At 73.2% G+C, this 115343-nt stretch carries 89 protein-coding genes, 1 tRNA gene, 1 rRNA gene and 1 pseudogene (1 of these 92 running past the window's edge); 61 read left to right on the top strand and 31 right to left on the bottom strand.

All coding sequences use genetic code 11. The features are described 5' to 3' along the window. Positions 1–150 precede the first annotated feature (150 nt). Positions 151–267 (top strand): 5S ribosomal RNA (gene rrf / locus ACIO92_RS19600). A 4-nt stretch (positions 268–271) separates the two neighbouring features. Further along, positions 272–347, top strand: a tRNA-Thr gene (locus ACIO92_RS19605). A gap of 102 nt (positions 348–449) precedes the next feature. Here the strand turns inward: ACIO92_RS19605 and ACIO92_RS19610 are convergent. Next, on the bottom strand, positions 450–3098 hold the full coding sequence (locus ACIO92_RS19610) for a SpoIIE family protein phosphatase (protein ID WP_366444170.1): 2649 nt from the start codon (positions 3096–3098) through the stop codon (positions 450–452). A 269-nt stretch (positions 3099–3367) separates the two neighbouring features. Between ACIO92_RS19610 and ACIO92_RS19615 the strand changes: the two genes are divergently transcribed. The 8 genes from ACIO92_RS19615 (at position 3368) to ACIO92_RS19650 (ending at position 17239) form a co-directional block, all read left to right on the top strand. Then, positions 3368–8842, top strand: a complete 5475-nt coding sequence (locus tag ACIO92_RS19615) for a HAMP domain-containing protein (RefSeq protein WP_366444171.1) — start codon at positions 3368–3370, stop codon at positions 8840–8842. 352 nt (positions 8843–9194) lie between these two features. After that, the gene (locus tag ACIO92_RS19620) at positions 9195–9866 is read left to right on the top strand and encodes a two-component system response regulator (protein WP_030694290.1); all 672 of its coding nucleotides are present in this window, start codon (positions 9195–9197) and stop codon (positions 9864–9866) included. Positions 9867–9991: 125 nt separating this feature from the next. After that, on the top strand, positions 9992–12811 hold the full coding sequence (locus ACIO92_RS19625; RefSeq protein ID WP_366444172.1) for a DNA translocase FtsK: 2820 nt from the start codon (positions 9992–9994) through the stop codon (positions 12809–12811). A 324-nt stretch (positions 12812–13135) separates the two neighbouring features. After that, on the top strand, positions 13136–13966 hold the full coding sequence (locus tag ACIO92_RS19630; protein WP_366444174.1) for a RodZ domain-containing protein: 831 nt from the start codon (positions 13136–13138) through the stop codon (positions 13964–13966). A 91-nt stretch (positions 13967–14057) separates the two neighbouring features. Beyond that, positions 14058–15557, top strand: coding sequence for a 30S ribosomal protein S12 methylthiotransferase RimO (rimO, locus tag ACIO92_RS19635; protein ID WP_402282690.1), 1500 nt, complete (start codon positions 14058–14060; stop codon positions 15555–15557). Further along, positions 15554–16228, top strand: a complete 675-nt coding sequence (gene pgsA, locus ACIO92_RS19640) for a CDP-diacylglycerol--glycerol-3-phosphate 3-phosphatidyltransferase (protein ID WP_402282688.1) — start codon at positions 15554–15556, stop codon at positions 16226–16228. The genes rimO and pgsA overlap by 4 nt, the downstream gene beginning before the upstream one ends. Next, the gene (locus ACIO92_RS19645) at positions 16225–16761 is read left to right on the top strand and encodes a CinA family protein (protein WP_366444177.1); all 537 of its coding nucleotides are present in this window, start codon (positions 16225–16227) and stop codon (positions 16759–16761) included. Before pgsA ends, ACIO92_RS19645 begins: the two co-directional genes overlap by 4 nt. Before the next feature lie 94 nt (positions 16762–16855). After that, on the top strand, positions 16856–17239 hold the full coding sequence (locus ACIO92_RS19650) for a helix-turn-helix transcriptional regulator (RefSeq protein ID WP_366444178.1): 384 nt from the start codon (positions 16856–16858) through the stop codon (positions 17237–17239). Positions 17240–17950: 711 nt separating this feature from the next. On the opposite strand, the gene ACIO92_RS19655 is transcribed toward ACIO92_RS19650, so the two are convergent. The 3 genes and pseudogenes from ACIO92_RS19655 to ACIO92_RS19665 form a co-directional block, all read right to left on the bottom strand. Further along, positions 17951–18718, bottom strand: coding sequence for an SDR family NAD(P)-dependent oxidoreductase (locus ACIO92_RS19655; protein ID WP_366444180.1), 768 nt, complete (start codon positions 18716–18718; stop codon positions 17951–17953). Between the two features lie 185 nt (positions 18719–18903). Next, positions 18904–19686, bottom strand: a pseudogene (locus tag ACIO92_RS19660) (Fpg/Nei family DNA glycosylase); the annotation flags it as partial. 664 nt (positions 19687–20350) lie between these two features. Further along, positions 20351–25003 carry a DEAD/DEAH box helicase gene (locus ACIO92_RS19665; RefSeq protein WP_366444182.1) on the bottom strand — a complete coding sequence of 1551 codons (4653 nt, stop codon included), beginning with the start codon at positions 25001–25003 and terminating at the stop codon, positions 20351–20353. A 91-nt stretch (positions 25004–25094) separates the two neighbouring features. Here ACIO92_RS19665 and ACIO92_RS19670 point away from each other — a divergent pair, with 91 nt between their 5' ends. The 3 genes from ACIO92_RS19670 to ACIO92_RS19680 all read left to right on the top strand — a co-directional run bounded on the left by ACIO92_RS19670 (position 25095) and on the right by ACIO92_RS19680 (position 27405). Continuing rightward, complete coding sequence (locus ACIO92_RS19670) at positions 25095–25931, top strand: AraC family transcriptional regulator (RefSeq protein WP_366444183.1); 837 nt, start codon at positions 25095–25097, stop codon at positions 25929–25931. Positions 25932–26269: 338 nt separating this feature from the next. Further along, complete coding sequence (locus ACIO92_RS19675; RefSeq protein ID WP_401241131.1) at positions 26270–27100, top strand: AzlC family ABC transporter permease; 831 nt, start codon at positions 26270–26272, stop codon at positions 27098–27100. Beyond that, the gene (locus tag ACIO92_RS19680) at positions 27097–27405 is read left to right on the top strand and encodes an AzlD domain-containing protein (RefSeq protein WP_366444184.1); all 309 of its coding nucleotides are present in this window, start codon (positions 27097–27099) and stop codon (positions 27403–27405) included. Before ACIO92_RS19675 ends, ACIO92_RS19680 begins: the two co-directional genes overlap by 4 nt. 77 nt (positions 27406–27482) lie before the next feature. Here the strand turns inward: ACIO92_RS19680 and ACIO92_RS19685 are convergent, their stop codons facing one another. Then, positions 27483–28412, bottom strand: coding sequence for a hypothetical protein (locus ACIO92_RS19685; RefSeq protein WP_402282684.1), 930 nt, complete (start codon positions 28410–28412; stop codon positions 27483–27485). Between the two features lie 79 nt (positions 28413–28491). Between ACIO92_RS19685 and ACIO92_RS19690 the strand changes: the two genes are divergently transcribed. Both ACIO92_RS19690 and ACIO92_RS19695 read left to right on the top strand, forming a co-directional pair. Beyond that, complete coding sequence (locus tag ACIO92_RS19690; RefSeq protein WP_351791127.1) at positions 28492–28686, top strand: DUF3046 domain-containing protein; 195 nt, start codon at positions 28492–28494, stop codon at positions 28684–28686. Between the two features lie 496 nt (positions 28687–29182). After that, on the top strand, positions 29183–30325 hold the full coding sequence (locus tag ACIO92_RS19695) for an AI-2E family transporter (RefSeq protein ID WP_401241287.1): 1143 nt from the start codon (positions 29183–29185) through the stop codon (positions 30323–30325). A 101-nt stretch (positions 30326–30426) separates the two neighbouring features. Here ACIO92_RS19695 and ACIO92_RS19700 read toward each other — a convergent pair whose 3' ends face one another. Continuing rightward, entirely contained in the window at positions 30427–32013 is a 1587-nt protein-coding gene (locus ACIO92_RS19700; RefSeq protein ID WP_402282682.1) for an IucA/IucC family protein, read from the bottom strand. Between the two features lie 63 nt (positions 32014–32076). Here ACIO92_RS19700 and ACIO92_RS19705 point away from each other — a divergent pair, with 63 nt between their 5' ends. After that, positions 32077–33639 carry an IucA/IucC family protein gene (locus ACIO92_RS19705; RefSeq protein WP_402282680.1) on the top strand — a complete coding sequence of 521 codons (1563 nt, stop codon included), beginning with the start codon at positions 32077–32079 and terminating at the stop codon, positions 33637–33639. A gap of 123 nt (positions 33640–33762) precedes the next feature. Here ACIO92_RS19705 and ACIO92_RS19710 read toward each other — a convergent pair whose 3' ends face one another. The 3 genes from ACIO92_RS19710 to ACIO92_RS19720 form a co-directional block, all read right to left on the bottom strand. Continuing rightward, a complete protein-coding gene (locus ACIO92_RS19710; RefSeq protein WP_366444188.1) occupies positions 33763–34668 on the bottom strand; it encodes an NAD-dependent protein deacetylase in 906 nt (301 codons plus the stop codon). Between the two features lie 61 nt (positions 34669–34729). After that, complete coding sequence (locus tag ACIO92_RS19715) at positions 34730–35239, bottom strand: DUF3291 domain-containing protein (RefSeq protein ID WP_366444189.1); 510 nt, start codon at positions 35237–35239, stop codon at positions 34730–34732. Positions 35240–35271: 32 nt separating this feature from the next. Then, positions 35272–36165: a helix-turn-helix domain-containing protein gene (locus tag ACIO92_RS19720; RefSeq protein ID WP_402282677.1), complete on the bottom strand. Its 894-nt coding sequence runs from the start codon at positions 36163–36165 to the stop codon at positions 35272–35274. Positions 36166–36446: 281 nt separating this feature from the next. On the opposite strand from ACIO92_RS19720, the gene ACIO92_RS19725 reads away from it, so the two are divergent. The 3 genes from ACIO92_RS19725 to recX all read left to right on the top strand — a co-directional run bounded on the left by ACIO92_RS19725 (position 36447) and on the right by recX (position 39078). Next, the gene (locus ACIO92_RS19725) at positions 36447–36896 is read left to right on the top strand and encodes a PTS glucose transporter subunit IIA (RefSeq protein ID WP_366444191.1); all 450 of its coding nucleotides are present in this window, start codon (positions 36447–36449) and stop codon (positions 36894–36896) included. A gap of 477 nt (positions 36897–37373) precedes the next feature. Beyond that, complete coding sequence (gene recA / locus ACIO92_RS19730; protein ID WP_366444192.1) at positions 37374–38507, top strand: recombinase RecA; 1134 nt, start codon at positions 37374–37376, stop codon at positions 38505–38507. Positions 38508–38511: 4 nt separating this feature from the next. Then, positions 38512–39078, top strand: a complete 567-nt coding sequence (gene recX / locus ACIO92_RS19735; protein ID WP_402282675.1) for a recombination regulator RecX — start codon at positions 38512–38514, stop codon at positions 39076–39078. 242 nt (positions 39079–39320) lie between these two features. On the opposite strand, the gene ACIO92_RS19740 is transcribed toward recX, so the two are convergent. The 8 genes from ACIO92_RS19740 to ACIO92_RS19775 all read right to left on the bottom strand — a co-directional run bounded on the left by ACIO92_RS19740 (position 39321) and on the right by ACIO92_RS19775 (position 45942). After that, positions 39321–39728 (bottom strand): rhodanese-like domain-containing protein, encoded by a 408-nt coding sequence (locus tag ACIO92_RS19740; RefSeq protein ID WP_366444194.1) that lies wholly within the window; start codon positions 39726–39728, stop codon positions 39321–39323. After that, a complete protein-coding gene (locus ACIO92_RS19745; protein WP_366444196.1) occupies positions 39725–40381 on the bottom strand; it encodes a cysteine dioxygenase in 657 nt (218 codons plus the stop codon). Before ACIO92_RS19745 ends, ACIO92_RS19740 begins: the two co-directional genes overlap by 4 nt. A gap of 94 nt (positions 40382–40475) precedes the next feature. Continuing rightward, positions 40476–40562, bottom strand: a complete 87-nt coding sequence (locus ACIO92_RS19750) for a putative leader peptide (protein WP_315986099.1) — start codon at positions 40560–40562, stop codon at positions 40476–40478. A 32-nt stretch (positions 40563–40594) separates the two neighbouring features. Further along, positions 40595–42397 (bottom strand): FAD-dependent monooxygenase, encoded by a 1803-nt coding sequence (locus ACIO92_RS19755; protein ID WP_401241149.1) that lies wholly within the window; start codon positions 42395–42397, stop codon positions 40595–40597. Between the two features lie 189 nt (positions 42398–42586). After that, positions 42587–43477, bottom strand: a complete 891-nt coding sequence (locus tag ACIO92_RS19760) for an amino acid ABC transporter permease (protein ID WP_402282672.1) — start codon at positions 43475–43477, stop codon at positions 42587–42589. Continuing rightward, complete coding sequence (locus ACIO92_RS19765; RefSeq protein ID WP_366444199.1) at positions 43474–44148, bottom strand: amino acid ABC transporter permease; 675 nt, start codon at positions 44146–44148, stop codon at positions 43474–43476. Before ACIO92_RS19765 ends, ACIO92_RS19760 begins: the two co-directional genes overlap by 4 nt. 120 nt (positions 44149–44268) lie before the next feature. Next, a complete protein-coding gene (locus ACIO92_RS19770; RefSeq protein WP_366444200.1) occupies positions 44269–45090 on the bottom strand; it encodes a glutamate ABC transporter substrate-binding protein in 822 nt (273 codons plus the stop codon). Between the two features lie 54 nt (positions 45091–45144). Further along, complete coding sequence (locus ACIO92_RS19775) at positions 45145–45942, bottom strand: amino acid ABC transporter ATP-binding protein (RefSeq protein ID WP_401241154.1); 798 nt, start codon at positions 45940–45942, stop codon at positions 45145–45147. Between the two features lie 274 nt (positions 45943–46216). Between ACIO92_RS19775 and ACIO92_RS19780 the strand changes: the two genes are divergently transcribed. Further along, on the top strand, positions 46217–46933 hold the full coding sequence (locus tag ACIO92_RS19780) for a response regulator transcription factor (protein WP_402282669.1): 717 nt from the start codon (positions 46217–46219) through the stop codon (positions 46931–46933). Between the two features lie 18 nt (positions 46934–46951). After that, positions 46952–48382 (top strand): ATP-binding protein, encoded by a 1431-nt coding sequence (locus tag ACIO92_RS19785; RefSeq protein WP_402282667.1) that lies wholly within the window; start codon positions 46952–46954, stop codon positions 48380–48382. Here ACIO92_RS19785 and ACIO92_RS19790 read toward each other — a convergent pair. After that, complete coding sequence (locus ACIO92_RS19790; protein ID WP_402282665.1) at positions 48361–49359, bottom strand: TAXI family TRAP transporter solute-binding subunit; 999 nt, start codon at positions 49357–49359, stop codon at positions 48361–48363. The two genes, ACIO92_RS19785 and ACIO92_RS19790, sit on opposite strands and share 22 nt — an antisense overlap. Before the next feature lie 469 nt (positions 49360–49828). Then, positions 49829–51478 (bottom strand): glutamate--tRNA ligase, encoded by a 1650-nt coding sequence (locus tag ACIO92_RS19795; protein WP_401241163.1) that lies wholly within the window; start codon positions 51476–51478, stop codon positions 49829–49831. A gap of 225 nt (positions 51479–51703) precedes the next feature. On the opposite strand from ACIO92_RS19795, the gene ACIO92_RS19800 reads away from it, so the two are divergent. The 13 genes from ACIO92_RS19800 to hemL all read left to right on the top strand — a co-directional run bounded on the left by ACIO92_RS19800 (position 51704) and on the right by hemL (position 66822). Continuing rightward, positions 51704–52948, top strand: coding sequence for an MFS transporter (locus ACIO92_RS19800; RefSeq protein ID WP_401241166.1), 1245 nt, complete (start codon positions 51704–51706; stop codon positions 52946–52948). Next, positions 52945–53862, top strand: a complete 918-nt coding sequence (locus ACIO92_RS19805) for a TIGR03619 family F420-dependent LLM class oxidoreductase (RefSeq protein ID WP_366444206.1) — start codon at positions 52945–52947, stop codon at positions 53860–53862. The genes ACIO92_RS19800 and ACIO92_RS19805 overlap by 4 nt, the downstream gene beginning before the upstream one ends. A 27-nt stretch (positions 53863–53889) precedes the next feature. Continuing rightward, complete coding sequence (locus tag ACIO92_RS19810; protein ID WP_366444207.1) at positions 53890–54828, top strand: LysR family transcriptional regulator; 939 nt, start codon at positions 53890–53892, stop codon at positions 54826–54828. Positions 54829–55477: 649 nt separating this feature from the next. Next, positions 55478–56413, top strand: coding sequence for a DMT family transporter (locus ACIO92_RS19815; RefSeq protein WP_366444208.1), 936 nt, complete (start codon positions 55478–55480; stop codon positions 56411–56413). Positions 56414–56599: 186 nt separating this feature from the next. Further along, entirely contained in the window at positions 56600–57172 is a 573-nt protein-coding gene (locus ACIO92_RS19820; protein WP_366444279.1) for a LuxR C-terminal-related transcriptional regulator, read from the top strand. A 29-nt stretch (positions 57173–57201) separates the two neighbouring features. After that, entirely contained in the window at positions 57202–57663 is a 462-nt protein-coding gene (locus ACIO92_RS19825; protein ID WP_366444209.1) for a tautomerase family protein, read from the top strand. Between the two features lie 284 nt (positions 57664–57947). Further along, a complete protein-coding gene (locus ACIO92_RS19830) occupies positions 57948–58739 on the top strand; it encodes an arylmalonate decarboxylase (protein WP_366444210.1) in 792 nt (263 codons plus the stop codon). Continuing rightward, complete coding sequence (locus ACIO92_RS19835) at positions 58736–59989, top strand: FAD-dependent monooxygenase (protein ID WP_366444211.1); 1254 nt, start codon at positions 58736–58738, stop codon at positions 59987–59989. Before ACIO92_RS19830 ends, ACIO92_RS19835 begins: the two co-directional genes overlap by 4 nt. After that, on the top strand, positions 59958–60758 hold the full coding sequence (locus tag ACIO92_RS19840; protein ID WP_366444212.1) for an aspartate/glutamate racemase family protein: 801 nt from the start codon (positions 59958–59960) through the stop codon (positions 60756–60758). Before ACIO92_RS19835 ends, ACIO92_RS19840 begins: the two co-directional genes overlap by 32 nt. A gap of 113 nt (positions 60759–60871) precedes the next feature. Continuing rightward, on the top strand, positions 60872–61891 hold the full coding sequence (gene hemB, locus ACIO92_RS19845; RefSeq protein ID WP_366444213.1) for a porphobilinogen synthase: 1020 nt from the start codon (positions 60872–60874) through the stop codon (positions 61889–61891). 4 nt (positions 61892–61895) lie between these two features. Then, on the top strand, positions 61896–63443 hold the full coding sequence (gene hemA, locus ACIO92_RS19850) for a glutamyl-tRNA reductase (RefSeq protein WP_366444214.1): 1548 nt from the start codon (positions 61896–61898) through the stop codon (positions 63441–63443). Further along, on the top strand, positions 63440–65521 hold the full coding sequence (locus tag ACIO92_RS19855; protein ID WP_366444215.1) for an acetate--CoA ligase family protein: 2082 nt from the start codon (positions 63440–63442) through the stop codon (positions 65519–65521). The genes hemA and ACIO92_RS19855 overlap by 4 nt, the downstream gene beginning before the upstream one ends. Next, positions 65518–66822, top strand: a complete 1305-nt coding sequence (gene hemL / locus ACIO92_RS19860; RefSeq protein ID WP_366444216.1) for a glutamate-1-semialdehyde 2,1-aminomutase — start codon at positions 65518–65520, stop codon at positions 66820–66822. Before ACIO92_RS19855 ends, hemL begins: the two co-directional genes overlap by 4 nt. A 190-nt stretch (positions 66823–67012) precedes the next feature. On the opposite strand, the gene ACIO92_RS19865 is transcribed toward hemL, so the two are convergent. Then, positions 67013–67429 (bottom strand): Ohr family peroxiredoxin, encoded by a 417-nt coding sequence (locus tag ACIO92_RS19865; RefSeq protein ID WP_366444217.1) that lies wholly within the window; start codon positions 67427–67429, stop codon positions 67013–67015. A 235-nt stretch (positions 67430–67664) separates the two neighbouring features. Between ACIO92_RS19865 and ACIO92_RS19870 the strand changes: the two genes are divergently transcribed. Next, complete coding sequence (locus ACIO92_RS19870; protein WP_401241183.1) at positions 67665–68762, top strand: CaiB/BaiF CoA transferase family protein; 1098 nt, start codon at positions 67665–67667, stop codon at positions 68760–68762. Between the two features lie 164 nt (positions 68763–68926). On the opposite strand, the gene ACIO92_RS19875 is transcribed toward ACIO92_RS19870, so the two are convergent. Further along, positions 68927–69595, bottom strand: coding sequence for a DedA family protein (locus tag ACIO92_RS19875; RefSeq protein ID WP_366444219.1), 669 nt, complete (start codon positions 69593–69595; stop codon positions 68927–68929). Between the two features lie 156 nt (positions 69596–69751). Next, positions 69752–70504 carry a GntR family transcriptional regulator gene (locus tag ACIO92_RS19880; RefSeq protein WP_401241186.1) on the bottom strand — a complete coding sequence of 251 codons (753 nt, stop codon included), beginning with the start codon at positions 70502–70504 and terminating at the stop codon, positions 69752–69754. 281 nt (positions 70505–70785) lie between these two features. Between ACIO92_RS19880 and ACIO92_RS19885 the strand changes: the two genes are divergently transcribed. The 7 genes from ACIO92_RS19885 to ACIO92_RS19915 all read left to right on the top strand — a co-directional run bounded on the left by ACIO92_RS19885 (position 70786) and on the right by ACIO92_RS19915 (position 78799). After that, positions 70786–71940, top strand: coding sequence for an ABC transporter substrate-binding protein (locus tag ACIO92_RS19885; RefSeq protein WP_402282658.1), 1155 nt, complete (start codon positions 70786–70788; stop codon positions 71938–71940). Next, complete coding sequence (locus tag ACIO92_RS19890; protein WP_402282656.1) at positions 71940–73052, top strand: ABC transporter permease; 1113 nt, start codon at positions 71940–71942, stop codon at positions 73050–73052. The genes ACIO92_RS19885 and ACIO92_RS19890 overlap by 1 nt, the downstream gene beginning before the upstream one ends. Positions 73053–73303: 251 nt before the next feature. Next, on the top strand, positions 73304–74110 hold the full coding sequence (locus tag ACIO92_RS19895; protein ID WP_366444281.1) for an ABC transporter permease subunit: 807 nt from the start codon (positions 73304–73306) through the stop codon (positions 74108–74110). Between the two features lies 1 nt (position 74111). Then, positions 74112–75215, top strand: coding sequence for an ABC transporter ATP-binding protein (locus tag ACIO92_RS19900; RefSeq protein WP_366444222.1), 1104 nt, complete (start codon positions 74112–74114; stop codon positions 75213–75215). A gap of 53 nt (positions 75216–75268) precedes the next feature. Beyond that, complete coding sequence (locus ACIO92_RS19905) at positions 75269–75946, top strand: HAD family hydrolase (protein ID WP_401241290.1); 678 nt, start codon at positions 75269–75271, stop codon at positions 75944–75946. A gap of 3 nt (positions 75947–75949) precedes the next feature. Continuing rightward, the gene (gene miaB / locus ACIO92_RS19910) at positions 75950–77470 is read left to right on the top strand and encodes a tRNA (N6-isopentenyl adenosine(37)-C2)-methylthiotransferase MiaB (RefSeq protein ID WP_366444224.1); all 1521 of its coding nucleotides are present in this window, start codon (positions 75950–75952) and stop codon (positions 77468–77470) included. Positions 77471–78058: 588 nt separating this feature from the next. Then, positions 78059–78799: a class III extradiol dioxygenase subunit B-like domain-containing protein gene (locus tag ACIO92_RS19915; protein ID WP_402282654.1), complete on the top strand. Its 741-nt coding sequence runs from the start codon at positions 78059–78061 to the stop codon at positions 78797–78799. Positions 78800–78878: 79 nt separating this feature from the next. Here ACIO92_RS19915 and ACIO92_RS19920 read toward each other — a convergent pair whose 3' ends face one another. Together ACIO92_RS19920 and ACIO92_RS19925 are read right to left on the bottom strand one after the other, a co-directional pair. Continuing rightward, positions 78879–79136, bottom strand: a complete 258-nt coding sequence (locus ACIO92_RS19920) for an antitoxin (RefSeq protein ID WP_351791018.1) — start codon at positions 79134–79136, stop codon at positions 78879–78881. 62 nt (positions 79137–79198) lie between these two features. Next, on the bottom strand, positions 79199–79402 hold the full coding sequence (locus ACIO92_RS19925; protein ID WP_366444226.1) for a hypothetical protein: 204 nt from the start codon (positions 79400–79402) through the stop codon (positions 79199–79201). Between the two features lie 179 nt (positions 79403–79581). On the opposite strand from ACIO92_RS19925, the gene miaA reads away from it, so the two are divergent. The 6 genes from miaA to hflX all read left to right on the top strand — a co-directional run bounded on the left by miaA (position 79582) and on the right by hflX (position 88205). After that, positions 79582–80520 carry a tRNA (adenosine(37)-N6)-dimethylallyltransferase MiaA gene (gene miaA, locus ACIO92_RS19930; protein ID WP_366444227.1) on the top strand — a complete coding sequence of 313 codons (939 nt, stop codon included), beginning with the start codon at positions 79582–79584 and terminating at the stop codon, positions 80518–80520. 108 nt (positions 80521–80628) lie between these two features. Continuing rightward, positions 80629–81147, top strand: a complete 519-nt coding sequence (locus ACIO92_RS19935) for a hypothetical protein (protein WP_366444228.1) — start codon at positions 80629–80631, stop codon at positions 81145–81147. A 210-nt stretch (positions 81148–81357) separates the two neighbouring features. Next, entirely contained in the window at positions 81358–82227 is an 870-nt protein-coding gene (dapF, locus tag ACIO92_RS19940; RefSeq protein WP_366444229.1) for a diaminopimelate epimerase, read from the top strand. Between the two features lie 198 nt (positions 82228–82425). Continuing rightward, positions 82426–84783 carry a RelA/SpoT family protein gene (locus ACIO92_RS19945; protein ID WP_402282651.1) on the top strand — a complete coding sequence of 786 codons (2358 nt, stop codon included), beginning with the start codon at positions 82426–82428 and terminating at the stop codon, positions 84781–84783. A 315-nt stretch (positions 84784–85098) separates the two neighbouring features. Beyond that, positions 85099–86589, top strand: a complete 1491-nt coding sequence (locus ACIO92_RS19950; RefSeq protein ID WP_402282649.1) for a M1 family metallopeptidase — start codon at positions 85099–85101, stop codon at positions 86587–86589. Positions 86590–86711: 122 nt separating this feature from the next. Beyond that, positions 86712–88205 carry a GTPase HflX gene (hflX, locus tag ACIO92_RS19955; RefSeq protein WP_366444232.1) on the top strand — a complete coding sequence of 498 codons (1494 nt, stop codon included), beginning with the start codon at positions 86712–86714 and terminating at the stop codon, positions 88203–88205. Positions 88206–88526: 321 nt separating this feature from the next. On the opposite strand, the gene ACIO92_RS19960 is transcribed toward hflX, so the two are convergent. Continuing rightward, complete coding sequence (locus ACIO92_RS19960) at positions 88527–89690, bottom strand: trypsin-like serine peptidase (protein ID WP_402282647.1); 1164 nt, start codon at positions 89688–89690, stop codon at positions 88527–88529. A 264-nt stretch (positions 89691–89954) separates the two neighbouring features. Continuing rightward, positions 89955–91127, bottom strand: a complete 1173-nt coding sequence (locus ACIO92_RS19965; RefSeq protein ID WP_401241212.1) for a trypsin-like serine peptidase — start codon at positions 91125–91127, stop codon at positions 89955–89957. A gap of 714 nt (positions 91128–91841) precedes the next feature. Between ACIO92_RS19965 and ACIO92_RS19970 the strand changes: the two genes are divergently transcribed. The 5 genes from ACIO92_RS19970 (at position 91842) to ACIO92_RS19990 (ending at position 101207) form a co-directional block, all read left to right on the top strand. Next, entirely contained in the window at positions 91842–93200 is a 1359-nt protein-coding gene (locus tag ACIO92_RS19970; RefSeq protein WP_366444282.1) for a diaminobutyrate--2-oxoglutarate transaminase family protein, read from the top strand. 461 nt (positions 93201–93661) lie between these two features. Then, entirely contained in the window at positions 93662–95593 is a 1932-nt protein-coding gene (locus ACIO92_RS19975; protein WP_402282705.1) for an IucA/IucC family protein, read from the top strand. A gap of 491 nt (positions 95594–96084) precedes the next feature. After that, a complete protein-coding gene (locus tag ACIO92_RS19980; protein ID WP_366444236.1) occupies positions 96085–96786 on the top strand; it encodes a GNAT family N-acetyltransferase in 702 nt (233 codons plus the stop codon). Between the two features lie 633 nt (positions 96787–97419). Continuing rightward, on the top strand, positions 97420–99183 hold the full coding sequence (locus ACIO92_RS19985; protein WP_402282703.1) for an IucA/IucC family protein: 1764 nt from the start codon (positions 97420–97422) through the stop codon (positions 99181–99183). A 50-nt stretch (positions 99184–99233) separates the two neighbouring features. Beyond that, positions 99234–101207 (top strand): ATP-dependent DNA helicase, encoded by a 1974-nt coding sequence (locus tag ACIO92_RS19990; protein ID WP_402058112.1) that lies wholly within the window; start codon positions 99234–99236, stop codon positions 101205–101207. Positions 101208–101459: 252 nt separating this feature from the next. On the opposite strand, the gene lexA is transcribed toward ACIO92_RS19990, so the two are convergent. Then, the gene (gene lexA, locus ACIO92_RS19995; RefSeq protein ID WP_366444238.1) at positions 101460–102248 is read right to left on the bottom strand and encodes a transcriptional repressor LexA; all 789 of its coding nucleotides are present in this window, start codon (positions 102246–102248) and stop codon (positions 101460–101462) included. 485 nt (positions 102249–102733) lie between these two features. Here lexA and nrdR point away from each other — a divergent pair, with 485 nt between their 5' ends. Both nrdR and ACIO92_RS20005 read left to right on the top strand, forming a co-directional pair. Further along, positions 102734–103243 (top strand): transcriptional regulator NrdR, encoded by a 510-nt coding sequence (nrdR, locus tag ACIO92_RS20000; RefSeq protein WP_366444239.1) that lies wholly within the window; start codon positions 102734–102736, stop codon positions 103241–103243. 174 nt (positions 103244–103417) lie between these two features. Continuing rightward, a complete protein-coding gene (locus tag ACIO92_RS20005; RefSeq protein WP_401241224.1) occupies positions 103418–106315 on the top strand; it encodes a vitamin B12-dependent ribonucleotide reductase in 2898 nt (965 codons plus the stop codon). Between the two features lie 163 nt (positions 106316–106478). Here ACIO92_RS20005 and ACIO92_RS20010 read toward each other — a convergent pair whose 3' ends face one another. After that, entirely contained in the window at positions 106479–107009 is a 531-nt protein-coding gene (locus tag ACIO92_RS20010; RefSeq protein ID WP_366444241.1) for a TerD family protein, read from the bottom strand. A 308-nt stretch (positions 107010–107317) separates the two neighbouring features. Here ACIO92_RS20010 and ACIO92_RS20015 point away from each other — a divergent pair, with 308 nt between their 5' ends. Beyond that, positions 107318–107923 carry a YdbC family protein gene (locus ACIO92_RS20015; RefSeq protein ID WP_366444242.1) on the top strand — a complete coding sequence of 202 codons (606 nt, stop codon included), beginning with the start codon at positions 107318–107320 and terminating at the stop codon, positions 107921–107923. A gap of 31 nt (positions 107924–107954) precedes the next feature. Here ACIO92_RS20015 and ACIO92_RS20020 read toward each other — a convergent pair whose 3' ends face one another. Continuing rightward, positions 107955–108584 carry a TetR/AcrR family transcriptional regulator C-terminal ligand-binding domain-containing protein gene (locus ACIO92_RS20020; protein WP_402282643.1) on the bottom strand — a complete coding sequence of 210 codons (630 nt, stop codon included), beginning with the start codon at positions 108582–108584 and terminating at the stop codon, positions 107955–107957. Positions 108585–108737: 153 nt separating this feature from the next. Here ACIO92_RS20020 and ACIO92_RS20025 point away from each other — a divergent pair, with 153 nt between their 5' ends. Together ACIO92_RS20025 and ACIO92_RS20030 are read left to right on the top strand one after the other, a co-directional pair. Further along, complete coding sequence (locus tag ACIO92_RS20025; RefSeq protein WP_402282641.1) at positions 108738–110372, top strand: ABC-F family ATP-binding cassette domain-containing protein; 1635 nt, start codon at positions 108738–108740, stop codon at positions 110370–110372. A 9-nt stretch (positions 110373–110381) separates the two neighbouring features. Continuing rightward, the gene (locus ACIO92_RS20030) at positions 110382–111041 is read left to right on the top strand and encodes a histidine phosphatase family protein (protein ID WP_401241234.1); all 660 of its coding nucleotides are present in this window, start codon (positions 110382–110384) and stop codon (positions 111039–111041) included. Positions 111042–111067: 26 nt separating this feature from the next. On the opposite strand, the gene ACIO92_RS20035 is transcribed toward ACIO92_RS20030, so the two are convergent. Next, entirely contained in the window at positions 111068–111601 is a 534-nt protein-coding gene (locus tag ACIO92_RS20035) for a DUF4240 domain-containing protein (protein ID WP_402282639.1), read from the bottom strand. Between the two features lie 455 nt (positions 111602–112056). On the opposite strand from ACIO92_RS20035, the gene ACIO92_RS20040 reads away from it, so the two are divergent. From ACIO92_RS20040 to ACIO92_RS20050, 3 genes are all read left to right on the top strand, one after another. Continuing rightward, entirely contained in the window at positions 112057–112965 is a 909-nt protein-coding gene (locus tag ACIO92_RS20040) for an ADP-ribosylglycohydrolase family protein (RefSeq protein WP_366444247.1), read from the top strand. Between the two features lie 370 nt (positions 112966–113335). After that, the gene (locus ACIO92_RS20045; protein ID WP_366444248.1) at positions 113336–114046 is read left to right on the top strand and encodes a ribonuclease HII; all 711 of its coding nucleotides are present in this window, start codon (positions 113336–113338) and stop codon (positions 114044–114046) included. Between the two features lie 107 nt (positions 114047–114153). Continuing rightward, on the top strand, positions 114154–114792 hold the full coding sequence (locus tag ACIO92_RS20050; RefSeq protein WP_402282637.1) for a hypothetical protein: 639 nt from the start codon (positions 114154–114156) through the stop codon (positions 114790–114792). A gap of 67 nt (positions 114793–114859) precedes the next feature. Here the strand turns inward: ACIO92_RS20050 and ACIO92_RS20055 are convergent, their stop codons facing one another. Further along, positions 114860–115343, bottom strand: the 3' portion of a protein-coding gene (locus ACIO92_RS20055; RefSeq protein WP_366444250.1) for a hypothetical protein. The gene runs 146 nt beyond the window's last position; the window shows 484 of its 630 coding nt (coding positions 147–630); its start codon lies beyond the right edge, outside the window; its stop codon occupies positions 114860–114862.

The following is a 115343-nucleotide window of genomic DNA, read 5'->3' on the forward strand; positions in this document are numbered from 1 at the left end:
CGGATGTGGAAGCCCAGTAATGGGTGGAGCTGACCGGTACTAATAGGCCGAGGGCTTGTCCTCAGTTGCTCGCGTCCACTGTGTTAGTTCTGAAGTAACGAACACGCCCCCCTCTTGTGGGTGGTGCGGCGGTTCATATCTTCATAGTGTTTCGGTGGTCATAGCGTTAGGGAAACGCCCGGTTACATTCCGAACCCGGAAGCTAAGCCTTTCAGCGCCGATGGTACTGCAGGGGGGACCCTGTGGGAGAGTAGGACACCGCCGAACATATGCCCTTTTAGCTCAGTCGGTAGAGCGTCTCCATGGTAAGGAGAAGGTCAACGGTTCGATTCCGTTAAAGGGCTCCAAAGAAAAGGCCCCCGCCTTGTGGCGGGGGCCTTTTTGCGTTTCCTCACCGAGGACATGAGCCGGGTGTCTCCCTGCGGAGGGGAAACACCCGGCTTCGGCTGTCAGCGGTCGTGCGGTTCGCGCAGGCGCATCGCCAGGATGGCCATGTCGTCGGAGGCAGGGGCCTGGGCGAAGCGCTCCACCGCCCGCAGAATGCGGGCGGCGACCGCGCCAGCCGTGAGGCCCGTACATGTGCTGAGGACTTCCGCGAGACCGTCGTCGCCCAGCATCCGGGTGCCCTCGCGGCGCTCCGTCACACCGTCCGTGACACAGAGGAGGACATCGCCCGGGTCGAGCGTCACCGTCTGCTCGTACAGCTCCAGGTCGTCCATGACGCCGAGCAGCGGCTGCGGCTCTGCCGCCGGGCTGACCGTGCCGTCCGGACGGAGGCGCAGGGGCAGCGGGTGGCCCGCGCAGACGACCTTCAGGACCGCGGAACCGTCCTCCTGCGGGTGCATCTCGCCGTACAGCAGGGTGAGGAAGCGGCTGCGGGGACCCTCGTCGAGGATCGCCGCGTTCAGCCGCTCCAGGACCGCCGGGCCGCCCAAGCCCTCGCGGGCGAGGAGACGCAGGGCGTGCCGGGCCAGACCGGTGACGGCGGCCGCCTCCGGTCCCGTACCGCAGACGTCGCCGATGGCGAAGCCGTAGACGCCGTCCCTGACGGGGAAGACGTCGTAGAAGTCGCCGCCGACCTCGTTGCCCTCGCCCGCCGCGCGGTAGATGACGTCCACCTCGACACCGGGGATGTCCGGAGTGCGGGGCGGCAGGAGACTGCGCTGCAGGGACTGGCTGATCGCCACGCGCTCCGAGTACAGACGGGCGTTGTCCAGGGCCAGGGCGGCCCGGCGCGAGAGGTCCTCGGCGAGCTCCAGGATCTCCTGGCGGAAGTGGTCCTCCGAGGGCCGGCCGAGGGTCAACATGCCGATCACCCGGTTGCGGGCCACCAGCGGCAGGACGACCGTCTCGCCCGCCACCGTGCTCGCGGTCGCCAGTGTGGCGTCGATGCCGGAGGACAGCGGGCCCGCCGGACGGTCGAGGGAGTGCACCGAGGCGGTCAGGGCGGCCCGGTGGGCGGCGTCGCCGGGGGCGGTCCAGACCCGGGCGCCCGGGGTCGGCACCGGGTCCGGCGGGGCGATCGACGTCAGCAGGTCCTTCAGCCCGTCGATGCGGTCCTCGTCCTCGTGGAGCACGTACGACAGATACGGGTCGGAGGCCTGGTCGGCGATCGTGTAGACCGCGCACCAGGTGGCGAGGGTCGGGACCGTCATCTGGGCCATCAGGGCCAGGGTCTGGTCGCGGTCGAGCGTGCCCGCGAGGAGGTCGGACGCCTCCACCAGGAAGCTGAGGGAGCCCCGGCGCAACCGCTCCAGTTCGCCCAGGCGGGCGGACTCGACGGCCAGCGCGATGCGGTCGGCGGCGAACTGGAGGCGCAGGGCCTCCTCGTTGGAGTAGCGGTTGGCGGCCTCGGCCGCCACGCCCAAGGAGCCGGTGAGCCTGCCCTCGACCTTGAGCGGGACCGTGACCACCGAGCGCATACCGGTCGCTTCGAGGAGCGGGACGGCGCCCGGCACCGCGGCCAGGTCCTCGTGGACGGCGGGCATCCGGGCGGAGCCGTAGCGGCTGGCGCCGGTCTCGACGGGGACGCGGGCGAAGCGCTGGCGGGCGGCCGGGAGGCCGGTGGTCGCCCGTACCTCCAGTTCCGTCTCGTCGTCGGTGGCCAGGAGGAGGAAGGCGGCGTCGCCGTCGAGCATGTCGCGGGCGCGTTCGACGGTCCGCTGGAGCAGGCCGTCCAGGTCGTCGGGGGCGGGCGAGCCGATGAAGACCTCGAAGGGATCGACGGCGGTGCGGTTCTCGGTGCCCGGGTCGGCCGCGGGGCGCTGCGGGGTCTGGAGGACGGCCCGCTCGTGCTCGCGGACCAGGAGGCAGACCGTGGACGGTTCGCCCTGGGCGTCGCGGACCCGGAGGTGGGAGGAGTAGACGGGGATGACACGCCCGTCGGAGCAGCGGATGCCGTAGCTGCCCTCCCAGCGGGAGAGGCGCAGGGCCTCGGCGAGGCCGGTGCCGGTGCCGGGGGTGTGGGGCCAGGCGGCGAGGTCGCCGAGGGGTTTGCCGACGACCTGCCCGGCCTCGTACCCGAAGAGTTCCTCGGCGTCCTCGTTCCAGGAGGTGATGGTGCCGCCGCGGTCGATCTGGGTGACGGCGACCCGGACGCGGCTGTCGGCGACCGGGAGGAGCGCGTCGGGGATGACGGGGCCCGCGGAGCGGGTGCCGACCGCGCGCTGCGGGAGGTCCAGGCGGAACCAGACGTGCTTGCTGGTGGGGGAGTAGTCGACGCCCCAGCGGTGGGCGAGGGCGGCGCAGAGCAGCAGACCCCGGCCGTTCTCGCGGTCGGGGTTGCCGAGGGTGCGGCCGCTCTGGACGGGGATCTCGCGCTCGGGATAGCGGTCGGCGACCTCGATGCGGATGCCGTCGTCCGAGCGGAGGCAGAGGACCTCGGCGGAGGTGCCCGCGTGGATGACGGCATTGGTGACGAGTTCGCTGGTCAGGACGACGGCGTCGTCGACGAGCTCGGGGTGTCCCCAGCCCTGGAGGGTGTCCCGGACGAACGCGCGGGCGGCCGCGACGGACCGCCCCACGGGCTCGAAGCCGGCAGTCGCCCGCGCGGTGATCACAGAACTCCTCGTACGCGTCTCGACGCCCGGCTCTGCCATGCTCGGTCTGTCCTCCCGCTGCCCGGTGGTCGTACGCGTGCCGTACCGCCCCCGCCGGGCGGACCGGGGCGGATGGGCAGCCGGGAGCCAGGTTACTTTCCTTCACCGTGCGCGCGGATGCCGGTCGCGCTGATTGCGTCCCCGCCGGAGTAGGGACGCTTGTGCGAAGCTGCCGAACTGTTATCGCCTGGTCGGCGGACGGTGAAACACTGGGCAGGCTACCGGCGGGAGCCGGAGCGGAACGTTCGACCCCTTTCGGGAGGGACACGGTGGAAGCTGGCACGGCGGTGCGACGCGGCGGAGGCGGCGGTACGCGCGCGAGGGGCGGGCGTTCCCGTGGGGGGACGGTCCAGGTGGACGCGGCGGCGCTGGAGCGGTTGCTAGGCGCCCTGGTCTCCATGCGGGACGGGAATCTGCGCAGGCGTCTGACGATCTCCGGCGACGGGGTGATGGCGGAGATCTCCACGGTCTTCAACGAGGTCGCCGAACGGCAGTCGCACGTGACGGGGGAGCTGTCGAGGGTCCGCCGGGTGGTGGGCCGCGAGGGCAAGCTGTCGGAACGGCTGGAGGTCGGGTCGGGCGAGGGCGCGTGGGCGGTGGCGATCGAAGCCGCGAACGCGCTCGTCGACGATCTGGCGCGGCCGGTGTCCGAGGTGGGCCGGGTCCTTTCGTCGGTGGCCGAGGGTGATCTCGAACAGCGGATGGACTTGCGTTCGGAGGGGGCGGACGGGACGGTCCGGCCGCTGCGTGGGGAGTTCCTGAAGGTCGCCCGTACCGTCAACAACCTCGTCGACCAGCTGTCGTTGTTCGCGTCCGAGGTGACCAGGGTCGCCGTCGAGGTGGGTACCGACGGAAAGCTCGGCGGGCAGGCGCACGTGCGCGGGGTGTCCGGTTCGTGGAAGGACCTCACGGACTCGGTCAACACGATGGCGAACCGGCTGACGGCGCAGGTGCGGGACATCGCCCTGGTGACGACGGCGGTCGCCAACGGCGATCTGTCCCAGAAGGTCACGGCGAACGTGGCCGGGGAGATGCTGGAGCTGAAGAACACCGTCAACCGGATGGTGGACCAGCTGTCGTCGTTCTCCTCCGAGGTGACCCGGGTGGCCCGCGAGGTGGGCACGGAGGGCGAGCTGGGCGGCCAGGCGGAGGTGGCCGGGGTGTCCGGGGTCTGGAAGGACCTCACGGACTCGGTCAACACGATGGCCGGGAACCTGACCAACCAGGTGCGGGACATCGCCCTGGTGACGACGGCGGTCGCCAACGGTGATCTGTCGCAGAAGGTGCGGGTGTCGGCGCGCGGGGAGATCGCGCAGCTCGCGGACACCATCAACCAGATGACGAAGACGCTGCGGATCTTCGCCGACGAGGTGACCCGGGTGTCGGGCGAGGTCGGCGCGCAGGGGCTGCTCGGCGGTCAGGCGCAGGTGCCGGGCGCCGCGGGGACGTGGAAGGACCTGACCGACTCGGTCAACACCGTCTTCCGGAACATCACCACGCAGGTGCGGGACATCGCCCAGGTGACGACGGCCGTGGCCAGCGGTGATCTGTCGCAGAAGGTCACGGTGGACGTGGCCGGGGAGATGCTGGAACTGAAGAACACCGTGAACACGATGGTGGACCAGCTGTCCGCCTTCGGTTCCGAGGTGACCCGGGTGGCCCGGGAGGTCGGTGTCGAGGGTCTGCTCGGCGGTCAGGCGGAGGTGCCCGGGGCGGCGGGGACGTGGAAGGACCTCACCGACTCGGTGAACACGGCCTTCCGGAACCTGACCAACCAGGTGCGGGACATCGCCCTGGTGACCACGGCGGTCGCCAACGGCGATCTGTCGCAGAAGGTCACGGTGGACGTGGCCGGCGAGATGCTGGAGCTCAAGAACACCGTGAACACCATGGTGTCGCAGCTGTCGTCGTTCGCGGACCAGGTCACCAGGATGGCGCGGGACGTGGGCACCGAGGGCAGGCTCGGCGGCCAGGCTCGGGTGGACGGCGTCTCCGGGCGCTGGCGGGAGCTCACCGACTCGGTGAACTTCATGGCGGGGAACCTGACCTCGCAGGTGCGGCAGATCGCCCAGGTGACGACGGCCGTGGCGCGCGGTGATCTGTCGCAGAAGATCGACGTGGACGCGCGCGGCGAGATCCTGGAGCTGAAGAACACCATCAACACGATGGTCGACCAGCTCTCCGCCTTCGCCGACCAGGTGACGCGGGTGGCCCGTGAGGTGGGCACCGACGGGCGCCTCGGCGGGCAGGCGCAGGTGCCGGGCGTGGCCGGGGTGTGGCGCGACCTGACGGACTCGGTGAACGGCATGGCCGGGAACCTGACCACCCAGGTCCGCAACATCGCGCAGGTCGCCACGGCGGTCGCGCGCGGTGATCTGTCGCAGAAGATCGACGTGGACGCGCGCGGCGAGATCCTGGAGCTGAAGAACACCCTCAACACGATGGTGGACCAGCTGTCGAACTTCGCCGAGCAGGTGACCCGGGTGGCCCGTGAGGTGGGCACCGAGGGGATGCTCGGAGGTCAGGCCGAGGTGCAGGGGGTCTCCGGCACCTGGAAGGACCTGACCCAGTCGGTGAACTTCATGGCGAACAACCTCACCATCCAGGTGCGGCAGATCGCCGAGGTGACGACGGCGGTCGCCAAGGGCGACCTGTCGAAGAAGATCACGGTCGATGCCCGGGGCGAGATCCTGGAGCTGGTGACGACCGTGAACACGATGGTCGACCAGCTGTCGAACTTCGCGGACGAGGTCACGCGGGTGGCCCGCGAGGTGGGCACGGAGGGCATCCTGGGCGGTCAGGCGCGGGTGCGCGGGGTCACCGGCACCTGGAAGGACCTCAGCGACAACGTCAACCTGATGGCCAACAACCTGACGAGCCAGGTGCGGAACATCGCCCGGGTCTCGGCGGCGGTGGCCAACGGCGACCTGACGAAGAAGGTGACGGTGGAGGCGCGCGGCGAGGTCGCCGAGCTGGCCGAGACCGTCAACACGATGGTGACGACCCTGTCGTCGTTCGCGGACGAGGTCACCCGGGTCGCCCGCGAGGTGGGCACCGAGGGCGAACTCGGCGGCCAGGCGAGGGTTCCGGGCGTCGCGGGCACCTGGAAGGACCTCACCGAGTCGGTGAACTCGATGGCGTCCAACCTGACCGGTCAGGTGCGGCAGATCGCCGCCGTGACCACCGCCATCGCCAAGGGCGACCTCACCAAGAAGATCGACATCGACGCGCGCGGTGAGATCGAGGAGCTGAAGAACACCATCAACACGATGGTGGACCAGCTGTCGAACTTCGCCGAGGAGGTCACGCGCGTGGCCCGTGAGGTGGGCGTCGAGGGCATCCTCGGCGGCCAGGCGCACGTGCGGGACGTGGACGGTACCTGGAGCGATCTGACCGAGTCCGTGAACGAGATGGCCGGGAACCTCACCCGTCAGGTGCGGGCCATCGCGGCGGTCGCCACGGCGGTCACCCGGGGCGACCTCAACCTGAAGATCAACGGGGTCGACGCGGCGGGCGAGATCCAGGCCCTCCAGGACAACATCAACACGATGATCACCAACCTGCGCGACACCACCCTCGCCAACGAGGAGCAGGACTGGCTGAAGGGCAACCTGGCCCGCATCTCCGGTCTCATGCAGGGCCGCCGGGACCTGGACGACGTGGCCTCGCTGATCATGAGCGAGCTGACGCCGGTGGTGTCGGCGCAGCACGGGGCGTTCTTCGTGGCGATGCCGACCGGCTCCGCGCACAGCGACGCGGAACTCGTCGGTGAGGGCGACGGCTCGTACGAGCTGCGGATGCGCGGGAGTTACGGGTACTCCACCGGGTCCATGCCGACCTCCTTCCGGCCGGGCGAGACCCTCATCGGTACGGCCGCCGAGGAGAAGCGGACCATCCAGGTCAATGTGCCGCCGGGGTATCTGAAGATCTCCTCCGGGCTCGGCGAGGCGGCTCCCGCGCATGTGATCGTGCTGCCGGTGCTCTTCGAGGGCAAGGTCCTCGGAGTGATCGAGCTGGCGTCCTTCCAGCCGTTCACCCAGATCCAGCGGGACTTCCTCAACCAGCTGGCCGAGCTGATCGCGACCACCGTCAACACGATCAGCGTCAACACCAAGACCGAGGTGCTGCTCCAGCAGTCGCAGCGGCTCACCGAGCAGCTCAAGGAGCGGTCGGCGGAGCTGGAGCACCGGCAGAAGGAGCTCCAGGGCTCCAACGCCGAACTGGAGGAGAAGGCCGAGCTGCTGGCCCGGCAGAACCGTGACATCGAGGTGAAGAACACCGAGATCGAGGAGGCGCGGCAGGTGCTGGAGGAGCGGGCCGAACAGCTCGCCGTCTCCATGCGGTACAAGTCCGAGTTCCTGGCGAACATGTCGCACGAGCTGCGCACTCCGCTCAACTCGCTGCTGATCCTGGCCAAGTTGCTCGCGGACAACGCCGAGACGAACCTGACGCCGAAGCAGGTCGAGTTCGCCGAGACCATCCACGGCGCGGGTTCCGACCTGCTCCAGCTGATCAACGACATCCTCGACCTGTCCAAGGTGGAGGCGGGCAAGATGGACGTGTCGCCGACCCGGATCGCGCTCGTCCAGCTCGTCGACTACGTGGAGGCCACGTTCCGGCCGCTCACGGCGGAGAAGGGCCTGGACTTCTCGGTGCGGGTCTCGCCCGAGCTGCCCGCCACGCTCCACACCGACGAGCAGAGGCTGCTCCAGGTGCTGCGCAACCTGCTGTCCAACGCGGTGAAGTTCACCGACACGGGCGCGGTGGAGCTGGTCATCCGGCCGGCCGGGGCGGATGTTCCGCAGTCGATCCGCGAACAGCTCCTGGAGGCCGGTTCGCTGCGCGACCCGGAGGCCGATCTGATCGCGTTCTCGGTCACCGACACCGGTATCGGGATCGCCGCGAGCAAGATGCGGGTCATCTTCGAGGCGTTCAAGCAGGCGGACGGGACGACCAGCAGGAAGTACGGCGGTACGGGTCTGGGGCTCTCGATCAGCCGGGAGATCGCGCGGCTGCTCGGCGGTGAGATCTACGCGGCGAGCGAGACGGGCCGCGGTTCGACGTTCACGCTGTATCTGCCGCTGAGTCCCGTCGAGTCCCCGTCGCACGGTCACGGGCAGGGGGCGCAGGACCTCGACGAGCCGCAGGGCGGCGGGGCGGCGGGCATCCAGCCGTTCCCGTACTTCCCGCCGCCGTCCGGGCGCTCGGAGGACCGGTCGGGCGCCGGGGCGCTGTTCCGGCACCGGCGGAAGGCCGCGGCGGAGGCGACCGGGGCGGGCACCGTCGTGCCGCAGGGGTCCGGCCGGGCGGAGGCGCGGGAGCGGGTGGAGCGGGAGCCGGAGCCGGAGAAGCGCCGAGGCTACGGCTTCTCGGGCGAGCGGGTGCTCATCGTCGACGACGACATCCGCAACGTGTTCGCGCTCACCAGCGTCCTGGAGCAGCACGGGCTCGCGGTGCTCTACGCGGAGAACGGCCGGGAGGGCATCGAGGTCCTGGAGCAGCACGACGACGTGGCGCTCGTCCTGATGGACATCATGATGCCGGAGATGGACGGGTACGCGACGACGACCGCGATCCGGCGGATGCCGCAGTTCGCGGGGCTGCCGATCATCGCGCTCACGGCGAAGGCGATGAAGGGCGACCGGGAGAAGGCGATCGAGTCGGGCGCCTCGGACTATGTGACGAAGCCGGTGGAGTCCGACTACCTGCTGTCCGTGATGGAGCAGTGGATGCGGGGCGAATGACCCCGTGCGGGGGCCCGTGGTGAGGGGAGGACACCGCGGCGCCACGGGCCTCCGTACGTACCCGGGGAAGCGTCCGGCGGCCTCCCCGGGTGCGTCGGGGGAGGCCGCCGGACGGCTTCGGTGAGAAGGGTGTGAGAAGGCCGCGCACGGGGAACCTTCTGATCTCCCACCGCGTTTCAGGTACGTGCGCGGTGACATCGCGGTGACAGGGTGTGGCGACGGGCGGGGTGCGGCTACGATGACCGGCACAAGGACGGACGGCGCCAGAGAGTCGTCCCCTGGGGCGGCGCCCGGTGCCACCCCCGGTTCGGGGAGCTGGGGAGAGCCGTTGCCGGGGCGAGGAGGACGGGGCATGGTGCAGAAGGCCAAGATCCTCCTGGTCGATGACCGGCCGGAGAATCTGCTGGCGCTGGAGGCCATTCTCTCCGCGCTCGATCAGACGCTGGTGCGGGCATCGTCAGGGGAGGAAGCGCTCAAGGCGCTGTTGACGGACGACTTCGCGGTCATCCTGCTCGACGTCCAGATGCCGGGGATGGACGGCTTCGAGACCGCCGCGCACATCAAGCGGCGCGAGCGGACCCGGGACATCCCGATCATCTTCCTCACCGCCATCAACCACGGTCCCCACCACACCTTCCGGGGATACGCGGCCGGTGCGGTCGACTACATCTCGAAGCCGTTCGACCCGTGGGTGCTGCGCGCCAAGGTCTCCGTCTTCGTCGAGCTGTACATGAAGAACTGCAAGCTGCGGGAGCAGGCGGCCCTGCTGCGGCTCCAGTTGGAGGGCGGCGAGGGCGGTCACGGCAAGGAGTCCGCCGGGCTCCTCGCCGAACTCTCCGCCCGGCTCGCGGCCGTCGAGGAGCAGGCGGAGGCGCTGTCCAAGCAGCTCGACGACGACTCCGCCGACGCCGCCGCGGTCGCCACCGCCGCGCACCTGGAGCGGAAGCTGACCGGACTGCGCCGCGCCCTGGACGCCCTCGAACCGGGCACGGGAGCCGCGCCGACGCTGCCCGCCCAGGGCTGACGTACCGTCACGGCCGGTTCCGGTGGCCGTCGTCCGGTGTGAGACGGCGTCACCTTCGCGCCCCGGCGGGGCGACACGTTCGGGTGAGGCGGACAGCGGCTGCTCACACCGGTAACCTCGGCACCATGGCTTCACGTACGTCCGGCAAGGGTTCCCAGGGCACGGCGGGCACCGCCAAGCCGCGCGCCGGCCGTACGGCGGGCGCCGCGAAGAAAGCGGCCCCCGCGAAGTCCCCCGCCAAACCGCCCGCGAAGAAGGCGCCCGCGAAGAAGGCCGCGCCCGCCAAGCGCGCGCCCGCGCGGAAGACCGCGGCGAAGAAGGCCCCGCCCCGCCCCGCACCGTCCCCGACCGGGGGCGTGTACCGGCTCGCGCGGGGCGCGTGGCTGGGGGTCGCGCACGCTGTGGGGGCGGTGCTGCGGGGGATGGGACGGGGCGCCAAGGGCCTCGATCCGGCCCACCGCAAGGACGGTCTCGCGCTGCTCCTCCTCGGTCTCGCGCTGATCGTCGCTGCCGGGACCTGGTCCAATCTGCGGGGTCCGGTCGGCGACCTCGTCGAGATGCTGGTTACCGGTGCCTTCGGCCGGCTCGACCTGCTCGTCCCGCTGCTGCTCGGCGCGATCGGCGTACGGCTGGTCCTCTATCCGGAGAAGCCGGAGGCCAACGGGCGGATCAGCATCGGGCTCTCCGCCCTCGTCATCGGCGTCCTCGGCCAGGTCCACATCGCGTGCGGCTCGCCGGGGCGCGGCGACGGCAGCGCTGCCATGCAGGACGCGGGCGGGCTGATCGGCTGGGCCGCTTCCCAGCCGCTGGTCTTCATGATGGGCGAGGTCCTCGCCGTACCGATGCTGGTGCTGCTCACGGTCTTCGGGCTGCTCGTCGTCACCGCCACCCCGGTCAACGCGATCCCGCAGCGACTGCGGGCCCTCGGCGCCCGCCTCGGCATCGTCGAACCCGCGTACGACCCGGCGGAGGCCGAGGGGGACGAGAGGCACGAGGGGTACGACGAGGACTGGCGCGAGGCCCGGCCGGGGCCCCGCGCGGCCGGTCCGGTGCGACGGCGCGGCCCCGCCGAGCCCTATGACGTGGACCGGGCCGAGGAGGAGATGCTGGAACGGCGCAAGGGCCCGGCCCGGCGTCCGGCCGGGCGGCCCGCCTTCGAGGACGGCCCGGACCCGGTGGACATCGCGGCGGCGGCAGCCGCAGCGCTCGACGGCGCGGTCCTCAACGGGATGCCGCCGTCCCCGATCGTCGCCGATCTGACCAGGGACGTCACCGCCGACCGTAAGGCCGCCGCGCAGGCCGCCGCCGGGGGCGGGCGGGGTCTGGTGGGAACGGGGGGCGCGGGTGCGCCCGTGCCGCCTGCCCGTGGGGGCGGCCAGCGGCCCGGCGGAGGCGTACCGGATCTGACCAAGCCCGCTCCCGAGCCGACGGATCTGCCGCCCCGGGCGGAGCAGCTCCAGCTGGCCGGGGACATCACCTACGCGCTGCCGTCGCTGGACCTGCTGGAGCGGGGCGGGCCCGGCAAGACGCGCAGCGCCGCCAACGACGTCGTGGTGGACGCGCTCTCCAACGTCTTCACCGAGTTCAAGGTGGACGCCGCCGTCACCGGTTTCACCCGGGGGCCGACGGTCACGCGGTACGAGGTCGAGCTCGGGCCCGCCGTGAAGGTCGAGAAGATCACCGCCCTGACGAAGAACATCGCCTACGCGGTGGCCTCCCCGGACGTCCGGATCATCTCGCCGATCCCCGGCAAGTCCGCGGTCGGCATCGAGATCCCGAACAGCGACCGCGAGATGGTGAACCTCGGTGACGTGCTGCGGCTCGCCGCCGCCGCCGAGGACGACCATCCGATGCTGGTGGCGCTCGGGAAGAACGTCGAGGGCGGCTACGAGATGGCCAACCTGGCGAAGATGCCGCACGTCCTGGTCGCCGGGGCCACCGGCTCCGGAAAGTCCTCGTGCATCAACTGCCTGATCACCTCGATCATGATAAGGGCGACCCCCGAGGACGTCCGGATGGTCCTCGTCGACCCCAAGCGGGTCGAGCTCACCGCGTACGAGGGCATCCCGCACCTGATCACCCCGATCATCACCAACCCCAAGCGGGCCGCCGAGGCCCTCCAGTGGGTGGTGAAGGAGATGGACCTCCGCTACGACGACCTGGCGGCCTTCGGCTACCGGCACATCGACGACTTCAACCAGGCCATCCGGGACGGCAAGATCAAACTGCCGGAGGGCAGCGAGCGCGAGCTCAACCCCTATCCGTACCTGCTGGTCATCGTCGACGAGCTGGCCGACCTGATGATGGTCGCGCCCCGGGACGTCGAGGACTCGATCGTCCGCATCACCCAGCTCGCGCGCGCCGCCGGAATCCATCTGGTGCTCGCCACCCAGCGGCCGTCCGTGGACGTCGTGACGGGTCTCATCAAGGCCAACGTGCCGTCCCGGCTGGCCTTCGCGACCTCCTCGCTCGCCGACAGCCGGGTCATCCTCGACCAGCCGGGCGCCGAGAAGCTCATCGGAAAGGGTGACGGACTGTTCCTGCCGATGGGTGCCAACAAGCCCGTCCGCCTCCAGGGAGCCTTCGTCACCGAGCACGAGGTCGCGGCCGTCGTGCAGCACTGCAAGGACCAGATGACCCCGGTCTTCCGGGAGGACGTCACCGTCGGCACCCGGCAGAAGAAGGAGATCGACGAGGACATCGGCGACGACCTCGACCTGCTGTGCCAGGCGGCGGAACTCGTCGTCTCCACCCAGTTCGGCTCCACGTCGATGCTCCAGCGCAAGCTGCGCGTCGGCTTCGCCAAGGCGGGCCGGCTGATGGACCTGATGGAGTCGCGGAACATCGTCGGACCGAGCGAGGGATCGAAGGCGCGGGACGTGCTCGTGAAGCCCGACGAACTGGACGGGGTGCTCGCCGTGATCCGAGGCGAGTCGGGGGAGTGAGGGCGGGGCCGCGCGGGTGTGGGATCGCGGGGGCGCGGGGGCGCGAGACGTCGGGCGCCGGGGGTGCGAAGACGTGGTGACGCGGCGGGTGGGGCGGGTGTGGTGCCCGCCGGGTGGGGTACCCGGTCGAGACCGGGCCGAGACTCACTCGTAAGGGAACGGCGGGCAACCGTTTCCCCTGGCCGTACGTCAAGTTGGACGGAGGGACAGCAGGATGTCCCAGCCTCATGGCGTACAAACAGCACCCGCCCGGTTGCCCCACCCTTTCGTACCACCCATAGACTGAACGTCCAGCAGGTGGCTACACGCTCGAAAGGCGCTCTCGTGTCCATCGGCAACTCCCCCGAAGACGACCGGACCTTCCCGGCAGACGACCGGGACTCGATCGGTCGCGCTCTCCAGCAGACCCGCATCGCCGCCGGTCTCACCGTCGAAGAGGTCAGTGCCTCCACCCGTGTCCGGATTCCGATCGTGCACGCGATCGAGGAGGACGACTTCTCGCGCTGCGGCGGTGACGTCTACGCCCGTGGGCACATCCGTACCCTCGCGCGCGCCGTGGGTCTCGATCCGGCCCCGCTGATCGAGCAGTACGACGCCGAGCACGGAGGCCGCCCCGCGCCCACCCCCGCCGCCCCGCTCTTCGAGGCGGAACGCATCCGCCCCGAGCCCAGGCGGCCCAACTGGACCGCCGCGATGGTCGCGGCCATCGTCGCCGTCGTCGGTTTCGTCGGCTTCACGATGTTCAACGGGAACGACGACACCAAGGGCGCCACCACCGCCGCCGAGGGCGGCCCGGCGCCCGCCCCCGAGAAGGCCACCTCCGCCGCCAAGCCCAAGCCGGTCAAGCCCGTCGCCCCGAAGCCCACCGAGAGCGCCATCGCCGCCGTCCCGCAGGACAAGGTCACGGTCAAGCTCTCCGCCCTCGACGACAAGAGCTGGATCTCCGCCAAGGCCCACGACGGCAAGGTGCTCTTCGACGGGCTCCTCCTCAAGGGCGAGTCCAAGACCTTCCAGGACGACGAGCGCGTCGACCTCGTCCTCGGCAACGCCGGAGCGATCGAGCTCTACGTGAACGGCAAGAAGCTCGCGGACAAGTTCGAATCCGGTCAGGTGGAGCGGCTGACCTACACCAAGGGCGACCCCGAGGCCGGCTGAGCCCCGCAAGAACGGCGCCCGATGTGACCCCCGTCGCCCAGGTGAACCCTGCGCGACGGGGGAACGGCCGGGACGAAGTAGTCTTGAGTCCATGCCCGAACGCCGTACCGTCGCCCTTGTCACTCTTGGCTGCGCCCGTAACGAGGTGGACTCGGAGGAGCTCGCAGGCCGCTTGGCAGCGGACGGCTGGGAGCTCGTCGAGAACGCCGAGGACGCGGATGTCGCCGTCGTCAACACCTGTGGGTTCGTCGAAGCCGCCAAGAAGGACTCCGTCGACGCCCTGCTCGAAGCCAATGATCTGAAGGACCACGGCAAGACCCAGGCCGTGGTCGCCGTCGGCTGTATGGCCGAGCGGTACGGCAAGGAACTCGCCGACGCCCTCCCGGAGGCCGACGGCGTCCTCGGCTTCGACGACTACGCCGACATCTCCAACCGCCTCCAGACCATCCTCAACGGTGGCAGCGTCGAGGCCCACACCCCCCGCGACCGGCGCAAGCTGCTGCCCCTCTCGCCCGTCGAGCGCCAGCAGGCCGCCGCCGCGGTGGCCCTGCCGGGCCACGGCACCGTGGCGGCCCCCGAAGCCCCCGAGGACGTGCCGAGCGACCTGCCCGACGGGCTCGCGCCCGCCTCCGGGCCCCGCGCCCCGCTCCGCCGCCGCCTCGACACCAGCCCCGTCGCCTCCGTGAAGCTGGCCTCCGGCTGCGACCGCCGCTGCTCCTTCTGCGCCATTCCCTCCTTCCGGGGCTCCTTCGTCTCGCGCCGTCCCTCCGACGTGCTGAACGAGACGCGCTGGCTCGCCGAGCAGGGCGTCAAGGAGGTCATGCTGGTCTCCGAGAACAACACCTCGTACGGCAAGGACCTCGGCGACATCCGCCTCCTGGAGAGCCTGCTGCCCGAGCTGGCGGCCGTGGACGGCATCGAGCGCGTCCGCGTCAGCTACCTCCAGCCCGCCGAGATGCGCCCCGGCCTGATCGACGTCCTCACCTCCACCGAGAAGGTCGCGCCCTACTTCGACCTCTCCTTCCAGCACAGCGCCCCCGACGTGCTGCGGGCCATGCGCCGCTTCGGCGACACCGACCGCTTCCTGGAGCTCCTGGAGACCATCCGCTCCAAGGCCCCGACCGCCGGTGCCCGCTCCAACTTCATCGTCGGCTTCCCCGGCGAGACCGAGGCGGACTTCGCCGAGCTGGAACGCTTCGTCACCCACGCCCGCCTCGACGCCATCGGCGTCTTCGGCTACTCCGACGAGGACGGCACCGAAGCCGCCACGTACGAGCACAAGCTCGACCAGGACGTCGTCGACGCACGGCTCGCCCACCTCTCCCGGCTCGCCGAGGAGCTCACCGCGCAGCGCGCGGAGGAGCGCCTCGGAGAGACCCTGGAAGTGATGGTCGAATCCGTCGACGACGAGGACGGTGTGATCGGCCGCGCCGCCCACCAGGCGCCCGAGACCGACGGACAGGTCCTGCTCACCACGGCCGACGGTGCGAGCCCCGACCTGGCCCCGGGCCGTATGGTCAGGGCCAAGGTCGTCGGCACGGAGGGTGTCGACCTGGTGGCCGAGTGTCTTTTCGAGGAGGCGGGCAGATGACCGGAGTCCCGGCATCCGCGACGGGCGGGACCGGAAGGCCGACGCCCCGAGGCAAGCTGGGCACGGCGGCCGTCAACCAGGCCAGTCTGTGGAACATCGCCAACATCCTGACCATGATCCGGCTCGTCCTCGTGCCGGGCTTCGTGCTGCTGCTGCTCCAGGACGGCGGTCACGACCCGGTCTGGCGCGCCTGGGCCTGGGCCGCGTTCGCCGTCGCCATGATCACGGACATCTTCGACGGGCACCTCGCCCGTACCTACAACCTGGTCACCGACTTCGGTAAGATCGCCGACCCGATCGCCGACAAGGCGATCATGGCGGCCGGGCTCATCTCGCTCTCGATGCTCGGGGACCTGCCCTGGTGGGTCACCGGGGTCATCCTGGCGCGGGAACTGGGAATCACCCTGATGCGCTTCTGGGTGATCCGGCACGCGGTCATCCCGGCCAGCCGCGGCGGCAAGATGAAGACGCTGGCCCAGGGCACGGCCGTCGGCATGTACGTGCTGATGCTCACCGGGCCCCTGGCCACCCTGCGCTTCTGGGTGATGGCGCTGGCCGTCGTCCTGACGGTCGTCACGGGTCTGGACTACGTCCGGCAGGCGGTCGTGCTGCGCCGGGAGGGGCTCGCCGCCGAGCGGGCGGACAACCGGCCGGAGACGGCGGCACGGTGACCGAGGCCGCCCGGGTGCTGGCGCTGCTCGCGGAGCGTGGTCACACGCTGGCCGTGGCGGAGTCGCTCACGGGTGGCCTGGTGGCCGCCGAACTCACCTCGGTGCCCGGCGCCTCCGCCGTCTTCCGGGGCTCCGTCACCGCCTACGCCACGGCCCTCAAGCACGAACTGCTCGGCGTCGACCCCGACCTCCTCGCGGCGCGCGGAGCGGTCGACCCCGAGGTGGCGCTGCAGATGGCGGCGGGTGCGCGGGACCGGCTCGGCGCCGACTGGGGGATCGCGACGACCGGGGTCGCGGGCCCCGACCCCCAGGACGGACAGCCCGTCGGCACCGTCTACGTGGCCGTCGCCGGACCCGCCGCGACGGACGCCGGTGCAGGGAAAGTGGCCGCTCTGCGGTTGAACGGCGACCGCGCGGAAATCCGTACAGAGAGTGTACGGAGCGTGCTGAAGCTGCTCCGTGGGGAACTCCCGGCGAATGAGCGGGCACAGGATACGGAACACAACGGGGGGAATGGATGTTTGCAGCCCTGAGTGAACACGACATCGCTCCCCGCACGGCTGCGGCGCGAGGCGGTACGGTGGGGCGTGAAGGATGCGGCTACGCGGTCCGAGGAGGGAGCCACCGATGATTCTGCTCCGTCGCCTGCTGGGTGACGTGCTGCGTCGGCAGCGCCAGCGCCAGGGCCGTACTCTGCGCGAAGTCTCCTCGTCCGCCCGAGTCTCGCTCGGCTATCTCTCCGAGGTGGAGCGGGGGCAGAAGGAGGCTTCCTCCGAGCTGCTCTCCGCGATCTGCGACGCGCTGGACGTACGGATGTCCGAGCTGATGCGTGAAGTGAGCGACGAGCTGTCCCTGGCCGAACTGGCCCAGTCGGCAGCGGCGAGCCAGCCGGTGCCGACGCCGGTCCGCCCGATGCTCAACTCGGTGTCGGTGACATCGGTGGGCGGTGTGCCCACCGAGCGGGTGACCATCAAGGCACCCGCGGAAGCGGTCGACGTCGTCGCCGCCTGAACCGAAACGGTGCGAGGCCCCGGTCGGCGCCCCCTGGTGGGGTGCCGACCGGGGCTTCGTCTTTTGTGGGGTTCTTCAGTCGGGCGGGGCGTTTCCGTGATCTTCCGCGCGGGGCCTTCCGGGACCGTCGTGCGCCGGGTGTCCCGTGGTCGTCGGGTGCGGCCGTGCGGTGGCCTGCTCATCGTTGTGTCAGGGAATGCCTGAGATGCCGGGTTCTGGTCGGGCGTGCCATGGTGGAGGGAACGTGCGACCGGGCCGTGTGCGCCGGGTCTGCCTCCGGTGCGCCCTCCCGCGGGGTGATCCCGCCGGTCTAGCGTCGACGGCAGGAGGCGGCCATGGTGCGGCGACAGGTGCCGCCGGCGACGCTCGCGCTGGTCGCGGTGGGGCTGGTGGCCGGGGGGCTCTGGTGGTGGGCGGTGCTGCGTCTGCTGCTGGTGCCCGGCGAGGCCGGACCGGTCGAGGGGGCGGTGGCGGCGGGCGGCTGGGGGCTGAGCCTGCTGCCGGTGCACGCTGCGGCGGCATCGGTCCGGGCCGGGAGGTCCGGAGGGCCTGGGAGGTCCGGAGGGTCGTGGTTCGGCCGGGCCGGTGGGGCGGGCGGTTCGGGGGTGGGTGGTTCCGGGCCGGGGGGTTCAGGGGTGGGCGGTGGCTCGGGCGGTGTCCCGGTGCGGGCTGCTGGCTCCGGCGGCGCGGGACGCTTCCGGGTCCGGGGGATCACCAGGGCATGGCCACGCCGCCGTTCGGGCGGAGGATCTGGCCGGTCGTGAAGGCGGAGGCGTCGCACGCGAGGTGCAGGACCGCGTGCGCCACGTCCTCGGCCTCCCCGACCCGCCCCAGCGGTGAGTGGCGGACCATCGCCGCCTCCGCCTGTTCCTGGGCCGCCGGGTCGTGCCGGTCGGTCATCGGGGTGCGGACCCAGCCCGGGGCGACCGCGTTGACCCGGATGCCGTAGCGGCCCGCCTCCACCGCCAGGGTCTTCGTCAACTGCACGACGGCCGCCTTGGCGACGCTGTAGCAGAGCAGCCCCGGGCTCGCGGTGTCCATCGCGCCCGACGCCATCGTGACGATCGAGCCGGGCACGCCCGCGTCGATCATCGAGCGGGCCGCCTCCTGGCAGGCGTGGAGGACGCCTTTGAAGTTGACCGCGAGGACGCGGTCCAGATCCTCGTCCCGGGTCTCCAGGACCGTGCTCGTGTGCATGATCCCCGCGACCGCCGCCATCACGTGCAGCGGCCCGGCCGCGCGGACGGCGGCGGCCAGCGCGGCACGGTCCGTGACGTCCAGGACGTGCGCGTACCCGATGCCTCCCGCCCGGGTGATCAGAGCGGTGGTCCCCTCGACGCCCCGCGCGTCGAGGTCCGCGCCGTGCACGGTGGCGCCGGAACGGGCGAGGAGGACCGCCGTCGCCCGCCCGATGCCGCTCGCCGCGCCGGTGACGAACGCGGTGCGGCCGGTCAGGTCGTACGCGGGGAGAGTCGTCATGACCGGACCGTACGACTGGATCTGACGGATCGTCAATTGGTGTGGGTGGGTGGGATGGACGGGGTGGAGGGAGCGGGTGGGGAGAGTGGGGTGGGTGAGGTGGTGAGGTCGTCCGGGGCTGGTGGGGCTGGTGGAGCCGGTGGAGCCGGTGGGGCTTCGGGGGCTTGGTGAGCTTCGGGAGTGGTGGTGGGGCCGTGTTGGCAGCCGGGGCACCAGTACGTCACCCGGTCGTCCAGTTCCGCCTTGCGGATCGGGGTGCCGCAGCGCAGACAGGGGCGGCCCGCCCGGCCGTAGACGTACAGCGGGGTTCCGGGGCGGCGGGTCGTGGTGGTGCGGCGCTCCGGGTGGTCCTTGTTCGCCTCCAGGAGGCGGTGGGCGGTGGCGGCCAGCCGGTCGGGGACGTCGGGGGCCAGTTCGCCCACCGGGAGCCAGGGGGTGACGCCCGCGAGGAAGGCCAGCTCCGACTTGTACACATTGCCGATGCCCGCCAGATTCCGCTGGTCGAGCAGTGCCTCGCCGAGCGGTCGGCCCGGGTCGGCCCCCAGGCGGCGCGCGGCCTCCGCCGGGTCCCAGTCGGGACCCAGGAGATCCGGGCCGAGACGGCCCACCGCGCGGGACTCCTCGGCCGTGCGGATGAGTTCGAGCACGGGGAGCCGGTAGCCGTACGCGGTCCACTCCGCGTTTCCGAGGACGGCCCGGATCTGGTGGTCGGGGCCGCCGCGCGGGTGCCGCCCGGTGGCGTACACCCGCCAGGCACCGTCCATCCGCAGATGGGAGTGGAGGGTCAGCCCGCCCTCGATCCGGGTGAGCAGGTGTTTGCCGCGCGGGGTGACGTCAAGGACCGTGCGGCCGGTCAGGTCGGCGGTGGCGAACCGGGGCACCCGGAGGTCCGAGCGGGTCAGCACCCGCCCGGCGAGCGCGATGTGCAGGCGCCGGGCGGCCTGCCAGACGGTGTCTCCCTCGGGCACGGTTCCATTGTGCCGGGCAGGGGCGCGGGCGCGCGGCCGAGCGGGCGCTGTGCGGGGGAGGTGCGTGTGGAGGGCTGTGGGTGCGTGCCCCCGGCGGGGTGCCCTTGCGGAGTTTCGCGGGCGGCGGCTGTTTCGGTGGTGAGGCCCTCCTGTGGCAGCGGCCCTCTCCGTGGCGGCGAACCTTCCGTGGCGGCGAACCTTCCGCGGTGGCGAGCCTTCCGCGGTGGAGGCTCCGCTTTCAGGCGGAGGCTCGTTCATGGGAGGGGCCTTCACCGCCGGATGGGGTCTTCGGTTCCTTTGGCCGGGCCCGTGTATGCCTGGTGCCTGCTGCTGTGTGTCGCGGAGCTGAGGAGCGGTCCGGGCGGGCACGCCCGGTGTTCCGGCAGGGCTGAGGGATGTGCCGTGCCATGCGTGCTGTGCCGTTACGGCAGGGCCGTCGGCTGCCCGCCGGGCGTTCCTACCGCGCCGCGAGGTGCCGCGCCGGGTGCCGTGGGTGCGCGCGATCCGGAAAGGGCTCGATGACCTGGGGCGGAAGCTCCTCTGCGGGTTCTCCGCCGGACCGCCCGGTGGCCGTGCCCGCTTCCGGTCGTGGTGCGGCTCTACCCGGTATCGGGTGCAGTGGTGCCGGGGGCCGTACGAGCCGCCCGGGAACCTCTGGTCAGGGTCACTGCGCGCGCAGGCGCAGACCTCTGGGGGTGGCCACGAAGCCCGCCGTCTCCAGGGGGCGGGCCAGCGGGGACGTCAGGGCCGTCGTGCCGTTGATCCGCTCCACCGTGACCGTGCCGAGCGTGCCCGTCCGTGCCGCCTCCGCCAGGGCGCCCGCCGCCGCCGTCAGGGCCGGGTCGTCCGGCTCCGCAGGCCAGCACAGGAGCGTCTTGCCGCCCCGCTCCATGTACAGCGTCAGTTCGCCGTCGACGAGGACCACCAGCGCGCCCGCCTTCCGGCCCGGCTTGTGCCCGGCGTCGGTGGGCGGCTCGGGCCAGGACAGGGCGGCCCCGTACGCGTTCGCCGGATCGGCCGCCGCGAGGACCAGCGCGCGCGGCCCGGCCGCCGCCTCCACGCCCCGGTCGCGCGCGGTGGCCGCCGCCCGCAGCCGGTCCACCGCCCCGTCCACCGCGAACTGCGCCGCGCCGAGCCCCTCCACCACGTACCCGCGCCTGGCCTGCCCGCTGTCCTCGAAGGCCGCGAGGACCCGGTACACCGCCGAGAAGCCGCCCGTCACACCCTCGGCGGCCACCGCGCCCCGGGTGACCACACCGTGCCGGTCCAGCAGGGTCCTGGCCAGGGCGTGCGCCCGGTGCGTCGGCTCCGGTTCCGGCGGGGGCAGCAGCGACCAGCGGCCGGAGACCGTCGGCGGGCCCGTCCGGGACGCGGGACGGGCGGCGCCCGTCAGCGAGCCGTACCGGCCGCGAGGGACCGTGCGGCGGGCCCGGTGGGCGGTCGCCCCCGCCGTACGGCCCGAGCCGAGGAGCGAGCGCAGCGGGGCGAGGGTGTCGTTGGTCAGCCGCCCCGACCAGGCCAGCTCCCAGACGGCGTCGGCGAGCTGCGGGTCGGTCGCGTCCGGATGGGTGGTGGCCCGGATCTGGTCGGCGATCTGCCGGAAGAACAGGCCGTACCCGCCGGACAGCACGGTCAGCACCGACTCGTGCAGCGCGGACAGCTCCAGGGGGTGCGGCGGCGGCAGGAGCAGCGGGGCCGCGTCCGCGAGGTACAGCGAGACCCAGCCGTCCTTGCCGGGCAGCGAGCCCGCCCCGGCCCACAGCACTTCGCCGGTGGTCGTCAGCTCGTCCAGGAGCCCCGGGGAGTAGTCCCGCACCCGGGACGGCAGCACCAGCTTCTCCAGGGCCGAGGCGGGCACCGGTGCGCCCTGGAGCTGCTCGACCGCGCGGGCGAGGCCGTCGATCCCGCGCAGCCCGCCGCCCCCCAGGTGCTGCCACTGCGGCAGGAACGTGGCGAGGGCCGCCGGGGGCACCGGCTCCAGCTCGTGGCGCAGGGCCGCGAGGGAACGGCGGCGCAGCCGCCGCAGTACCGTCGCGTCGCACCACTCCTGGCCGATTCCGGAAGGGTGGAACTCGCCCTGGACGACCCGGCCGGACGCGGCGAGCCGCTGGAGCGCGCCGTCGGTGACGGCCGCCCCAAGACCGAACCGGTCGGCGGCCGACGAGGACGTGAACGGGCCGTGGGTACGGGCGAACCGCGAGAGGAGATCCCCCAGCGGATCCTTGACCGGCTCGGTGAAGGCCTCGGGAACCCCCACCGGCAGGGCCGTGCCCAGGGCGTCCCGGAGGCGGCCCGCGTCCTCGATCGCGGCCCAGTGCTCCCGGCCCCCGATCCGCACCCGGATCGCCCGCCGGGCCGCCCCCAGCTCCGGCGCCCAGACCGCCTCCGCGCCGCGCTCGGCCAGCTCCGCGTCGGTGAGCGGCCCCAGCACCCGCAGCAGGTCGGCGACGCCCTCCACGTCCTTGATCCGCCGGTCGTCCGTCAGCCACTGGAGCTCCCGCTCCAGCTCCGTCAGGACCTCCGGGTCGAGCAGCTCGCGCAGCTCCGCCCGGCCGAGCAGCTCCGCGAGCAGCCGGGAGTCCAGGGACAGCGCGGCCGCCCGCCGCTCGGCGAGCGGCGAGTCGCCCTCGTACAGGAACTGCGCCACATAGCCGAAGAGCAGCGAGCGGGCGAAGGGCGAGGGCTCGGGGGTGGTGACCTCGACCAGCCGGACCCGGCGGGCCTCGACGTCCCCCATCAGCTCCACGAGTCCTGGCAGGTCGAAGACGTCCTGGAGGCATTCGCGGACGGCTTCGAGGACGATCGGGAAGGAGCCGAACTCGCTCGCCACCTGCAGCAGTTGGGAAGCGCGCTGACGCTGCTGCCAGAGCGGGGTGCGCTTGCCCGGGTTCCGCTTCGGCAGCAGCAGGGCACGCGCCGCGCACTCGCGGAAGCGGGACGCGAACAGCGCCGAGGCCCCCACCTGGTCGGTGACGATCTGCTCGATCTCGCCCCGGTCGAAGAGGGTGTCGGCCGCGCCGACGGGCGCCGTGTCGGCGTCGTACGTCGTGTCGAGGTGCCGCCCGGGGTCGACCGGCTCGTGGTCGAGCAGGTCGAGGCCCATGTCCAGGCCCATCAGATCGGCGTCCGGCAGCCGCAGCACGATGCCGTCGTCCGCGTGCATCACCTGGGCGTCCATGCCGTACCGCTCGGCGAGCCGCGCCCCGAGGGCCAGCGCCCACGGGGCGTGCACCTGCGCCCCGAACGGGGAGTGGATGACGACCCGCCAGTCCCCGAGCTCGTCCCTGAACCGCTCCACGAGGATCGTCCGGTCGTCCGGCACGTGCCCGCAGGCCTCGCGCTGCTCCCGGAGGTAGGCGATCACGTTGTCCGCCGCCCAGGCGTCGAGCCCCGCGGCCAGCAGCCGCAGCCGCGCGTCCTCCTCCGGGAGGGCGCCGACCTCGCGCAGGAACGCGCCCACGGCCCGGCCCAGCTCCAGCGGGCGGCCCAACTGGTCGCCCTTCCAGAACGGCAGCCTGCCCGGCACCCCGGGCGCGGGGGAGACGAGGACCCGGTCACGGGTGATGTCCTCGATCCGCCAGGAGGTGGTGCCGAGCGTGAACACGTCGCCGACCCGGGACTCGTACACCATCTCCTCGTCGAGCTCCCCGACCCGCCCCCCGCCCTTCTTGGGGTCCGAACCCGCCAGGAACACGCCGAACAGACCCCGGTCGGGGATCGTGCCGCCGGAGGTGACGGCGAGCCGCTGGGCGCCCGGCCGTCCGGTCACGGTCCCGGCGACCCGGTCCCAGACCACGCGCGGGCGCAGCTCCGCGAAGGCGTCCGAGGGATAGCGGCCCGCGAGCATGTCGAGCACGCCCGTGAACGCCGACTCGGGCAGGGACGAGAACGGCGCCGCCCGGCGGACCAGCGCCAGCAGCTCGTCCACCTGCCAGGTGTCGAGCGCGACGGTCGCCACCAGCTGCTGCGCCAGCACGTCCAGTGGATTGGCGGGGATCCGCATCGACTCGATCGCCCCGGCGCGCATCCGCTCGGTGACCACCGCGGCCTGCACCAGATCGCCCCGGTACTTGGGGAAGACCACGCCCGTCGACACCGCGCCGACCTGGTGCCCCGCGCGGCCCACGCGCTGGAGCCCGGAGGCCACCGAGGGCGGCGACTCGACCTGCACGACCAGGTCGACCGCGCCCATGTCGATGCCCAGCTCCAGACTGGAGGTGGCCACCACGGCGGGCAGCCGGCCCGCCTTCAGGTCCTCCTCGACCTGGGCGCGCTGCTCCTTCGAGACCGAGCCGTGGTGGGCGCGGGCGAGCAGCGCGGGGGCGCCCCCGGCGGCCCCCGACTGGGCCATGACCTCGGCCGGGGGAGCCCCCTCGGGCAGCGGCTCGCCGGTCGCCCGCTCGTACGCGATCTCGTTGAGCCGGTTGCACAGGCGCTCGGCGAGGCGGCGGGAGTTGGCGAAGACGATGGTGGAGCGGTGCGCCTGGACGAGGTCCGCGATCCGCTCCTCGACGTGCGGCCAGATCGACGGCCGGTCACCGCCGTCCTTGCCCTCGGACGCGGGCGAGCCGCCCAGCTCGCCCATGTCCGCGACGGGGACGACGACCGACAGGTCGAACTCCTTGCCCGACGCGGGCTGCACGATCTCCACGGCCCGCCCCGGCGACAGATAGCGCGCGACCTCGTCCACCGGGCGGACCGTCGCGGACAGGCCGATCCGGCGCGCCGGGCGGGGCAGCAGCTCGTCCAGCCGCTCCAGGGAGAGCGCCAGGTGGGCGCCCCGCTTCGTGCCCGCGACCGCGTGCACCTCGTCCAGGATGACCGTCTCCACCCCGGAGAGCGCCTCGCGGGCGGCGGAGGTCAGCATCAGGAACAGCGACTCGGGGGTGGTGATCAGGATGTCCGGCGGGCGGGTCGCGAGGGCCCGGCGCTCGGCCGGGGGAGTGTCGCCGGAGCGGATGCCGACCCGGACGTCCGGCTCGGGCAGGCCCAGCCGCACCGACTCCTGGCGGATGCCGGTCAGCGGCGAGCGCAGGTTGCGCTCGACGTCCACGGCCAGGGCCTTCAGCGGGGACACGTACAGCACGCGGCAGCGCTTCCGCGCGTCGGCGGGCGGGGGCGAGGAGGCCAGCCGGTCCAGGGAGGCGAGGAAGGCGGCCAGGGTCTTGCCCGAGCCCGTGGGGGCGACGACGAGGACGTCGGAGCCCGCGCCGATGGCGGTCCAGGCGCCCTCCTGCGCCGCCGTGGGCGCGGTGAAGGCCCCGGCGAACCACGCGCGGGTCGCGGGGGAGAACGAGTCGAGCGCGGACCTGACCATGCCCCCCATCGTGCACCCACCCACTGACAACCGCCCGGACCTGGGGAAACCCGTTCGCGCCCCGGGGGGTCGGCTGCCGCAGAATGGAGGCATGACGAGCGGGGAGCGGGCCCGGTACTGGCAGTACCCCGAGCTGCCCGGGGTGGACCTGCTGCACGCCCGCTACGTCCGCAAGGTCTTCGCCCGGCACACCCACGAGACCTTCGTCTTCGCCGCGGTCACCGAGGGCGTCGAGGCCTTCCACTACCGCGACGACCTGGTCCGCACGGGCCCGGGTCAGGTCGCCCTGGTGAATCCCGACACCCCGCACACCGGGCACGCGGGCGTGCCCGAGGGCTGGACGTACCGGACGATCTACCCCGACGCGGAGATCGTCCGGTCCGTCGCCGCCGACGTGCTGGCGCTGCGCGGCTCGGCCGGCTTCACCTCGCCCGTCGTCGACGACCCGGTCGCCGCCCGGCTCGTCGTCGGTGTCCACCGGGCCGCCGAGGAGGGCAACGCGCTGGCGGCCGACAGTATGCTCCGGCTGGTCACCGCCCGGCTGCTGCGCGGCCACGGCGGGCCGGTCAGTCCGCTGCCTCCGCGTACGGCGGGCGGGCGGAACGCGGCACGCGCGCGTGCCGTCCTGGAGGACCGCATGGTCGCGCCGCCGACCCTGGAGCGTCTCGCCACCGACCTGGGCACCAGCCCCTTCGCGCTGCTCCGGGCCTTCCGGGACGCGTACGGGATGCCGCCGCACACCTGGCTCACCGACGCGCGCGTGCGGCGGGCACGGCGACTGCTGGACGCGGGCACGCCACCGGCGGCCGCTGCCGCCGCCGTCGGCTTCACCGACCAGTCGCACCTCAGCCGTCACTTCACCCGCAGCGTCGGGGTGCCGCCGGGCGCCTACCAACGCGCGCGTGGCACCGGGGGCCGGGCGTCCTAGCGTCGGCCCGGCCTGGCTGCGTGAGGGAAGGCGGGGAAGGCATCGCTGCGTCGGGAACGGAAGGCGGCCGCCTCGACCGGCCCGGGTACGCGCGCGGGGAGGCCGATGGCGGGGCCGTAGGCCTCCGCTCGGCCCGGGTACGCGCGCGGGGTCCCCGGAACCTGTCCAGGAGGGCGTACGCGCCCTTTCGACCGGAGTGCGCGCGCGGGGGCCCGTCCCGGGGTCCGTCACGCTCCACGACCGTTCCGACCTGGGTACGCGCGCGAGGCAGCCCCTTCGGGCACCCGCCGCAAGAACGTACAAGACCTGGCCGACGGGACTGCCGTACCGTCCCTGACGTGGCAGAACAGACAGCACCTCCCGTCATACGCGACGGAGCACCCGGCGAGACATCCCCCACGGCACCCGGCGAGACGCCCGACGCGGCGCGGGGCATACCCGGAGCGGCACCGGCCGAGCCCGGCGCGGCACCCGCCAAGCCCGACGCGGCCGTCGTCCGTGACGCCCTCGGTGTCGGCGTGGCCGTCGGCCTCTCCGGCTTCGCCTTCGGCGTGACCTCCGCGGGCTCCGGCCTCAGCGTCCTCCAGACCTGCGTCCTCAGCCTCCTCGTCTTCACCGGGGCCTCGCAGTTCGCGCTCGTCGGCGCCCTCGCCGCGGGCGGCAACCCCTTCACGGCCGCCGCCGGGGCCTTCTTCCTCGGCACCCGCAACGCCTTCTACGGTCTGCGGCTCTCCCAGCTCCTCGCCGTGCCCAGGGCCGCCAGGCCGTTCGCCGCGCACTGGGTGATCGACGAGACCACGGCCGTCGCGCTCGCCCAGCCGTCCCGCAGGGCCGCCCGGATCGGCTTCACCGTCACCGGCCTCACCCTGTACGTCCTGTGGAACGTGACCACCCTGCTCGGCGCCCTCGGCGCGGAGGCGATCGGCGACACCGCCGCCTGGGGGCTCGACGCGGCCGGTCCCGCCGTCTTCCTCGCCCTGCTCGCCCCCATGCTGAAGTCCGCGACCGAACGGACCACCGCCGGGATCGCCGTCCTGCTCGGCCTCGGGCTGCTGCCCTTCCTGCCCGCCGGGGTCCCGGTCCTCGCGGCGGCCCTCGCCGCGCCCCTGGTGCTGTGGTTCCACGGCCGCCGCACCGGCCCGCCCGCCGGGACGGAGGACCCCCGATGAACGTCTGGATCGCCATCGCCCTGACCGCCGGCGGGTGCTACCTGCTCAAACTGCTCGGGCTGCTGGTCCCCGCCGGAGCCCTGGAACGGCCGCTCGTACGGCGGCTCGCCGCGCTCCTCCCCGTCGCGCTGCTCGCCGCGCTCACCGCGCAGCAGACCTTCGGCGCGGGCCACGCCCTGGTCCTCGACGCCCGCGCCGCCGGAGTCGCCGCGGCCGCCGTCGCCCTGGTCCTGCGGGCCCCCTTCCTGGTGGTCGTGGGCGCCGCCGTACTCGTCACGGCGGGGGTACGGGCCCTGGCCGGGTGACGGAAGGGCCGGGCGGCGGCCGGTCCCGCGGGGGCGCCGCCGCCCGCGGCTGGAGCCCTGCCGCCCGTCCCCCGCCGTCAGCCGATGGCGCGGCCGTGCGCCCGCAGGACGCGCAGGGCCTCGACCGTGACGATCGGACGCCACTCCAGGGCCGAGCCGGGGGCCCAGGCGCGCCAGCGGATCGGCCAGCCCCCGTCCGGTCGCTGGTCGGCCGCGAGCCGGTCGAGCGAGCGGGTCATCTCGGCGTCGGTGAACCAGCGAGCCGCCAGCGAGCCGGGCACGCGCGCGTAGTCGTGCGGATGGTGCAGTTCCCCGGGCGCGTACCCCTCCGGCACCGGATACTCGGCCTCCCGGTCCGGGTCCAGGACGGCGAGCCGCTGTTCGCGGACGAGCCGCCCGAGACGGGCGGCGGCCGCCTCCGCGCGCGCGTGGTCCGGTGCCCCGTCCAGGAAGGCGACCGCTGCCTCGATCTCGTACGGATGCGACTTCTCCAGCGATTCCACGGCCGCCCAGCAGTACTCGGTGGCCCGGAACAGCCACGCGTGCCAGACCTGGTTGCGGTGCAGCAGGCCGACCACCGGGCCCGTGGTGAGCAGTGCGCTCGGCGGGGAGTCGACGACCGGGACGAAGGGCGCCGACGGGTAGGGGCGCTGGGACGGGTGGACGGCGGGCAGCGCGCCGTCGGGGGTGGACACGGCGGTGAGGTAGCGGCAGATCCGCTCCGCGCGCAGTCCGCCGCAGCGGCCGATCGAGTCGAGGACGCGCAGCGCGTGCGCGGTGTGCAGCGGCTGGCTGACCGGGCCGCGCAGATCGGGTTCGAGCGCGTGCCCGTAGCCGCCGTCCTCATTGAGGTACGACGAGAGGGCCGTCTCGACCTGGTCCGCGCCACCGTGCAGGAAGTGGTGGGCGAATCTGCGCTGTTCGAGGACGCGGGCCGTCAGCCAGACGAAACGCTCGGCGCGGGCCAGGGGAGTCGCGGTCGGGGCGGGGAGCGGATTTTCGGCCATGCTCCGACCGTAGAGCGGAACGCCGTGGTGACAAGGCTCACGGAGCGGGCTGCACTCTTGGGAGCGGGATACTGGCGTCATGCGGTTGACGATTTTCTGGGAGCGGATGGCCGACCACTTCGGTGCGTCGTACGCCGAGTCCTTCGCGCGTGACCATGTGATGGCGGAGCTGGGCGGCCGGACGGTGCGCGAGGCGCTGGACTCGGGCTGGGAGGCGAAGGACGTGTGGCGGGCCGTCTGCGCGGCCGTCGGCGTACCGGCCGACAAGCGCTGACGGCCGCCGGGGCCCCGCGGAGAGCTCCGGGGAACCCCCGTCCCACGGGCGGGGACCGTGGGGTGACCGGGGCGATGTGAGGGGGCCCGGGTGGAATGTCCGTGCGGTGCGCGAGACTGGCAGGGTGGCTCCGACTGACGAATCCGACGTGACACGACCGAACCCATCCCGCGCACCGGGCGAATCTCCCGGACCGGCCGCCTCCCCGGCTCCGGTCGACGGGGGCGCCGACGGCGGTGCGACGCCCGTGCCCGCCGGCACGACGGCGGTGGTCACCGGCGGCGGGAGCGTCGCCACGGAGACCGCGCCGGTCGGTGCGGGGACCACCGGAGGCGTACCGGACGGTCCGGGCTCTCCCGGGGGAGCACCGGACGCGCCCGCCGGTGCCCGGGCCGACAGAGCCCGGACCGCCGGTGCCGGGGCCGCCGGGAGCCTGCCCGCCGAGCGGAGCGGGTCCGTCGACGAGCGCGGTGTGCCCGCGGGGCAGGCCGCGCGGATGCCGCGCTGGCTGCCCCGCGCGCTCGTCCTCGCCCTGGCGCTCTACTCGTGCTTCCTCCTCGGCAACTGGGCCTTCCACCAGCTCGTCGGTCTCCTCGTCAACATCCTGCTCGCGTTCTTCCTCGCCCTGGCCATCGAACCGGCGGTCGGCCGGATGGCGGCCCGGGGGATGCGGCGGGGACTCGCCACCTTCCTCGTCTTCCTCGCCGTCATGGTCAGCGCCGTCGGCTTCGTCGTGCTCCTGGGGTCGATGCTCGCCGGGCAGATCGTGGACATGGTCGAGAACTTCCCCAAGTACCTCGACTCACTGATCAACTGGATCAACCAGAACTTCCACACGGACCTGTCCCGCGTCGAGGTCCAGGACAGCGTCCTGAGCTCCGACTGGCTGCAGAAGTACGTGCAGAACAGCGCCTCCGGCGTCCTCGACGTCTCCACCACCGTCCTCGGCGGCCTGTTCCGGCTGCTGACGATCTTCCTGTTCTCGTTCTACTTCGCGGCCGACGGACCCCGGCTGCGGCGCGCCCTCTGCTCCGTCCTGCCGCCCGCCCGGCAGACCGAGGTGCTGCGCGCCTGGGAGATCGCCGTCGACAAGACCGGCGGCTATCTGTACTCGCGCGGGCTCATGGCCCTCATCTCGGGCGTCGCCCACTTCGTGCTCTTCGAGATCCTCTCCGTGCCGTACGCGCCCGCGCTCGCCGTGTGGGTCGGCCTGGTGTCGCAGTTCATCCCGACCATCGGCACCTATCTGGCCGGTGCCCTGCCGATGCTGATCGCGTTCACCGTCAATCCCTGGTACGCGCTGTGGGTGCTCGGCTTCGTGGTCGTCTACCAGCAGTTCGAGAACTACGTCCTCCAGCCGAAGCTCACCTCCAAGACGGTGGACATCCACCCGGCGGTGGCGTTCGGCTCCGTCATCGCGGGCACGGCGCTGCTCGGCGCCGTCGGCGCCCTGATCGCGATCCCGGCCGTGGCGACCCTCCAGGCCTTCCTGGGCGCGTACGTGAAGCGGTACGACGTGACCGACGACCCGCGCGTCCACGGCCACCGGCGGTACGGCGAGGCCGTCGTCGCCCGGTTGCAGAAGGCCCTCCAGCACAAGAAGGAGCCGACGCCCGGGGAACCCGCGAGGGAGGGCTGACCGGTGGGCTCCGAGACGCGGGCCCGGACGGTCCCGCACGGGGCCGGTCCCCGCGCGCGTGGAGCGGCCGTGCCGGGGCCGTACGGACGGCGGCGGCCCCGCTACGCGCGCGTGCTGCCGACCGGGTCGTCCACGAGCGGGTTCGGGACCGGGAGGTAGTGCGGGGCGGTGCCCTCCGCCCCGATCCAGCGGGAGAGCAGGTTCGCCTTGCCGGGGAGGGTGGGCGCGGCGAGCAGCCCGGCGACGTCGGGCGCCCAGGGCAGCCGGCCGTCGCGCTCGAACTCGTCGCGGGCCCGCGCCCACAGGGCGGGCGCGGATCCCGGGAAGCGGTCGGCGAGGGCCCCGGCGACCTCGGAGAGGTTGTTGACCACCAGGCAGTAGACGAGCCGCCGCCAGGCCGCCTCGCGGGGCGTCTCGGGCACGGTCTTGGCGCCCTCCGCGTCACGGAACACCGACTGCACGGGGACACCCAGGGAGTCCACGGCGATCAGGGTGTTCTGCAGATGGCACTCCACGACCACCCCGAAGCGGGCGAACACCTCCAGGACCGGTCCGACGACCCGGCGCAGGTACGCCGACCACCACGACAGGGGATCGGTGACCCGGTCGAGGGGATTGCCGGGGAAGCCCTCCACGAGCGCCGCCGCGAGCACCGCCGTCGTACCGGGCGCCAGATGCCGGTCCAGACCGTCCCTGACGAGCACGGCGCAGGTCTCGAAGAGCCCGTCCACCGTGCGGTAGCCCCGGTCGCTGAGCCAGGCCGACGGCCCGCCCACGGCGGCGAAGGCGGCGGAGACCCGGGGGTCGGTCCGGCGGACGTGCAGCAGCTCGTGGCGGCGCATCCGGCGGATGTCGTTGGTGATCCGCACATCGAGACTGAACTTCAGGAGCAGGTCGCCGCGCGCGCGGGAGCCGTCGCCGGGGACGTACAGGGTGCGCACCGACGAGGTCGGCCGGGCGGTCCCGCGCGTGGTGCCCAGCCGGACGAGACGGCCCTCGGCGAAGGCGGCGCGCAGCCGGGGCGTACGGGCCGAGAGCTCCAGCTGCCAGGGATGGGCGGGGAGCAGCCGGTAGCCGGGCGGGGCCTCGCCGAGGGCGTCCAGGGCCCCGGTGTCGCCGTCCTCGACCAGGGCGTCCTCGCGCACGCCGAGCAGCACCAGCGGGAACCGGGCGTACGCCTCCGGGGCGTACCGCAGCCACGAGGTGGACGGACCCCAGGACGTACGGGCCTTGGGGGCCGGATGGTACGGGTGGCCCATGACCAGGGACTGCTCGGAGCGGAGCCAGGGGTCCTCGGGCGGCACAGTGCGGGCACGGGCGGCGAGGAGGGCCCGTACGGCGTCGCGGCTCGCGGCCATCTCGGCGGCCAGGGCCGGATTGGAACGGCCGGTGGCGGCGCGCATCTCCTGGACGGCGAGGTCGACCAGACCGGCGTGGCCCAGGGACCGCCAGGCCCGGCCCGTCCACAGCTCGGGGGCCGAGGGCCGGTGCCCGGGGCGCACCCGCAGGAGACGGCCGCTGGCGCGGAGGCGGTGGACGGCGTGCCACGGACCCCGGCCGAGCGGGCCGGGCCCCGGGTCGTCCTGCTCGCCGTCCGGGGCCGGAGCGGGGTCCGCCGCCTCGCGGAGGAGGCAGTTGAGCAGGGGCGTCACCGCCAGCGCGTCGGCGGCCCGCGTCAGTGTGTTCATCGTTCTCAGTATGTGTGGACCGGGTCATGTGTGGATCGACTTCGACCGCGATAGAACAGACCCATGTGCAGAACCGCCGCGGAGCGGGCCCTCGCCGCCGAGCTCGACGCCGTACGGCCCCGGCTGACCGCCGCGTACGCCACGGGGCTCCCGGGGACGAGGAGCGCGGTGCTGACCCGGCTCTGGCGCGGTCTCGTCCACGAGCCGATCCCCTGGATCACGGCCAGGACGGCCGACCGCGAGGGCGTCACCCTGCGGCTCGCCGACGGGCGGCGGCTGCACGGCCCGCCCTCGGACCCCTGGGCGACGGCCGCGACGGTGACCCGGCTCGACCTGGACGGCCGCGCCTTCGACCACCCGGCCGAACTGGTGGCGGCCCTCGCCGTCCCGGGGGGCGGGCGGCTGGCCGCCGAACTCGACCACAGCGTCGCCTCGATGGCGCTGTCGCGCACGACGCCCCGGCGAGCCGTCACCGTGCCGCCCACGGCCCCCTGGGACGCGGAACAGACCGACACCGACGGGCACCCGTACCACCCCTGCTGCCGTTCCCGCCCGGGTTTCTCGGCCGCCGAGGAACTGGCGTACGCGCCCGAGCACCGGCCCGTCGTCCCGCTGCGCCTGGCCGTCGTCGAGGACGCCGCCGTGTCCGGCGCGTGGCCCGACGAACTCCGCGACGGCGCCGCCGTACTGATCCCCGTCCACCCCTGGCAGGCCGAGCACGTCCTGTCCGGACTCCCGCTGCGCCCCGGCCCGGACGCCCATCCGCTCCTCTCGCTGCGCACCCTCGCCCTGGGGGAGGGCGGCCCGCACGGGAGCACGCGCGCGTACGTGTACGGCGGCGTGCACGTGAAGACCTCGCTGAGCACACGGCTCACCTCGACCGTCCGGGACATCTCCGCGTACACGGTGACCCACGCCGTCGCCACCTCCGTGTTCCTCGAAGGCCTGGCCGCGCGGTTCGAGGGCCGGTTCCACATCGCCCGTACGCTGGCGGCGGCCGGGGCGGGCACCGCCGATCTGGCGGTGCTCCTGCGGGAGGCGCCCCACGTCCACGCGCGCGCGGACGTGGGGGAGAGCGTCGTGCCGGTGGCCGCCCTGCCCGCGCTGTTCGCGTCCCGCACCCCCGCCGAACGGTTCGACCTGACCGTGGCGTTCGCCCGGCTGGCCCTCGGCGTCTGCCTGGAACTGCTCGACCTCGGGGTGGCCCTGGAGGCGCACGGCCAGAACCTCCTCGTGGTCGTCGACCCGGACGGGCGTCCGCTGCGGCTCGTCTACCGGGACCTCGCCGACATCCGGATCAGTCCCGCCCGCCTCGCCCGGCACGGCGTCGCGGCCCCGCCGCTGACCGGCCGTCTCCTGGACGACGACCCGGAGCTGCTGCGCCGCAAGGTCCTCGGCGGTCTGGTCACCGGCGCGCTCGGCCCGCTGGCCGGGGACGCGCCGACCCTCGGCACGGTCCTGGAGAAGGTCCTCCCGGACCTCGTCCCGACCCCGGACCTGCGCGTCCTGCGCACCGAGCCGCTCCCGGCGAAGGCGCTCACCCTGATGCGGCTGGACCCGGAGGGACGGGAACGGTGGACCGGGCTCCCCAACCCCTGGGGGACGGCCTCCGGCCACCGCGCGTGAGCGGGTGGGGAACCCGGGCGGGGCAGCCGTTCCTCACCCGAGGAGGGTGCGGGGGCACCGCCGGGTCCTGAGCGGGTCCCGCCGGGCCGGGGTCCCGCCCGTGACGGCCGCCCCCGGCCGTACTCAGACCGTCGTCAGCCCGTCCTCGGCGAGCGGGACGCCGAGCCGTCCGGCGACGGTGGCGAGGGCCTTTCCGAGAGGGAGGGCGATCCGGGCGTCGGCGAACTTGTCGCCGCGCGTGGGATCGCGGTTGACGATCACCACGGGCGTACCGGCGTCGGCGGCCTGACGGACGAACCGCAGCCCCGACATCACCGTCAGCGAGGAGCCCAGCACCAGGACCGAGGAAGCGGCGCGCACCAGTTCCCGGCAGCGTTCCACCCGTTCCACGGGCACGGTCTCGCCGAAGAACACGACGTCCGGTTTGAGGTCCCCGCCGCACACCACGCACGGCGCCACCCGGAAGTCCGCGGCCTGCTCGTCGGTGAGATCGGCGTCCCCGTCCGGGTTGACCGCGGCGGGCACCGGGTCGAACCCCGGGTTGGCCTCACCCAGACGTTCGGCCAGTGCGCGCCTGGCGCTCCTGTCGCCGCAGCGGAGACAGACGACCCGGTCGAGGCTTCCGTGCAGCTCCACGACCCCGGCGCTGCCCGCCGCCTGGTGCAGACCGTCGACGTTCTGCGTGACGACCCCGCCGAGCAGCCCCCGCCGTCCGAACGCGGCCACCGCCCGGTGCCCGTCGTTGGGCCGGGCCCGCCCGAAGGTGCGCCAGCCGAGATGGCTCCTGGCCCAGTACCGCCGCCGGGCACCGGCGCTCGCGGTGAAGTCCTGGTACGTCATCGGCGTGTGCCTGCTCAGGCTTCCGCCCGCGCCCCGGTAGTCGGGGATGCCCGACTCGGTCGAGATCCCGGCCCCGCTGAGCACCAGCACGCGGCCGGTGCGCAGGGCCCCGACGACCGGCTCCAGGTCCGTCGTGCCCGGCGGGAGATCCCCGTCCGGGGTCCAGCTGAGCGTGGGGCGCGTACGCATGACGCCAGGGTACGGAACCCTCCGCCGTCACGGCCCGTCGAGGGCCAGGCCCCGTGCCCCTTCAGCGGCTCGTGGGGTCTCCGGCGGGCGACACGCGCGCGTGTCCGGCGGCCTCGGCGGCGGTGTGGGCGGAGGCGAAGGCGAACGCGCGCGGGGACGGCCCGTTCTCCCGCAGGTCCGCCAGCCGCTCCAGGGCCTCGGCGACGGTCGGACGGTGACCGGCGGGCACCCACCACAGCACCATGTGCGCCGCCGCGTGCCGCGCGAACCAGTCGCGCCGCCGCCGCATCACCTCCAGGTGCCCGCTGCGGTAGGTGAAGTCCCACAGGGCCTCCTGGGTCTCCCACACCGACATGTTGACGATGACGTCCTCACCGGCCGGGCGCAGGGCGGTGGCGTCGGCGGACCCGTCCGCGACGAGGCGCCACACGAAGCCGGGTGCGGCGTCGGCGGCGGCGTTGACCGTGTCGAGCATCTCGACGAAGGGCGCGACACGAGGGTCGTCGAGGGGGTGGAGGAGCGTGGCGACATTGAGCTGGGCGAGGTGCGCGGCAGGCGGGGACGCTGTCATGGCCTCATCCCAGCACGGCGCCGATTTCTATGTCAATCTTGATTGTTTTTAGAATCTTCGACGACGACGCAGCATTCGCCCGGACGGGAGTCCATCCGGGCCCGGACGGCCCCGCCGGTGCCGAGCAGGCCCTCCAGGAGGGCGAGGTTCATGCCGCAGACGAGCGGCGGGAAGCGTTCGGCGACGGAGTGGAAGGGGCAGTTGCGCATCCGGACGACGGCCGGGGCGGCCTCCGGTGCCGTCTCCGCCGGTCCGACGGCTCCGACGGCTCCGGGTGCTCCGGGTGCTTCAGGTGTGATGGGTGCTCCGGGTGTGATGGGTGCGGTGGGTGTGGCGGGCGCTCCGGGTGCGGTGGGTGTGACGGGTGTCGGTCCGGTCGCCTCCGTCGCCGCTCCGGGCGCCTTGACGGCCCCGGCGGCCCGGTCGCTCCCGGCGTCCTTCGTGCGGGTGGGGGTGTCGGCCGGTTCGAGGTGGGGTTCGTAACCCCGTGCGGCCAGGGCCTCCATGGCCTCCGCCAGGCTGCCGCAGGGGGCGGCGGGGCCGCGCAGGGCCTCGCCCTTGCGGCGCGCGGCGGTGCGGAGCTCCCTGTCCAGACCGGCCCGCTCGGCGGCCTCGGCCAGCAGTTCGGCGGCGGTGAGGTAGTCCCGGGAGGGCAGGGACACCGCGTGCTCGGCACGCGCGCGCGTGTAGACCTTGGCGGGCCGCCCGGCCCCGGGGCCCGAGCGGCCCGTCAGGCGTCGGCTGCCGCTCTCCAGCAGGCCCGCCCCGGTCAGTCTGTCCAGGTGGTGCGCGGCGAGCGTGCGCGTCACCCCGGTGGCCTCGGCGGCCTCGTTCCGGCCGACCTCGCGGCCCTGGGCCGCCACGTACTCGTACAGGCGGCGGCGTACCGGGTCCTGGAGCGCCGCGATCGCGTCGATGTCCTTCACCACGCCATTCTAGGAACAACGCGGATTGGCGATAGAGGGTGGCCGATCGCGCGGATCGCGTCCGCGCGCGAGGGGTGCGCGGGTGGGCGTGGCGAGATGTGCGTCACTCGGTGGAACGGCGGCCGTTCCTGACCGAAAGTCACGCAACGTGCTACGGCGTGCGCGGTCGGTCGGTAAGGATGGAGGTCGCGCTCCCGCGTTCCGGGGAATCCCTCGGGCGGGGGCGCCTACGGGTGCCCGGCGTCCGCCGTGGGCCCGCTTCCTCGGAAAGGCTCTTCTTCATGACTACCGTGACGTCGCCGCTGGCCGGTCGTGCCGTCGGGCTGGCCAACGTGCCCGACCCCGTCTTCGCCGGTGCGATGGTCGGACCGGGCACCGCCGTCGACCCCCCGCGCGAGCCCGTCGAGGCCGTGGCCCCCGTGGACGGCCAGGTCGTCTCCATGCATCCGCACGCCTTCGTCGTGATGGACGAGAACGGGCACGGCGTCCTCGTCCACCTCGGCATCGACACCGTCCAGCTGAACGGCGAGGGCTTCGAGCTGCTGGTCCACAAGGGCGACCGGGTCGAGCGGGGCCAGCCCGTCGTCAAGTGGAACCCGGCGGCCGTCGAGGCGGCGGGCAAGTCGCCCATCTCGCCGATCGTGGCCCTGGAGGCGTCGGCCGAGCAGCTGAGCGGCGTGGTCGAGTCCGGCGAGATCGCCGCCGGTGGTGAGCTCTTCATCTGGAACTGACCCGACGAGGAGCGGGGTGGGGGGCGCCGTCGCGCGGCGGCGACGCTCCTCGGGGTCAGGGCCCACGGGAGTCAGGCCCTCACTGTCAGAGCCGTCCGCGGGGTCCTTGCGGACGGCTCGGCTCCACTGCTCCACGGCTTCGGGTCGGTGGCGTCGGTGGCCCGGGTCGGCGGTGTCGGCGGCTCAGGTGAGTGACCTCCGGAGCTCGGCGGCTCCGCAGCTCCGGTGAGTGATGCCCGGTCGGATGAATCATCGTGAACCGGACTCCGGTGGAGGGGTTCGACCGGTCTCCGGTCGGGGCGCGTCGCGCTTGACACCGAAATCGAACATACATTCTCATGTGAGTCCGGCCCCTGGAATCGCGGGCTTGTAGGCAAGTTGTCCACAGGTCGGAGGGGACGTCGCGGCCCGTTGTCAGTGGCAGGGGTTAGCGTCTTTCCCATGAAGCGATCGACTCAAGCAAACCGGGTGGAACCCATGGCAGGAACCGACCGCGAGAAGGCGCTCGACGCCGCGCTCGCACAGATTGAACGCCAATTCGGCAAGGGCGCCGTGATGCGCATGGGTGACCGTGTCCAGGAGCCGATCGAGGTGATCTCCACCGGATCGACCGCGCTCGACATCGCGCTCGGCGTCGGCGGCCTGCCGCGCGGCCGTGTCGTGGAGGTCTACGGACCGGAGTCCTCCGGCAAGACGACCCTGACCCTGCACGCCGTCGCCAACGCCCAGAAGGCCGGCGGCCAGGTGGCCTTCGTGGACGCCGAGCACGCCCTCGACCCCGAGTACGCCAGGAAGCTCGGCGTCGACATCGACAACCTCATCCTGTCCCAGCCGGACAACGGCGAGCAGGCCCTCGAGATCGTCGACATGCTGATCCGCTCCGGCGCCCTCGACCTGATCGTCATCGACTCCGTCGCCGCGCTCGTCCCGCGTGCGGAGATCGAGGGCGAGATGGGCGACTCGCACGTCGGCCTCCAGGCCCGGCTGATGAGCCAGGCGCTCCGCAAGATCACCAGCGCGCTCAACCAGTCCAAGACCACCGCGATCTTCATCAACCAGCTCCGCGAGAAGATCGGCGTGATGTTCGGCTCGCCGGAGACCACGACCGGTGGCCGCGCCCTGAAGTTCTACGCCTCGGTGCGCCTCGACATCCGCCGTATCGAGACCCTCAAGGACGGCACGGACGCGGTCGGCAACCGCACCCGCGTCAAGGTCGTCAAGAACAAGGTCGCGCCCCCCTTCAAGCAGGCCGAGTTCGACATCCTCTACGGCCAGGGCATCAGCCGCGAGGGCGGTCTGATCGACATGGGCGTGGAGCACGGCTTCGTGCGCAAGGCCGGTGCCTGGTACACGTACGAGGGTGACCAGCTGGGCCAGGGCAAGGAGAACGCCCGCAACTTCCTGAAGGACAACCCCGACCTCGCCGACGAGATCGAGCGGAAGATCAAGGAGAAGCTGGGCGTCGGCGTCCGGCCCGAGGCCGGGAAGACCGACGCGGCGGACGCGGCCGCGAGCACCGACGCGACCGCTGCGGACGACGCGGCCAAGACCGCCCCGGTGGCCGCGAGCAAGACCGTGAAGGCGGCCAAGGTCACCGCGGTCAAGAGCTGAACCGGTGACCGGTCGTGCCGAATGGCCGGGTGACAGCCCCGACTCGTCGAGGGCCGAGAAGGCGCTGTCACCCCAGGAACCGGCTGAGCGGGCGCGGGCGATCTGCCTGCGCCTGCTCACCGGGAGTCCGCGCACGCGCAAACAGCTTGCCGACGCGCTGCGCAAGCGGGAGATCCCCGACGAGGTGGCCGAGGAGGTCCTCTCCCGCTTCGAGGACGTCGGGCTCATCGACGACGCCGCCTTCGCCGGGGCCTGGGTGGAGTCCCGGCACCACGGCCGGGGGCTCGCCCGCCGCGCCCTCGCCCGGGAGCTGCGGACCAAGGGCGTCGAACCGGCTCTCGTCCAGGAGGCGGTGGAGCGGCTCGACTCCGAGCAGGAGGAGGCCACGGCCCGCGAACTGGTCGACCGCAAGCTGCGCTCCACCCGGGGCCTGGAGCGCGACCGGAGACTGCGCAGACTCGCCGGGATGCTCGCCCGCAAGGGCTACCCGGAGGGCATGGCCCTCAGGGTCGTCCGCCAGGCACTGGAGGCGGAGGGCGAGGACACGGACGGGCTCGACGAGTCCTTCTGATCCCCGGGGGGAGATCAGAAGGACCCGGGCAGTGCCCGGAAGGCCGGTGAGGAGCCATGACCGGACCGGAAGGTCCGGCGGTCGTTTCCGCCGTCGCCCGTCGCCCGTCGCCCGTCGCCCGTCGCCCGTCGCCCGTCGCCCGTGGTCCTCTGCTCGGCTTCGGATAGTTCAGCGGGCTGGGGTCGGCGGCTGAGGGGGCTTGCTGGCGCCCCCTCATCTCCACCCGCCACGGCGGGCGTCCGTCAGGGCGCGGGCTTGGGGAGGAGGACGGGGAGGCCCGCCGCCTTCCACGCCTGGAAGCCGCCGATCAGGTCCGTCGCCCGGTGCAGGCCCAGACGGCGCAGGGACTCCGCCGCGAGGGAGGAGGCGTAGCCCTCGTTGCACAGGACCACCACCCGCAGGTCGTGGCTGTCCGCCTCCGCCGCGCGGTGGCTGCCCAGGGGGTCGAGCCGCCATTCCAGCTCGTTGCGTTCCACGACCAGGGCGCCCGGGACCAGGCCGTCCCGTTCGCGCAGGGCCGCGTAGCGCGTGTCCACCAGGAGCGCGTCGCCCGCTTGGTACGCCTCGTACGCGGCCCGGGGCTCGATCCGGTCGATACCCGCCCTGACCTGTTCCAGTAGCTCGTCGATGCCCACCCGCCCGGTGCTCACTGCCAGTCCTCCGGACGCTCGACCTGCTCAAGACGGAGCACCGCGCCGGTCCGGCTGAACCGCCGGATCAGGGGGAGCGGCGGATAGTAGGCGTGCACCGACACCGCGTGGGTGTCGGTGGACTCGTTGAGGACCTCGTGCACATGGTGGCGGCCGAAGGCGCGGCCACCGCCCTCCGCGAGACGACGGGAGCGGTCCAGGCCGTCAGCCAGTTCCAGGGTCTTCCAGCCGGTCGCCGGCAGCCGGACGGCGAGCGCGTTCTCGGTCAGCGTGCCGTGCGCGGTGGCGAAGGCGCCCAGCGATTCGGCGTGGTCGTGCCAGCCGGTGCCCGTGCCGGGCGGCCAGCCGATCAGCCACGCCTCGCTGCCGCCGGGCCCGTCGAGGCGCACCCAGGTGCGGCCCTCGGGGTCGAGCGGCAGGGAGTCGACCAGTGCGCGATCGGCGGCGGTGCGCCGTACGAAGTCGAGGAGGTCGGCCTCCGTCGGCCTGCCGGAAGCACCCGACGGGCCCACCGCGCCGGAAGCGGTGGTGCCGCCGGTGCCGCCGGTGACGGTGGGGACCGGGGCGGGACCGGGAGAGGGAAGGGAGCCGGGCGCGGGCGCGGCGGGGGCGCCGGCCGTGTCCGGGAGATGCGCGGGCGCGGTGGAAGACATGGGGGACCGTCCTGGGTTCGCCGAGGGCGCGCGGCGGCACGGCACACGGAGGGAGCCGGTGGCGGCGGGGCGCGCGGGGGAGAGGAGAGCGAGATCAGCAGGACGGGCGACACACGCAGCCCGCATAGCGGACGAGGTCCATATGGACCCTCCGCCACAGGCGCGCATAGGTGTCGGTCACGTTCCGGAGTACACCATGTGCGCCGGTGGGAATCAACGCGTGTCCGCTGTGCGGTCACTCCCCGTGGACACGCCTGCCTTCGCGTCGGCTTTCACGTCGGACTGTGCTTCGGCCTTCGCTTCGGCCTTCGCTTCGTTCTTCGATTCCTTCCTCGGGCCGTTCCCGGCGCCGGGAACGGCACCCTCGCCCGTCTCCGCCCCGGGCTCCGTGCCGGGCTCGGTCTCGGGGTGCGGCGAGCCGCCGCGTACCGCGTCCGCCGCCGCGTACAGCTCCTCGGGGCGGACTCCCGAGAAGGCGGCGACGAGGTGCCCGTCGGGCCGGACGAGCAGGACGGCGTGGGCCGGTGCGCCCGGGTACGCCTCGGTGACCAGGACCTCCGCCTTCGCGGGGAGCGCGCGTACCGCCTCTTCGAGCCGGGGCATCACGCCCGCACCCCGCCAGTGCCGCCGGTCCCAGACCCCGGTGCCGGGGGCGACCAGGAGGACCAGGAGACGGCCGTGGCCGAGCCGGTCCCTGAGCCGTACGGTCGTGCCGTCCGGCGCGGTCACCCGCACGTCCTCGACCGGGGCGCCCGTGGGGGTGCCGACCGGGACGCGCCCCTCGGTGGGCTCAGGGGCGAGGGGGGAGTGCGGGTGCGCGGGGGGTGCGCCGAGCGGTCCGCGTCCCACGTGTCCGTCGGCGAGGAGGGCGTCGTGGCCGCGCCCCGCCCCGGGGAGGTAGGCCCGCAGTCCGCCGCCGCCGCGCAGGACGGGCAGCGACTGGTCCGCCGCGCGGAGCCGGTCGGCGACGGCCGAGCGGCGCTCGCTCTGGTAGCTGTCGAGGAGCCGTTCCGAGGCGCCGTGGTGCCAGGTATGGGCGAGTTTCCAGGCCAGGTTGTGGACGTCCCGGAAGCCCTCGTCGAGGCTCTGGGTGCCGACCGCGCCCAGCAGATGGGCCGCGTCCCCGGCGAGGAAGACCCGGTCGACGCGCCAGCGGCGGGCCAGCCGGTGGTGCAGCGTGTACACCCCGGTGTCGATGAGTTCGTACGGCGGTGTCACCCCCTCGCACCACCCGGCCAGGGTCTCGCGGATGCGGGCGACCAGCGCGTCGGGAGTGACGAGGTCACCGCGTGGCGGCAGCAGCCAGTCGATCCGCCACACCCCGTCGGGCAGCGGCCGGGCGGTGATCTCGTCGGGCGCGCCGCGCCATGGCGGCTGACGGTGCGACAGGGCCTCGCCGGGCCAGGGGAGTTCGGTGCGGAGGGCGGCGACGGCGTGCCGTTCGACGGCGGTGCGGCCGGGGAAGCGGATGCCGAGCAGCTTCCGTACGGTCGAGCGGGCGCCGTCGCAGCCGACGAGGTGGCTGCCGCGCCACCAGGTGCCCCCGGGCCCCCGGGTGTGGGCGATCACGCCGTCCCGGTCCTGCTCGATGCCGTCGAGTCCGGCCCCGGTGACGAGGGTGACGAGGTCCTGCCGGGAGAGGGCGTCGCGCAGTCCCCGGGCGAGGGCGTGCTGGGGGATGTGCAGCGGCGCGGCCGGTGCGGAGGGTGCCTCGGGGTCCTCGGACCACTCCTCCGTACCGCCGAGGCCCAGGTCGAGGGTGAGGTGGCGGACCAGTTGGCGGCGGCGCACACCGCGCCAGCCGACCCAGCGGAGGCCCTCGTCACGGAGGGTGGTGCAGCCGAGCCGTTCGACCATGGCGGCCGTGTCGGCGCGCAGCACGACGCTGCGGGCGGGACGGGGCTCGTCCTTGCCGTCGCCCTCGTCGAGGACGACGCTGGGCACGCCCTGCGCGGCGAGCGCGAGGGCGAGCGCGAGGCCGACCGGCCCCGCGCCCACGATGATCACCGGGTCCACGGCGCGGCTCCTGAAGGCCGGACGGTCATGAGGGCAGCACAGTCGAGTGTGGCACGAGCCCGGTGGTTGATCACAGAACGTATGCAACCCACTGAGGGTGCTTGCGTCAAGCGCCGGGCTGGGCGCGGTGCGGCTGACCTCGGGTCAGTACCGTTCCGGCCCAGCTCCGTTGCTCCGGGGCCGCTCGGGTCAGGCGCCGGTGACGGCTTCCGACTTGGGTTCGGGGGCTCCGGCCTGGGTGGGAAGGACGACCGCGCCGGACTTCCCGCCGCGCCGCAGCCGCTTCTCCAGATACCCGGCGAGGGTGGTGAGGAGCGAGTTGAGGGCGATGTAGATCAGGGCGATGACGGTGAAGGTGGCGATGGTGTTGGCGCCGTAGTTGGCGGTGATCTGCCGGTTCTGGCTGAGCAGCTCCGTGAAGCCGAGGAGGGCGCCGCCGAGCGCGGTGTCCTTGACGATCACGACGAGCTGGCTGACCAGGGCGGGGAGCATCACGGTCACGGCCTGCGGGAGCAGCACGGACAGCATGGTCTGGCCCTTGCGCATCCCCAGAGCCACGGCCGCGTCGCTCTGGCCCCGGGGCAGCGACAGCACACCGGCCCGTACGACCTCGGCGATCACCGAGGCGTTGTAGAGGACGAGGCCGGTGACCACCGCGTACAGCGGACGGAAGTCGGAGCTGACCGGGGTGAACTGCGCGTACAGGGCGCTGGCGAACATCATCAGGAGCAGCACCGGGATGGCGCGGAAGAACTCCACGACCGCGCCGACGGGCACCCGTACCCAGCGGTGGTCCGACAGCCGGCCGATGCCCAGGGCGGCGCCGAGCGGCAGCGCGATGAGGATGGAGAGCGCGGCCGCCTTGAGGGTCTCGGTGAGACCGGGCAGCAGATACGTCGTCCAGACCTCGGACTCGGTGACGAACGGGCTCCACTTCGCCGCGTCCAACTGGTGCTTGGCGTCGAGGGCGGCGAGCACCCACCACGCCACCAGGCCGAGGACCACCAGGAAGACAGCCGTGTAGAGGACGTTGCGCCGCCTGGCGCGGGGGCCGGGGGTGTCGTACAGGACGGAGGTCATCGCTTCACCGCCAGTCGCTTGGCCGCCCAGCCCAGGATGAGGCCGGTGGGAAGGGTGAGGACGAGGAAGCCGAAGGCGAAGACGCCGAAGACGGCGAAGAGTGCGTCGGCCTCGTTCTCGATCATCTCCTTCATCAGGAACGCAGCCTCCGCGGCGCCGATCGCGGCGGCCACGGTGGTGTTCTTGGTGAGGGCGATCAGGACGTTGGCGAGCGGGGTAACCGCGGCGCGGAAGGCCTGGGGGAGGACCACCAGGGTCAGCACCTGGACGAAGCTCATGCCCAGCGCGCGAGCGGCCTCGGCCTGACCCGGTGGGACGGTGTTGATGCCGGAGCGCAGTGCCTCGCAGACGAAGGTGCCGGTGTAGGCGACGAGTCCGAGTACGGCGAGGCGGAAGCCGATGCCCTCCGAGCGCTCGCCGCCGAGCGTGATGAGCAGGGTCTGGTTGAGGCCCAGCAGACACGCGACGAGGACGACCGTCAGCGGGGTGTTGCGGATGGTGTTCACATAGACGGTGCCGAAGGCCCGCATCAGCGGGACGGGGCTGACCCGCATGGCGACCAGGGCGGTGCCCCAGATCAGCGAGCCGATGGCCGAGTAGAGGGCGAGCTGTGCCGTCACCCAGAAGGCGCCGAGCAGGTCGTACTGCCCGGAATCAAGAAAGTCGAACACGATGCCCGCGCTCTCCCCTGGTGGTCGGTCGGTGTGGAGGGCCGGTGCGTGGGCAGCGGCCGGTGCCGGTGCGACGGCCGCCCCGAGTGGGGGCGGCCGTCGCTGCCGGGGTGCGTCAGATCAGCTCGCGATCTTCGGCGCGGACTCGTACTTGTAGCCGGAGGGGCCGAAGTGCTGCTTGACGAGCTTCTCCCAGGTGCCGTCGGAGACCATCTTCTCCAGCGCCTTGTTGATCTTGCCGCGCAGCTCGTCGTCGCCCTTCTTGAGGCCGATGCCGTAGTTCTCGTCGCTCATCCGGAGACCGGCGAGCTTGAACTTGCCCTGGTGCTCCTTCTGCGAGGCGTAGCCCGCGAGGATGGAGTCATCGGTGGTCAGGGCGTCGACGGCCTTGTTCTCCAGACCGGTCAGGCACTCGGAGTAGCCGCCGAGCTGCTGGAGGTCGGCCTTCGGAGCCAGCTTCTCCTTGACGTTCTGCGCGGAGGTCGAGCCGGTGACCGAGCAGAGCTTCTTGGCGTTGAGGTCCTCGACCTTGGTGATCGAGTTGTCGTCGGCGCGCACGAGGAGGTCCTGGTGGGCCAGGAAGTACGGACCGGCGAAGTCGACCTCCTTCTTGCGCTTGTCGTTGATCGAGTAGCTGGCGACGACGAACTTGACGTCACCGTTCTTGATCAGGTTCTCGCGCTCGGCGCTGGGCGCCTGCTTGAAGTTGATCTTGTCCTCGGCGAAGCCGAGCTCCTTGGCCACGTAGCGGGCGACGTCCACGTCGAAACCGGCGTACTTGCCGTCCGGGGTCTTCAGGCCCAGGCCGGGCTGATCGAACTTGATGCCGACGTTGATCTTGTCACCGTTGCTGCCCGAGTCGGAGCCGGTGCCACAGGCGGAGGCGGTCAGGGCGAGGACGACGGCGGCCGCGGCGGCGGCGGAGGTACGGCGAAGCTTCATCGAGGAATGTCCCTTGGTCTGGAAGTGAGTGGGGAAGAGTGGGCCCGAACTCACTCAGTGGTGAAGGATCTTGGAGAGGAAGTCCTTGGCCCGGTCGCTGCGCGGGTTGCTGAAGAACTCCTCGGGCGTCGCCTGCTCGACGATGCGGCCGTCGGCCATGAAGACGACCCGGTTGGCGGCGGATCGCGCGAAGCCCATCTCGTGGGTCACGACCACCATCGTCATGCCGTCCCGGGCCAGCTGCTGCATGACCTCCAGGACCTCGTTGATCATCTCGGGGTCGAGCGCGGAGGTCGGCTCGTCGAACAGCATGACCTTGGGGCCCATAGCGAGCGCGCGGGCGATCGCCACGCGCTGCTGCTGACCACCGGAGAGCTGCGCCGGGTACTTGTCCGCCTGGGTGCCGACGCCGACCCGTTCGAGCAGGGCGCGGGCCTTGGTCTCGGCGGCCTTCTTCTCCGTCCTGCGGACCTTGATCTGGCCCAGCATCACGTTCTCCAGCACCGTCTTGTGCGCGAAGAGGTTGAAGGACTGGAAGACCATGCCGACGTCGGAACGCAGCCTGGCCAGCTCCCTGCCCTCGGCGGGCAGCGGCTTGCCGTCGATGGTGATGGTGCCGGAGTCGGTGCTCTCCAGCCGGTTGATCGTGCGGCACAGCGTCGACTTGCCGGACCCGGAAGGTCCGATGACGACCACGACCTCGCCGCGGCTGATCGTCAGATCGATGTCCTGGAGGACATGCAGTGCGCCGAAGTGCTTGTTCACACCGGACAGTACGACCAGGTCGTCCGCGGCGCGCGGGGCGTCCTCCGGCCCCCTGGGCACGGACTTGGACACTGACTCTCCGCTCATCGGCCTCTTGCTCCGTCCTCCTCGGTTGGGGAGGACACTAGAGACCCGATGTGATGACCGTCATCACATCTGAGCGGAAATTGAGGATAACGATCGGGCCGCAACCGGACACTCTGGGTGAAGAGGGCGCTGCGGGGCGTACCGGAACCGGAGCGGAAGCACCACCGTCACCGGGGGGACACTTGACTGCCGCACTCATGTTCTGTGTTCATGCTCCGGTGGCACCTGGTACACAGAGAGCCGCCATCAGGACATCTTCACGGAGGAGGTACGCATGAGACTGCTGCTCGTCGAGGACGACGACCACGTCGCCGCCGCCCTCTCCGCGATCCTCGCCAAGCACGGCTTCGCCGTCACCCACGCCCGCGGCGGCGAGGAGGCCCTCCAGGCCGTCCTGCCCACCGCACAGGGCGAGCGCCCCTCCTTCGGCGTGATCCTGCTCGACCTGGGCCTCCCCGACCAGGACGGCTACCAGGTCTTCGGCCGCATCCGGAAGCTCACCACCACTCCGGTGATCATGGTGACCGCGCGCGGCGACGTACGCTCCCGGATCCACGGGCTCAACCTCGGCGCCGACGACTACGTCGTCAAGCCCTACGACCCCGGCGAACTGCTCGCCCGCATCCACGCCGTCAGCAGGCGCAACGGCCCCGCCGAGGAGACCCCCGGCGGCGGCGGCCCGCCCGCCGACGGGACGCTGCTGCGGCTGGGCCCCCTCATCATCGAACTGCCCACCCGGCGGGTCAGCGTCCACGACGAGAGCGTCCCCCTCACCCGCAAGGAGTTCGACCTCCTCGCGCTCCTCGCGCAGCGCCCCGGAGTCGTCTTCCGCCGCGAACAGATCATCAGCGAGGTCTGGCGCACCAACTGGGAGGGGACCGGCCGCACCCTGGAGGTCCACGTCGCCTCCCTGCGCTCCAAACTGCGGATGCCCGCCCTCATCGAGACCGTGCGGGGCGTCGGCTACCGGCTGGTCGCCCCCGCCGCCTGACCGCAGAACGGCCCCTCCGTGCGCACCCGCCTCCTCCCGCTGCTCATCGTCCTGATGGCGGGCGTCCTGCTCGCCCTCGGCTTCCCGCTCGCCGCCAGCCTCGCCGCCGCCGAACAGCAGCGGGTCGTCGTCGACCGGCTCGACGACGCCGCCCGCTTCGCCGCGCTCGCCCAGTTCGTCAGCGAGACCAGCCCCGGCACCGACGAACGGCGTACCACCCTGCGCGGCGAACTCGCCAGCTACCACGACGTGTACGACATCCGCACCGGGATCTTCCACCGGGACAACCGCGCCATGGCCGCCGCCCCCGAGGACTGGGTCGTCCCCTACGAGGGGGAGGGCCGACGCGCCTTCAACGAGTCGCTGCTCGGCCGCCGCAGCCACGACCCGCCCCAGGTCTGGCCCTGGCAGCGCGACGCCCGGCTCATCATCGCCTCACCCGTCGTCCGTGACGGGGACGTCGTCGCCGTCGTCGTCACCGACTCGCCCACCGGACCGCTCCGCTCCCGCATCCTGCGCGGCTGGCTGCTGATCTTCGCCGGAGAGGCCGTCGCCATGCTCGTCGCCGTCGGCGCCGCCTTCCGGCTCACCGGCTGGGTCCTGCGGCCGGTCCGCGTCCTCGACTCCGTCACCCACGACATCGCCACCGGCCGGATGAACTCCCGGGTCGCCGCGACCGGCGGCCCGCCCGAACTGCGGCGCCTCGCCAGCTCGTTCAACGAGATGGCCGACAACGTCGAAGAAGCCCTCGAACAGCAGCGGGCCTTCGTCGCCGACGCCTCCCACCAGCTCCGCAACCCACTGGCCGCGCTGCTCCTGCGGATCGAACTGCTCGCCCTCGAACTCCCCGAGGGCAACGAGGAGATCGCCTCCGTACGGACCGAGGGAAGGCGCCTCGCCCAGGTCCTCGACGACCTCCTCGATCTGGCGCTCGCCGAGCACACGGCCGCCGAGCTGCGGCTCATCGACGTCGGCGCGCTCACCGCCGAACGGATCGCGTCCTGGCGGCCGGTCGCCGACGACAAGGGGGTCGCCCTCACCGGGGAGTGCGGGGCGGTCACCGCCTGGGCCGATCCGGTCGCGCTCTCCAGCGCCCTCGACGCCGTCATCGACAACGCGCTGAAGTTCACGCCCCCGGGAGAAGAGGTCACGGTGGCCGTCGCCCCGGGCCGTACGGAGGTCTCCGTCGTCGTCGCCGACCACGGTCCCGGCCTCACCGACGAGGAGCTGAGCCGGGTCGGCGACCGCTTCTGGCGCTCGGGACGCCACCAGAACGTGAAGGGCTCGGGCCTGGGCCTCTCCATCACCCGGGTGCTGCTCACGGCGGGCGGCGGCGGCCTCGCCTTCGCGCCGAACGCGCCGCACGGCCTGCGGGTGACGGTCACGGTCCCGCGCCACCCCCCGGCGGACACCGGGGACGGGGAACGTCAGGGTTTCACCGAGCGGTAGTAGCGGCGGGCGCCGTCGTGCAGGGTGAGGGGTTCCGTGTAGACGGCGGTCCGCAGGTCCACCAGCTGGGCCGGATGGACCCGGCGGCCGATCCCGTCCCTGCTCCTGATCACCGTCCGGGTGAAGCCCTCCACCAGGTCCTCCTTCGCCTCCACCGTGGTGACCAGGAGGTTCGCCACCGCCAGGGTCTCTATCGGCCGTCCGTTCTGCGCCCTGGCGTAGGCGTCGGCCGGGATCACCGCCGAGCGGTAGTGCCGGGTCGACCCGCCCACGTCGTGCAGCCGGTCGACGAGCCCCGCGTCCAGCGGGACCAGCCGCACCGGAGTGCGCTCCGACAGCGCCTGCACCGCCTGGGTCGGCAGCCCGCCCGACCAGAAGAAGGCGTCCAGCTCACCGCGCTCCAGCCGTCCCGGCATCGTGTCGATGCCCGCCGGGACCGGCTCGACGTCGCTCACGGGGGTGAGTCCGGCCGCCGCGAGGACCCGGTCGGCGATCAGCCGCACCCCCGAACCGTCCTGGCCCACGCCCACCCGCAGACCCCGCAGGTCCCGCACGGTCCGCACCGCGGAGCCCTTGGGCACCACGAGCTGGACGTAGTCGTCGTAGAGCCGGGCGCAGCCGCGCAGCCGCTCGAAGCCGGGCCTGCGCTCCCGCTGGTACTGGGCCACCGCGTCGGCGGTCGCGATGGTGAAGTCGGCCTCGCCCGCGGCCACCCGGGCCAGGTTCTGCTGGGAGCCCTCGCTGTCGGTCAGACGTATCGAGACCTGGGGCAGGTCCTTGGCCAGGGCCTGCTGGAGGAGTTCCCCGTACCGCTGGTAGACCCCGGTGGGGACGCCGGTGCTGAAGGTCACCGTGCCGCTGGGCGCGGGCGGACCGAACGGGGCCGTCCACCACACCAGCAGCCCGCACAGCGCCAGCAGCGCGGCGGAGACCGCCAGGGCGCGGCGGCGAGCGGCACGGGAGAGCGAGGGGGACATCCCGCGATAGTGCCAGCTCACCGTCGCCCTGGCCAGGCTCCGCCGGGTCCGTGGCAGGTCCGGACCGGACAGGGGCAGGTCCGGACCGGACGGGCGAGGCCGGACCGCCCGGCCGCTTCCCGGTCACCCCGGGCCCCGGCGAGGCCGTCCCCGACCCCCGAGGCCGCCCCGGCCCCCGCCCCGCACGCCCCCCCCGCCCCCGTACCGCCCGGAAGGGGCGTACGCGCTCCGCCGAACTGGTGAGCGGTCGCCCGGACGGGGTCCGTCGCCGTGTGTCCTGCCGGGGCGCCGGGGACCCGGCGGCTAGCGTCGGAGCACGCTCGGTGATCTTGAGGGCAGTCCCCTGCCCGCCCCTGGCCACCCCGCCCGAGCCGACCGGCACACCCCCGTCCCCGGGGAGTCCCGTGTCCCCGCCCGTGCTCCGGGCCCCGTCGTGCGGCGTGCCGGGCGGCGGGCCCGGCACACGGCCTCAGCCCGCCACGGCGGTCAGACGGCGCACCACCTCGTCCCGGCCCAGCGCCGCCGCCACCGTGAACAGGTCCGGGCTGCGGGTGCAGCCCGTGAGCGCCACCCTGATCACCTGGGCGATGGCCCTCGGCGGCCCCGCCCAGCGCTCCGGCTCCCGCCGCCACGCGGCCGTGTCCGGTGCGTGCCCGTGCAGGACCGTCAGCGCGCGGAGCCTGCCGTACCACTCCTCCGGGGCCGCCACCCCCTCCGTCTCCCGTACGAACCCGGCGGCGACGGCCCGCACCAGCTCCTGCGGAAGACCCCCGTACCGGTCGTCCCCGGGCGCCGGTGCCGGACCGAACAGCTCCGCGAAGAAGAAGCCGTACCGGTCCCGGAAGCAGGACCAGCGGTCCAGGTCCTTCCGGGCGGGCGCGCCCTCCGGCCGCCCGGCGGCCACCGCGGCCAGCGCCAGGTCCCGGTGCCGGGCGAGGACCGACGCCAGCTCGGGGTCGTACTCCTCCGCCCAGGCGAGCAACTGCGCGTACAGCTCCTCCGGCGCCAGCGAGGCGATGAACTCCCGGCTCAGGGAGTGCAGTTTGGGCAGGTCGAGCAGCGGCCCCGAGGGGCGCATCCCGTCGAGCCGGACGGGCGCGGCGAGCGCCTCGGCGGTGGGGACGTCCATCAGCCGGATGTTGGCGAGCCCCCGCAGATAGTGCTGCACGGCCGCCGGGGGATACCCGGCCGTCAGGTAGTAGTCCACCGACGCCTCGGGGTCCTTGCGCTTGCTGAGCTTGCGGCGCGAGGGGCCCTCGGCCTTCATCAGCGGCGCGAGGTGCGCGTACGAGGGCGGCTCGAAACCGAGCGCCGTGTGCAACTGGAGATGGACCGGCGTCGACGACAGCCACTCCTCCCCGCGCACCACGAGCGACACCCGCATCAGGTGATCGTCCACGACATGCGCGAAGTGGTAGGTCGGCAGCGGGAGTTCCTCCTGCGATGACTTCAGCAGCACGATGTCGTTGCCGTTGTCCTGCATGGTCACGGAGGACCGGATGCGGTCACTGAAACGGACCCGCCCGGGGAACTCGTACGGGCAGCGGAACCGCACCACGTACGGCTCGCCCGCCCCGATCCGGCGCGCCGCCTCCGCCGGGCCGAGCGTCCGGCACGGCGCCCACCGCCCGTAGTAGCCCAGCGGGGAGCGCCCCGCGCGCTGCTCCTCCCCGCTGCGGACCAGCCGGTCCCTGTCGCAGAAGCACGGGTAGGCGCGGTCCCGGCGCAGCAGTTCGCGGACATGGCTGAGATAGACGTCCCGGCGCTCCGACTGGAGGTAGGGCCCCCAGGCGCCGTCCCCGGACACCCCGCCCTCGTCGGGCGCGAGCCCGAAGGCGCCGAGCAGCCGGGAGAACTCCTCGGCGGCGCCCGCGACCCGGCGCGAGCGGTCGGTGTCCTCGACGCGCAGCACGTGCGTGCCGCCGCTCTGGTGGGCCAGGGCGCGCGACACGGCCGCCGTGTACAGACCGCCGATGTGCAGATGGCCGGTGGGGCTGGGGGCGAAGCGCGTCACCTCGGCGCCCCGCGGCAGGGCGCGCGGCGCGAACAGCCGCTCCCAGTCGGCCGGTTCCGGCAGATCGGGCGGGAACATCGCGTTGATGACGGAAAGGTCGAGCACGGTGGACTCCCTCCTGGGGTTCCTCGATCGGTCCACGGTAGGCCCGTGACCGGCTGATTCGAGCCGGACGGCCGCGCGAGGCTGCGGAACTCCGAACCCACTTCGGCGTTGTGGGCCCCGAGGGGGGTGCGCGGTCAGTAGCGTCCCCAGGACCGTTCCGTACGACGTACCCGCCCGTACCCGTACGCACCGAACCAGCACGACACACGGACACAAGGGGGTGTGATGGGCGGCACGCGCGCGGTGGCCCTGCTCGCGCTCGGCTCCTTCGCCATGGGGACCGACGCCTACGCGATGGCGGGGCTCCTCCCCGGCATCGGCGCCGACCTGGAGGTCTCCGTCTCCCTGGCGGGACAGTCCGTCACCGTCTTCACCCTCTGCTACGCCCTGGCGGCACCCCTGTTCTCGGCCGTTCTCGCGCGCTGGGGCACCCGGACCGTCCTGATCACCGCACTCGTCGTCTTCGTCCTCGCCAACGCCGGTACGGCGCTGACCGGTTCGTACGCCGGGCTGCTCGGCACCCGGGCCCTCGCGGGCGCGGGCGCGGGCCTCTTCACCCCGGCGGCGGCCACCGCCGCCGGAGCGCTCGTGCCGCCCGAGCGGCGCGGCCGGGCCCTCGGCCTCGTCCTCGGCGGCATGAGCGCCGGAACCGTCCTCGGCGTCCCCCTGGGACTGCTCGTCGCCGACCGTTCCGGCTGGCGCACCGCGCTGTGGCTGATCACCGGACTCGGGGTGCTCGCCCTGCTCGGCGTCGCCACCCGGCTGCCCGCCGTCACCGGCGCCGCCGCGCCGGACCTGCGGGCCCGGCTCGGCGCCCTCGCCCGGCCCCGGGTCGCCGTGGTCGTCGCCGTCACCTTCACCCAGACCGTCGCCAGCCTCGGTCTCTACACCTATCTCCAGCCGGTCCTCCGGCGGACCGCCGACATCGGGAGCGCGGTGCCCCACCTGTGGGTCTGGGGCATCGGCGGGGTCTGCGGCAGCTTCCTCGCCGGGGCCCTCGTCGACCGCACGGGGAAGCCCGCGTTCCTCGCCGTCGGCCTGCTCGGCACCCTCGCCACCGCCCTGGCCCTGCTGCCCTTCACCGGCGCCGTGCCCGGTCTCGTCCTGCTGCCCCTGTTCGTCTGGGGCGTGGTCGGCTGGGCGTTCGTCGTCCCCCAGCAGCACCGGCTGCTCGCCGGGGACGGCGCCGGGGGAGCCGCCGCCGTCGGCCTCAACAGCTCGGCCACCTATCTCGGCGGCGCCGTCGGCTCCGCGCTCGGCGGCCTCGCCCTCGCCGGCGGGCTCGACGCCCGCTGGCTCCCGCTCCCCGCCGCCGGGGTCGCGCTCGCGGGAGTCCTCTTCCACCTCGCCGCGGTCGGGGCGTTCGCCGGACGCGACGCCAGGACCGGCCGGAGCACCACGGACCATGCCAACGGGACCCGGGCCGCGGACGCGACCACGGACGGGGACCTGGAAAGGAACGCCCCATGAAGTTCGGCGTCAATCTGCCCAACTACGGCCCCGAGGCCACCCCCGACGCCCTCGCCGACTGGGCGCTGCGGGTCGAGTCGACGGGCTACCACTACGCGATGGTCTCCGACCACGTGGCGCTCACCCCCGATGTGCAGCACCTCTTCCCCGCCCCGTTCTACGACCCCTTCGCGACGCTCTCCTGGCTCGCCGGGGTCACCAGGACCGTGGGCCTCGGCACGACCGTCACGATCCTTCCGTACCGGCACCCCGTGCACACCGCCCGGGTCGTCGCCAACATCGACCGGTTCAGCGGCGGGCGGTTCGTCTTCGGGGCCGCCGCCGGGTGGGCGGCCCGCGAGTTCGCCGTCATCGACGTCCCGTACCGCAAGCGCGGTGCGATCAGCGACGAGTACCTGGCCGCGATCAAGGCCTGCTGGGCGGACGAGGTCGCCTCCTTCGACGGCGCCCACGTCTCCTTCCGGGAGGTGCACACCGGGCCGCTGCCCGTGCAGCGGCCCGGCCCGCCGGTGTGGGTCGGCGGACACAGCTACGGGGCGCTGCGCCGGGCCGTCCGCCTCGGCGACGCCTGGCACCCCACGTCCGTCTCCGGCGACTGGCTCCTCGGTGTGGGCGTGCCGACGCTGCGTCAGGTCGCCGAGGAGCACGAGCGGCCCGTTCCCGGCCTCTGCCCCCGGATCAAGCTCCGGGTCACCCCCCGGCCGCTCGGCCCGGGGCGGCTCCTCGGCGAGGGCACCCTGGGGCAGATCGCCGACGACCTCGGACTCCTCCAGGACCTGGGTGCCCAGGCGGTGGTCCTCGACCCGACCTATCCGGGCGACCGGCGCGAACCGGGCCGCACCGCGCGGGACCTGGACGTCCTGGAGACACTGGCCAAGGAGATCATCGACCTGGACGCGGGCCGCGTACGCTGACCGGTCGGTGAGGGAGGGGTGCGCGAGATGGTCGATCCGGACCTGCGGAAGCTGCGGGTGCTGAGGGAGCTCAGCGAGCGCGGCACGGTCAGCGCGGCCGCCCAGGCGCTCCACCTCACTCCGCAGGCCGTCTCGCAGCAGATCAGCGCCCTGGGACGCGAGTTGGGCGTACAGCTCACCGAGCCGTCGGGGCGCAGACTGCGGCTCACGGAGGCCGCCCGGATCGTGCTGCGGCACGCGGACGCGGTCTTCACCCAGGTCGAGCAGTTGCGCGCCGAGCTGGCCGCCCACCGGAGCGGCGAGCGGGGTCAGGTGGCGGTCGCCGGTTTCTCCACCACCCTCTCGGCCCTGATCCTGCCCGCCGTGGCGCGGCTGCGGGAGACCCGGCCGCTGCTGCGGACCTCGCTGGCCGAGGTCGATCCGCCGGAGAGCTTCTCCCTGCTGCACCGGGGCGAGACGGACGTCGTCATCTCCGCGGACACCACCCGCGCGGCCGGGAGCGCGGGGGAGGACGGCCGCTCCGACGGCCGGTTCCACCGGGTCGCGCTCTGCGACGACCCCTTCGACATCGCCCTGCCGGAGGGGCACCGGCTCCTCGGCCGGGAGCGGCTCGTCCTGGCCGACCTCGCCGAGGAGACCTGGATCTTCGCCACCACCGGGATGTGCCACGACATCGGCGTCGCCGCGTGCACGGCCGCCGGGTTCACCCCGCAGGCCTCGCACGCCATCGGCGACTGGGACGCGACCCTGTCGGCGGTACGGCTCGGCCTCGGGGTCGCGCTGGTGCCCCGGCTGGCCAAGCCGGCGCCCCGGCCGGAGGTGACGATCCGGGCGTTCAGCGAACACGCGCCGTCCCGGACGGTCTTCGCGGCCGTCCGCGAGGGCAGCCAGACCTCGCCGGAGATCGCCGCGGTCCTGGACGCGCTGCGGACGGTGGCACGGGCGGCGGTGGCGACGACGGCCTGACCGGCGGCCGACCACCGGGGCGGGTCGGGGCCGAGGCCGGGGCCGGGGTCCATCGGGGTCCTCTTCGGGCCCAGGGCCCGGAAGCCTGGGACCGAGGGGCTTTTGAGGTCTGCCCGGTCCGGCCTGGTCAGGCCCGGTCCGACCCGGTCCGACCCGGTCCAGGCCCCTGCCGTACGCCCCCGCCGGACGCACCTGTCGTACGTGCTCGCCTCACGCACTCGTCGTACGTCTCTGCCGTACGCGGTACGCCAACGCCCCTGCCGTACGCGCCCGCCAGGCACGCCCCGCCCGCCGGTGCCGGACACGAGAGGGGGCGGGTCCGGGCTCCCGCCGGACTCCACGTCGGGCCCGGCCGACAGGACGGTGCCGTACGAACAGGGTCGCCGGTCGAGTCCGTCCGGGCTCCCCGGCCGGTACCGCCCGGCCCGACCCCGCACCGCCCGACCCCGCCCCGTACCGCCCGACCAGCGCGAACGCGTCCGCCCGCGAAGGCCGCCCGTGATTCGCCACGGCTGCTGGAAGGTACCGTCCACCAGCCGTTGCTGGACCCGGCCGGGCCCCGGTGCCAGGCTCGTGGCCGTACCGCGGAACGTACCGCGCGTCCCCTTCCCCCTTCCTTCCCTGACTCCTCCGGAGAGCGGAAACACCCATGTCCAAAGCCACGTACACACGGCTGGCCGCGCTGAGCCTCATCTGGGGCTCCGTCTTCCTGTGGATCAAGATCGCCGGGTACGGCTTCTCCCCCGTGCAGATGGTGCTGATCCGGCTCGCGCTCGGCGCCGTCGTCATCCTCGCGATCGGCTACGCGAAGGGGCTCCGGCTGCCCAAGGAGGCCGCCACCTGGGGGCATCTGTCGGTCGCCGCGCTGCTCGGCAACGCCGTCCCCTGGACCCTCTACGCCGAGGGCGAGATCGACGGCTCCAGCAGCGTCGCCGCCGTCGTCAACGGCAGCGCCCCGATCTGGACCCTCGCCGCCGCCCTGCTGCTCGGCCAGGAGAAGCGGGTCTCCGGCTTCAAGGCGGGCGGCGTGCTGCTCGGTCTCGGCGGCACCGCGCTCATCGCCTCCCCGTGGAACTCCGCCTCCGCGGGCTCCGGCTGGAGCATCCTCTGCTTCGTCCTCGGCTCCATCAGCTTCGGCGCCAGCTTCGCGTACATGGGCAAGTTCCTGGTGGGCAGGGGCATCCCGCCGCTGATGCTCGCGGGCGGCCAGCTCGGCGTCGCCACCGTGATGCTCCTGGTCGCCTTCCCGTTCCTCGGTCTCCAGACCGTCACCTGGCGGACCGACTCGGTGATCGCGGTCCTCGTCCTCGGCGTCGTCTGCACCGGCTTCGCCGCCCTGCTCAACTTCGAACTGATCATCAAGGACGGGGCCACGGTCGCCTCGACCGTCACCTATCTGATGACCGCGGTCGCCGTCGTCCTGGGCGCCGCCGTGCTCCAGGAGCCGCTCGGCTGGACCGTGTGGGTCGGCGCCGTCGCGGTGCTCGCGGCCACCGGGCTGCTGCGGCGCAAGCCCCGCCCGGCACCCGAGCCGGAGCCCGCGCCCGCCCCGACCCCCGTGGCGACCACGACGGCGGCCGATTAGCCGCCGCCCGGGAAGCAGTGACGCGGGGCGACACCCGGCCGTTTCCGACGGCCGGGCGACCGCCATTCCCTCAGGAAATTCCGGGCCACCGACCGCAACATTGTGTTCATTAATGGGGCCGGTGGTGGGTGGTAGCGTCACAAGCGGAAACACCCGGCCTTTGTGGGGGAGTCGTAAGTGGCTTTTGTGGTCGAACTCGTTTTCCGTGGCAATGAGACGGACCGGCTGAGTTTCGGGGAGGCTCACCGGACCTACTGGAAAAGGATGGCCGCACGCGGCATCCTGCTCGGCGGCGGTCCCTGGCGGGACGGCACCGGGGAACTCCTCGTCTGCGACGCCCGTGACCGCCGGACGCTCCTGCGGGTCCTGTACGCCGACCCGTACGCGCAGGCCCAGGTCATCGGGGAACTGCGGGTCCGGGAGTGGAACGCGGTCATGGGACATGTCGTGCTCGCCGGTCTGGAACGGTCCACCGGAGGCGCCGGGACCCACGAACGAATACGCGGGGGCGTCCCGACGCCCGTCCCGCCGGCGCTCCGCGAGGAGACCGCCGTCCGCGAGGAGCTGACCGCCCACGAACGGCGCATCGCCACGATGATGCTCGACGGACTGACCAACAAGCAGATCGCCGAGTCCTTCACGGTGTCGACCCGCGCCGTGGAACTGCACATCACCCGGATCTACCGGAAGCTCGACATCCGCCGGCGCGCCCAACTGGCCGCTGCCATCGACCGGTTCGAAGCCGCGCTGGCCTGCTGATCCTTCACCTCGTCCGTATCCGCGCGCACATGTCCGCGCACACATCGCTGGGAGTCGTCATGCCGCTGGTCGAGATAACCGTCCCCGAGGGCAGTGTCACCGGAGCCGCCGCGGAGGTCCTGCAGCAGCGGGTCGCCGACTCCGTGCTGACCGCCATGCAACTGCCCCACACCGACTTCTTCGCCTCCGCCACCTGGGTGTACGTCCGGGAGGCGCCCAAGGGCCTCGCGGTCACCGGCGCGGGCACTCCCCCCGGGGTCCTGGTGGTGCTCACCCCGCTGAAGGGCTTCCTGACCCCTGAGCGCAACGAGGCGCTGGGGGCCGAGGTGACCCGGCACGCACGGGAGGCGACCGGGAGCGCCGACACGGTCGTCTGGCTCGTCGTCAACGAGATCCCGGAGGGGAACTGGGCCGTCAACGACGCCCTCACCCGCCGCGCCAAGATCGACGAATTCATCGCCGAGGCCGCCGCCGTGACCCGGGCCGAGTAATTCCGTTTCCGCTTTCCGGGTGTCCCGCACGGGCATCTCGCATTCCGGATGGTCCGGGGGGCCGCACGTCCCGCATTCCGGACCGTCCCGCATTCTGGACGGTCCTGCATTCAGGACCGCCCCGCATTCCGGACGCCCGCGGCGCCGCACCGTATTCACCGGTGCGGCGCCGTTCGCGTGCACGGACCGGATTCGGCCACGGGTGCGGAATCCCGTATCGATGTGCGGTGCTTTTCCCTCGTACGGTGATGTCAATGGCACCGACGGATCGGAGAGACTCGCTCATGGCTCTGCAATCGGCGCCGCGACTCGGTGTGGTGGTTCCTTCCGGAAACGCCGCGGCCGAACCCGAGATCGTGGGCCTCGTAAGCCCCGCACTGAATGTCCACACCGCGCGATTCCCGGTCCTTCCCGGAAATGACCTGCGCGGCCGTCTTGAGAAGTACAACGAGGTGCTCCCCGATGTCCTGGGGAATTTCGGCGGACTGCGTCCCGACGCCACCGTCGTCTCCTGCACCGGATCCCACTATCTGCTCACCCCGGACGGCGACCGCGCCCTCTGCGCGGAACTCTCCGAGCGGACCGGCGCGCCCGTGCGCTCCGCCGCCCTCGCCATCCTCGACACCGCGCGCGCCGTGGGCTCCGAGCGGCTCGTCCTCGTCTCCCCGTACGAGCCCTGGCTCACCGAACTGAGCCAGGGCTACTGGGAAGCCGCCGGGCTCGCCGTCGACCGGGTCGTCAAGATCCGGGCCGGCGCCCGCTTCTCCCCGTACGACGTGACCACCGACGAACTCGTCGCCCAGGTCCGGGAGGCCGAACTGCCCGAGGACGCCACCCTGTTGTTCACCGGCACCGGCATGTTCACCTTCGACGCGCTCGCCGAACTGGGCCGCGACAGCGCGCGGACCCTGCTCACCTCCAACCTGGCGAGCGCCTGGTGGGCCCGCGACACCCTCGGCGTCCCGGCCGACGGCCCCGACGCCCACCCGCTGCTGCGCAGGCTCGCCGAACGGACCGGCGCCGCCCGGGGCGACCGGTCCGAGGCCTCCGGCCGTACCGCCGTGACCGTGTCGTGAGCGGTTCCGCCGCCTCCCGGCGGGAACCCGTCGCCGTCGTCGGCGCCGGGCCCGTGGGACTCGCCGCCGCGCTCGTCCTCGCCAGGTCCGGCGTACCGGTCACCCTCCTGGAGTCCCGTACGGAACTCGCCACCGAGTCCCGCGCCTCCACCTTCCACCCGTCCACCCTCGACCTCCTCGACGAACTCGGCGTCGCGGCGGCCCTGCGCCGCCAGGGCCGTGTCGTCGACCGCGTCCAGTGGCGCGACCTGGACGGCGGCGTCCACGCCGAGCTGGACTACGCCCTGCTCGCCGGGGCGACCGGCCACCCGTACCGGCTCCACGTCGAACAGTCCCGGCTCACCCCGCTGCTGCTCGCCGAACTCGCCGCGACCGGACTCGCCGACGTGCGCTTCGGCGCCACCGTCACCGGTGCCGAGGACACCGGCGACGGGGTCCGGCTGCGCGCCGAGGACCCCGCCGGGCGGACCACCGTCACCCGGCACCCGTACGTCCTCGCGGCCGACGGCAGCCGCAGCGTCCTGCGGGACCTCGCCGGACTCCCCGGCACCGCCGAGGTCTACCCCGACTACGCGCTCCGCGTGGTCACCGAGACCCCGCTCGACGAACTGGTCCCCGGGCTCGCCGCGCTCAGCTACGTCCGTGACCCGCGGGGCTCGTACAGCGCGCTCGGCATGACCGACCACTGGCGGCTGATCTTCCGCGTCCCGCGCGGCACCGACCGGGACGAGATCCTCGCCCCCGACGCCGTACGGGCCAGGGTCGAGCGGGCGCTGCCGGGCGACGCGGGGCGCGCGGTCCGCGTCGGCGACGCCCACACCTACCGGCTCGCCCGGTTCCTGCTGCCCCGCTACCGGGCCGGCCGGGTGCTGTTCGCCGGGGACGCGGCCCATCTGACGTCCACCGCGGGCGGTCTGAACATGAACTGCGGGCTGCACGACGCGGTGGAGACCGGCCGGGCCCTCGCCGCCGTGCTGCGCGGCGACCCGGCGGGGGAGAGCGTCCTCGACGCCGCCCTCGACCGGCGCAGGAACGTCGTCGAGACGGCCGTCATCCCGCGCAGCGAGGCCCGCACGGCGGGCATCGACGGCCCGGCCGGACTCCCCGCGGCCCTCGCCGCCGTGAAGCGCACCGCCGCCGACCCCCGGTCGGCCGCCGACTACCTGTTCAAGGCATCACTTCTCGACGTCGCACCACGACCCCTGAAAGGTGACGCACATGCGGATCTGGTTTCACAAGCACACCGTTGAGGGACGCCTGCCGCTGCTCGACCAGTGGTACCGCGAGCACCTCGACTCGATCGCCTCACCCGGCACCACCGTCGACATCAAGACCCTGCCGGCCGACACCTACCCCGACCGCACCCCCTTCGGCCTGGTCGGCCACCACTCCGCCCAGGTCCTCTTCAGCAGGCACTTCTCCGAGTCCGCGCTCGTCGCCGAACGGGAGGGCTACGACGCCTGGGTGATCGCCGCGGGCCAGGACCCCGGTCTGCGCGACGCCCGCCACCTCGCCTCCATCCCGACCCTCGGCTACGGCGAGACGGCCTTCTTCCTCTCGGCGCTCACCGGGCAGCGCTTCGGCGTCCTCGGCTTCATGCCGCCCCTGGAAGAGCCCATCAGGGCCAACATCCGCCAGTACCGCCTGGAGTCCTCGCTCAGCTCCTACGAGGTCGTCCCCGGCGGCTGGGACTCCGTACACCGCTCCCTGGAGGGCGACTTCGACGAGTTCGTCGAGGTGTACTCGGCCGCAGCGCTGCGCGCCGCCAAGGCCGGAGCCGAGGTCATCATCCCCGCCGAGGGCATCCCCAACGAGATCCTCTGGCACCTCGGCATCCACGAACTGCACGGCCTGCCCGTGATCGACCCGGCCGGACTCGCCGTCAAGCTCGCCGAGACCCTCGTCCAGCTCGGCGAGCTGAAGCTCTTCCAGCGCAGCGGCCACGGCTACTGGTTCAGCCGCCCCGAGGAGCCCGTCTCCAAGCACCTGGAGCAGGTCTTCCTCGGCTCGGCGCTCTAGAGCGCGCCAGGAGATGCCGTGTACGCCGCCCGGCGGCAGTCCGGGCCCCCGCAGAACTCCGCACGACCGCACGCCACCACCCCAGCCGTCACACCTCCCGAGGAGTCACGCTCATGACGTACGACGCCTACGGCCGCAACACCGCGGCCACCGACCCCGCCGCCCCTTACTACCGCCCCCGCCGACTGCGCCGCACTCCCGCCCTGCGCCGGTTCGCCGCCGAGACCCGGGTCGGCCCCGCCAACCTCGTCCAGCCCCTCTTCCTCCGCGAGGGCCTGACCGAACCGCGCGAGATCCCGTCCATGCCGGGCGTCTTCCAGCACACCCGCGACACCCTCCGCAAGGCCGCCGCCGAAGCGGTCGCCAACGGGGTCGGCGGACTCATCCTCTTCGGCATCCCCGAGCACAAGGACCCCACCGGCACCGGCGCCGTCGACCCCGAGGGCATCCTCCAGGTCGCCCTGCGGGACGTCACCGCCGAGGTCGGCGACTCCACCGTGATCATCGGCGACATCAACCTCGACGAGTACACCGACCACGGCCACACCGGAGTCCTCGACGCCGACGGCGACGTCGACAACGACGCCAGCATCGAGCTGTACGCACAGGCGGCCGTCGTCCAGGCCGACGCGGGCGCCCACATCGTCGCCCCCAGCGGCATGATGGACGGCCAGGTCCGCCGCATCCGCGAAGCCCTCGACCAGGCCGGACACCAGTCCGTGGCCATCCTCGGCTACTCCGCCAAGTACGCCTCGCACTTCTACGGCCCCTTCCGGGACGCCGTCGAGTCCACCCTGCGCGGCGACCGCAAGGGCTACCAGCAGTTCCCCGGCAACATCCGCGAATCCCTCCTGGAGGTCTCGCTGGACGTGGCCGAGGGCGCCGACCTCGTCATGGTGAAGCCCGCCCTCGCCTACCTCGACATCGTCCGGCTCATCGCCGACCACGTCCAGGTGCCCGTCTCCGCCTACCAGGTCTCCGGCGAGTACTCCATGGTCGAGGCCGCCGCCGCCAAGGGCTGGATCGACCGCGACCAGGTCGTCCGCGAGAGCCTCGCGTCCATCCACCGCGCGGGCGCCACCCAGATCATCACCTACTGGGCCTCCGAGTTCGCCCAGACCCTGGACCGGTGACCCGGTGACCTCGTCCTCCTCCATGCTGGTCCTCGGCATCAGCCACGCCAGCGCCCCGCTCGACCTCCTGGAGAGACTCGCCGGCACCGACCGCCCCGCCGAGGACCTCGTCTCCGACGCGACCTCCGTGGACGGCATCGACGCCGCCGTCGTCGTCTCCACCTGCAACCGCCTGGAGATCTACGCCGAGACCCGGGGCCCGTCCGGCGGCGCGGGCGACCCCGGCGGACTGACCGGCCTCGGCGAGCTGTTCGCCCAGCACACCGGCGTCGACCACGAGGAGATCGCCCCGCACCTCTACACCCACCACGCCGACGGAGCCGTACGCCACCTGTTCGCCGTCGCCTCCGGCCTGGAATCCGTCGTGGTCGGCGAGGACCAGATCCTCGGCCAGGTCAAGCTCGGCCTCGAACGGTCCCAGCGGCTCGACCGGACCGGCCGCGTCCTCGCCAAGGCCGTCCAGACCGCCCTGCGGGTCGGCAAGCGCGCCCGCAACGAGACCGGACTCAACGAGGCGGGCCGCTCCCTCGCCACCGCCGGACTCGGCTTCTTCGAACGCCGGGTGGGCTCCCTGCACGGCAAGACCGCCCTCGTCATCGGTGCCGGGGCCTTCGCCGGGGTCGTCGTCGCCGCGCTGCGCCGCTCCGGTCTCGACCGGGTGCACGTCGCCAACCGCACCCCGGAGAAGGCCCAGCGCCTCGCCGAGACCACCGGGGGAGTCGGGTACGACCTCACGGACCTGCCCCGGCTGCTCACCGAGGTCGACGTGGTCGTCGGTGCCACCGCCGCCACCGGCCACCTCGTCAGCGCCCGTGACGTGGAGACGGCGCTCGCCGCCCGGGACGGCCGCGAGCTGTTCCTGCTCGACCTGTCCCTGCCGCACAACATCGCGCCCGGCGCGGCCGAACTGCCCGGCGTCACCTTCGTCGACCTCCGCCGCATCGCGGAGGAGGGCCAGGAGGACGAGATCTCCGCGGCCAGCGTCCAGGCCGCGCACGAACTGATCGACGCCGAGGTCGAGCAGTTCCGCACCGGCCTCCGGCTCGCCGGGGCCAAGCCCGTCCTCACCGCGCTGCGGACCGCCGCCACCGAGGCCGCCGAGGCCGAGCTCGACCGGCTCGCCCGCCGCCTCGAAGGTCTCGACGGCTCCGTACGGCAGGAGATCGACCGCAGCGTCCGGCGCATCGTCGACAAGGCGCTGCACCAGCCGACCGTCCTGGTCCGCGAACTGGCGGCCGACCCCGACGGGGCCCGGCACATCGCCGCCTTCACCCGGCTCTTCGCGGCGGCGGAGACCGGCGGCGGCACCGGCACGAACCCGGTCGCGGCGACCGCTCCCGGCACCGGAGCCACCTCTGGCGCCGTGACCACCACTTCAGGAGCCGGAGCAGGAGCCCTCTCCGGAGCCGGAGCCACTTCCGGCACGTCCGGCACCACGACCACTTCCAGCACCGGAGCCACTTCCGGCACCGCGACCACCCCCGGCACCGCGACCCTCCCCGGCGCGGGCACGAACGACCCGAACGAGAAGAAGATCGAGGCCATCGCATGAGTGACATCTCGGCCCTCTGGGAAGCCGAATCCATCGCCGTCATCGGGGCCAGCGAGCGCCCCGGCGCCCTGGGCCGCAAGCCGCTCGACTACCTCCTCCGGTACGGCTACAAGGGCCGCATCCTGCCGGTGAACCCGCGCTCCCCGGAGATCCTCGGCGTCCCCGCCTACCCCAGCGTCAAGGACGCCCCCGGCCCGGTCGACCTCGCGCTGATCATGGTCTCCGCCGAGCGGGTGCCGGGCGCCGTCGACGACTGCGTGGCCGCCGGGGTCAAGCTCGCCGTCATCGCCTCCTCCGGCTTCGCCGAGACCGGGGAGGAGGGCGCCCGCCTCCAGGCGGAGGTCGTCGCCAGGGCCCGCGCGGGCGGTCTGCGGATCATCGGCCCCAACTGCATCGGCGCCGTCGCCTACGAGAACCGCGTCCTCGCCACCTTCAGCCCCCTCTTCGGCGCCGAGTCCGTGCCCTTCGAGCCCGGCACCCTCGCCTTCGTCAGCCAGAGCGGCGCCCTCGGCTTCGGGGCCGCCAGCCTCGCCCTGGAGCGGGGACTGCGCCCCGGCTGGGTCGTCAGCACCGGCAACGACGCCGACGTCACCGCCCTCGAAGTCCTCCGCGAACTCGCCGCCGTGCCCGAGGTCACCGGCCTCCTCGGCTATCTGGAGGACACCCCCGACATCGGCACCCTGCGCGAACTCGCGGGCTCCGGGAAGCCCGTCGCCCTGCTCAAGTCCGGCCGCACCGAGGCCGGCGGCCGGGCCGCCGCCTCCCACACCGGCGCCCTCGCCACCGACGACCGGGTCCTCGACGCCGCCCTGCGCGGCCTCGGCATCGTCCGCGTCGACGACATCGACGAACTCCTCGACGTGGCACGGGTCTTCGAGTCCGAGCGGCGCCCCACCGGCAACCGCGTCGCCGTCGTCACCACCTCCGGCGGCTCCGGCATCCTCGCCGCCGACGCCGTCGAGGCGTACGGACTCGAACTCAGCGACCTGGAACCGCGCAGCAAGGAGGCGCTCGCCGAGATCGTCCCCGCCTTCGGAGCCATCGACAACCCCGTCGACATCACCGCCACGGTCCTCAGCGACCCCTCGCTCTTCGACCGCTCCCTCGACGTCCTCATCGCCGACGAGACCGTCGACATCATCGTCGCCGCGTTCTGCGTGATGGCGGGACCCGACGTCGAGAAGGCCGTCAACGCGCTCTCCCGGGCCGCCGTGAAGGGCGGCAAGCCGATCCTCGTGGCCCGCACCGGCGCCGACTTCCTCGCCCCCGACGCCCCGCGCGACCTGCGCGAGGCCGGACTCCCCGAGTACCCGACCCCGGCCCGCGCCCTGCGCGCCGCCGCCGCCCTGTGGGAGGTCAGCCGCCCCCGGGTGCTGCCCGAGGCCCCCCGCCCCGGCACCGTGCCCGGCCCCGGCGACGGCGCCGGCGAGCCGGAGCTGAAGGCCCTCCTCGCCGGGGCCGGGATCGCCGTGCCCGAGGGCCGGATCGCCGGGAGCCCCGAGGACGCGGCCGCCGCCGTGGCCGAGGTCGGCGGCACCGCCGTGCTCAAGGCCGTCGTCCCCGGTCTGCTCCACAAGACGGAGGCGGGCGGCGTCGAGGTCGGCGTCACCGCCGAGGCCGCGCCCGAGGCCTACGCCAGGCTCGCCGCGCTCGGCGGCCGGGTCCTCGTCGAGGAACTCGTCGACGAGGGAGTCGAGTTGATCGTCGGCGTCCACACCACCGACCTGGGCCCGGTGCTCACCGCCGGTCTCGGCGGGATCTTCACCGAGGTCCTGGACGACGTCGGCCACCGGCTGCTGCCGCTGGCCCCGGGCGAGGGCGCCGAACTGCTCGCCGGACTGCGCGGCGCCAAGATACTCGCCGGGACCCGGGGCCGGGCCGCCGTGGACGTCGAGGCAGCCGCCGAACTCCTGCACAAGGTCGGTGAACTCGTCCAGGACTGGCCGCCCGGCTTCGCCCTCGACCTCAACCCGGTGCGCGTGCTGCCCACGGGCGCCGTCGTCCTGGACGCGGCACTGACCACCGGGGCCCCGGCCGCCACGGACGCCACCGCCACCACCGAGGAGACCGGCCGATGAGCGGCGGAGAGCACGCGAGCAAGGCCCTGTTCGAGCGGGCCCGCAAGGTCACCCCGGGCGGCGTCAACTCCCCGGTCCGTGCCTTCGGCGCCGTCGGCGGCACCCCCCGCTTCATCGCCTCGGCGCAGGGCCCGTACCTCACGGACAGCGACGGCAACGAGTACGTCGACCTGATCTGCTCCTGGGGCCCGATGATCCTGGGCCACCGGCACCCGGCCGTCGTCGAGGCCGTCACCCGGGCCCTGGACCACGGCACCTCCTTCGGCGCCCCCTCCACCGGGGAGGTCGAACTCGCCGAGGAGATCGTCGACCGGGTCGCGCCGGTCGAGCAGGTCCGGCTCGTCAGCTCCGGCACCGAGGCCACCATGTCGGCGATCCGGCTGGCCCGGGGCTTCACCGGACGCGGCAAGATCGTGAAGTTCGCGGGCTGCTACCACGGCCATGTGGACGCGCTCCTCGCCTCGGCCGGTTCGGGCCTCGCCACCTTCGCGCTGCCCGACACCCCCGGAGTCACCGGCGCCCAGGCCTCCGACACGATCGTCCTGCCGTACAACGACCTGGTCTCCGTCGAGAAGGTCTTCGCGGAGATCGGCGACGAGATCGCCGCCGTGATCACCGAGGCCGCCCCCGGCAACATGGGCGCCGTCCCGCCGCTGCCCGGCTTCAACGCGGGCCTGAAGGAGATCACCGCCCGGCACGGCGCGCTCTTCGTCTCCGACGAGGTCATGACCGGCTTCCGGGCCAGCCGCGCGGGCTGGTTCGGCCGCGACGGAGTCGCCCCCGACCTGCTGACCTTCGGCAAGGTCATGGGCGGCGGCTTCCCGGCGGCGGCCTTCGGCGGCCGTGCCGACGTCATGTCCCACCTCGCCCCGGCGGGCCCCGTCTACCAGGCGGGCACCCTCTCCGGGAACCCGGTCGCCACCGCCGCGGGCCTCGCCACCCTCCGGCACAGCACCCCCGAGGTGTACGCACGGCTCGACGAGGTCTCCACGACCCTCGGCACCGAGGTGTCGGCGGCCCTGACGAAGGAGGGCGTGGCCCACCGGGTGCAGTACTCCGGCACCATGTTCTCGGTCTTCTTCACCGAGGACCAGGTGGTCGACTTCGACGACGTCCGCGCCACCGAGGCGTACCGCTACACGCCGTTCTTCCACGAACTGCTCCGCCAGGGCGTCTATCTGCCGCCCTCGCCCTTCGAGGCGTGGTTCATCTCCGCCGCCCACGACGACCGGGCCGTCTCCCGGGTGGTCGAGGCGCTCCCGTCGGCGGCGCGTGCCGCGGCGTCGGCGGCGCGACCGTAGCGACCGGCCGGTCCGCCGCGGCACGCCCACGGCGGACCGGCCGCGCACGCCCCCGAACGGGACCGGCCGCGCAGGGCCCCCGAACGGACCGGACACAGGGAAGCCCCCGTGGCAGGACCACGGGGGCTTCCCCTTTGTGTGCGTGGGGCGCGGTCGGTCCGGGCCGGGGCCCGGACCGCGCGGTGCCGGATCAGACGGTGACGTCCACCCGTACCTCGACGTTGCCCCGGACCGCCTTGGAGTACGGGCAGCGGCCGTGCGCCGCCTCCGCGAGCCGCCGCGCCTCGGCGGGGGCCAGCCCCGGAAGCACGACGCCCAGCACCACCGACAGGTGGAAGCCGCCCTCCTCCTTGTGCAGCGCCACCTCGGCGGTGACCGTGTCGTCCGTGAGCGCCGTCCTCGACTCGCGCGCGGAGGCCCGGAGCGCGCTGTGGAAGCAGGCGGCGTAGCCCGCCGCGAAGAGCTGCTCGGGATTGGTGGCGGTGCCGGAGCCTCCGACGGCCTTGGGGCTCGACAGGGGAAGGCCGAGGAGCCCGTCGGAGGAGTGCACGGCGCCGTTGCGCCCGTCTCCGGTGGAGGTGACCTCGGCGGTGTAGACGACGGCCATTCGCTTGCCTTTCGGAATCGGGGGACCGGCGGGCCGGAGAACCGGGAGCCGGGAAATCGGAGAACCGAGGAGACCGGATGAACCGGAGAATCGGAGGGGGCCGGTCGGCTCGGTATTTCCTCCCAGTCTCGGGCGCCGCCGAATTCCCGGCGCTACGGATCTCCGCAGTCCTTACGCCCGCCCGCCGCAATACCGTGGAACGCGTCACCGAATCGAGAATTCAAGGGAGTTGGCCATGGCCGGACCGCTGACCGGAGTACGCGTCCTGGAATTCGCGGGCGCGGCGCCCACCGCGTACGTCGGCACCGTCCTTTCCGGTCTCGGCGCCGACGTCGTACGGATCGACCGGGCACCCGGCACCACATCCGGCACCGCGCCCGGCCCCGACGCACCGCGCCCGGGAGAGAACCCGCTGTCCCGGGGCCGCCGTTCGGTCGCCCTCGACCTCAAGAGCCCCGAGGGCGTCGAGCAGGCCCTGGCGCTCGCCGAGCACGCCGACATCCTCGTCGAGGGCTTCCGCCCCGGCGTCGCCGACCGGCTGGGCATCGGCCCCGAGGCGGCCCTCGCCCGCAATCCGCGCCTGGTGTACGGACGGGTCAGCGGCTGGGGCCAGCAGGGCGCGTGGGCCGGCCGCGCCGCACACGACCTCGCGGTCCTGGCGCTGACCGGCGCCCTGGACACCGACCCGGCGACCGGGGACCCGGTGCTGCCCCCGACCGCGTACCTCTCCAGCTTCGCGGGCGGCGCCAACGCCCATGTCCAGGGACTGCTCGCCGCCCTCCACGAGCGGGAGCGCTCCGGGCGCGGCCAGGTCGTCGACACCGCCCTCGCGGACGGCGCCGCCCTGATCGCCACCCTCGTCCACCAGTGGCGGCGGGCCCCCGGCATCCACACCGTCACCGACGCCCCGCACTACTCGCTCTACCGCGCCGCCGACGGGGGCCATCTCGCGGTCGCCGCCATCGAGCCGAAGCTGTACGGGAACCTCCTCGACCAGCTGGGTCTGACCGGGGCCGAGGAACTGCCGGACCGGGCCGACCCGGCCGCCTGGCCCGCCCTGCGCGCCCTGATCGCGGAGCGGTTCGCGGCCCGGGACCGCGACCACTGGGTGAAGGTCTTCGACGCCGTGGACGCGGGAGTGGCCCCGGTCCTCACCGCCGCCGAGGCGGCCGGTCACCACCAGCTCGCCGCGCGGGGCGCCTTCGTGCCCGTCGGCGACTCGGTCCAGCCCGCCCCCGCCTCCCGCTTCGGCCGCACCCCCGCCGGAGCGCCGGGCCGCGCCCCGCTCCCCGGCGAGCACACCGAGGAGGTCCTCGCGGAGTGGCGCGGCTGACCTGCGGCCCCTGTCGGCCGTGAGCCCCGGTGCCGCGTCGGCGTACGTGTCCGGTGCCCGCGCGGAAGTCGGCGTACGCACGTGTCCGGGGCGGCGTACGTGCCCGCGCGCGGGTCCCGCCGCATGTCCGGGGGCCGGAGCGGGAACGCCCGGCCCGGGGTGCGTCAGGAGACCCGGCGGTGCCTGCCCTCGCTGCGGCTGCGGAGCCGTACCGCCAGGAACGCGGCCAGGGCCAGTACGGCCAGGCCGAGGACGGCCTTCGACAGGATGCCCACATAGCCCTCGACCAGGTCCCAGCTGTCGCCGAGCCAGTACCCGGCCATCACGAGGATGGTGTTCCAGATGAAGCTGCCGAGGGTGGTGAGCAGCAGGAAGACGGGCAGCGGCATCCGCTCGACCCCTGCGGGCACCGAGATCAGGCTGCGGAAGACCGGCACCATCCGGCCCAGGAGCACCGCCTTGGTGCCGTGCCGGGCGAACCACCGCTCGGTCCGTTCCAGGTCGCTCGCCTTCACCAGCGGCAGCTTCGCCCAGGCCGCGTGCATCCGTTCCCGTCCGAACAGCGCCCCGATCCAGTAGAGGGCCGCGGCCCCGGTCACCGAGCCCAGGGTCGTCCAGAACAGGGCGGAGGCCAGGGAGATCACGCCCTGCCCGGCGGCGAAGCCGGTCAGCGGCAGGATGACCTCGCTGGGCAGCGGGGGGAAGAGGTTCTCCAGGGCGATGGCGAGCCCGGCGCCGGGCCCGCCCATCGTGTCGACGAGCTCCGTGGCCCATCCGGCGACACCGCCCGCGGGTTGCTGGGCGGCGGCGAGGGACGTGGTCGTGAAGGGCATGTGGGGGGAATCTCCGGGGCGTGGGGGACGGCCCGCCGGGCGGCGCCCCGGCGCCCCCTCCGACTCGGGAACCCGGGGGTGGTTCCCGGCACACGGGCTCCCGTCCGGCCACCCTGCGGGAGAGGACAGGGTACGGGTTCCGGTGTAGGAGCGGCGTCAGGGCGCCGGAGCGCCCCGGTGCCGTTCCAGGGGGGTCGTGGTGGCGGAGTTCGTCACGCTGAAGGTGACGCTGCCGGGCCGGTAGCGGTCGTCCGTCCACTCGATCGGCCGTCCCGACCGGTCGCGGCTCATGTGCCGCTGGCGCAGCAGCGGGCTGCCCCGGCGGATGTCGAGCAGCTCCGCGTCCCGGGAACCCGCCGCCACCGCGTCGATGAGGTGCTCGCCGTACTGGGCGACGATGCCCGACTCCCGGGCGATGCTCTCCATGATCGAGACGCAGTCCTCGGGGAGCGCCTCCACGGCGGGCGCCGCCCAGCCCGCGTACGCGGTCCGCTCGATCATCGCCGGTTCGCCCTCCAGTCGGCGCAGCCTCAGCACGTGCAGGACCTCGCTCCCGGCCGGTACGGCGAGACGGCGGGCCTCCTCGGGCGTGGCCGCCCGTCGTGACCGCAGCAGGATGCGGCTGGTGACGCGCAGCCCCATGCCGTGCGCCCACTGGGCGAAGCTGTTGAGCTCGGCGAAGCTGTGGCGGCGCTCCTGGCGGAGCACGATCCGGCGGGCGCCCTGCCGGGAGCCGACGAGCCCCTCCGACTCCAGGACGGCGACCGCCTGACGGACCGTCCCCCGGGAGGCCGACCAGCGGGCCACGAGGTCCGCCTCGGAGGGGAGCCGGGAGCCCACGGCGTACTCGCCGTCGAGCACCGCCTGCCGGACGGCCTCGGCGATCTCCAGATAGCGTGCCGTGCCCACGTGCCTCTCTTCCCTCGGTGCTGTGCGCAGCCGGTCACCCCGCGTGCCGGGCCGGAGGTTCACTCTAACTCCGCCGCACGTCCCCGGTGCCGCTTTCGGACACAGTCAACTGCCCGCAGTTCACCAGCGGTTCATGTGGTCCCGGTCTTCGCGCACTCCTCCCCGGCGGGTCATGTCCCGTTCATCTCCGCGTCGCGGGACCCGGGCGAACTGGAGCCCAACTTGTTCAGACAAGTGACAGCCCCTTCAAGTGACGCCCCCGTCTCGTCCCAGGAGTGACCGTGCCCAGATCTTCCGGCCGCCGCGCCGCCGCCCTGCTCGGCGCCGCCGTCCTCACCACCCTCACCGCCGCCTGCGGCGCCGCTCCCGAAGGACCCGCCGCAGGCGGCGCCGGGGCGAAGGCCGCCGAGGCCACCTCCGCGACCGCCTTCGGCGGCATGAAGGAACTGGTCGCGGCCGCCGAGAAGGAGGGCGCCCTGCACGTCATCGCCCTTCCGCCGGACTGGGCCAACTACGGCGAGATCATCAAGGCCTTCCAGGCCAAGTACCCCAAGATCAAGATCCAGAGCGAGAACCCGGACGCCGCCAGCGCCGACGAGATCGCCGCCGTCAAGTCCCGCAAGGGCCAGGACCGCGCCCCCGACGTCCTCGACCTGGGCATCGCCTTCGCCCGCAGCGGCGCCGAGGAGGGCCTGTTCGCCCCGTACAAGGTCACGGCCTGGGACAAGATCCCCGACGCCCAGAAGGACGCCGACGGCCGCTGGTACAACGACTACGGCGGCTACGTCTCCATCGGCTGCGACGCCAAGCGCGTACCGAACTGCCCGAAGACCTTCGCGGACCTCCTGAAGCCCGAGTACAAGGGCAAGGTGGCCCTCAACGGCAACCCCACCAAGTCCGGCTCCGCCTTCGGCGGCGTCTACGCGGCGGCCCTCGCCGCCAAGGGCTCCTTCTCCGACATCCAGCCCGGCATCGACTTCTTCGGCAAGCTGCGGAAGAGCGGCAACTTCATCCCCGTCGAGTCCACCCCGGCCACCGTCGAGAAGGGCGAGACGCCCATCTCCATCGACTGGGACTACCTCAACGCCGGTTACGCCGACCAGTTCGCCTCCAAGGGCGTCGACTGGAAGGTCACCGTCCCCGCCGACGGCGTCTACGCCCAGTTCTACTCGCAGGCCATCAACAAGGACGCCCCGCACCCGGCCGCCGCCCGCCTGTGGATGGAGTTCCTCTACAGCGCCGAGGGCCAGAACCTCTGGCTCAAGGGCTACGCCCGCCCGGTCCTGCTGCCCGCGATGACCGCCGACGGCACCGCCGACAAGTCCTTCGTCGCCAAGCTCCCCCAGGTCGAGGGCATCCCCGCCTTCCCGGCCTCCGCCGAGCTGGACAAGGCCAAGGCCACCCTCGCCGAGAAGTGGGACAAGGCCGTCTCCTGATGACCGCACCCGCCACGCCCCACCGGGGCACGGACGACACCCCGGGCCCGCCCCACCGGGAGACGGACACCGTGCCCACCGCTCCCCACCCGGGGACGGACAGCCCGTCCGCCACGCCCGTCCGGGACACGGACGACACCCCGGGCCCGCCCCACCGGGAGAAGGACACCGCTCCCCGCCCGGAGAGGGGCACGCTGTCCGCCTCCCCCCGCCCGGGGACGGACACCGTCGGCGGCACCCGCCGCCGACGGCGCGGCCCGCGCGCCTGGCTCGCCGTCCTCCCCCTCGTCCTCTTCGCCGGAGTCTTCTTCGGCCTCCCGCTCACCGCCCTCCTCCTCGGCGCGGTGACCCGCACGGAACCCGCGGGCCCCGGCGCCCCCGAGAGCGCCACCACCACATCCCTCACCGGTGACCACCTGGCGCTCTCGCTCCAGGGCCCGTACCTGGGCTCGCTCCTCGGCAGCGTCCAGCTCTCCGCGCTCACCGCGCTCCTCGGCGGTGTGCTCGGCGTCCTCGTCGCCCAGGCCGTCGTCACCTCCCGCTCGGGGACCCTGCGCACGGCGGCCCTCACCGCCTCGGGGGTCCTCGCCAACTTCGGCGGCGTACCGCTGGCCTTCGCCTTCATCGCCACCCTCGGCATCTCGGGCGTCGTCACGCAGCTCGGCGACCTGGGCGCGCTCGGCTGGGACCTGTACTCCTTCACCGGACTGACCGTGGTCTACCTGTACTTCCTCATCCCGCTGATGGTCCTGGTCACCGTGCCCGCCCTCGACGGACTGCGCCCCCAGTGGCGCGAGGCCGCCCGCAACGCGGGCGCCACCCCCTGGCAGTTCTGGCGGTACGTCGGCCTGCCCGTGCTCGCCCCCTCCCTCCTCGGCGGCCTGGTCCTGCTCTTCGGCACGGCCTTCGCCGCCCACGCCACGGCCGCCGCCCTGGTCGGCGGCTCGGTCCCACTGGTCACCCTGAAGATCGCCGACGCCCTCTCCGGCAACGTCCTCACCGGCCAGGAGAACGTGGCCCTCGCCCTGGGCCTCGACATGATCCTCGTCGCCGCCCTGGTGATGGCCGTCTACCTGCCCCTGACCCGACGGAGCGCCCGATGGCTGCGATGACCCCCAGCACGGCGGACGGTCCCGCGGAGCCCCGCACGGCCTCCGCCCCCGCGTCCCCACGGACGGCCGCCACCAGCGCCGCGGAGCCGCGTACGGACCCCGGCTCCGCAGCGCCGCGTACGGCCTCCGGTCCTGCGGGTCCGCGTACGGCCTCCGGCCCCGTGGACCCGCGTACGCCCACCGGCCCCGCGGACCCGCGCCCGGCCGCCCCCCGCGCCGCCCCGGCCGCGCGCCGCCGCCCCCGGCCCCGGATCTGGCGCGGAGCCGTCCTCGCGCTCGCGGGCGCGTACTTCCTGCTCCCGCTGCTCGCGTCCTTCGTCTTCACCGTGCACGTGCCCGGCCAGGGCGTCTCCTTCGACGCCTACACCCAGCTCATCGGCGCCGACGGCTTCACCGAGAGCCTGCTGCTCTCCCTCGGCCTCGCCGCCGCCACCATCGCGCTCTCCCTGCTGCTCGCCGTGCCCGCCCTCATCGCCGTCCGCATCGGCCCGCCCCGGCTGCGCCCCCTCGTCGAGGTGCTCTGCACCCTGCCCCTCGTCGTCCCGCCGATCGCCCTGGTCACCGGCATCACCACGGTCCTGCGCTGGGGCCCGGAACACCTCTCCCGCACCCCCTTCTACCGCACCTTCCTCGCCGTGCAGGACGAGTCCTTCCCGGTCGTCCTCGTCCTCGCGTACACCGTGCTCGCGCTGCCGTTCGTCCACCGCTCCCTCGACGCCGGACTCCGCGCCGTCGACGTGCCCACCCTGGTGGAGGCCTCCCGCAACTGCGGGGCGAGCTGGCCGTACACCGTCTTCCGGGTCATCCTGCCGAACCTGCGCACCTCCCTCGCCGGAGCCGCCTTCCTCACCCTCGCCCTCGTCCTCGGCGAGTTCACCATCGCCTCGCTGCTCGGCTTCCGGCCCTTCGCCGTCTGGATCGTCTCGATATCCGGCTCCCACGCCCGGATGTCCGTCGCGGTCTCCCTCCTCAGCCTCGTCATCACCTGGGTGCTGCTCCTCGCGCTCTCCCGCGCCGGAACGGCCCACGCCGCCGCACCCGCCCGTAAGGAGTCCTGACATGTCATCGGCCACCGCGGAGCGCCCCGCGCCCCCCGCCACCGGAGCCCGCCTGGAGTTCCGCTCGCTGCGGCGCGCCTTCGGCCCCACCGTCGCCCTCGACGGACTCGACCTCACGGTGGAACCCGGCGAACTCATCGCCCTCCTCGGCCCCTCGGGCTGCGGCAAGACCACCGCCCTGCGCATGGTGGCCGGATTCGAACACCCCGACTCCGGCGCCGTCCTCGTCGACGGCCGCGACATCACCGACGTCCCCGCCGACCGGCGCGACGCGGGCATGGTCTTCCAGTCGTACAGCCTCTTCCCCCACCTGACCGTCCGCGACAACGTCGCCTTCGGCCCGCGCGTCCGCAAGGTCCCCGCCGCCCGCCGCGCCGAACGCGCCGCCGAACTCCTCGACCTCGTCGGACTTCCCCAGCACGGCGACCGCTACCCGCACCAGCTCTCCGGCGGCCAGCAGCAGCGCGTCGCCCTCGCCCGTGCCCTCGCCCTCGAACCCCGGGTGCTGCTCCTCGACGAACCGCTCTCCGCGCTCGACGCGAAGGTACGGCTCAGCCTCCGCGAGGAGATCCGCAGGCTTCAGCTCTCCCTCGGCATCACCACCGTCTTCGTCACGCACGACCAGGAGGAGGCCCTCTCCATGGCCGACCGGGTCGCCGTCCTGAACGCGGGCCGCCTGGAGCAGTGCGCCGCCCCCGCCGAGCTGTACGCGCGCCCCGCCACCGCCTTCGTCGCCGAGTTCGTCGGCACCATGAACCGGCTCCCCGGCCGCCGCACCGGCCCGGACACCGTCGAGGTCGCGGGCCGCACGGTCCCCGTGGACCCGAGCACCGCACCGGAACACGGCACCGGGACCGGGTCCGGCGTCGATGTGCTCGTCCGCCCGGAGAACGTCCTCGCCACCCCCGACCCCGCCGGGGACGCCACCGTCGTCGGCACCTCCTTCTTCGGCGCCGTCACCCGCGTCCGCCTCCTCCTGCCCACCGGCACCGAGGTCGAGGCAGACCTGCCCTCCCGCGACGCCACCGGCCTCACCGTCGGCGCCCGCGCCCGGCTCGACCTCGCCCCGCAGCCCGTCCTCGTCCTCCCCGGAACCGCCGCGTGACCGCCCCCCGGACCACGGCCACCGCCCCCCGGCTCGGCGCCGTCCTCTTCGACATGGACGGCACCCTCGTCGAGACCGAGGGCCTCTGGTGGCAGGTCACCGAAGAGGTCGCGGCGGGCCTCGGCCACCGCCTCACCACCGCCGACGCGCCCCACGTCGTCGGCCGCGCCGTCGAGGACACCGCCGCCCACCTCGCCCGCGTCACCGGAACCGCCGACCCCGCCCGGGTCGCCACCGACCTCGGCCGGGAGTTCCTCGCCCGCGTCGACGCGGGCACCCCGCTGCGCCCCGGCGCCCAGCGGCTGCTCGACCGGCTGGACGCCGAAGGCATCCCGTACGCCCTGGTCAGCGCCTCCCCCCGGAGCGTCGTGGACAGCGTCGTCGGGGGCTCCCTCGCGCACGTCCCGTTCGCCTTCACGCTCTCCGCCGACGACACCCCGCACACCAAACCGCACCCCCAGCCCTACCGGACCGCCGCCGCCCGCCTCGGTCTGCCGGCCGGAGCCTGCGTCGCCGTCGAGGACTCCCCGGACGGAACGGCCTCCGCCGACGCGGCGGGCTGCGCCGTCCTCGTCGTCCCGTCCCTGCTGCCCGTCCCCGCCTCGCCCCGCCGCACCTTCGCCGACACCCTGGAGGACGTCGACCCGGACCGGCTCCGCGCCTGTCTGTCCCGCGCGGCCGGGGCCGAGGAGCCGCCGGACGGAGGGTCTCCCGCGACCGCCTACCCTTGAGCCATGACCAGCAGCAGCGACCGGAGCAGCATCGTGGGCGAAGCCAAGACCTATGAGATCCGCACCTACGGGTGTCAGATGAACGTCCACGACTCCGAGCGGCTCTCCGGTCTGCTGGAGGAGGCCGGGTACGTCCGGGCCCCCCGGAGCGCCGACGGCGACGCCGACGTCGTCGTCTTCAACACCTGCGCGGTCCGCGAGAACGCCGACAACAAGCTGTACGGGAACCTCGGCCGCCTCGCCCCCATGAAGACCACGCGCCCCGGTATGCAGATCGCCGTCGGCGGCTGCCTCGCGCAGAAGGACCGCGAGACCATCGTCAGCAGGGCCCCCTGGGTCGACGTGGTCTTCGGCACCCACAACATCGGCAAGCTCCCCGTCCTCCTGGAGCGCGCCCGCGTCCAGGAGGAGGCGCAGATCGAGATCGCCGAGTCCCTGGAGGCGTTCCCCTCCACGCTCCCGACCCGGCGCGAGTCGGCGTACGCGGCCTGGGTCTCGATCTCCGTCGGCTGCAACAACACCTGCACGTTCTGCATCGTCCCCGCGCTGCGCGGCAAGGAGGAGGACCGTCGTCCCGGCGACATCCTCGCCGAGATCGAGGCGCTGGTCGCCGAGGGCGTCTCCGAGATCACCCTGCTCGGCCAGAACGTCAACGCGTACGGCTCCGACCTCGGCGACCGCGAGGCCTTCTCCAAGCTGCTGCGCGCCTGCGGCCGGATCGAGGGCCTGGAGCGGGTCCGGTTCACCTCCCCGCACCCCCGCGACTTCACCGACGACGTGATCGCCGCGATGGCCGAGACCCCGAGCGTCATGCCGCAGCTGCACATGCCGCTGCAGTCCGGCTCGGACACGATCCTGCGCGCGATGCGCCGCTCGTACCGGCAGGAGCGCTTCCTCGGGATCATCGAGAAGGTCCGCGCGGCCATCCCGCACGCCGCCATCTCCACCGACATCATCGTGGGCTTCCCCGGCGAGACGGAGGAGGACTTCGAGCAGACCATGCACACCGTCCGCGAGGCCCGCTTCGCGAACGCCTTCACCTTCCAGTACTCCAAGCGCCCCGGGACCCCGGCCGCCGAGATGGACCACCAGATCCCCAAGGAGGTCGTCCAGGAGCGCTACATGCGGCTCGTCGCCCTCCAGGAGGAGATCTCCTGGGAGGAGAACAAGAAGCAGGTCGGCCGCACCCTCGACGTCATGGTCGCCGAGGGCGAGGGCCGCAAGGACGGCGCCACCGACCGCCTCTCCGGCCGCGCCCCCGACAACCGGCTCGTCCACTTCACCAAGCCGGACGAGGGGGTGCGCCCCGGCGACGTCGTGACCGTCGCGATCACCTACGCGGCCCCGCACCACCTGCTCGCCGAGGGCCCGGTCGAGGCGGTCCGCCGCACCCGCGCGGGCGACGCCTGGGAGAAGCGCCACACGACGGCGGCCAAGCCCGCGGGGGTCCTGCTCGGCCTCCCGAAGATCGGCGTCCCGGACCCCCTCCCGGCCACCGCCGTCCCGGCCTGCGGAACCCACTGACACCGTCCCCACCGGGCGGGACCCGCTGACACCTCCCCACCGGGCGGGACCCACCCGGCCCGGACCGGGAACCGAGCCGCCCGGAGGAGCACGGCACCCCCACCGGGCGCGCGAGCCCCAGCGGCCAGCCCGCGTGACGGCCGCTGGCAGCGCGGGGCCGGGCTCACGGCGCGGTACCGGACCGCACGAGCCCGGGACCGCGGTCCCGGACCCGCACGGTCCCGGGACCGCCTCCGCGAGGTGGCCGCCCGGCCCCTCCCAGCGTCCGGGACGCCCGCGCGACCGGCCCGGGAGCACCACCCCCACCGGGGCCGGGGCCCGTACGAGGGACAGGCGCGCACGGCTTCCACGGCGTCGGGGGCACCCACAGGCCCGCGTCCCGCCTCCCCCAGAGCCCCGCTGACCCGCCGCAGGGCACGGCGGGCTCCGGCGGGTGCGGACCGTGCGGCCCGCACCACGCCCCCGCACCACGCCCCGCCGCCGCACCACCGCCCGGACGCCCTACGGCCCGGCGCGCCGAAGTACCGCCCGGCGCGGCCGGGCCGCCGGTCGGGGTTCGGCGCGGGGCCGCCCACTAGGCTGCCGATCATGCTTGTCGCCGCCGCAGTCTGCCCCTGCCCCCCGCTCCTCGTGCCCGAGGTCGCGGCCGGTGCCGCCCCCGAGCTCGACCCCGCGCGGACGGCCTGCGCCGATGTCCTCGGGCTGCTCGCCGCCGCCCGCCCGGACCGGCTGTACGTCGTCGGGCCCGCGGGCGAGGGCGCGGTGGGCGTCCACCCGGCCGGTTCGACGGGCTCCTTCGCCGGTTTCGGCGTCGACCTCTCCGTACGGCTGGGAGCCCCCGGGACACCGGCCGATCAGGCCGGGCCCGCCGCACCGGCCGGTGCCCGGCCCCTGCCCGCCTCCCTCGCCGTCGGCGCCTGGCTCCTCGACCGGGCCGGGTGGGCCGACGCGCCGGTCGAGGGCCTGGCCGTCGACGAGGCCGCGACCCCGGACGTGTGCGCCGGGCTGGGCCGGGGCCTGGCCGGCTCCGCCGCGCGGGTCGCCCTGCTCGTCCTGGGCGACGGCAGCGCCTGCCGGACGGTGAAGGCCCCCGGCTACCTCGACGAGCGGGCCGAGGGCTTCGACGCGACGGCCGCCCGCGCGCTCGGCGCGGCCGACGCGCCCGCCCTGCTGGCGCTCGACCCGGAGCTGGCGTACGAGCTGAAGGCGGCGGGCCGCGCCCCCTGGCAGGTCCTCGCGGGCGCCGCCGAGGGCGCGGGGCTCGACGGGCGGCTGCTCTTCGAGGACGCCCCCTACGGCGTCGGGTACTTCGTGGCCGCCTGGTCCTGAACACCCCGGAACGACGACGGCGGACGGCCGCGGAGCACGAAGCTCCACGGCCGTCCGCCGTACGGAGGGGCCGCCGGTGTCAGGCGGCGGGCGGCGGGGTCGTACCGCCGTTCCCGGGCGTGCCGTCGTCCTTCTGACCGATCCGGTCCAGCGCGTCCTTGGCCTTGTCCGTACCGGTGTGGATCTTGTCGCTGTACTTGCCCTTGGTCTTCTCGTCGACCAGCTTCGCGGCCTTGTCGAGGCCCTGGTCGATCTTGTCCCCGTGCTGCTGCGCGAGGTCGGCGACCTTTTCCTTCGCCGGGCCGAGCTTGGCCTTCAGCGAGTCCAGGAGACCCATGGGGAACCTTCCCTCCGCGGACCCCGTGGGGCCCGTCCTTCGGTGTGCCGTCTGTGTTCCGTCTATGCGCCGGCGTCTTCACCGGTCCGGCCGTCGGCTTCCGCCGCCGACTGCTGCCTGGGGATGTCGACGGTCGCCGCCGTCGGGGGAGTCCCTTCCGCGCCGTCCGGTCCGCTGCCGGATCCGGCCGGAGCCCCGGCCCCTCCCCGCGTCTCCTCCTCGACCGCCGGGACGACGGCGACCTGCTCCGACTCGGTCTCGGTCACCTTGCTCGTCCTGCGGCGAAACGCTGAAAAAACGCCCATTGCTCACTCCATAGCGTACTCGGACGGGACGGGTTCCGTGGCGAACGGGGCCGGAACCCCGCACCGGGCAACGAAGCGCGGAACGACCCCGTCACGTAGCTCGTTCGGGGACGGGCCCGGAGGTTTGCGAGACTGGGGAGGTGAGAAGCGCAGCTCCCGCACCGCGGGTCATCGCCGTCGTCGGCCCCACGGCGGCCGGAAAGTCCGATCTGGGTGTGTTCCTGGCCCAGCAGCTCGGTGGAGAGGTCGTCAACGCCGACTCCATGCAGCTCTACCGGGGGATGGACATCGGCACCGCCAAGCTGACGCCGGAGGAACGCGGCGGCGTCCCCCACCACCTCCTCGACATCTGGGACGTGACCGAGGCGGCCAGCGTCGCCGAGTACCAGCGGCTGGCCCGCGCCGAGATCGACCGGCTGCTCGCCGCCGGACGCGTCCCCGTCCTGGTCGGCGGTTCCGGTCTGTACGTACGGGGGGCCGTCGACGCCCTGGAGTTCCCCGGCACCGACCCCGCCGTCCGGGCCCGTCTGGAGGCCGAACTGGAGGAGTACGGCTCCGGCGCCCTGCACGCCCGGCTCGCCGAGGCGGACCCCGCCGCGGCCCACGCGATCCTGCCCGGCAACGGACGCCGCATCGTCCGCGCCCTGGAAGTGATCGAGATCACCGGAAAGCCCTTCACGGCGAACCTGCCGGGCCCGGACCCCGTCTACGACACCGTGCAGATCGGCGTCGACGTGGCCCGTCCCGAACTGGACGAGCGGATCGCCACCCGGGTGGACCGGATGTGGGAGGCGGGGCTCGTCGACGAGGTCCGCGCCCTGGAGGCGCGCGGTCTGCGCGAGGGGCTCACCGCCTCCCGCGCCCTCGGCTACCAGCAGATCCTCACCGCGCTGGCCGGGGAGCGCACCGAGGACGAGGCCCGTGCCGAGACCGTGCGCGCCACCAAGCGTTTCGCCCGCCGCCAGGACTCCTGGTTCCGCCGCGACCCGCGCGTCCACTGGCTCAGCGGGGCCGTCGAGCACCGGGGGGAACTCCCGGGGCAGGCGCTGTCGTTGGTCGAACGAGCGGTCACAGCCTGATCACGTGATGGCATCGGGACGCCCTGCCCGTCAATTCGGCGGCCGGGAGCGTGCCATCATCGAGCGACGATCGACCGAGTGAAGTCCGAGTGGGGAGGGCGCGTGGCGATGGAGGCCGGCCCTCGCGACAGAGAACAGCACGGAGCGCCCCTCGGCGACCCGGCGGGTGACGCCCCCGGTCTCCCGATGGGCGCGGCGGACCTGGGACCGGACCTTCCGGTCGGCGCCTCGGGCCTGACCCCGGACGGCCCGGACGACGTGCTGGGCACCTCCGTCGAGGTGGACGCCGTCGAGGTCGAGGTCGAACTGCGGCCCCAGCGCAGGCTGCGGATCTGGCAGCTCGCCCCCATCGTGGCGCTCGCCGCCCTCGGCTCGCTGATGTTCGCCTTCCCGCTCGCCTTCGGCTCGGGGGACGGCGGCGCCGTCGTCGCGATGCTCGGACTCCTCATCAGTTCCTGCGCGGCGGGCTGGGGCGTGATGGCCGCCCGCAGGGTCGGCCACACCTGGCCGGGTCTGCGCAGGCGCGGTTCGGGCGAGCGCCCGAACTGGCGGGCGCTCCTGCTGTACGCGGTGACGATCACCGCCCTGGTGTCCCTCGCGGTCTGGCGCGTCGCCCGCCTCCGCTGACCCGGCCGGCCGCCCCGGGACCGTCTCCCGCGACCCCGGTCGACCCCCTGGTGCCGACTTCCACGCCGGTCGCCCGCTCCGGCCGGTTCCCGTGCCGCCGGTCGCCCGCCCGTACGCTCTCCTCCGCCCTCCGGTCACGGCCGGTGGCCCGCGACGACCGGCCCGTGGACGGCCGGGCGGCGCCCGGGGCCACCCCGTACAGTTGATCGCGTGACCAACGCGCAGACCTCACCGCTCCCGTTCCTCAAGGGCCACGGCACCGAGAACGACTTCGTGATCGTCCCCGACGCGGAGAACGCCGTCGACCTGCCGCCCGCCCTCGTCGCACGGCTCTGCGACCGACGGGCCGGGATCGGCGGCGACGGACTGCTGCACGTCGTGCGCAGCGCCGCCCACCCCGAGGCGCGGCACCTGGCCGACGAGGCCGAGTGGTTCATGGACTACCGCAACGCGGACGGCTCGGTCGCCGAGATGTGCGGCAACGGGGTCCGGGTCTTCGCCCGGTACCTGGAGCACGCCGGGCACGTCACCGCCGGTGAGGTCGCCGTCGCCACCCGGGGCGGGGTCAAGCGCGTCCACCTCGACAAGGACGGTTCCGTCACCGTCGCCATGGGCCGGGCGGTCCTCCCCGGGGACGGGGTCACCGTCACCGTCGACGGCCGCCACTGGTCCGCGCGGAACGTGAACATGGGCAATCCGCACGCCGTCGCCTTCGTCGAGGACCTCGCCCACGCGGGCGACCTCTTCACCGAGCCGTCCTACGAGCCCGCGACGGTCTACCCGGACGGGGTGAACATCGAGTTCGTCGCCGACCTCGGCCCCCGGCACCTCGCCATGCGCGTCCATGAGCGCGGCGCCGCCGAGACCCGCTCCTGCGGCACCGGCGCGTGCGCCGTGGCCGTCGCCGCCGCCCGCCGGGACGGTGCCGACCCCGCCGGGACCGGCACCCCCGTGACGTACACCGTGGACGTGCTCGGCGGGACCCTGGTCATCACCGAGCACCCCGACGGCCGGATCGACATGACGGGCCCCGCGGTGATCGTCGCCGAGGGCACGGTCGACCCCGAGTGGCTGGGCTGAGCCGCCGGACCGGAGCGCCCCTGCCGGAGACCGACGGAATCGAAATCGTCAACGACTGATTTGTCGCTCGAATGGGTGATCCGGTTCACGCTGGGCGAGAGCGTGACGGTGCCGCGTGGTGGGGTCGGTAGCATCAAGCACCGGCCCCCCGGGCACGCCTGGCCCGCCCACCGCCGGTCGACGTCGCCGGAGGTGCCCATGAGCGCAGAGGCCGCCAACCCCGTGAGCGCGGCGGAACCCGCCGACACCGGGACGACCGCCCGCAGACGCGGGCGCGCCAGGATCGATCTGCGCCGCCTCGGCCGCGCCGCCCTGCTCGGCGCCACCGCGGGACCCGCCCCCCGCGACCGCCTGCCGGACGCCATCAGCCATGTCGCCGAGGCGCACCGCGCCCACCATCCCGAGGCCGATCTGACGGTGCTGCGGCGGGCGTACGTGCTCGCCGAGCGCTCGCACCGGGGCCAGTTCCGCAAGAGCGGCGAGGCGTACATCACCCATCCGCTGGCGGTCACCCTCATCCTCGCCGAACTCGGCGCGGAGACCACGACCTTGACCGCCTCCCTGCTCCACGACACCGTCGAGGACACGGAGGTGACGCTCGATCAGGTGCGCCGCGAGTTCGGCGACGAGGTGGCCTATCTGGTCGACGGCGTCACCAAGGTGGAGAAGATCGACTACGGGGCCGCCGCCGAGCCCGAGACCTTCCGCAAGATGCTCGTCGCCACCGGTGACGACGTCCGCGTGATGTCGATCAAGCTCGCCGACCGGCTGCACAACATGCGGACCCTCGGGGTGATGCGGCCCGAGAAACAGGCCAGGATCGCCAAGGTCACGAGGGACGTCCTCATCCCGCTGGCCGAACGGCTCGGCGTCCAGGCGCTCAAGTCGGAGCTGGAGGACCTGGTCTTCGCCATCCTCCACCCCGAGGACTACGAGGTCACCCGCGCGCTCGTCGCGGGCGCCCCCGGCTCGGGGGACGCGCTCGACGCCGTCGCCGGACAGGTGGCGTCGGTGCTCCGCGAGGCGGGCATCGGCGCCGAGGTCCACGTCCGCCCACGACACTTCGTCTCCCTCCACCGGGTCCGGCTCAAGCGCGGCGAACTGCGCGGCTGCGACTTCGGACGGCTCCTGGTCCTGGTGACGGAGGACGCCGACTGCTACGGGGTGCTCGGTGAACTGCACACCTGCTTCACCCCGGTGATCTCCGAGTTCAAGGACTTCATCGCCGCGCCCAAGTTCAACCTGTACCAGTCGCTGCACACCGCGATCGCCGCTCCCGACGGCGCGGTCGCCGAAGTCCTCATCCGCACCCATCGGATGCACAAGGTCGCGGAGGCGGGCGTCGTCGCCCTCGGCAATCCGTACGCGGGGCAGGACACAGCCGCGCAGCCCGGCCCGGAGGCCCCGGCGGGCACCGCCCCGGCCCTCCGGGAACCGCTCGCGGCCCCCACCGGCCCGGAGGGCCGCACGGGTCCCGCCGGAGCCGTCACTTCCACCACTCCCGTCACTTCCACCCCTTCCATGGCTTCCTTCGCCGACACCCCTTCCGACGCGTCCGTGGAGGTGGACGCGTCCGCGGGGGGAGACGCGGCCGCAGGGGCGGAGGACGAGCGCGTCGACCCCACCCGTCCCGGCTGGCTCTCCCGCCTGCTGGACTGGCAGCAGGCGGCCCCCGACGCGGACACGTTCTGGTCCTCGCTCCGTGCCGACCTCGCCGAGGACGACGAGATCACCGTCTTCCACACGGGCGGCGGCCTCCCCGGCACCCTCAGCCTGCCCGCCGGGGCCAGCTGCGTCGACGCCGCCTACGCCCGGCACGGCGAGGCCGCCCACGCCTGTCACGGCGCCCGCGTCAACGGCCGCCTCGCCCCGCTGAGCACCGTCCTCGGCGCCGGGGACACCGTCCAACTGCTCCTCGACCCGGACGCCGGGTCGGGCCCCTCGCCCGAGTGGCTGGACCACGCCCGCACCCCCGCCGCCCGGATCGCGATCACGGGCTGGCTCCGGGACCATCCCGAGAGCACCCCGCCCCCCGCCGCCAGCACCGGCCCCCGGCCCCCGGCGGGGCCCGCCGCCGACCGGCGTACCGGCGCGGAGCTGCACGCCGACCTGGCGGGAGAACCGGCCCCGGCCGTCCGCCCGGCGGGCTGCTGCACGCCCGTACCCCCCGACAAGATCACCGGTTTCCGGGTGCGCGGCGGATCGGTCACCGTCCACCGCTCGGGCTGCGCCGCCGTCGACACCATGCGCGGTCTCGGCCGCGAGCCGGTCGCGGTCCGCTGGGGCGACACCGCCCACGGCAGGGTCACCCTGGTCGCCGAGTCCTTCGGGCGCCCCGGTCTCCTGGCCGATCTCACCGAGGCCATCGCCGTCGCCGGGGCGGCCGTCGTCGCCGCGACCGTCGAACCGCCGAGCGAGCAGCGCGTCCGGCACACGTACACCCTCCACCTGCCCGACGTGGCCCGCCTCTCCGCCCTCATGCGGGCCATGCGGGACGTGCCCGGCGTGTACGACGTGACCCGAGCCCGCCACCGCCCGTCCCCGCGCCGCGCCTGACGGTCCCGGCTCGACCGAACGCGAAACCGGCCCCGAGCCGGACCGGCCGGAGCCGGACCCGGACCCGGCCTCCCTCGGCCGTGCTCGGTCGACATCCCGGACACTCCGGCCCTGCGGCAGCCCCGGACGGCCGGACCCGCGAGCCTCCCGGGCGTCCGGGTCGGGGGAGCACGGTCCCCCCCCGACCCCGGCCGGGCAGGCGGCCCGGCCGTCCCGTCCCCGTGAACCCCTTCGAGTGGCGGGCGGGCGCGTCGGCCGGGGTCGGGGGGAGCGTCCTGGTAGCCGTAGGGCCAGTCCTCAGGAAAGGCCCGGCCCATGCCGCTCCTCCGCACCCCCCTGTCCCGCGCGCGGTGGCTCCGCTCCGCCGTCCTGGTCGCCGCCTCGGCCGGGCTCGTCGCCGCCGCACTGCCCGCCCCGCAACCCCTCGGCATCGGTGACCCGCTCTTCCCGGAGCTGGGGAACCCCGGCTACGACGTCCTCACCTACGACCTCGACCTCACCTACACCGGCGTCAACACCGAGCCCCTGGCGGCGGTCACCCGGATCGACGCCCTCGTCACCGCCGACCTGGAGCGGATCAACCTCGACTTCACCCACGGCACGGTCTCCGCCGTCAGCGTCGACGGACTGCCCGCCGCGTACGCCACCGCCGACGAGGACCTCGTCGTCACCCCGGCCGTACCGGTCGACGCGGGGGAGCGGGTGCACATCGTCGTCACCCACACCAGCGACCCCCGGGGCCCGGCCGCGGCGGGCGGCTGGGTGCGCACCACCGACGGGCTCGCCATGGCCAACCAGGCCAACGCCGCCCACCGGGTCTTCCCGTCCAACGACCACCCGGCGGACAAGGCGTACTTCACCTTCCGCGTCACCGCCCCCCGGGCGCTCACCGTCGTCGCCAACGGCCTGCCCACCGGCCGCGTCCGGCACGGCGCCACCACCACCTGGACCTACCGCGTCACCCACCCCATGGCCACCGAACTCGCCCAGATCTCCATCGGCGACTCCACGGTCCTCCACCGCGAGGGCCCGAACGGCCTGCCCGTACGGGACGTGGTCCGCACCGTCGACCGGGAGCTGATGGAGCCCTGGCTGGCCCGGACCCCCGGACACCTGGAATGGATGGAGCGGCGGGTCGGCCCGTACCCCTTCGAGACGTACGGGGTGCTCGTCGCCGACGCCTCCACCGGCTTCGAGCTGGAGACCCAGACCCTCTCGCTCTTCGAACGCCGCCTGTTCGCCGACCCGAGGTACCCGCGCTGGTACGTCGACTCGGTCCTGGTCCACGAACTGGCCCACCAGTGGTTCGGCGACAGCGTCTCGCCCCGCACCTGGTCCGACCTGTGGCTCAACGAGGGCCACGCCACCTGGTACGAGGCGGTGTACGCCGAGGAGAACGGGGGCCCGACCCTGGAACGCCGCATGAAGGCCGCCTACGCCGCCTCCGACGGCTGGCGGGCGGACGGCGGCCCGCCCGCCGCGCCCGAGCTGCCCACCCCCTCCCACCAGATCAGCCTCTTCCGGCCCGTGGTCTACGACGGAGCCGCCCTCGCCCTCTACGCGCTCCGCGAGGAGATCGGCGACGACGCCTTCCGCCGCCTGGAACGCCGCTGGGTCGCCGAACACCGGGACTCCACCGCCACCACCACCGACTTCGTCGCCCTGGCGGGTGAGACCGCCGGACGCGACCTCACCGCCTTCTTCCACGGCTGGCTCTACGAGCGGAAGACCCCCGCCATGCCCGGCCACCCGGACTGGCGCAGCGACCCCGTCGGGACCGACCCGGGCACCGTGAAACCCGGGTGACGCGTCCGGCGGGGCCGTGTCACCATCGTCGGGTCGGCGACGCGGCCGGGACCGGGAATCTTCCGGTGCCCGCGAGCGTTGTGCCGACATCAGACCCATCGCTCTCTCGACGTAAGGATCAAATGACCTCCTCTTCCTCCCCTTCCCAGGACGAGCAGAGCTCCGCGCAGACGAGCCGTACCGAGAGCCTTCGGGCCGACGCCCTGATGGAAGAGGACGTCGCCTGGAGCCACGAGATCGACGGAGAGCGGGACGGCGCCCAGTTCGACCGCTCCGAGCGGGCGGCTCTGCGCCGCGTGGCGGGCCTCTCCACCGAACTCGAGGACGTCACCGAGGTCGAGTACCGCCAGCTGCGCCTGGAGCGCGTCGTGCTGGTCGGTGTCTGGACCTCCGGGACCGTCCAGGACGCGGAGAACTCCCTCGCCGAACTCGCCGCCCTCGCCGAGACGGCGGGCGCGCTCGTGCTCGACGGCGTGATGCAGCGCCGTGACAAGCCGGACCCGGCGACCTTCATCGGTTCCGGCAAGGCCCGTGAGCTGCGGGACATCGTCGTCGAGACCGGTGCCGACACCGTGGTCTGCGACGGTGAGCTCAGCCCCGGCCAGCTCATCGCCCTCGAAGACGTCGTCAAGGTCAAGGTGGTCGACCGGACCGCGCTGATCCTCGACATCTTCGCCCAGCACGCCAAGTCCCGCGAGGGCAAGGCCCAGGTCGCGCTCGCGCAGATGCAGTACATGCTGCCGAGGCTGCGCGGCTGGGGCCAGTCGCTCTCCCGGCAGATGGGTGGCGGCGGCGGTGGCGGCATGGCCACCCGTGGCCCCGGTGAGACCAAGATCGAGACCGACCGGCGCCGCATCCGCGAGAAGATGGCGAAGATGCGCCGGGAGATCGCGGAGATGAAGACCGGCCGTGACATCAAGCGGCAGGAGCGGCGCCGGAACAAGGTGCCGTCGGTCGCGATCGCCGGATACACCAACGCGGGCAAGTCCTCCCTGCTCAACCGGCTCACGGGCGCGGGCGTCCTGGTGGAGAACGCGCTGTTCGCCACCCTCGACCCGACCGTCCGCCGGGCCGAGACGCCCACCGGCCGGGTCTACACCCTGGCCGACACGGTCGGCTTCGTCCGGCACCTGCCGCACCACCTGGTCGAGGCGTTCCGCTCCACCATGGAGGAGGTCGGCGACTCCGACCTCATCCTGCACGTGGTGGACGGCTCGCACCCCGCCCCGGAGGAGCAACTGGCCGCCGTCCGCGAGGTGTTCCGCGAAGTCGGCGCGGTGAACGTGCCGGAGATCGTCGTCATCAACAAGGCGGACGCGGCCGACCCGCTGGTCATCCAGCGCCTCCGGCGGATGGAGAAGCACTCGATCGTGGTCTCGGCCCGTTCGGGCGCGGGAATCCCCGAGCTGCTCGCGCTGATCGACGCCGAACTGCCGCGCCCGCAGGTCGAGCTGGAGGTCCTCGTGCCGTACACGCAGGGCGGTCTGGTCTCCCGGGCGCACGCCGAGGGCGAGGTCGAGTCCGAGGAGCACACCCCGGAGGGCACCCTGCTCAAGGTCCGGGTGCACGAGGAACTGGGCGCGCTGCTCACGCCGTACGTCCCGGCCGCGCACTGAGCGGACGGTCCACGCCGTACGCGAAGGGCGCCGCCCGCCACCCCGTCAGGGGAGGCGGGCGGCGCCCTTTCGTCAAGGAAGCCCGGAGCCGTGGAAGCGGGAAGTCATGAAAGCCGGGTGCCATGGAACCGGGAGTCATGAAAACCGGGTGTCATGAAAGCCGGGCGTGGGCCTCGGCGAGCTCACTGATCCCGAGCGAATGCACCGGCCGCGCAGGTTCACCGCCCCCGGGCCCGCAGGGCCTCACCGCCCCCGGGGCCGGCAGAGGTCCCTCCGGCCTCACCGGCCCTCCGGCCTCACCGGCCCTCCGGCCTCACCGCCTCAGCGGGCGAACTTCTTGCTGACCATGTCGTGGGCCGCCTTGGCGCCCCGTCCGAGCTGCGGTCCCGCCAGCCAGCCGTTGCCGCCCGCCGGGCCGATCGAGGTGTTCGACACCAGGGCCGTCTTCCCGTTCGGCAGCACGCGGAACCAGCCGCCGCCGGAGGAGCCGCCGGTCATGGTGCAGCCGATCCGGTACATCACCGGCGTGGCCGGGGCGGTCGTGAGCCTGCTCGCCGGACCGAGGCACTTGTGCATGATCATGCCGTTGTACGGCGGCGCCGCCGGATAGCCCCAGGCCCCCACCGTCCCCGTCCGCGCGGGCGCGGGCGCCGAGAAGTCGACCGGCAGCGCCGCGCCGACGGTCTCCTCCAGGGACTTGGAGCCCCGCTGGGGCTTCACGTGCAGGACGGCGTAGTCGTACGGCCAGGACTGGCCGGTGCCACCGGACTTGAGCCACTCGCCCGAGGCCACGGCCCAGTCGGCCCAGTACTGGCCGTAGGGGTGGACCTCGTGCGGCTGCGCGTCGTTCAGCGCGGCCGGGGACTTGCCCAGGTCGTTGAAGGCGGGGACGAAGGTGATGTTGCGGTACCAGCCGCCCTTCTTGCCCGCGTGGACGCAGTGGCCCGCCGTCCAGACCAGGTTGGACTTCCCGGGCCTGCGCGGGTCCTTCACGATCGTGCCGGAGCAGACCATGTGGCCCTGCGGAGAGTCGAAGAAGATCTTGCCGACCGGGGCCGCGTTGCGGTGGTACGGGGTCTTTTCGCGCTGCGCCCGCACCGGCGACGGCGTGGGGTCGGTGCCGCCGCCCCCCGCCTGCGCGGTGATCGTCTGGTCCGGGTTCTTCGCCGACCGCATCCTGGCCGGGTCCCAGAGCCCCTCGATGACCGGGTTGACGAAGTCCTCGGCCTCACGCAGCCAGGTGCCCCTGTCCCAGTCCTTCCACGCGCCGCCCCGCCACTCGTCCAGGTCGACGCCGTGCTTCTTTAGCTTGTCCGCGAGGTCCGCGGTGAGGCCGGAGCCGCTGTCTGCGGCGGGCGCGGAACTGCTGGCCCCGGCCGAGGGCTTGTCGGAGGCCGGGGCCTCGGTGGGCCCGCAGGCCGTGGCGGTCAGCGCCAGCGCGGTGACCAGGCCCAGGACGGCGGGCAGGAGTCTTGCGGAACGCATGTGGTGTCTTCCCCCTGTGATGATTCCGCGTCCGGGAACGGTCACATCGGCGTGTTCTCGCCTTGACGTGGTCATGGACGCGTCACTTGCGGTGCACAGTATGCCGGTCGGAACCGGCGCGGACACGGGCCGGGCCCTCACCCGTACGGCGGTGGCCGCGGGAGGCCCGCACCGGGCGTCCGTGGTCCGGGCGCGGAGGAGGCGGGACCCCGGGAGCACCGGGACCCCGCCTCCCCGTCCGGCGAGAGGCCGGGAAGGGACGGCCTAGCGGCTCGCGTACTTCGTGCTGACCTCGGAGAAGACGGCCTTGGCCTCGGGGCCGAACCGCGGCCCCGCGAGCCAGCCCGCCGTCGACGGGCCGATCGAGGTGTTCGACACCAGCGCGGGCTTGCCGTCACGCCCCTGGGCGACCCAGCCGCCCCCCGACGAACCACCGGTCATCGTGCAGCCGATCCGGTACATCGTCGGCTGGTCCGCCTTCAGGGACAGCCGGCCCGGCCTGTCCGCGCACTGGAACATCTTCTGGCCGTCGAACGGCGCCGCCGCCGGGTAACCCGTCGCCGTCAGGCGCGCGACCTTCGGCACGGCCGGAGCGTTGAACTCCACCGGGAGCGCCGAACCCACCGTCTCCTCAAGGGACTTGCCCGAGGTGCCCTTCTCCGGGGTCACCCGGATCACCGCGAAGTCGTACGGGGCGCCCGCGCCACCGGTCGAGGCGCCCTGGGCGATCCACTGGTCCGAGGTCTTGACCCAGTCCGCCCACCACACCCCGTACGGAGCGATCTGCTCCCGCGTGGCCTTCTCCAGGTCCGAGGTCGGCAGCGCCGCGTCGTTGTACGAGGGGACGAAGGCGATGTTGCGGTACCAGCCGCCCTTCTTGCCCTTGTGGACACAGTGGCCGGCCGTCCACACCATGTTGGACCTGCCGGGGTGCGCCGGGTCCTTCACGACCGTGGCCGAGCAGACCATCGAGCCCTCGGGACCGTCGAAGAAGACCTTCCCGGACGCCGGGGCGCTGGCGTGGTACTTCGCCGGGACGCCCTTCGCCCGCACCGGGTCCGGTGTCGGGTCGGTCACGCCCTCGTCACCGGAGATGTCCTCCTCCTCGACCGGCTTGTCGGGGCGCTCGGCCTCCCGCATCCGGTCCGGGTCCCAGAGGTCCTCGATGATCGGGTTGACGAAGTCCTTGGCCTCGCGCAGCCACTTGTCGCGGTCCCAGTTCCTCCACTCGCCGCCGCGCCACTTGTCGATGTCGATCCCGTGGTCCTTCAGGCGCTGTTTCAGGTCCTCCGGAATCTTGATCCTCTCGGGAATCCGGGGCGTGGACGCGCTGGGCTTGTCCCCCGCGTTCTCCTCGCTCGGGCCGCAGGCAGTGACGGTCAGCGTCAGCGCCGCGACGGCGGAAGCCGCCGTCAGCAGTGGACGAATCGATCGCATCTCGTGATCCCCCTGGAACTACGTCTACCGATGTCTTCTCGCGCACGGGCGAGCCGTGGCCACTTCCGTACGGACGGTGGCCGAAGGCCCCACTATGCCGGTGCCGGAGGGGACGGTACGCGCCGGGCGACCGGTTCCGGGAACCCTTCGGCCGTTGCCGTGCCGTGATCCGGGACACGCCAAGTTCCTTCCACCGGGCCCGTGATCCCCGGCATCCCGCGTCGTTGGTACGTACGGGGGACACAACGGCGGCGCCCCGGACGGCCCTTGAGGCGGTCCCACGATGCCCCGATGTGCAACGCAACCGTTACAGCGGGAGGACACCGAGCCGTGGCCGTGACCGAATCAGCTCCGGCCGTCCCACCGGCCGCGCGGGCGCAGAGCCGGACACCGGGAGACCCGGACACCGGCGCGCACGACGAGGCGGAACGCGCGGGGGAGGGCCGGAGCCCGGCCCCGCCGACGGGACGGACGCCCCCCCGAACCTCTCCGGCCCACAGACAGCCGGAACCGGGACTACCGGAACTGGGACTACCGGAACCGGGACAGTCCCAGCCAGGACAGCCCCGGGCAGGAGAGCCGGAACCGGATCAGTCCGAGCCGGGGCGGCCGGAACACGAACAGCCGCAGCCTGAACGGTCCGAGCCTGAACGGTCCGAGCCAGGACGGTCGCGCCCCGCGGCCCAGGAGCGGGGCGGCGGCGGTTACGAGGGCATCCTGCGCCGCCAGTCCCTGCGCGAGTCCGCCGCCCGCACGTACGCCCGCTCCCTGCCGATCGTCCCCGTCCGGGCCCGGGGCCTGACCATCGAGGGCGCCGACGGCCGCCGCTACCTCGACTGCCTCTCCGGCGCCGGAACGCTGGCCCTCGGCCACAACCACCCCGTCGTCCTCGAAGCCGTCAGGAAGGTCCTGGACTCCGGCGCCCCCCTGCACGTCCTCGACCTCGCCACCCCCGTCAAGGACGCCTTCACCACCGAACTGTTCGCCACCCTGCCGGGCGGCCTCGCCGACGACGCCCGCATCCAGTTCTGCGGCCCCGCCGGTACGGACGCCGTCGAAGCGGCGCTCACCCTCGTCCGTACGGCCACCGGCCGCACCGGCCTCCTCGCCTTCACCGGCGCCTACCACGGCATGACGTCCGGTGCCCTCGACGCCTCCGGCGGAGCCGCCGACGTCCGCGTGACCCGGCTGCCGTACCCCCAGGACTACCGCTGCCCCTTCGGTGTCGGCGGCGCCGAGGGCGCCCGGCTGGCCGCCCGGTGGACCGAGAGCCTCCTCGACGACCCCAAGAGCGGGGTCACCGCCCCCGCCGGAATGATCGTCGAGGCCGTCCAGGGCGAGGGCGGGGTCATCCCCGCCCCCGACGACTGGATGCGCGCCATGCGCCGGATCACCGCCGACCGCTCCGTCCCGCTCGTCGTCGACGAGGTGCAGACCGGCGTCGGCCGCACCGGCGCCTTCTGGGCCGTCGAGCACAGCGGGATCGTCCCCGACGTGATGGTCCTCTCCAAGGCCATCGGCGGCTCCCTGCCCCTCGCCGTCATCGTGTACCGCTCCGGGCTCGACGTCTGGGAGCCGGGCGCCCACGCGGGAACCTTCCGCGGCAACCAGCTCGCCATGGCGGCGGGCGCGGCCACCCTCGCGTACGTCCGCGAGAACGGACTCGCCGAACGGGCCGGCACCCTCGGCGCCCATATGCTCGAACGGCTCGGAGAGCTGGCCGCGGCCCACCCCTGCGTGGGCGACGTCCGGGGCCGGGGCCTGATGATCGGCGTCGAACTCGTCGACCCCGGAGCGACCGGGCCGCACGACACCGTCCCGCCCGCCGCCCCCGCCCTGGCCCGCGCCGTCCAGCGGGAATGCCTCGCCCGGGGACTCATCGTCGAACTCGGCGGGCGCCACTCCGCGGTGGTCCGGCTGCTGCCCCCGCTCACCCTCACCGACGAGCAGGCCACCGCCGTCCTCGACCGCTTCGCCGACGCCCTCGCCGCGGCCGAGCGGGCCCACACCCCCCACCCGGCCGCCCCCCGACGGGCCCCGGCCCCCCGGACCGCCACCGGGCCGTCCCACTGAACCCGGACCGCCCCCGGCCCCACCCCAAGGAAGCCCCCGTGAACGCCACCCCCACCTCCCCGGCGCCCGCACCCACCACGGCACCGGGCACCCCCGCACCCGACACGGCCACACCCGAAGCCGTCACCGGCTCCACCGGACCCGACGCCTTCGCCACCGTCACCGGACCGCCCGCCGCCTCCGCCGGACCGGCGGCCAGGACCACCGCGCCCGTCCCGAGCGCCACCACCGCCTCCGTACACGGCCCGCCCGCCGCCGTACTCGCCGCGCACGGCCCGACCACGCACGGCCCCGTCGGACACGGCCCGACCGCGCACGGCCCGACCGGATACGGGTCCACCGGGCATGGACCTGCCACCCACGGATCGACCGGGTACGGGTCCACCGCCCATGGCCCGACCACGCATGGACCGACCGCCCATGGACCGACCGGATACGGGTCCGCCACCCGCGGGGCCTCCATCCATGGACCGACCGGTCACGGACCGGCGGGGACCGGCCCGACCGGCCACGGACCGACCGGCCATGGAACGGCGGGCCACGGCCCCCTCGCCCCCGGACCGGCCGCCCCCGCGCCCCACTCCTCCGCGCACGGCCCCGAAAGCGCCGACGAGCCCACCGTGCCGCGCCAGCACCTCGGGCCGGGGGACCTCCGGTCGCACCGCCCGGCCACCGCCGACCCCCTGGACGACCCCGACCCGGCCCGCGCCGCCGACGCCGCCGCCGTCGAGAACCTGCTCCGCTGCTGGGTCAGGGAGACCGGCCGGTCCGCCCCCGGCTCCACCACCCTGCGCATCCCCCTCGAAGCCAGTGGCACCGCCCTCCTCGTCCCGGTCCTCCACTGGTCGCCCACCGGCTGGCACCGCTTCGGCGCCCCCGCCCTCGAAGGACTCCCCGCCACCGCGCCCCCCGTCGACGCCGTGACCGTCGCCGCCCTGATCGGCCGGGAGAGCGGCCGACCCGAAGGCACCGAACTCGTGGGCCGGGTCGCCGACTCCACCCGCCGCACCGCCGAGTTCCTGGCCGAGCACCGCCGGGGCCCCCAGTCGCACCCGGCCGCCGATCCGTTCCTCGCCGCCGAGCAGTCCCTCGTCCTCGGACACCCGCTCCACCCCACCCCCAAGAGCCGCGAAGGACTCTCCGAGGCCGAGTCCCGGCTCTACTCGCCCGAACTCCACGGCTCCTTCCCGCTCCACTGGTTCGCCGTCGCCCGCTCGGTGCTGGCCGCCGACTCGGCATGGACCGAACAGGGCCGCCCCGTCACCGCCGAACAGCTCGCGGGCGGCCTCGCCGAAGGGCTCGCCCTGCCCGCCGGGACCGTGCCCCTGCCCGTACACCCCTGGCAGGCCCGCGAGCTCCGGCACCGCCCCGAGGTCCGCGCGCTCCTCGACGCCGGCCTCCTCCGGGACCTCGGCCCGTACGGCAGCCCCTGGCACCCCACCTCCTCCGTCCGCACCGTGCACCGGCCCGGCGCACGCGCCATGCTCAAGCTCTCCCTGGGCCTGCGCATCACCAACTCCCGCCGCGAGAACCTCCGCAAGGAACTTCACCGGGGTGTGGAGGTCCACCGGCTGCTCCGCACCGGGCTCGTCGACGAGTGGCAGGCCGCCCACCCCGGCTTCGACATCGTCCGCGACCCCGCCTGGCTCGGCGTCGACACCCCCGACGGCGTCCCCGTCCCCGGGCTCGACGTGATGATCAGGCACAACCCCTTCGGACCCGACGACGACGCCGTCTGCGTCGCCGCCCTCACCTCGCCCCGCCCCTGGCCCGGATCCGCCGTCCTGCGCTCCCGGCTCACCGATGTCGTCGACGGGCTCGCCGTCCGTACCGGCCGCCCCGCCGCCGCCGTCTCAGCCGAATGGTTCCTTCGCTACCTCGACCAGGTGATCCGGCCCGTGCTCTGGCTCGACGGACACGCGGGCATCGCCCTGGAGGCCCACCAGCAGAACACCCTGGTCCTGCTGGACCGCGACGGCTGGCCGGTCGGCGGCCGCTACCGCGACAACCAGGGCTACTACTTCCGCGAGTCCCGCCGCGGCGAGCTGGAATCCCGCCTCCCCGGCATCGGGGACGGAAGCGACACGTTCGTCTCCGACCGGGTCACCGACGAACGCTTCGCCTACTACCTCGGCATCAACAACGTCCTCGGCCTGATCGGCGCGTTCGGCTCCCAGCGCCTCGCCGACGAGCGGGTCCTGCTCGCGGCCTTCCGCAGCTTCCTCACCGCCGCGGACGGCCTCGGCTCACCGCTGCCGCGCCTGCTCCTGGACGCCCCGACCCTGCGCACCAAGGCCAACCTCCTCACCCGCCTCCACGGTCTGGACGAACTCGTCGGCCCGGTCGACACCCAGTCCGTGTACGTCACCGTCACCAACCCCCTCCGCACCTGACCCCGCCCGGGGCCTCGGCACCCGCTCCCGGGGCCGGACGCCCCCGGCCACCGGACGTCCGGTCCACCGGGCAGACGCGACGACCGATCCACCAAGTCGGTACGGAGCCCCCTCGCCCCGCCCACACCCTCCTCACCGCCCCACCCCGACCCCCTGACAGACCCGCCCCACTCCGACCGAGCCGCTGCCGCCCACCCCGGCCCGTTCCCTCCCCCGACCGGCCCCACCACACCCGATCCGGCCGACCGGACGCCCGACCCGTACGACCGCCCTGGCCGAGCCGCCCGCCCCGGCCGGGCCCGTTCCCCGACCGGTCACCGCCCGATCCGATCCGCCCCACCCGTACGCCGACCCGCCCGGTCACCACCCACTCCGCCCCACGAGCCGCCCCGCCCACCCTGACCACCCCATCCCCGCCCGGCCCGGTCCCCCGGCCCGGTCACCGACCGCCCCGCCCGACCCGCCCGCATCGCCGAAAGGAGAGCGACACCGTGTCACCCGCCCGCCCACCGGCCGACCCGCCCGGGGACGACACCCTCGATCTGAGGCTCGACGACCTCGTCGCCCTCCTCGAAGGCGGTCACCTCGACGCGGGCCGCCCCGACGCCGGACTGCTCGACGGGGACCTGCTGGACTCCGTGGCCTCCTGGAGCCCCGCCGTCACCCCCTTCGGCGGCTTCCGGCTCGTCCCCGTCCGTCTGGAACGGGACCTCCCGCTCCTGGTCCGCTGGATGAACGACCCCGCCGTCGCCGCCTTCTGGGAACTGGCGGGACCCGACTCGGTCACCGCCGAGCACCTCCTCGCCCAGTTGGAGGGAGACGGCCGCAGCGTCCCCTGCCTCGGCGTCCTCGACGGCACACCCATGAGCTACTTCGAGATCTACCGCGCCGATCTCGACCCGCTCGCCCGGTACTACCCCGCCCGTCCCCATGACACCGGCGTCCATCTGCTGATCGGCGGCGTCACCGACCGGGGGCGCGGTGTCGGCACCACGCTCCTGCGGACCGTCGCCGACCTCGTCCTCGACCACCGCCCCGGCTGCACCCGGGTCGTCGCGGAACCCGACCTCCGCAACACGCCCTCCGTCGCCGCCTTCCTCGGCGGCGGCTTCCGGTACGCGGCGGAGATCGACCTGCCCGACAAACAGGCCGCGCTCATGCTGCGCGACCGGGCCCTCCGGCACGTGCTCTGACGACCCGGCCCGGTACGGAACTCCCGCCCCCGGAAACCCGAACCCCAGGCCCGCCCCCGCCCGGATCTCCGGCCACGAACTCCCCGGCCCCCACCGTCCTTTTCCCCGGCCCCCACCGTCCCGCCCCCGACCTCGCCCTTGACCTCGCCCTCCCGCCACCGGACACGACCCGCTCGGCTCCCCCCACCGGCCCGTCCGTCCCCCGCCTCCCTCGCTCCGCCCCCACCGGACACAGACCCACTCTCCGCCCACCCGCTCGCCCCGCCCCACCCCGTCCCGTCCGCTCCACCGCCCGACCCACGGCGGTCCCCACTCCGAGGAGTCCTCGTGTCGACCTCCCCTGCACCGCACGACTCCGCACGCCCCGTCCCCGTCCCCCGACCGTCCGCCGCACCGGCCCCGGCCCCCGCCCCCGCCCAGGAAGGCCCGGCCGCCACGGAACCGGCCCCGGAACGGCCGGCCTCCGCCGCCGCCACGGCCCCCGCCCCGGAAGAACCGGCCCCAGCCACCCCCGCCCGCACCCCGGAACACCAGGCCACGGCCCCGGAAGAACCGGCCCCCGACCCGGAGGCACCGGGCCCGGACGCCCCGTGCCCCCCGCGCCCCGCCCCCGAGCGCTCCTCCGCGCCGGTCCTGCTCGCGCCCCCCGAGCTGACCGCCACCGGCTGGACCCGGGCCTCCTCGCGGCTCCTCGCCAAGGCCCTCGCCGAGTTCTCGTACGAGGAGGTCCTCGTCCCCGTACCCGAGGCGCCGCCCGGCGAGGGACCCACGCGGTACGCGCTGCCGCTCGACGACGGCGGCACCCTGTCCTTCCGCGCCCGCCGGGGCGCCTACGACGGCTGGTACGTCGCCGCCGACTCGATCACCCACGAGGGCCGGCCGCTGACCGACCCCCTCGACTTCCTGGTCCGCGCCCGCCGCCTCCTCCGGCTCGACGGCGCCACCCTCGGACACCTCATCCGTGAACTCTCCGCGACCCTCGCCGCCGACGCCCGTCTCGACCACACGGCCCTCACCGCCGACCGGCTCGCCGACCTCCCGTACGCGGAACTCGAAGGCCACCAGACCGGCCACCCCTGGCTCGTCCTCAACAAGGGCCGCATCGGTTTCTCCGCGGGAGACGCCGCCCGCTGGGCCCCCGAGGCCCGCAACGCCACCCGCCTCCCGTGGATCGCCGTCAGCAGGCGCATCGCCGCCTACCGGGGCGTCACCGGCCTCGACACCCCCGACCGGCTCTACGCCCAGGAGCTCGACCCCGAGGTCCACGCGGCCTTCCGCGCCGGACTCGCCGCCCGGGGCCACCGGCCCGACGACTACCTCCTGCTGCCCGTCCACCCCTGGCAGTGGGACGAGATCCTGCTCCCGCTGTACGCCCCGGCCGTCGCCGACGGCTCCGTCGTCCCGCTCTCCGCCGACCCCGACCTGCGGCTGCCCCAGCAGTCGGTCCGCACCTTCCTCAACACCAGCCGCCCCGACCGGCACACCGTCAAGCTGCCCCTCTCGGTGCTCAACACCCTCGTCTGGCGCGGCCTGCCCACCGAGCGCACCCTCGCCGCCCCCGCCGTCACCGCCTGGGTCCACGGCCTGCGCGACGCGGACCCCTTCCTGCGCGACGAGTGCCGGGTGATCCTGCTCGGCGAGGTCGCCTCCGTCACCGTCGAGCACCCGCTGTACGACCGGCTGCCCGAAGTCCCGTACCAGTACAAGGAACTCCTCGGCGCGATCTGGCGCGAACCACTGCGCCTCCCGCCGGGCGAGCGTGCCCGCACCCTCGCCTCGCTGCTCCACACGGACCCCGAGGGGCGCGCCTTCGTCGCCGAGCTGGTCGCCCGCTCCGGCCTCGCCCCCACCGTCTGGCTCCAGCACCTCTTCGCCGCCCTGCTGCCCCCGCTCCTGCACTTCCTCTACCGCTACGGCACGGTCTTCTCCCCGCACGGCGAGAACGCCATCGTGATCCACGACGACCGGGACGTCCCCGTACGCCTGGCGATCAAGGACTTCGTCGACGACGTGAACATCAGCGCTCGCCCCCTCCCCGAACACGGCACGCTGCCCGACGACGTACGGGCCGTCCTCCTCACCGAGGAACCCGGCTTCCTCGTGCAGTTCATCCATTCGGGGCTCTTCGTCGGCGTCTTCCGCTACCTCGCTCCGCTCTGCGAGGAACAACTCGGCGTTCCCGAAGGGGACTTCTGGGCACTCGTCCGTGCCGAGATCCTGCGCCACCAGGCCCGCTTCCCCGAGCTGAAGGAACGGTTCGAGCTCTTCGACCTCCTCACGCCCCGGATCGCACGGCTCTGCCTCAACCGCAACCGTCTGCATCTGGACGGCTACCGGGACCGGCCGGACCGCCCCCACGCGGCCGTCCACGGAACCGTCCCGAACCCGCTCGCGTGAGGCGCGCGCGTGCCCCGGCTGTCGGTGCCGCCCCGTAGGCTGGGTGGGCTATGACGAAGCCATCCCTCCCCGACCTCCTCCACGCCGCCGTCTCCGCCGTCGGCGGCACGGAGCGACCCGGCCAGGTGACCATGGCCGAGGCCGTGGCCGAGGCCATCGACGACAATTCCCACCTGCTCGTCCAGGCGGGCACCGGCACCGGCAAGTCGCTCGGCTATCTGGTGCCCGCGCTGGCCCAGGGCGAGCGGGTGGTGGTGGCCACGGCCACCCTGGCGCTCCAGCGCCAGCTCGTCGAGCGCGACCTGCCGAGGACCGTGGACGCGCTGCACCCGCAGCTGCGCCGCCGCCCCCAGTTCGCCATGCTCAAGGGCCGGTCGAACTACCTCTGTCTGCACCGGCTCCACGAAGGGGTCCCGCAGGATGAGGAGGACGGCCTGTTCGACCCCTTCGAGGCCGCCGCGCCCACCAGCAAGCTCGGCCAGGACCTCATCCGGCTCCGCGACTGGTCGGACGAGACGGAGACGGGCGACCGGGACGACCTGACGCCCGGCGTCTCCGACAAGGCCTGGGCCCAGGTCTCCGTCTCCTCCAGGGAGTGCCTCGGCGCCTCCAAGTGCGCGTACGGCCCGGAGTGCTTCGCCGAGGCGGCCCGCGAGCGCGCCAAGCTCGCCGACGTCGTCGTCACCAACCACGCCCTGCTCGCGATCGACGCCATCGAGGGCGCCCCGGTGCTCCCGCAGCACGAGGTGCTGATCGTCGACGAGGCGCACGAACTGGTCTCCCGGGTGACCGGCGTCGCCACCGGCGAGCTGACCCCCGGACAGGTCAACCGTGCGGTGCGCCGGTCCGCCAAACTCGTCGACGAGAAGGTCGCCGACCAGCTGCAGACCGCGGCCGAGGGCTTCGAGCGGGTGATGGAGCTGGCCCTGCCGGGACGTCTCGAGGAGGTCCCGGAGGACCTCGCGTACGCGCTGATGGCGCTGCGGGACGCGGCCCGCGCGGTGATCACGGCCCTGGGCTCCACCCGGGACCGGTCCGTGCAGGACGAGGACGCGGTGCGCAAGCAGGCGCTGGCCTCGGTGGAGACCGTGCACGGCGTCGCGGAGCGGATCACGGCAGGCTCGGAGTACGACGTCGTCTGGTACGAGCGGCACGACCGTTTCGGAGCCTCCCTCCGGGTCGCGCCGCTCACCGTGTCGGGCCTGCTCAGGGAGAAGCTGTTCACCGAGCGGTCCGTGGTCCTGGCCTCGGCCACCCTCAAGCTGGGCGGTGACTTCAACGGGGTCGGGGCTTCGCTCGGCCTGGCGCCCGAGGGCACCACGGGCGACGACCTGCCGGTCTGGAAGGGCCTCGACGTCGGCTCCCCGTTCGACTACCCCAGACAGGGCATCCTGTACGTCGCCAAGCACCTGTCCCGGCCCGCCCGGGACGGCGACCGGGGCGACATGCTCGACGAACTGACCGAGCTGATGCAGGCGGCGGGCGGCCGGACCCTCGGCCTGTTCTCGTCGATGCGCGCGGCCCAGCAGGCGGCCGAGGAGCTGCGGAGCCGGATTCCCGAGCTGCCGATCCTGCTCCAGGGCGAGGACACGCTGGGCGAGCTGATCAAGAACTTCGCCGCCGATCCCCAGACCTGTCTCTTCGGCACCCTGTCGCTGTGGCAGGGCGTGGACGTCCCGGGGGCCAGCTGTCAGCTGGTCGTCATGGACAAGATCCCGTTCCCGCGCCCGGACGACCCGCTGATGAGCGCCCGGCAGAAGGCCGTGGAGGAGGCGGGGGGCAACGGCTTCATGGCGGTCGCGGCGACGCACGCGGCGCTGCTCATGGCACAGGGCGCGGGCCGACTGGTCCGGGCGACCGGGGACCGGGGTGTCGTGGCGGTGCTCGATCCCCGGCTGGCCACCGCGCGGTACGGCGGTTATCTGAAGTCCTCGCTGCCGGACTTCTGGTACACGACGGACCGTAACCAGGTGCGGAAGTCCCTGGCGGCCATCGACGCGGTGTCGAAGGCCGCGGGTACCTGAGGGACCGCGGGCGGCCGAGGTACCGGGCCCGAGCCGACCGTTCGCCGGACGGCCCGGGGCCTTCCCCGCGCCCGAGCCGACCGTTCGTACCCGGGCCGATCGTCCGTGCCCGGGTGTCCCGGAGGACGGTCCGCGTCCGGGATGAACGTCCGGCCCGGACCGACCGTCCCGGTGCCGGTCCCCGGGGACACGGCAGGGCCCCTGGACCGGCGCAGAGGGTCCAGGGGCCCGGTTCAGAGCCGGCGGGTGGGGTCACACCCGCCGCAGCACCGCCACGACCTTGCCGAGGATGGTGGCCTCGTCGCCGGGGATCGGCTGGTAGGCGGCGTTGTGCGGGAGCAGCCAGACGTGCCCGTCCTCGCGCTTGAAGCGCTTGACCGTGGCCTCGCCGTCCAGCATGGCGGCGACGATGTCGCCGTTCTCCGCGACGGGCTGACGGCGGACCGTGACCCAGTCGCCGTCACAGATCGCCGCTTCGATCATCGAGTCGCCGACGACCTTGAGGACGAACAGCTCGCCGTCGCCGACCAGCTGCCGGGGGAGGGGGAAGACGTCCTCGACGGACTCCTCGGCCAGGATGGGGCCACCGGCGGCGATGCGGCCGACCAGCGGGACGTACGACGCGGCGGGCTTGCCGGTGGTGTCCGTGGGCTGGGTGCTCGGCTGGTCGGAGCCGCGCACCTCGTAGGCGCGGGGCCGGTGCGGGTCGCGGCGGAGGAAGCCCTTGCGCTCCAGGGCCATCAGCTGGTGCGCCACGGAGGAGGTGCTGGAGAGGCCCACCGCCTGCCCGATCTCGCGCATCGACGGCGGATAGCCGCGGCGCTGGACCGAGTCACGGATGACCTCGATGACCCGGCGCTGCCGGTCGGTGAGGCCTGAACTGTCCGCCCTGATGCCAGGAGGTCGACCGGGAAGCGCGCGCGGGGGGCGCCCGGGATCATCGCCGGTCATGCCGATGTCGTTCATGCCATGCACCTGCTCGAGTCGGCCCTGGGAGCGGTCCTGGGCGGTGATGGTGGCACTGTCTGCGGTGGTGGTCACGTCGGCCCCTCTCGAATGGTCTCCCTGGCTGGCACAACGGTAGTAGCTTTCGAAAGGTTGCGCCAAACACACGTTCGAGTGAAAATTCGCAGATTGCCTTACGCCTGTCCGCATGGAGGTGTATGAGCACTCTCACTCGGCTCTTGCGCGGCCCTCACTCGGCGGGGGCCGGCCGACTCAATTCGGTCATTACGGTAACCTCGCCGCTGGGCCGCAGGCGCGCCGCGCGAAGGCCGCGGGCCGGTGGGCGCCCCTCAGTGTCGCACCCGTAAGGCCCGGAACCCCGGAGCCGCCGCGCCGCGACACGCGCAGCGTCCGGAATCGCCCACAACCCAAGATCTAGTGGTTGTATGTCATCGACCACCCAGGGGTAGTGGTCCCCCGGTCCTCCGGGGGACCACGGATCACCTATGCTGGTGGTCGTTCCGCAGGGCCCACCGGCCCGCGGGATTCACCAGTCGTGCCGTGAGGGAGGGTCGGAACCAATGCACTGCCCCTTCTGCAGGCACCCCGACAGCCGTGTCGTCGACAGTCGCACCACCGACGACGGGACGTCGATCAGGCGTCGTCGCCAGTGCCCCGACTGCTCCCGTCGTTTCACGACGGTCGAGACGTGCTCGCTGATGGTGGTGAAGCGGTCCGGTGTCACCGAGCCCTTCAGCCGTACCAAGGTCATCTCCGGCGTCCGCAAGGCGTGCCAGGGGCGGCCGGTCACCGAGGACGCCCTCGCCAAGCTCGGCCAGTGGGTCGAGGAGGCGGTGCGCGCCACCGGCAGCGCCGAGCTGACCACCCACGACGTGGGCCTGGCCATCCTCGGTCCGCTCCAGGAGCTGGATCTGGTCGCGTACCTGCGGTTCGCGTCCGTCTACAAGGCCTTCAACAGCCTGGAGGACTTCGAGGCGGCCATCGCGGAACTCCGCGTGCGGCCCCCCGTCGAGACCTCCGGGACCGGAGCGACCCCCGCGGTCCCCGTTCCCGCCACCGCCGCCGACTGATCGGCGGACCGGGCCGCAACGGCCCGGCGACCGGCCGCCGTGCGGCCCGGCAGACGTGCCCCGGACGATCCCCCGTGACTCCGTGGCAGCAGTACAGAACAACGACGTACAGAAGACGGTGCCCTGGGACTATCTGGGCGCCAAAGTGTGTTTTGCCCGTATATGGGAGGCGGCATGACAGAGACGGCGAGCGGCCCGGCACGTGGTTCCCGCACCAAGGGACCCAAGTCGGCGAGCAAGGGCCTGCGCATCGAGCGCATCCATTCCACCCCCGGCGTGCATCCGTACGACGAGGTGGTCTGGGAGCGTCGTGACGTCGTCATGACCAACTGGCGCGACGGCTCGATCAACTTCGAGCAGCGTGGCGTCGAGTTCCCCGACTTCTGGTCGGTGAACGCGGTCAACATCGTCACCAGCAAGTACTTCCGGGGGGCCGTCGGCACCCCGCAGCGCGAGACCGGTCTCAGGCAACTGATCGACCGCATCGTGAAGACGTACACGAAGGCGGGCGAGGAGTACGGCTACTTCGCCTCGCCCGCTGACGCTGAGATCTTCGAGCACGAGCTGGCGTACGCCCTCCTGCACCAGATCTTCAGCTTCAACTCGCCGGTCTGGTTCAACGTCGGCACGCCGCAGCCCCAGCAGGTCTCCGCCTGCTTCATCCTGTCCGTCGACGACTCCATGGAGTCCATCCTCGACTGGTACAAGGAAGAGGGCATGATCTTCAAGGGCGGCTCCGGCGCCGGCCTGAACCTCTCCCGCATCCGCTCCTCCAAGGAGCTGCTCTCCTCCGGCGGCAACGCCTCCGGCCCGGTCTCCTTCATGCGCGGTGCCGACGCCTCGGCGGGAACCATCAAGTCGGGCGGCGCGACCCGCCGTGCGGCCAAGATGGTCATCCTCGACGTCGACCACCCCGACATCGAGAACTTCATCGAGACCAAGGTCAAGGAGGAGGAGAAGATCCGCGCCCTCCGTGACGCGGGCTTCGACATGGACCTGGGCGGCGACGACATCACGTCCGTCCAGTACCAGAACGCCAACAACTCGGTCCGCGTGAACGACACGTTCATGAAGGCCGTCGAGTCCGGCGGAAAGTTCGGCCTCACCTCCCGGATGACCGGCGAGGTCATCGAGGAGGTCGACGCCAAGTCGCTCTTCCGCAAGATGGCCGAGGCCGCGTGGGCCTGCGCCGACCCGGGCATCCAGTACGACGACACGATCAACCAGTGGCACACCTGCCCCGAGTCCGGTCGTATCAACGGCTCGAACCCCTGCAGCGAGTACATGCACCTGGACAACACGTCCTGCAACCTCGCCTCGCTGAACCTGATGAAGTTCCTCAAGGACGACGGCGAGGGCCACCAGTCCTTCGACGTCGAGCGCTTCGCCAAGGTCGTCGAGCTCGTCATCACCGCGATGGACATCTCCATCTGCTTCGCCGACTTCCCCACCGAGAAGATCGGCGAGAACACCCGCGCCTTCCGCCAGCTCGGCATCGGCTACGCCAACCTCGGCGCCCTGCTGATGGCGACCGGTCACGCGTACGACTCCGACGGCGGCCGCGCCCTCGCCGGTGCCGTCACCTCCCTGATGACCGGCACCTCGTACAAGCGCTCCGCCGAGCTCGCCGCGGTCGTCGGCGCGTACGACGGCTACGCCCGCAACGCCGAGCCGCACCAGCAGGTCATGCGGCAGCACGCCGACGAGAACACCAAGGCCGTCCGCACGGGCGACCTGGACGCGCCGATCTGGGCCGCCGCCACGGAGGCCTGGCAGGACGTGATCCGCCTCGGCGCCAAGAACGGCTTCCGCAACGCCCAGGCGTCGGTCATCGCCCCGACCGGCACCATCGGTCTCGCGATGTCCTGCGACACCACCGGCCTGGAGCCCGACCTCGCCCTGGTCAAGTTCAAGAAGCTGGTCGGCGGCGGCTCGATGCAGATCGTCAACGGCACCGTCCCGCAGGCCCTGCGCCGCCTCGGCTACCCCGAGGAGCAGATCGAGGCGATCGTCGCCCACATCGCCGAGAACGGCAACGTGATCGACGCCCCCGGCCTGAAGACCGAGCACTACGAGGTCTTCGACTGCGCCATGGGCGAGCGTTCCATCTCCGCGATGGGCCACGTCCGCATGATGGCCGCCATCCAGCCGTGGATCTCCGGCGCCCTCTCCAAGACCGTGAACCTGCCGGAGACGGCCACGGTCGAGGACGTCGAGGAGGTCTACTTCGAGGCCTGGAAGATGGGCGTCAAGGCGCTCGCGATCTACCGCGACAACTGCAAGGTCGGCCAGCCGCTCTCCGCCAAGAAGAAGGAGGACGAGAAGGTCGAGGTCACCGCGAAGTCCGAGGCGACGATCCGCGCGGCCGTCGAGAAGGTCGTCGAGTACCGTCCGGTCCGCAAGCGCCTGCCCAAGGGCCGCCCGGGGATCACCACCTCCTTCACCGTCGGTGGCGCCGAGGGCTACATGACCGCCAACTCCTACCCGGACGACGGTCTCGGCGAGGTCTTCCTGAAGATGTCCAAGCAGGGCTCGACGCTCGCGGGCATGATGGACGCCTTCTCCATCGCGGTCTCGGTCGGCCTCCAGTACGGCGTCCCCCTGGAGACGTACGTCTCGAAGTTCACCAACATGCGCTTCGAGCCCGCCGGTATGACGGACGACCCGGACGTGCGGATGGCGCAGTCGATCGTCGACTACATCTTCCGCCGACTGGCGCTCGACTTCCTGCCCTTCGAGACCCGCTCCGCCCTCGGCATCCACTCCGCCGAGGAGCGCCAGCGCCACCTCGACACCGGCTCGTACGAGCAGTCCGAGGAGGACGAGGTCGACGTCGAGGCGCTGGCCCAGTCGGCCCCCCGCGCCCAGGAACTGAAGCCCGTCGCCGCCGTCCCGGCGCCGAAGGCCGAGGTCCCGGCCCCGAAGCAGGCCCACACCTCCGCGGAGCTCGTCGAGATGCAGCTCGGCATCAGCGCCGATGCCCCGCTCTGCTTCTCCTGCGGCACCAAGATGCAGCGCGCCGGCTCCTGCTACATCTGCGAGGGCTGCGGCTCGACCAGCGGTTGCAGCTGACACCGGCCGGAACCGCGCGGGACACGGTGCCGGACGTGGCCCGCGCGGGTGGCTGAGCAGTGGCTCATGAAGGGGACCGACCTCGGGTCGGTCCCCTTCGTCGTGCGCGGGGTGCGCGGGGTGCGCGGCGACCCGCGCCCGACGGCCGACGGCCGGGCGGAGGTCAGGGGCGTACGGAGCCGAGCAGCGCGGCGAAGGCCTGCGGATCGGCGTCGAAGCCGTGACTGAGGGGGTGGAACGACCAGTCGTCGGCGCCCTCGCGGACGAACTCCACGATCGTCGCCGACCGCGCGTCCGCGACGTCCGCGAAGTCGTGGACCAGGAGATCGGTGTAGCCCTCGCGGACCCGCACGCCCACATGCACTATGTCGCCGAAGGCCAGCCGCCCGGCGCCCTGCTGGATCGCCACGCCCACCACCACGCGCGTGTAGCGCGGCGCCAGCCGGTTCAGCTCCACGGTCATCGCCTCGTCGAAACCGAAGCCCTGCCCCGTACGGCTGTCGCGGTGCAGCGTGATCGTGCCGTCGGGGGAGCGGCTGCCGAAGTGCACCAACTGGGCCGGTGCCCCGTGCGGGTCGTCCGCCGTGAAGACTCCCGCGACCAGGTCGAGGTCGTGGGACGGCGCGCCGGACGGCGCGGGGTCCCATTTGAGCGCCACCTCGACCCGTCCGACCCCTTTGCTGAGTCCGCTCATCGTGCTTCCCCTCTCCGCGTACGTCCCCGCGCACGCCTCCGTCGTACCGTCCGACCCGGTCCGAAGCCCGTAGTCGTAAGCCGATCACTCATGGTGTCATGCGGCGGTGACACCGGACCCGGGAGCGAGAAGGAGAGCACCGCAAGGAGCTGCGAGCAGCCGGATCTCGACCCACGAATGGCTCGAATTCGCGTGCATGGGCGGGGGACCGGTGAACTCGCCTTGAGCGGTGGGGGACTTGGCGCGCGGCCTGCGGCGGGCCTCGACGGGGTCTGCCGGGGCGGGCGTCCGCCCCGTACGATGGCGCGGTGCTGGTCAAGTGGATTCGCTGCACCGTGATGGACCGTCGAGGGTTCGAGCGGGGGCAGCGGAAATGGGCGGGGCTGCTCGGTGAGCCGGGATTCCGGGGCCAGGGCGGCGGGTGGAGCCGGGCTCGTCCGAACGTCGCCCATGTCTTCGCGTTCTGGGAGAGCCGGGCGTTCTACGACTCCTTCATGGCGCGTTCCCACGACCGGCTCGCGGCGACGCAGGCGGGCACCTTCAAGAACGCGCAGGTCAAGCTGTTCGACCACCGTTTCGACGTGAAGACGGGGTTCGAGCCGAAGTTCGCCGACGCCGATGTGGCGCGCGTCGCCCACTGCCGTGTCCACGAGGAGCGCGCGGAACACTTCGCGCTCATGCAGGAGAAGGTCTGGAACCCGGCGATGGCCGGGTCCCCGGGTATGCTCCGGGGCCTGTTCGGGGAAGCGCCGGGCAGCGAGTTCATGGTGCTGTCCCTGTGGCAGTCCGCGGCGGAGCACGGCAAGTACCGCGTGGAACGCATCGAGAGGCTGGGCCTGCGGGCCCACACCGCCGCCGACGTGGCGGCGCTCGACGGCGACGTGGTGCAGCTCGAAGGCGCCTGGACGGTCTGAAGCACCGTCCGCCGGGGCGTGCCGGGGCGGTTCAGCCCGTGACGAACGCGCCCGCGCCGACCGCCGCGCAGGTCGCGCGCACCGCCTGGTCCGCCAGTGCTCCGTCGATCGGTTCGCGGGTGACGAACAGGCGCAGGAACAGGGGCGCCGAGACGGCCCGGACGACCGCTCCCGGGTCGGTGCCGACAGGGGCCTCGCCGCGGGCCACGGCCCGGACGACGACGGCCTCGCAGCGGTGGAAGCGCTCGGTGTAGAAGGCGTGCAGGGCCTCGGCTGCCCGCGCTGACTGGAACGCGGCGCCGACGAACGCGGTCGGCGCGGCGGCCCGTGCCGGGTCGCCGAAGGAGTCGACGACCTCGTGCGCGAGCGCGCCCAGGTCCCCCGCCAGGCTGCCGGTGTCCGGCGGCGTCCAGGCGTCCTCGCCTGCCAGTGCCAACGCGTCCGCGAGCAGCCCCTCGACGCTGCCCCAGCGGCGGTAGAGCGTCGTCTTGTGGACCCCCGAGTGCTCCGCCACGTACTCCACGGTGAGGGCCGGATAGCCGTGCTCGGACAGGCCGGTCAGGACGGCGTCGCGCACGGCGGCACGCGTGCGGGCGGTCCGGCCCCCGGGGCGCGAGCTGCCGGGTGCCGGGGCGGTCAGGTCTTCGGTCGAGTCATTCAATTGCCACTCCTGTTGCGTTAGTGGGGCGAGTCTGTCACACTCGCATTAATGCGACTCGGGTTGCATTTACTTTTGGTCGGTGCCCGTCGGTGCCGTGTCGCTCGTCCGTGTCCTGTGTTTCGTGCTTCACCTTCGTGCCTTCTGGAGGCGCCCTTGCCCACACAGATCTCCGCCCATGACATCGTCCTGACCCGCGGCGGACGACTCCTCCTCGATCAGGCCTCGCTCTCCGTGCGTCCCGGTGAACGGATCGGGATCGTGGGGGAGAACGGCGCGGGCAAGTCGACCCTGCTGCGTGTCCTCGCCGGGACGGAGCTGCCCGACAGCGGCACTGTCACGGTCCTCGCCGACGGAGGGATGCGGCTGCTCGCGCAGCTTCCCGAGCTGCCCCCCGGAGCCACCGTCGACGACGCCGTCGACACCGCCCTCGCCGAACTCCGTTCGATGGAAGGACGGTTGCGCATCCTCGAAGAAGGTCTCGAAGGGGCCGGGGAGGCGGAGCTCGACCGCTACGGCGCACTGCTCACCGCCTTCGAGGCGTGCGGCGGGTACGAGGTGGACGCCAGGGTCGACAAGGCGCTGCACGGACTGGGCCTGGCCCGCGTCGGACGTGAGCGCCGACTCGGCAGCCTCTCGGGCGGCGAGCGTGCCCGGCTCGGCATCGCCTGCGCGGTCGCCGCGGGCCCCGAGGTGCTGCTGCTCGACGAGCCGACCAACCACCTCGACGCGTCCGCGCTCGACTGGCTGGAGGGCGCGCTCCTCGCCCACCGGGGCACCGTCGTGGCCGTCTCGCACGACCGGGCGTTCCTGGAGCGGGTCGCCACCGCGATCGTGGAGGTCGACGCGGACCGCCGCGCCCTCGTCCGGTACGGCGACGGATACACCGGCTACCGCGCGGCCCGGGAGGCGGCCCGGCGTCGCTGGGAGGAGGCGCACGAAGGATGGTGCGAGGAGGTACGGGCCCTGCGGGTGTCCGTGTCGACCACGGCCCGTGGTGTCGCGCCCGGCCGTGGGATGAAGGACAACAACAAGATGGCGTTCGACCGGGCCGCGGGTCGCGTCCAGGCCTCCGTCGCGGGCCGGGTCCGCAACGCCCGGGAGCGGCTGAGAAGGCTCCATGAGGCCCCGGTGCCCGCTCCGCCCCCGCTCCTCACCTTCACCGCCCGGCCGACCGCCGTCGCGGCCGAAGGGGCGCTCGTCACCCTGACCGGGGTGCGCGTCGCCGACCGGCTCGTCGTCGACGCGCTCACCCTCGGGGCGGGCGACCGGCTGCTCGTCCACGGCGACAACGGGACCGGGAAGTCCACTCTGCTCCGGGTCCTCGCGGGGACCGAGCGGCCCGACACGGGGGAGGTCCTGCGGACCGGGAGCGTCGGTCACCTCGGACAGGACGCGACCGTACGGCACCCGGAAGAACGGCTGCTCGCCTCGTTCGGGCGCGGACTCGGTCTCCCGGAGGACGAGCGGGCCGAACTGCTCCTGTCGTACGGACTGTTCCGCCCTGCCGAACTGGACGTCCCCGTCGGCGGACTCTCGGCGGGCCAGCTCCGCAGACTGGAGCTTGCCAGGGTCCTGTCCCGCCCGGCCGATCTCCTCCTGCTCGACGAACCCGGAAACCACCTGGCCCCGGGGCTCGTCGAGGAGCTGGAGGAGGCCCTGGAGCAGTGGCGAGGAGCCCTCGTGGTGGTCTCGCACGACAGGGCCCTGCGTCGCCGCTTCACCGGGGACATACGCCGGATGGACTCCGGACGCCTCCTCGGTCGAGCCTCCCCAGCGGCGGCGATCTAGGGTCGGGGTATGGCACGACCGCGGCGCATCGTCCTCGTACGACACGGAGAGTCCGAAGGCAATGTCGATGACACGGTGTACGAACGGGAGCCCGATCACGCCCTGAGGCTCACCGGGACGGGATGGCGGCAGGCGGCGGAGACGGGGGAGCGGCTGAGGGAACTCTTCGGAGACGAGGCGGTCAGCGTGTACGTCTCCCCGTACCGGCGCACCCACGAGACGCTCAGCGCCTTCCGGCTGTCACCGGAGCAGGTGCGTGTGCGGGAGGAGCCACGGCTGCGCGAGCAGGACTGGGGCAACTGGCAGGAGCGGGAGGACGTACGCCTCCAGAAGGCATACCGGGACGCCTACGGGCACTTCTTCTACCGCTTCGCCCAGGGCGAGTCGGGTGCGGACGTCTACGATCGGGTGGGGGCCTTCCTGGAAAGTCTCTACCGCAGCTTCGAGGCGCCCGACCATCCGCCCAACGTCCTCATAGTCACCCATGGACTGACCATGCGCCTGTTCTGTATGCGCTGGTTCCACTGGACGGTCGCGGACTTCGAGTCCCTGTCGAACCCCGGCAACGCCGAGACCCGGGTCCTTCTGCTCGACGAGGACGGAAGGTACCGCCTTGACCGGCCGTTCGAGCGCTGGCGGACCCCGGAACCGTACGGCCCCACCGGATAGGCACCTCGTGCCGAGAGCCGCCGCTCCTACAGGTGGAGAGCGGCCAGGCGGGGCAGGCGGCGAGCGATCTCGCCGGAGTCGTCGAAGTCGAAAGCCCAGGTGGGGTCCAGCCGGGGGTAACGGACGGCGGACGGCCCTGCGGGAAGCTGCTCGCCGGTCGCTGTGACGTGCGCGTTCCAGGCGATGCCCAGCATGTCCTCGCACTCCAGGTCGAGGCCCTCGGTCGCGGAAGCGTGAACGACGGGCAGTTCCGCGAGCGTGTCCGGATCGGCGACCGAGCGTTCGAAGACTTCGCGGCCCTGAGCGATCAGCCAGCCGCGGAAGTAGTCGAAGCCGTCGTCGGAACACCCGCCGTTGGCGGTGTGGGCGGCGGCCCACAGGGGGCCGGTGTAGGACTCGGCCATCAGATCCCACAACACCTGCTCGGCGGCGACGATCTCCTCGACCGGCCGGTCGGCCAGCAGCGAGGTCGCCTCGCGGGCGACGGCTTCACTGTCGTACGGATCGGCCACCCGGCCGCGGGCCACCTCGATGAGTTCCCAGAACTGCTGCTCGTCCATGGTGGCGGAGCATGTCACCCGGCACTGACAGAGGAGTTCCTTCCGAGGGCTCCGGCGAGGGACGAGGCGCTGACGTGGGTGTTCATCTCGTAGGTGCGTAGGTGCGTAGGTGCGTAGGTGCGTGGGTGCGTGGGTGCGTGGGTGCGTGGGTGCGTGGGGCTTCGGAGTGGACGGGGCCGGTCGCTCGGAGTGTGCTCACGGGTTCCGGGGTGTCGTGCTGTGGTGGGAAGCGCGTTGTTCCTTTCCCGGTCACGGATGCTGGCGCTGATCATGAGGAGCTGGGGGTCGGGTGGCGGCCTGATTCCAGGAGGCAGGGCACGCGCGGGCCGATCAGAGGCTTGCGCCGGTCGCGGTGGCCGCAGGCGTCACGGCCACTGTGATCGAACGGGCCAGGCGGCACCACCTGGGCGCCAGGTGGTGCCGGATCCACTGGGACGAATTAGAGTGGCCGACCGATGACCGCTGACTCCGCATTCGACCGGCGCTTCGACCGCGCCCTGGCCAGCCTGCGCGGGCTGTCCGTGGGAGACGCCCTGGGCTCCCAGTTCTTCGTTCCCGCCCACTACCCCCTGCTGAAGCGGCGCGAGCTGCCCGAAGGCCCCTGGCGGTGGACCGACGACACCGAGATGGCGTGCTCCGTCCTCGCCGTCCTCGTCGGCCACCACCGGATCGACCAGGACGCCCTGGCCCTCTCCTTCGCCCACCACCACGACTTCGACCGGGGCTACGGCCCGGCGGTCAACCGGATGCTCCGGCTCGTCCGGGAGGGCGGCGACTGGCGGGAGCTGGCCGCCGCCCTCTTCCAGGGCCAGGGGTCCTGGGGCAACGGCGCCGCCATGCGGATCGCGCCGCTCGGGGCCTGGTACGCGGACGACCCCGAGCAGGCGACGCATCAGGCCGAGATCTCCGCGTACACGACCCATCAGCACCGCGAGGCCGTCGTCGGCGCCATGGCCGTGGCTGCCGCGGCGGCCCTGGCGGCGGCCCCCGCCGGACCTCCCACGCCCGAGGCGCTGCTCGACGGGGTCATCGCCCTGGTGCCGCGCAGCGCGGTGGGCGCCGGGCTGCGCAGGGCCCGCGACATGCTCGACTACGGCGACGCGAGCACCGTCGCGGCCGTTCTCGGCAGCGGCCGCCGGACCAGCGCGCACGACACGGTTCCCTTCGCGCTCTGGTCGGCGGCCCGGCGGCTCGGTGACTTCGAGGACATGTTCTGGACCACCGCGCAGGTCGGCGGTGACGTCGACACGACCTGCGCCATCGCCGGAGGCGTGGTGGCCTCCGCCACGTCCGGTGCCCCTCCGGCGGACTGGCTGCGCCAGACCGAGGAACTGCCGGAATGGGTCCCGGGCGTCCCGCGCTGAGGTGAAGCCTGGCATTCACTGATGCGAAGTCGAGAGGATCGACCGACTCCTGTCCTGATGGTGGAGGGGGGTGGATTCCGCTGATCCGTCTTGCACGAGGTGTCGATGTGCCGAGAGTGACTGGTAGTTGAGATGGGCATAGGCCTTGAGGGGTGGTTCCGGAATCGATTCCCCTCCCGCCTCGGCGGTCATGGAGGCTTTCGATCATTTATATGCGAAAGTGAACATCCGGGCGTCGGCCCGGTCGATTTCTTCGGCCGGGCGATGGCGTTCCGAGGCCGCGTCGGACCCTGTCGGGGTCGCACCCGGGGCGGCCGGAGGGAAACCGGGTATCGCACCCGGTGCCGCGCGGCGTAACCTGGCAGGCGCCATGCCGTATGAACCCCCCACCCACACTGTCGAGCGATCGCTCCGAGCGACCACCGGCGCCAGGATCGTCGCCGGAGTCGACGAGGTCGGGCGCGGGGCGTGGGCCGGTCCCGTCACCGTCTGCGCGGCCGTCACCGGTCTGCGCCGCCCGCCCGAGGGCCTCACCGACTCCAAGCTGATCACCCCCAGGCGACGTACCGCCCTCGCCGCGGAGCTGGAACGGTGGGTCACCGCGTACGCGCTGGGCGACGCCTCTCCTCAGGAGATCGACCAACTCGGTATGACCGCCGCCCTGCGGCTCGCCGCCGTACGGGCTCTCGAAGGCCTCCCCGTACGGCCGGACGCGGTCATCCTCGACGGCAAGCACGACTACCTCGGCGGCCCGTGGAAGGTCCGTACGGTGATCAAGGGCGACCAGTCCTGCATCGCCGTGGCCGCCGCCTCCGTCATCGCCAAGGTCCGCAGGGACACGGTCATGGCGGAGCTCGGAGCCGGTACGGAGGAGTACGCGGCGTACGCCTTCGGTGCCAACGCGGGCTACCCTTCGCCGGTCCACAAGGCCGCGCTCGAAGAACTGGGGCCCACCGCTCAGCACCGTCTCTCCTGGTCCTACCTGGACGCCATGCCCAGGTGGAGCCACCTCAAGAAGGTCCGCCTCTCCGTCGAGGCGGCCGCGCTGGAGAGCGGGGGCCAACTCGGCTTCGACTTCTGAACTTCCGGTCGCGGGGCCCTGATCGAAGGGCCCGTCACGCGACCGGGGCGCACATGCGCGCCCACCCGCCGATGCCTCGCGCAGCGGCGTTTGATAGACATCCACCCATGCCGCTCATCCCCGAGGAGCCTCAGATTCACGAGAGCGCCCAGGGTCCCCGCGCGACCGCGGCCACCGGCCGCCCCGCGCAGACCCCTCGTCCCGTACCCGGCCCGCGTTCCGCGGCCTCTCCGCGTCCCGGACAGCCCGTGCCGGGTCCGGCCAAGCCCGCGGCCCCTGCCCGGCGACCCCAGCCCGGTGCCGCGCCTGCCCCGGCGAGCACCACGGAAAATCGTTCCGGCGACTCGTCCGAGCCGCAGCTCCAGCTGATCCCGGCCCCCGTCGACGGAGCCCTGGACGCCGCAGAGGAGGCCCTGGACCTGCTCCTGGAGAGCGGCCGGGCCCCCGGCGAGGTCCTGGTGATCACCACCGGCGACCCCCACCCGTGGGCGACCCACGAGCTGTCCTTCGGCGAAGCCGCCTACTGGGCCCAGCAGGACACCGGTGACGACGTCTTCTTCGCGCACGTCGGCGTCGTGGAGCGGGCCACGTCCCGTCCCGTGGTGATCGTGGCCGTCAACGGCGGGGAGGACGGCGCCCTCGCCCAGGCCCTGCCGTCGGCGATGGCCCGCGCGGGTGCGCTGCTCGTCGTCTGCGGCGACCCCCAGCGCGTCACCTCGCTCCTCGGAGCGGGCGCGAGCGTCTGAACGACCGCTTCTCCGCCGGACCCTTCAAGGTCCGGCGGAGGCGGACGTCGTTCCGCCCTCCGTGCCGTCAGCGTGCGGCGACCCGGCGCAGCGGCTCGCTCGCACCGCTCGCGGTACGCGGTGTGTGCAGGTCCAGCTCGGCGGGTCCGTCGCCGAGGGGTACGGGCGGCGAGTCGGAACTCGGACGTCGGCCGCCCCGGCCCTCGCCCAGCACCTGCCAGCCCCCTCGGGTCAGCGTGATGTAGGCACCGCAGCGGAGCCCGTGCAGCGTGCAGGCGTCCCTGAGCCCCCACATCCAGGCGCCGTCCTCCTCCGTCCACCGCTCGTCACCGTCACGGCAGTACAGCAGGACCGCCGTCCTGACCGGTGAGCGTCTGCGGAGGTCGTGCGGGATGACCCGGCGCAGATGCGCGAGCAGTGCGTTGCGGAACTCCCAGCCGTCCGCCGGGGCGGGGCGACGGACGAACGAGGCGCTGGCGGCGAGCCGTTCCTCGTGGTCGAGGACCGCGAGGACCGCCATGGAGGGCGTCGGCTCGTGACGTGAGTGCAGG

The sequence above is a fragment of the Streptomyces sp. NPDC087215 genome, from assembly GCF_044744885.1.
In the GTDB taxonomy this organism is placed as follows: domain Bacteria; phylum Actinomycetota; class Actinomycetes; order Streptomycetales; family Streptomycetaceae; genus Streptomyces.

Bases quoted from the DNA above. Each gene is read 5' to 3' on its own strand.
- miaB (WP_366444224.1), top strand. From the start codon at position 75,950: ATGACCAGCAGCAGCGACCGGAGCAGCATCGTGGGCGAAGCCAAGACC.
- ACIO92_RS20035 (WP_402282639.1), bottom strand. From the start codon at position 111,601: ATGGACGAGCAGCAGTTCTGGGAACTCATCGAGGTGGCCCGCGGCCGG.
- ACIO92_RS19810 (WP_366444207.1), top strand. From the start codon at position 53,890: ATGGTCGATCCGGACCTGCGGAAGCTGCGGGTGCTGAGGGAGCTCAGC.
- ACIO92_RS19855 (WP_366444215.1), top strand. From the start codon at position 63,440: ATGAGTGACATCTCGGCCCTCTGGGAAGCCGAATCCATCGCCGTCATC.
- ACIO92_RS20005 (WP_401241224.1), top strand. From the start codon at position 103,418: ATGACAGAGACGGCGAGCGGCCCGGCACGTGGTTCCCGCACCAAGGGA.
- ACIO92_RS19865 (WP_366444217.1), bottom strand. From the start codon at position 67,429: ATGGCCGTCGTCTACACCGCCGAGGTCACCTCCACCGGAGACGGGCGC.
- ACIO92_RS20010 (WP_366444241.1), bottom strand. From the start codon at position 107,009: ATGAGCGGACTCAGCAAAGGGGTCGGACGGGTCGAGGTGGCGCTCAAA.
- ACIO92_RS19620 (WP_030694290.1), top strand. From the start codon at position 9,195: ATGGTGCAGAAGGCCAAGATCCTCCTGGTCGATGACCGGCCGGAGAAT.
- ACIO92_RS20045 (WP_366444248.1), top strand. From the start codon at position 113,336: ATGCCGTATGAACCCCCCACCCACACTGTCGAGCGATCGCTCCGAGCG.
- ACIO92_RS19770 (WP_366444200.1), bottom strand. From the start codon at position 45,090: ATGAAGCTTCGCCGTACCTCCGCCGCCGCCGCGGCCGCCGTCGTCCTC.
- ACIO92_RS19780 (WP_402282669.1), top strand. From the start codon at position 46,217: ATGAGACTGCTGCTCGTCGAGGACGACGACCACGTCGCCGCCGCCCTC.
- ACIO92_RS19700 (WP_402282682.1), bottom strand. From the start codon at position 32,013: ATGAACACACTGACGCGGGCCGCCGACGCGCTGGCGGTGACGCCCCTG.
- ACIO92_RS19610 (WP_366444170.1), bottom strand. From the start codon at position 3,098: ATGGCAGAGCCGGGCGTCGAGACGCGTACGAGGAGTTCTGTGATCACC.
- ACIO92_RS19935 (WP_366444228.1), top strand. From the start codon at position 80,629: ATGGAGGCCGGCCCTCGCGACAGAGAACAGCACGGAGCGCCCCTCGGC.
- ACIO92_RS19965 (WP_401241212.1), bottom strand. From the start codon at position 91,127: ATGCGATCGATTCGTCCACTGCTGACGGCGGCTTCCGCCGTCGCGGCG.
- hemL (WP_366444216.1), top strand. From the start codon at position 65,518: ATGAGCGGCGGAGAGCACGCGAGCAAGGCCCTGTTCGAGCGGGCCCGC.
- ACIO92_RS19945 (WP_402282651.1), top strand. From the start codon at position 82,426: ATGAGCGCAGAGGCCGCCAACCCCGTGAGCGCGGCGGAACCCGCCGAC.
- ACIO92_RS20030 (WP_401241234.1), top strand. From the start codon at position 110,382: ATGGCACGACCGCGGCGCATCGTCCTCGTACGACACGGAGAGTCCGAA.
- ACIO92_RS19745 (WP_366444196.1), bottom strand. From the start codon at position 40,381: ATGTCTTCCACCGCGCCCGCGCATCTCCCGGACACGGCCGGCGCCCCC.
- ACIO92_RS19775 (WP_401241154.1), bottom strand. From the start codon at position 45,942: ATGAGCGGAGAGTCAGTGTCCAAGTCCGTGCCCAGGGGGCCGGAGGAC.
- pgsA (WP_402282688.1), top strand. From the start codon at position 15,554: ATGACCGGAGTCCCGGCATCCGCGACGGGCGGGACCGGAAGGCCGACG.
- ACIO92_RS19800 (WP_401241166.1), top strand. From the start codon at position 51,704: ATGGGCGGCACGCGCGCGGTGGCCCTGCTCGCGCTCGGCTCCTTCGCC.
- ACIO92_RS19805 (WP_366444206.1), top strand. From the start codon at position 52,945: ATGAAGTTCGGCGTCAATCTGCCCAACTACGGCCCCGAGGCCACCCCC.
- ACIO92_RS19990 (WP_402058112.1), top strand. From the start codon at position 99,234: ATGACGAAGCCATCCCTCCCCGACCTCCTCCACGCCGCCGTCTCCGCC.
- ACIO92_RS19655 (WP_366444180.1), bottom strand. From the start codon at position 18,718: ATGACGACTCTCCCCGCGTACGACCTGACCGGCCGCACCGCGTTCGTC.
- ACIO92_RS19690 (WP_351791127.1), top strand. From the start codon at position 28,492: ATGCGGTTGACGATTTTCTGGGAGCGGATGGCCGACCACTTCGGTGCG.
- ACIO92_RS19710 (WP_366444188.1), bottom strand. From the start codon at position 34,668: ATGCGTACGCGCCCCACGCTCAGCTGGACCCCGGACGGGGATCTCCCG.
- ACIO92_RS19950 (WP_402282649.1), top strand. From the start codon at position 85,099: ATGCCGCTCCTCCGCACCCCCCTGTCCCGCGCGCGGTGGCTCCGCTCC.
- hemB (WP_366444213.1), top strand. From the start codon at position 60,872: ATGACGTACGACGCCTACGGCCGCAACACCGCGGCCACCGACCCCGCC.
- ACIO92_RS19695 (WP_401241287.1), top strand. From the start codon at position 29,183: ATGCCGCGCTGGCTGCCCCGCGCGCTCGTCCTCGCCCTGGCGCTCTAC.
- ACIO92_RS20050 (WP_402282637.1), top strand. From the start codon at position 114,154: ATGCCGCTCATCCCCGAGGAGCCTCAGATTCACGAGAGCGCCCAGGGT.
- ACIO92_RS19960 (WP_402282647.1), bottom strand. From the start codon at position 89,690: ATGCGTTCCGCAAGACTCCTGCCCGCCGTCCTGGGCCTGGTCACCGCG.
- nrdR (WP_366444239.1), top strand. From the start codon at position 102,734: ATGCACTGCCCCTTCTGCAGGCACCCCGACAGCCGTGTCGTCGACAGT.
- ACIO92_RS19875 (WP_366444219.1), bottom strand. From the start codon at position 69,595: ATGCCCTTCACGACCACGTCCCTCGCCGCCGCCCAGCAACCCGCGGGC.
- ACIO92_RS19840 (WP_366444212.1), top strand. From the start codon at position 59,958: ATGCGGATCTGGTTTCACAAGCACACCGTTGAGGGACGCCTGCCGCTG.
- ACIO92_RS19685 (WP_402282684.1), bottom strand. From the start codon at position 28,412: ATGGCCGAAAATCCGCTCCCCGCCCCGACCGCGACTCCCCTGGCCCGC.
- ACIO92_RS19825 (WP_366444209.1), top strand. From the start codon at position 57,202: ATGTCCGCGCACACATCGCTGGGAGTCGTCATGCCGCTGGTCGAGATA.
- ACIO92_RS19665 (WP_366444182.1), bottom strand. From the start codon at position 25,003: ATGGTCAGGTCCGCGCTCGACTCGTTCTCCCCCGCGACCCGCGCGTGG.
- ACIO92_RS19650 (WP_366444178.1), top strand. From the start codon at position 16,856: ATGATTCTGCTCCGTCGCCTGCTGGGTGACGTGCTGCGTCGGCAGCGC.
- ACIO92_RS19715 (WP_366444189.1), bottom strand. From the start codon at position 35,239: ATGACAGCGTCCCCGCCTGCCGCGCACCTCGCCCAGCTCAATGTCGCC.
- ACIO92_RS19680 (WP_366444184.1), top strand. From the start codon at position 27,097: ATGAACGTCTGGATCGCCATCGCCCTGACCGCCGGCGGGTGCTACCTG.
- ACIO92_RS19625 (WP_366444172.1), top strand. From the start codon at position 9,992: ATGGCTTCACGTACGTCCGGCAAGGGTTCCCAGGGCACGGCGGGCACC.
- ACIO92_RS19705 (WP_402282680.1), top strand. From the start codon at position 32,077: ATGTGCAGAACCGCCGCGGAGCGGGCCCTCGCCGCCGAGCTCGACGCC.
- ACIO92_RS19815 (WP_366444208.1), top strand. From the start codon at position 55,478: ATGTCCAAAGCCACGTACACACGGCTGGCCGCGCTGAGCCTCATCTGG.
- recA (WP_366444192.1), top strand. From the start codon at position 37,374: ATGGCAGGAACCGACCGCGAGAAGGCGCTCGACGCCGCGCTCGCACAG.
- ACIO92_RS19670 (WP_366444183.1), top strand. From the start codon at position 25,095: ATGACGAGCGGGGAGCGGGCCCGGTACTGGCAGTACCCCGAGCTGCCC.
- ACIO92_RS20040 (WP_366444247.1), top strand. From the start codon at position 112,057: ATGACCGCTGACTCCGCATTCGACCGGCGCTTCGACCGCGCCCTGGCC.
- ACIO92_RS19915 (WP_402282654.1), top strand. From the start codon at position 78,059: ATGCTTGTCGCCGCCGCAGTCTGCCCCTGCCCCCCGCTCCTCGTGCCC.
- ACIO92_RS19890 (WP_402282656.1), top strand. From the start codon at position 71,940: ATGACCGCACCCGCCACGCCCCACCGGGGCACGGACGACACCCCGGGC.
- ACIO92_RS19760 (WP_402282672.1), bottom strand. From the start codon at position 43,477: ATGACCTCCGTCCTGTACGACACCCCCGGCCCCCGCGCCAGGCGGCGC.
- ACIO92_RS19830 (WP_366444210.1), top strand. From the start codon at position 57,948: ATGGCTCTGCAATCGGCGCCGCGACTCGGTGTGGTGGTTCCTTCCGGA.
- rimO (WP_402282690.1), top strand. From the start codon at position 14,058: ATGCCCGAACGCCGTACCGTCGCCCTTGTCACTCTTGGCTGCGCCCGT.
- ACIO92_RS19870 (WP_401241183.1), top strand. From the start codon at position 67,665: ATGGCCGGACCGCTGACCGGAGTACGCGTCCTGGAATTCGCGGGCGCG.
- hflX (WP_366444232.1), top strand. From the start codon at position 86,712: ATGACCTCCTCTTCCTCCCCTTCCCAGGACGAGCAGAGCTCCGCGCAG.
- ACIO92_RS19905 (WP_401241290.1), top strand. From the start codon at position 75,269: ATGGACGGCACCCTCGTCGAGACCGAGGGCCTCTGGTGGCAGGTCACC.
- ACIO92_RS19790 (WP_402282665.1), bottom strand. From the start codon at position 49,359: ATGTCCCCCTCGCTCTCCCGTGCCGCTCGCCGCCGCGCCCTGGCGGTC.
- ACIO92_RS19900 (WP_366444222.1), top strand. From the start codon at position 74,112: ATGTCATCGGCCACCGCGGAGCGCCCCGCGCCCCCCGCCACCGGAGCC.
- ACIO92_RS19920 (WP_351791018.1), bottom strand. From the start codon at position 79,136: ATGGGTCTCCTGGACTCGCTGAAGGCCAAGCTCGGCCCGGCGAAGGAA.
- ACIO92_RS19725 (WP_366444191.1), top strand. From the start codon at position 36,447: ATGACTACCGTGACGTCGCCGCTGGCCGGTCGTGCCGTCGGGCTGGCC.